Genomic DNA, 115,343 nt, shown 5'->3' with positions numbered 1-115,343 from the left:
CTGTTCCGTTTTCACTGCTCATCGAAAAATCAGCATTGATTTGTTTGCTTAACCCCTGCATCATATTTATGCCAAGTGTGTTTGAATAAAGCGGATTGTAATTATCGGGCAGACCTTTGCCATTATCTTTAATCAATAATGTTATTTTGTGTCCATGTTTCCTTTGTAATTGTATGGAAATTATTTTTCGCTTTCCATTTTGGAATGCATATTTAAGAGAATTCGTTATTGCTTCATTCAAAATAAGACCAACAGGTATAGACCGGGAAATATCTAATTCAATTGAATCAATCAGTAGATTAAATTCTATGTCTTTGGAAATAGTAAAACTATCTTTTAGATAATCGACCAATTCGTGAACGTAACTTTTCATGTTCACCAACTGCAAATTATCTGATTGATACAGCTTCTGATGGATGAGCGAAATTGCCTGGATCCTTTGCTGCCCTTCATTAATTGCTGCTAAAGCCTTTTCATCTGTAAGGTAATTCGCCTGTGTATAGAGCAGCGTGCAAACCATCTGAAGATTATTTTTAACCCGATGATGTACCTCTTTTATCAGCCACTCTTTCTCTGCAATAAGTTTATCTTTAAGTTGTAACAAATCTTCTTTTTCCCTAATCAGGCTGTTTAATATTTCATTCTTAGATTTAATTATTTCCTGTTGTGACAGAAGCTGCCTGTTTGACTTTTGTTTTATGAGATACCTGTTAATACTTAACCATAGCAAAAGAGCCAACATAATTGCACCAGCTATCAACATATTTCGTTCAAAGAGTCGTTCCCTCAACTTAATTTGTTGCTGCTTGTTTTTATCGATCAGATGAATAATATCTTTTTCCTTCTTTTCTGTTTCGTACTGAATTTGGAGGCTGGCAACCTGGTTGATTTTTTTCTCATTAAAGATTGAATCATTTAATGTTTTATATAACTGGTAATGATTTATAGCCGCCAAATAATTAGCACTGGCGGAATCAATTTTATATTGTTGCAAGTGAATTGCAGACCTATTCGCCATGGATTTTAATGTCTTCTGCTGGCTAGCCTTTGAAACATATTTATTGGCTTCTTTAAACCTCGACTGACTAATGTAAAAATCAGCCATTTTGATGTATGAGGCAAGCTTGAAGTAATCGTTGTACTCATTATTGTACATTTTTTCCTTCAACGCCAGCATATGCAGATAATGATTCTCCGCTTTTTCATATTTTTTTAGTGAAAAATAAATATCGCCCAAAGTACGTCCGTCAATGTAATACTCAATACTGCCAAATTTAGCAGGGCGTGTTGAAATAGTATTTTCGTAAAATCTAAGTGCTTCATTCGGCTTACCCGATATGGTGAGAAGACCCGCAATATTTGAGGCCGCTGATCTTAAAAATGCATAATTGTTTTCGGCAGCTGACACTTTCTGCAGTGAAATTTGGGCGAATTGAATTGCCTCATCATATTGATTAAGCCCTTTGTAAATTTCAGCAATTCTGAGATAGAACAACGCAATATCAACAGTGTCTTTTCTTTCCTCAGCCAATTTTAAAGTTAGAAAACCATATTTCAATGCTTCGCCATAATTCCCCATATGCCGATAAACAGTTCCAATCAAATCATAGGTGTAATGAAGATTTGTATAACCTGCGTCCTGATAAATTTTCAAAGCTTCGAATAATACATTTAACGAAAGTTCCAATTTATTCTCAGAGCGATAAATATCCGCTATGCACTTAAGAACATATGCTTCCTTAACCCTATTCCCGACTTTGTTATATAACATTCTGGCTGTAAAATAATACTGCTTAGAAGTATTTGTATTGTCATTACTGAGCCATAAGCCCCTTATATACCACGCATAGGCTTCCATTTCAATATTGTTATCCTTTTTGCTCAGCGCAATTGCTTTTTCAATTGCGTTAAAGGGCGGGATGGTATCTTGTAATGTAAAAGATAGGAAAGCAGCCTGATAGCATAAACTCCTTATTACTCCATTTTTGTAAAGTAATTTTTCACTTAATGTCAATGCCCTGTCGATATAGGGTTCACTGGCTTTATCTTTGGCATATAAATAGTATCTGGCTATTGACAAAAGTGACTTAACCAAATTGGTATCCTGTTTCTCCCTGTTAATCCGGCCAATTAACTTATTTACAATATCTTTTGTGGGGATAGGCTCTATAGGCTCTGCATTTGTTTCAGCGCACGGGAAGATTACCAGAAGAAATATGCCGGTAATGTGCAACATCGTTGATTTACAAATAGCTATCGCTCTGTTCATAGTTAGGTCTGTATAAAATTACATTATTCTAAGCCGCTGCAGCAAAATACTGTTTCCTGAATACCCCCGGTGAAATTCCGGCATGGCGCTTAAAAAAATTAGTAAAGTGCGCAGTTTCGTTGAAGGATAATTGCCAGGCAATTTCTTTCACTAACAATTCTTCATTCAGCAAAAGTCTTTTCGCACAGTTGAACAATTGCTCATCAATATATTCCCTTGCAGTTTTACCAGTTTCTTTTTTAACCAGTGCATTTAGATAATTAGGGTGAATAAAAAGTAACGAAGCATAAGCGTTTACCGTCTTACGGGCAACGCTTTTATCAGTGGCAATAACTGTGTCTAGCAATACTAACGATTTGAACTTTCTTACAATTTCTCCAGGTTGTCTTTTACTTGTAGTATTTTCTTCTATTGTATCTGAATAAGATTCATAAACTCGTTTTATTGTCAAAAAAAGTGCCTGAAGATAAACAGTTGCCATTTCTATGCTATTACTGTTTTGATGATTATACTCTTCATATACTTTCTTATACAGGTCTTCAACCGCTTCAGATTCTCTGTCACTTAACACCAGCGGTCTATTTTTAAGCAAGCTTATTTCAAAAAAAGGGAACCCGGTTATGATTGATAGTAATTGCCTGTTATTTAATAGAAAGATCTCTGTAAACTGAATACAAAAGCCGTTAACAATATTTCGCTGTTGTATCATTGCATCAATTTGTCCCGGAGACTTAAATATCAAATGACCATTGTTTTCCGTCTTGTTATTGTTCCCCTTTTCATCATAGGTGTAAAACAGAATTGCAAAATGCTGATCACCGGAGTGATGAAAAGGTGAAATTTGCTGAAAAGACTGTCTTTGAAATGAAATGATACGAAAAGAGGTATCAGAATATTTCATTTTTTTTGCTTCCGGCACATCACCTGCTTGAGCTCCCATATAATTTCTTTTTACAAGCGACGATAAGGCTATTTGTATGCCACAAACAAAAGGCATGATTATCAGATACATGCACCTCATATTTTTCACATGGCAGCGACATGAAGTTATTTTAAAAAAAGCAACAACGAAATAGCGTTGCAGGAAGTTTATATTTCTATGCCGATATGAGCAAGCAATAGGTGAATTTACCAGTAATTATGAATAGAAAAATATTCGGCGGGTGAATATAGAGTTTTGCAAATAGTACCAGCAATACTACAAAGCCGCCATCAATATCCCATAGATACGGAGCTTTAAGGCCAATGAAATAGTAATAAGAGGTCTCCATTTGCCATCTTGGGTAACACCTAATTTTTGCATAAAGACTGCTTCGTCTCGATTCACTTTGTATTTAATTTCTAAAACCAGTTACCAACTGATTACTACTTGCCGTTGGGTAACCACTCTATTTAAGAATCTTTGATTCACGCTGTAAATGCTTTGATGCAAGCAACATCGGCCCTACTTTACTATTCTATTTTTGCAACAGCACAAACCAAGTTTAGAGTGAACACAACACGAAAACAGTTTGAAAGTCAAAAAAATCTATTAAAAAGAATATTAGTTTCTCAACACAAGGGCAAAGAGCCGACATCGGCGCCATTAAATAGAAAAGATTATTTCGATTATTTCAGAAGATGTTATCCCCTGTTTGTTTTCTTTGAACGGAATGTAATTTTTCTGTTGAATTTTTAAAGAAAGATAATTATGGAAATACTATTAAAAGAAGAAAGCTCCAAAGGCTTTGCGATGGCAAGGAAAAATAATGAGCGTGCGGGGATGATGACTTATTCTATTGCACGAGCAGCATTGATTATCATAGACCACACAGAAGTTGAGCCGGCATATAACGGGAAAGGTGTGGGTAAACAGATGCTCTATAAAATCGTTGAAATGGCAAGGGAAAAAAATATAAAAATTATTCCCTTGTGTCCGTTTGCGGCATCTGTGTTCAAGAAGGAAGTAGATATTAAAGACGTCCTGAAAAATTAAACATCGCAATGGAAACGATCAAAAAATATCAAAAAGAAAATTTAACGGTAATATGGAAGCCACAAAAATGCATCCATTCAGGCGTATGTGTAAAAACGTTACCGAGGGTTTACGATCCAAAATCCACACCGTGGATTAAATCAGAAAATGCTTCAGTAGAAGCTTTAAAGAGTCAGATTGATGCTTGCCCATCCGGGGCATTAAGTTATACAGAAACAAATGATGACAACTAACAGATTAGAAGCTTTTAGTGATGCTGTACTTGCCATAATTATTACAATTATGGTGCTGGAACTTAAGGTGCCGGAAGGAAATGACCTACAGAGTTTAAGACCGCTGGCACCAACTTTTACAACATACATTTTAAGCTTCATATACCTTGGTATATACTGGAGCAATCACCACCATTTAATACAGGCTTCTACCTCAGTAAATGGAAAGATTTTGTGGTGCAATTTACACCTCTTGTTTTGGTTGTCGTTGTTGCCATTTGCAACAGGTTATATGGGAGAAAATCATTTTGAAAAACTACCAACAGCTCTGTATGGGTTCGTTCTTTTGATGTCAAGTATTGCGTGGCAAATATTAGTGTACGCTTTACAGAAAAATCGCTCTATAACTACTTCCGTATACGCAGGCTATACTGGCAAATTAAAAGTGTTTTCCTCAATTATACTTTATGCGTTAGCAACCGGATTAAGTTTTTTAAATCCAATAATAGCCGTTTGTATTTACATTTTGGTTTCTGTATGCTGGTTTATTCCGGATAGAAATCTGAAAAAAAACCATTCAGTAGTTGTTGAAATTAAAAATGAATAATGTGCTGTAAAGATGAAGACAAGAGACCTGTAAATGAATATAACCAAGTAATAACTTTTTTGTCAACCAATTATCAAAATAGTATGAAACAGATCAGCGTATCAGTAACAACAATTCTATTCGTTTTAATCAATTTAAATTCAACGATCATGGCACAAACAATCCCCGGAGAAAAAGATCCGAACATTTCAAAAGATACCCGTGCATTTTTAAAAGCACTAAACAGTGGAGATGGTCCGCCCTTGGAAAAATTATCGCCAAAAGATGCCCGCCAGGTTCTTATCAATGCACAAAATTCAGTGTCCTACGACTACAGTGATATTGAAGAATCAGAAAGAACCATTACCCAGGATGGTCATACAATAACCATTCATATCGTGAAACCAAAAGGAGCAAAAGACAACCTCCCGGTATTTATGTTTTTCCATGGTGGCGGTTGGGTACTCGGTGATTATCCAACGCATAAACGTTTAGTAAGGGATTTGGTAGTGAAAAGCGGTGCGGTTGCCGTCTTTCCAGATTACACCCCTACTCCCGATGCTCAATTTCCTGTGGCTGTTAACCAAGCTTATGCTGCTACTAAATGGGTAGCCGAAAATGGAAAGGTTATAGGAGTTGATGGCTCTCGATTGGCGGTTGCAGGTAACAGCGTGGGTGGTAATATGTCCACTGTAGTGGCCTTAATGGCAAAAGAAAAAAAAGGACCTAAGCTGGCTTTTCAACTCTTGTTATGGCCGCTTATTGATGCGAACATGAGCCGCCCATCTTATACAAAATTTGCGCAGGGCAGATTCCTCACTACGCCAACAATGAAATGGATGTGGGATATGTATATCCCTAATCCTGAGGACCGCAAACAAAAATACGTTTCCCCAATTAATGCTACGCTGGAAGAATTAACAGGATTGCCACCTGCATTAATTCAGGTTGCCGAAAATGACATCTTGTATGATGAAGGAATTGCGTATGGCCGCAAACTGGATGAAGCAGGTGTACCAACCACTGTTACGGTATATAAAGGAATGATTCACGACTATGGAATGTTGAATCCTTTGTCACATATTCCGGGTGTTCAGGAAGCGTTGAGTCAGGCTTCAGCTTTATTGCGGGAAGCTTTGTTCCGGAACCCTTAAATATATTTTTATGAAGGCTGCAGTATTATATGAATTCGGGTCGTTTGACAGTTTCAAAATTGAAGAAACAGGCACTCCAACTCCAAAATTTCAGGAAGTTCTTGTAAAGGTTCTTGCATCTTCCGTCAATCCTTTGGATTATCAGGTCCGTCGTGGTGATTATAAAAATGAATTAACTCTACCTGTTATTACAGGACATGATATCTCAGGTGTAATTGTAGAAACCGGCCCCGGAGTTAAAAATTTTAAAGTCGGTGATGAGGTTTACTATTCACCCGAAATTTTTAAAGGACAAGGAAGCTATGCACAATATCACTGTGCCAACGAATCTATCATCGGCCGAAAGCCTGAAAATATTACCCACTTAGAAGCTGCAACACTTCCATTAGCTGCAGGTACTGCGTGGGAAATGCTTGTTACAAGAGCACAACTTAAAATTAACCAGACAATATTGATTCACGGAGGTGCAGGTGGAGTGGGAATACCCACGATTCAAATTGCTAAAGCTATGGGAGCAACAGTATTTACAACAGCGAGAAAAGTGCATCACCCGTTTCTTCTTGAACTGGGGGCTGATTATGTCATTGACTACGAAAATGAAGACTACTTCCAGGCGATCAATCACTTAACCAGTAATAAAGGAGTAGATGTGATCATTGATACTATCGGTGGTAACACGCTTTCTGATAGCGGAAGAATACTTAGTCAGTTAGGACAAGTAGTAACGTTAGTTGATATTGAGAAGCCACAAAATCTTGTTGCAGCCTGGGGGAAAAATGCAACCTATCATTTTGTTTTTACCAGACAAAGTAGAAATAAACTGGATGAACTGACGAAACTCGTAGAAAGCAAAAAACTAAAACCTGTTGTTACCAAAATTTTTCCTTTATCAGATATTGGTAAAGCGCATAACCTTTTGGAAACAAAAGCCGGTGATGATAATTTCTATGGTAAAATAGCAATAGAAGTAGAACATTAAATGCTATGAACGAATTTTTAGAACCAAAAAATATTACTTCTTATGCAATTATGATGCAAGATTTTGGAGCCCCTATTGGATTCAGAATCGCAACGAAGCATCCGGAAATGATAACCGCAATAATCAATCACAATGGGAATGCTTTTTAAGAATTGGATTGGAAAAGAATGGGCAACGATTGTTAGCAGAAAAAATCATGAAGCAAGGCGGACTAGCCCTTACAGTATAGAATATGTGCTTAAAAGCATTTGGAAAATCTAATACAATGGCAAACGATTTTGATGTAATTATAATAGGCGGAAGCTACGCAGGACTTTCAGCAGGAATGGCTTTGGGTAGATCTTTAAGAAAAACCTTAATAATAGACAGCGGAAAACCTTGCAACATACAAACACCTCATTCGCATAACTTTTTAACACAAGACGGAAAAACACCGAAGGAAATTTCAACTATTGCCAAACAAGAAGTTGTACAATATAAAACAATCAAGTTCTTCAACGGACTTGCAATAAGTGGAAGAAAAACAGAAAATGGATTTGAAATAGAAACAGAAAATGGCAATATTTTTAAAGCTAAAAAATTAGTATTTGCAACAGGTGTGAAAGACATTATGCCAAATATTAATGGATTTTCTGAATGTTGGGGAATTTCTGTTATACACTGTCCTTATTGTCACGGTTATGAATATAGTCACAACAAAACAGGCATACTTGCAAATGGAGATCTAGCTTTTGAATTAGGTAAATTGATCAATAATTGGACAAACGATTTGACAATTTTTACAAACGGAAAATCAACATTGAAAGATGAACAAATTGAAAAACTTACAAAGCACAATATTAAAATAAACGAAACTGAAATTGACTACTTCAACCATTACAAAGGATATTTAGAAAGTATTGTTTTCAAAAATGGGAAAACTCAAAATCTGAAAGCTTTGTATTCCAGACCTTCTTTTGAACAACATTGCAATATTCCACAACAATTAAATTGTGAAATCACTGAACAGCACTATATTAAAATTGACCCTTTCCAAAAAACAACGATTCCCGGAATATATGCTTGTGGGGACAATACAAGCATGTTACGGGCTGTGTCTTATGCAGTAGCGATGGGAGGAATAGCAGGAGGAATGGTAAACACAGAATTGATTGAAGAAAATTTCTAAATAGTTATAAATTCTGCACATATCATCGGTTTGGCAATATGAAGGCTGAAGTGCTGCTATGAGCAATTTGTGCAAGGTTCAAAGTCTGGAATACTATGAACCCAAATACTAAGAAACCGCCACATCACCTATCCTAAAAACGAAGGAGCCATATAGTCCGATGGTCACACCTTTAGTATTAATAACTAATGAAAGAAAAAACGAGTTGTTATGGAAATAAAAACACAAATCACAATCAATGCCACACCTGATAAAGTTTGGGCAGTGTTAACCGACTTTGAAAACTATTCCAATTGGAATCCTTTTATTAAAAGCATCATAGGCGAACCGAAGGTTGGTAGTCAAATCACCGTAAGCATTGTACCGCCACAAGGCAAGAAAATGACATTCAAACCAACCGTATTAGCGTTTAAACACAACATCGAATTTCGTTGGATAGGAAGATTATTATTGAAGGGTGTATTTGACGGAGAACATAAGTTTGAACTCATTGATAACGGAAAGGGTAAAACTATCTTTCATCATAGCGAAACGTTTAAAGGAATACTGGTAGGCCTATTCAAAAAACAACTTGAAAACAATACGAAGAAAGGCTTTGAATTAATGAACGAAAGCTTGAAGAAGCGAGTAGAAAATACGATGAATCAAGAAAATTCAAATACAGAATAGCAAACAGTAATTGAAAAAGAAAGTAACATGCAACAAATCAAATACAAAACATTAGATGTAAATGGAGTAAGCATTGCATATCGTGAAGCTGGTAACACAAAACAACCAACAATAGTATTATTGCACGGTTATCCTTCTTCTTCCCACCAATACAGAAAAGTATTGAGTCAACTTTCAGATGAATTCCATTTAATAGCACCCGATTACCCTGGATTCGGAAACAGTGACTTTCCATCACCCGAAGCTTACGAATACACATTTGAGAGTATTGCGTTAACGATGAATACATTTTTAGAACTAAAAGGCATTCATTCTTATGCTATCATGATGCAGGATTATGGTGCCCCTGTTGGATTTAGAATAGCAACTGCAAATCCGGAAAGAGTAACTGCAATAATAACCCAAAACGGTAATGCTTATGAGGAAGGTATCGGTGAGGCTTGGCAAGGGATAAAGGATTTTTGGGCTGACAGAAATGAGCATACCGAAAAGGCTTTATTGCCTGCTTTTACATTGGAAGGTTTAAAATGGCAGTATACCCACGGAACCAGAGATCCTGAAAACGTAAATCCTGATACCTGGCATTTAGATTACCTGAGAATGAGCCGTCCGAACGCTCATAAGGTGAATTTGGACTTGTGGTACGACTACCAAAGCAATTTAAAACTATATCCGGAATGGCAACAATACCTTAGAGATAATCAGCCACCATTGCTGGTTGTTTGGGGGAAAAATGATGAATACTTTCCCGAAAGTGGCGCTGAAGCATTTAAAAAAGATGTAAAGAATGTTGACTATAACATTTACGATACAGGGCATTTTGCTTTGGAAGAAGAAGGGGATCAAATCATTGAAAAAATCAGAGCTTTTATGATAGATGTTGTACGTGAATAACATGAATCATATTTAACGGTTTTCATAAAAAAACAATTCAAAAACATTAATGTATTCGTAAAATAAAAATTAAGAAATGAATCAATTAAAAGAAAAAATAGCAGTAGTTACTGGTGGAAGCGCAGGAATCGGCTTTGCTGCTGCAAAAGAATTTATTGCCCAAGGCGCCAAAGTAGTAATTACAGGTCGCAGTCAGACAGCTATTGATGAAGCTGTAGTAAAATTGGGTAGTAACGCAATTGGTATTCGTGCCGATGTTGTAAATCTCAACGACACAGAAAATTTGGTAGCACAGGTAAAATCCCTGTACGGAAAGGTTGACGTATTGTTGGTGAATGCCGGTGTTTCATTTCAGGAACCCGTAGGACATCTTACCGAAGAGGTATTCGATCAGCTTTCAGATATAAATTTTAAAGGTGCGGTTTTTACAACCGAAAAATTTATACCCATTTTAAATGACGGAGCCTCTATCATTCATGTAACCTCCGTGAGTGCTTTTACCTACGCTGCTGGAACCAGCATTTACGCAGCAAGCAAAGCAGCGTTAACTGCCTATAGCAAATCGGCATCGGTTGAGTTGGCTGGTAGAAAAATAAGAGTAAATACAGTTGCTCCGGCGATGACAGAAACAGCTATGATTTACCGGGGTGAACTGGGGACTGAAGAAGTGCATAATTTTCTGAAAGAGAAATTTATGCCTTTTAATCGCTTTGCTAAACCTGAAGAAATTGCAAAGCTTATATCTTATCTGTCATCAGATGATGCTTCATTTATTTCGGGTGCCGAATTCACCATTGATAGCGGTGCTTCAGTAAATGCAGTACGTTTATAGTTTTTTGCATAACAGTGGAATAGTCGCTCCTGTTTTTATCTCTAACAGTAGTAGACAACCAGTTAGAAAAATCATATTGATGCTTCCTTTCAATCAATTCAATAACTGCGATCTAAACGTAAAATAAAAAGTCAGGAAAATGGAAAACGAGTAATTGCTGTTGAAAGAATAATCAAAACTACCCGAAATACTTCTGCAATAATGCCTGAAACAACTGCTCCAACTCCTGTTCATTTTCCTGCTGCTTTTTACGCAAGGTTTCTGCCTGCGCTACAATAGCGGCAAATTGTTGCTGAAGGGAAAGAGGTGGAACTATTATGTTTAAACTTTTTAATTGTGATGCTGATAGTTGTGGTTGCGCAGAACCAGATCCTAGTTTCCAAATTTGCTCGAACATTCTAGGCTCTTTTAATTGTCCAATCAAAAAATAGCTATTAATATTTCTAAACGATTTTAAAATCACTAATTGAGCATTTATAAATCCTTCATCATAAATCCCATCAAAAACACAACACTTGCCAAGGCCGTTTCCTCGTAGTGTAAAAATTATATCCCCCCTTTGGCACCTACCGCTTCTCAAGGAAGCATACTTTTCTTCCGTAATAAAATTTGGATTCTCGGGAACAAATCTGAAGTCATTTATATTCGCAGAATTAATAAAGAGAACTCCACTTCTTACCACTTCGTTTCCACTGGGGTAATTTGAAGACCTGTCACCATTCTCAAAATCGCAAACGTCATCTAATCTTTTCACTCCCCACCCCTTCTCATTCTTCACCGGATCACCAAAGAGCGAAAGAAAACTGCTTTGCAAAAATTGATCGGTAAGTGCATTGGCTTCTTTGCGTTGCTGACGGGCTTTGTCGGCTTGTTCTAATATTTGGCTTATGTCCTTCTGATCTTTAATATCATGAACTGCTATTACAAATTCCTCAAGCTTCGTTTTAGACAATTCTTTAAATGTTGAACCACTACCTAAATTATTCAACTCTTTTTCGCTTGTTAACAGTAGATAATAAAAATAAAGCGGATCAATTTCTTTTGCATTTTTGGGAATTAAAGCCTTGCATCCTTGGTTACAAGCCATTTCATCATTCAATATTGCAACATATCCAATAGGTGCTCGGCTTGAGATGATTATACTTTGAGCAGGAATTTTATGAGCAGAACAACTTTGCAATCCTTTCACAGAAATTTTCCGTTCTGTTTTGTTGATGTACGCAGTTCCTAATCGACTTAAATCTTTTGGAGTGATCCACTTAATTCCCAAATCATCAGAGCTCCAGTATTCCGCTTTGGAAGTTGAAGGTGTTGATCCGGATACAACATCAAACAATTCCGATACACGATACTTCTTTTTTTGTCTAAACATTTCGGGAAAAAAGTTGATTACTTCTTTGCTTGTTCATTACGTTGTTTAATTAAATCTACAACGTCAATACTTGGCAACCAATATTTACCCATTGGATAATGTGAAGTAACGGTTGAGATATATGTGCGTACAAAATTCAGAAGCATGGCCAAAGCCGAACGAACCAGAAGATTTTGCTTTTCTTCTTCACTTTCAACATTCTGAATTTTAAAAATACCAACAGCCTCGCATGAAATTGCATAACCAGCCATTTGTTCTTCATTTCGGTTAATTACTGTTTTCATTGCAACCTGGTGCAAACCATCTTCCAGCAAACGCATACCAAAATCTATCTCCACAGGATAGGCATCAAATACAGTCCTTATTTCGACGTCTTCTTTTGGATGAACAAATTCAAATTGATAATTTACAACAAAGAAATCAACCAACTCAAGCGGGGATGGCTTCACTTTCATAGTTAATATTTTGTGCTTTTGCTATATCAAAGTCAAATTTATCTTTATAAATATCCCGATCAACATGTATTGCTGGGTTACAAAAAGTCCAATAGCCTTTTTCTGAATGATATTTTTTAATTCGATCACGAAAGAATTCTTCATCCTCTATACGCACCTCTTCATTTACAGGAACAGCTTTTATTATAAATTTTAATTTTAAAGCATCCTGCATTTTAACAAGAGTTACAAAGTTGAGGGGCTTATTTCCCCGCCACAATTGAGTAAGATAGCTTGCCGAAGTTTTAATTTTCTGCGCTAGGCTTTTACGGTTTATACCCTGTGCCTCTTGGTATTGTTCAACTTCACTTAAAAATTTAAACATGAGAATTTGAGCATCATGTTCATATTTTTCTTTCTCCGATTTAAAAGAAAACAAATCCTTCCATGCATTAGCCATTGGTTGGTCGCTCTTTAATTTGGTATTCATAACCGGCAACTTTTTGAATTAATGTTTTTGTTTTCCCTTTTACTTTCTGATCTTTCTTCTTTCGCAATAATTCTGCAACAATTACGTAAAAGGTTCCTGATTCGTTCGACTGTTCTTTACAATAAAGACGGATGTTTTGTCCCCCTTTAAAAAGTTTCATCGCCGTAACTCCCTTTGTAGCACGATCTATTTCTTCTTTATCGTAAAGCTCTGTATTACGAATGTTTTCGAGGATAATTGTAACAATCTGCTGGAATTTTTTAAGCCGTGCAGGGTCTTCTTGTAAGAATTGGAGTATGGTTGATTCATTAGTGGCATCAATGCAAACATGACGTTTCTGGTTTTCAGATGATTGTAATATATAGGCTAGTCTTGGCACGAAATTAAGCTATAGGTTAATTAAATGTATACATTTTAGATAGTTTTATCAAAAAATGATAGTTTTCACCTAATATTTTTTTGATTTACGCTGTTTTTCAACGACTTAACAATATACCCGATCTCTTCTTCCATCATCATCAGCTTGTCTAATATTACATCGGGTTGTTCGTACTGCACAGCCGTGTACTCCACCGGTTTGTAACGGCTGATGCTGAGATCGTATTTGTTCTTTTTAATATCTTCCACATCAACCAATATCACTTTCTTACTGGTTGGTTTGTAGGCAGCAGGTTTGCTTTGCCATTTGTGATACTCTGCAATAATTTCTTTGGTATCATCAGCAGCAATCTTCTGTCGTTTATCATCAAGACTAAAACCATCGGCCTGCATATCGTAAAACCAAACCTTATTGGTAACACCGCCTTTGGTAAACAGCAAGATGGCAGTGCTTACTCCGGCATAGGGTTTAAACACACCGCTGGGCATACTTACAATGCCCTGCAACTGGCAATGATCAACCAACAACTGACGCACCGCTACATGTGCATTGCTGGTTCCAAACAATACACCATCGGGCACAATTACACCGGCACGGCCACCCATCACCAGCAAATCGTAAATGAGTTCCATAAACAGCAACTCCGTTTTCTTGGTCTTGGTTTTAAAACGTGCATTGATATCGCTTTCATCAATGCTTCCTTTAAACGGTGGATTGGCCAGCACTACATCGTACAAATTCCGTTCTTCAAAACTTTTGCTGAGTGCATCGCTGTAAATAAAATGCGGATCATCAATACCGTGCAGCATCAGGTTCATGGCACCAATACGCACCATGGTACTATCGTTATCAAAACCGGTAATGGCTTTACTTTTTAAAAACTTGTGTGCTTTGGCATCGGTTATCTGATCGCCAATAAGATTATGTGCTTTGTCTTCCTCATCGTAGGTAAGAATATCCTTGCTGGTGTTTTGTTCCAGTATATGTTCGTATGCACTTACCAGGAAACCGGCACTACCTGCTGCAGGATCGCAAATGCGTTGACCGATTTTTGGATCAACCATACGTGTAATCATACGGATGATGTGGCGTGGTGTGCGGAACTGTCCGTTTTTACCACTGCTGCTGAGCTGGTTGAGCAGGTACTCATACATATCGCCCTGTACATCGGCATTCTGTTCGCTGATGTGAAGGTCTTCAATAATTTTTACCGCTTCCTGCAACAGCGATGCTTTGGGTATAATACATACGGCATCTTTCATGTATTGGGTAAAGCTGCTGCCATCGTTGCCCATGTTGCGCAGAAAATGAAATACATGATCCCGAACAAAGCCCAGCATTTCTTCGCCGGGCAGCTGGCTCCAGTAACTCCATTTGAGTTTGTCGCCTTGCTTATCGTTTTTTAATTCGGTGGGCAGGTTGCCAACGCCTTCTTCTTTACGCCGCCACTGCATGTAGCGTTCGTATACACTGGTATAGTCTTCTTTTTTGCGTGCTGCTTTACGTGAGCGTGCATTCTCCAGGTCTTCGAGCCGCTTTAGAAAAATGAGATAGCTCATTTGCTCAATGGCTGTTAACGGATTGGTGATCCCCCCGCTCCAGAAACGATTCCAGAGGGCATCTATTTGTGATTTGAGTTTGTTATCGGTGAGCATGGACTGTTGGTTGATTTTGGTAGCGAGCAAATGTAATTCTTATGGGCGTTTGTTGCGTCGCACACTTGTGCAGCAGAAAATTCCTTTAGCAAACTATATCCAAATTTCGTCTGCATCACGATCGCTTTCAGCTTTAATTTTCTTTTCAAGATCTTGTACATGAAGATCAGCCCAGATTCGAACGTTTTCCAAAGGATGATCAACAAGTCTTTTGAATAACATAAGGTCTCTTTCAAGTTTGGGAACTATACTTCCAATCCAAGAGTAAGTACCAATTTTAGCACTTATGTATCCAAGTACCTCTTTGCTTTCACCAAATTGATCAATAAATTTTCTTGCATAAGGATGCCAATCAAAACTTCCATCGCCGTTAGCAAGGTATATTGGTAACAATTCAGCAATTCTTGACACTACTGATAGATTTTTTCCTTTACACCATTCAAAGACGATTTCAAATTTTTGCTTATCACCTTTGAAAAGCAAGCCTTCCGAGTTAGCATAGGCATCTTGTCTTGATCCTAATAAGGATTTGAAATGGAAAGCGGCTAGTCCAAACTCGCTAACATTATTGTATAAATCTGAAACATGCTGCCAAAATGAATCAAAATACTTTTCTTGAATCTTTTCGAGTACTCTATAAAAACTATTCTCTTTACTATAGAATCCTTCAAAGTCTTTGCATTGGTCAATTATTAATGTCAGAATAAAATCTGCAAATTCAGAATCGTCAATTTCATCTAATAGTTTAATGATAGGATCTGACCAATAGTAGTAATCCATCGTGCCCTGCATCGTTTCAAAAATATCTTTACTATCTTCTAGTACTAACTCCCTTATTTTTAATTTGTAGATATCCCATATATCAGGATTGGCATGAGACCATTTCATAAGAGTGAAAAATGAGACTGCCTTTCCCATGTTATCGATTGACCTTAATGTGTCAATTATTAAAACTACTTTGGGAAAATCCAAATGCTTAATTCCCCAACCATATTCGAAGCTTGAAAATTGTGATGTTGGGAAAATTCCCTCTTTTGTTTGTATTAAAAGCTTATTAATTTCTTCAAAAGGAAGTTCAATACTTCTTGCAATTGCAAAAGAGAGATCTCTTATCTGTGTACTTGAAAGAAATTCGTTAAATATTTCAACATGTATTTGCTTGTCATCAACTCCTGACAGTAACCCTATAATTACAGAAATATTTCTCGATTCCTTTGGTATGTCAAGTAGTTTAGATATCAATAGTTTTAGAAGATCTAATTTTTCAGAGTCTGAGGAAATAATTTTTGATAGTGCCTTGCCAAAATTAAATCCCTCATAAATATTCCCAGCTACCAAATTGTCTGAAAGTTCATTCCAGTATTCTTTCTCTTTATAGAAATCATTTGCTACGTTATCAATTTTTTTAAGGAGAGATTCATGCCCACCTTCACTATCCTCCGGGAAATATTCATCTGAAGATGGACTTTGTACATAAATACTAAATTTTTCGAAGAATGATATTGGAGTTAACGATTCAAAAATTCGCTGTAACTCGGCAAGAATGGAAGTATCGAATATCCTTTTAGAATTCAAAACAAATTGGACTTTTTTACGTGCTTCCATTTTATCGATAAGATCTTCATTTATGATCCTTTCTATTACAGGTACTATTATTTGACCAGCTCCTTGAGAACTAAGTCCGTAAAAATTTTCCAATAAAATGTCAATTGCCTTTTCTGAATATTGACCCTTATTGAATGCAAATTCGCTTAGTTTATCAATTGCCTTTTTCCAGTACTCGAAAATTTCTGTTCCACTTGGATTATAGTCGACCAATGGTATAGGATCTCCTTGATCTTCCGCTCCGCCCATTCTTTGGAAGTTACCGACAGCCAAGCTGCTGTTTAGAATTCGAATTCCCAGCATGACATAATTTTCATCTTTAGCCAAACAATATTCCACAATCCTCCAACGTCTTTCTAGGTTTGTGGTGGTGCCAGGAAGAAAAATGTGAAATAGTTGAAGGAACTGATTTGTTGCATTGTTACCAATATTTTCGTTCTCCCCCACCGAGAAAGCAGCCATTACTTTAACAGCTTCATCAAATGTTTCTTCTCTAAAACAAAGCTTTTCAAGTGCCCATACTAAATTTCGTCGGCCTTCTCGAAGCTCCTCGATTTGTAATTTTGAAAGGTTTAAAAAAGCTTTAACCAAAGCTTTTGAACAAGCAGTTGGGTTCACATATACGAATGAGCGGAAGAGGCGTGAACCCACATTACTATTTAAAACTTCCGCTGAACTGAAAACCCCATCGCACAAATCTTTTACTATAATTTGAGCATTTTCTACATGTCTTAAGTATTGAAATTGCTCACAAAAGCTTTCAACGAGATTATTAGCTTTTAAAAACCCGATAATTCTTTGAAACTTGGTGAGGGTACATTGTTTCCACCATTCTTCTGCCATTCGAATAGCTAAAGGTGATGGCCGAAAAGCATAAGTCCTGCCTTTTCGTTCTAGCAGCTGCTTCTCAATAAGGATTTTACAAATCTCTCTAAATTTGTTTCGTTTTAGCTCTGACGATTCTGCCGGATCAGTTGCTTGAACTTTAAAGGCACATAAATCCTCAAATTCGGCTAGATTATCAGCTTGATAAGATAACTCATCATTAAATCCAATTTTTGAGAAAAGACAACATGTATAAATCACTGCTTTACTGTCGTTATCTAATATGAGTTCTCCAAGAATTCTTTCAACCATGTCTCGCCTGCCTAAAGAGCCAGGCTGAGATTTTCCTCTATTCGGATTATTAGCCATTAATGTCGCAAAAAAAGAAATGCCACTTGAAAAATCAACCAATAAATCTTTTTCGGCATCATCAAGCTCTGAGAAATTATTTGCTAGAATTTTTGTAACAGTTTCTTTACATTGCTGATTATCGATAATTAGCATTTTGGTTATACCGTCAGTATCAACTTCTTCAACTCTTTCATCTGGGTTAATACTAACTGTAATTAGACTTAATTTGCTATTTACGTTTGTAATTATTGGAACAAGATCTGAATGTAATTGCTTTGGACAATTATCAATAATTAATATCCTATTCTCGTTATTTTGAACCAATTTTTTGACGGCCTTTAATATATTTTTATCATCATCTTCTTTTAAGTCAACATATAAAATTTTATTAGTTATTTCTTCAGGAATATTTTCGCCATTATGTTTAAAGCATTCAAATAGCAACCTAGTCTTACCTATTCCAGACAGCCCACAAATTCTATAAACAGTTTTGGCGATGTTTAAGGTTCTTATTTGCGAAAAAACATCTTTTATATAGTCGGTAATTTCAAAAGGAAAATCACGTTTCAATACCTTTTCCCATATTATCCAATTATAGAAAGGTTCGAACTGAGGTTTTTGACGTTCGAGTTCTGTTTGAAGAATCAACTTAATACGTTCTTTTAAACCTGTTACTAATTTTTTTCGTTCGAGAAGACGTTGTTCGTTCGAAGTAGAGTCACTATACTCATACTCAATTGGGAATCTACTTTGTTTTATATCGAAATTTAATTGGTTAGGTGATCCATAAAATGTATTCATTATTGTTACTACTCGCTCTGACCCTTTTACAGCTCCCTTTGCAATTCCTAGTTCCTCCGCAACATTTGTTGAATAAACCCCCTCTTGGACCCATTTGTTTTTACCCAAGAGCTTCTCTTTTAAAGTTCTTTTTGCATTTTCCTCATCTGTATCAATGTATGCGACGTACGAAATATCTCCTACAAAAATGTCACAAAAAAGCAGCTTCTCTTCAATTGTAGTAGGAATATTCGGAAGCCCAGGCACATCTTTTGTATCACGATCAATATAAAAGTCTGGACTATCGTCCTTCATTTCCCTTTTTAATTGTTTAATAGCTTCCTTGAGACACTCTTCGATAAAATACTTATTATACTTTACTTGGGTTTTACTTTGCCAAGAATAAAAAATTTTGAACGCCATAAAATATATTTATGCAATTAATCTTTTCGTTAGTTCCAATATCTCTTCCACTTCATCCTCACTAAATAGTTTCTCCACCGCATTTAATCCAAAATTGGTAAACGGTGCTTCATACAAATCGCCTACTTCAATACGGCGCTTCTGTACATACACGGTTTGCACGGTACGCAGGAAACGGGTTTGGTCTGCATTGTACCGGTGTTCCAGTATAAAGGCATCAAAAGCTTTACGTACTACATCGGCAAACTCCGGCAAATGCTCCAGCTTCAATATGTATTTGAGAAAATCGGTTAAGGCACCTACCCGCACACCAAATGCTTTCAGCATATTGTCTTCGGTCAACGTCAGTTCATCACTCCGTAGTTCGGTTTCAAGTGTATGTTCAAGTTCCAGTAAATCGTTAATGGTAACGGCTTCGTTGCGTAACAGTTTTTGGATGGTAGGGTGTTCTGCCGACAGTTGCTGGATGCGTTCTTCAATTTTCTTCTTGTACTCTTCCACCATCAGCTTTTGTCCGCCCTTGTTTACAATCACCCATTTACGGCTTTCAATTACATCATCCAGCCCCAGTTCAATAACCATGGGTGGTTGCTCCCGTTTGTATTTCATTAAAGGAGCTAAGGTTTTACGGGCTTCGTCAATTTGTGCAGTCGTTATATGTTCCCACCATGTAACACCAAGCATATCGTTAATTAAACCGGCATGTGGTGCTATTTGTGGCAGGTTACGTGGTAACAGATCTACTTCCGCCTTTATGTTGGCTGCAGCAGCTTCCACGTCTTTCTGTTGAAGTAATGAATAACTGATGCGTTCCATCTTGGAAATAAAGAAAGCCTCTGCCAAATTACCTGCACTTGCAAAACGTAATAATGGCCCCACCTTCATACGCAGAAATTCGATTTTCGGAATATTCAGGTATTGCCACCACTCTTCTTCAAATACATCCCGTATGTCTTTGAGTTGCTGTTTTACTGTAAAAGAATCTAATGGCAGTTTGGCAATATCAGCACGTAAATCAGCAATTACACGTTTTGCATCTACACTTTGCTGATTACCGATTACTAATTCCAGTTTCGATAATCGTGTATTAAAGATGGTTACCAGTATAGGTATTTGTTGTGCACCCTCCTGTTCATCTTTCGGCATCATATTGAAATGCTCGAAGTTTTGCCAGTAATCAATAATCAGAAAATTCTCTTTCTTATAACCGGGTATCCATTGTTTGTTTTTACATGCTTCATCACTACGAGTACCCCGGCCTATCATTTGCCAGAACTTTATCTGGCTGCCTATCGGTTTCATAAAAGCAAGATTCATTACTTCCGGTACATCAATACCTGTATCAAGCATGTCTACCGATATAGCAATACGTGGTACTGATTCTGTTTCAAATTGCTTTAATAAGTCTTTATTACGTTCTGTTTGAGAAGTGATGACACGTGCCAGCAGACCCTTATGTTCAGGATACATTTCATTAAAGGCTTCTTCAAGCCTCAATGCATGTTTATGGGTAATGGCAAATACAATGGTTTTTGCAGGTAATTGCCCTCCTGCATCCTTATAGCACATGTCCATATATTCGGCCCATTGCCGTTTCAGTGTATCCTTATTCGTTACTTTCTTTTCAAGGTCGGTCCCTTCATAATCGATGTTTTCAGGATCGATGCCTCGTTCACGTAACGTCTGCTGATCTTCTTCCGATAAATCAAGACCCTTTATACCATTTCGCTGAAATCGTGTTTGTGCTGCATATACATTATAATCGGCCAGGTACCCTTCTTTTACAGCATCGTCGTATTTATATAAAAACGTAGGCGCTGCACCATCTGTTTCAAAGAATTTAAATGTATTGCGATCAATGAAATGGGCAGGTGTTGCAGTAAGGCCTATTTGTACTGCATCGAAATAAGCGAGTATATCACTGAATTTATTATAAATCGACCTGTGACACTCATCTGTTATTATTAAATCAAATGCAGCAGGTGAAAACTGCTCATAACATAATTCAAGTGTTTGTAAAGTGGATACTAGTACTCTTGCGCCACGTATTTTAGTAGCTTCTTTCGGATCGTCTAATAAATAGGTTCGTATACGTTCCCTGCTTTCAGCAGGTATATGTTCTTTAAAGCCTTTTGTGAGTGCCTGATCAACCAGACTATCACGATCTGCAAGAAATAATACTTTCTGTGCATGACGGGCCTTCAGAAACACATCAATCAAAGCCATTACAGTACGTGTTTTTCCAGTACCCGTAGCCATTACTAATAATGCCTTGCGTTTCTTACGTAATTCGATGTGTTCGCCTATACGTCGTATGGCTTCTATTTGATACGAACGATTAACAATTGTGTCCTTGATTTTTATACTGGAAAGCTCCTGACGGTTTTGCTGCAGAAATAATAAACGTTCGAGGTCTTCTTTATGGAAAAATCCTGCTACAGGACGATCAGGGTAATGTACAGAGTCCCAAAACCAGATATCATCGCCATTACATAAAAAACCATACGGACGAAAAGACTGCTTGGCTTCAATTTTTGTAATGTATTGTAATAACTGTTCTTTCCCTACCCTTGCATCACGTTTGGTACGTTTTGCTTCTATTACTGCCAGCACTTCGCCATTATCACGAAATAAACAATAATCAGTAATACCATTTATGGGAGCAGCATCATAGCCATCTACAGGAATTTCGAAACCTACAGAACGTCGGTCGGCAAGGTTCCACCCAGCCTTTTCAATAAGGGGGTCGATTATATTATACCGGGTTTCTGATTCATTTAATAAACTATGTAACGACATAGGTGAAGAACAGGATTGGCGACAGGGCTCAATATAATTCATAAAGCTGAATTAATGAAATACCCGGGAGTATTTACATAGTGTGGATCATATACCTGAAATAATAATGCCCCTCATTAATTATAACAAAACACATTATTTCAGGAACGATCTTACTGATACTTATTGTATGTAGTAATGATGCTTACAAGTATATAAATAAGCTTCCATTGTTTACGATTACCTGATGAGTGGCATCTGGTAAATAAATCAAGGGCTGGTAAATTGATATAGTCTCCGGCTGCTATGGTATTAGTATCTAAGCATAGAGTATTATTTGCATACTATTTACTTGCGTTTATGCTGTTATCATACCTCTTTTATTACATGCGCATTTTTAATCGCTGATTAAGGGGCTATACTATAATCTGTATAGTTACTGATACTGTATTTGGAAACAGCAGGTATTTATTCAGTATTGCTGCATATCTATTTTGGAAATGGCATTTCAATCAGCAAATGGATAAACATGGCGAATTGCTGATTATGTGATTTAAAAGCCTTCTTGCAGCTCTAATTCCTTATTGAATTATACTATAGTGTAATTTTTTAGGGATTTTGCTGATTTACATTATGGTGTAATTATTTTGTTGTTCGGCTCAGCTAATGCCTTTCCCGGGGGAATAAACACCTAACGTTTTAGATCAAAGTTGTTGAATTGCTTTTCCCATTGGTGCAACGTGCGTTTCAAAAATTCCATGTAGTCTTGAGCAATAGGTCGTGTTGAAGAAAGAAATTGTTTACTCCGTCTGTCGAACATGGCTTCTCCAAATTCTGAGGCAGAGAACACGCACCTGTTTCTGCAAGCTGAGTACGTGCAGGAAACATGAACCTCGCCCGGATGATGAAACATATATAAAGCTGTCAACTCTGTGCCATTTGATTCACCCTCTTCGTAAGCAACGGGTGGCAGCACAGGAATATCTGTGTCATAGAGGGAGGAAAGGGGAAATGTAGTGTGCATGATTAAATTTAGTAAAAACCGGCTTGTTGGGAAAGCAAGAGTAAAAATCCATTTTGAATTGAAATTTATTTTTTTCTCAGGTGAGTCTCTTCCAAGCTTTTGTCATATCCCTAGGACTTGCCGAATCCAATATTTTTTATAGCAATTTTTTTCAAAGGTAATTAAAATATTTGCAGCAGGGTAAAACGGCGAGTCCCTCAGCCAGCGCACGAAAGCCATTACAGAGATTCACCTGAGAATAAGTGTCAATTCGTGTAGTTTCATGGCTTTCTAACTCCGGGGGTCGGTGGAGGCAATACACCGAGCCGACAAAAGTGAGGCATTTATCATATACAAAATTGTCATCCTACTAAGGCAAATATTGTGAGCAGGGCAGAATCCTTTTTCATTTTTTGATCAGCTTGTCTAACTGTATAATATATCCTTCGAAGTCGCAATTGCCGGCTCCCTTTCGCCATACTTTTCCAAAGGGCACAAGGGTTTCAAAAATCTGCTGCTCTGGTCGCCCCGTGCCGCAAGGCGTTCATAGTATACTTCGATAGTGGTAAACCCAATTTTCTGAATAACACTGGCAGCCGGACTTACCTCGGGTATTTTTAATTGAGCCGAAGCTGAATAAACCGTTATCGGAACCAAAATAAAATGAAATAGTCGCATGTGATTTTGTTCGATGATAGAGAGCTGGAGTAAGTCGAGGGCTGGCTGATGCTCGGACTGCTTGGTTTAGGTTTTGTAGTGGCTTGTTTACAACCCCAGCAAGTAACACCACTGCTGAACCATTTCCCACTGATGCAGATGTCTTATCGAAGCTTAACAGCAAAATCGATTAAATGTTTCAAGTCGTCTATCAAAACGTTCGAACTTGGACTAGTCTTGGGCACGAATAAAATGGATAGATCGAAATTAGTTTCGGTTTGTCCATTTTTATTTTCGCTTTATCCCATCCTTACGATTCCGGAATTTGTTTTTCACGCATTTTTAATTCTTCAATGTCAATCAACGATTGATATTTTCTGATCAGGTCTTCATCAAACTCAGCTTTGTGATTCATTTTGTGCAGCAGCTTTCGTTGTTCATCCAGCAAATCAAGATAAACTACCTGAAAGTTTTTTAACGAGGGATCGTTTCCGTTATATGTTTCATCAAGTGCCCGGCTGAAATAATCCAGCTCGGTTTTTAATTTTGCTTTCAGATTATTGAAATGTTCATTATCCAGCAAGTGTGCTTCTTGTTTTTCTTCTAAGTATAACAACGAATAATGTGCCATTTTCTTTTGAATGATCTTCTCCTGATCTTCTTCCGACAATTCACCTTCCCGCTCACCTACATTCACTTTACGAATTACCCAGGGCAATGTGAGTCCTTGCAGAACCAATGTTACAAGAATAACGATAAACGTAATAAAGAGGATGAGGTTACGATGTGGAAATGGCTGCACTTGATTGATGTACAACGGGATTGAAAGTGCAGCGGCCAACGATACCACACCACGCATGCCCGACCATCCAAAAATAAGCGGCCCCTTCCATCCGGGATTTGCATCAGCAACGGTGATAAAACGACTGATGAAACGGGTAAATAACGATGCACCAAACGTGGAAGCAAGTCGTACAACGATCAATACAGCTGACACTGCAAGGCCGTATCCAATTGCTGCGCCAAGACTTACATCGCCCAGCTGTTCTGTAACAGTTGGAAGTTGAAGGCCAATGAGAAAAAAGATCAAGCCATTCAATACAAACACAATGCTTGTCCAAACATTTACACCTTCAATTCTGCTGCGATAGCTGAGCATTTGCTGTCGTTTGCTTGATAGCAAAAGTCCGCCGCATACCACCGCCAATACACCTGAAAAATGAAACGATTCTGCTGCATAATACATGCAGTAAGGAGTAACCAATGTTAAAAGAATATCGATGCTCGGTGTGGTTGGTAACCAACGGTGAATAGCATAAAAAATAAGTCCGATACCAATACCAATAACAGCTCCCATGATAATTACAAGTACGAAACTTGTGGCTGCTTCCTGCAAATGAAACTGACCGGTAATGACGGCCGCCAACGCAAACCGAAATACAATGAGTGATGAAGCATCGTTCAATAAACTTTCGCCTTCTGCTATACTTACCAACAGCTTTGGTGCTTTTACCTGTCGGAGAATGGTTGTTGCAGAAACTGCATCAGGTGGCGAAATAATTCCGCCTAACAAAAAACCAAGCGCCAATGTAAAACCGGGAATAATGGCGTTGGATGCAAATGCAACTACACAGGAAGTAATGATAACAATGGGAAAAGCAAAGCTCATGATGATGCGTCGCCATTTCCAGAATTCTTTCCATGATGTTTGCCAGGCTGCTTCGTATAGAAGTGGTGGAAGGAAGATGAAAAAGATCAATTCGGGGTCGATGGTAATATGCGAAAAAGCTGTTACAAAGCTCAGCGCCAATCCACCCAGAACCAAAACGATCGGGTAAGCGATACGCAATTTGTTCGCCAGCATCACCAGCGCTATAATGATCAGGACCAGATATACATAATCGATAAACAGGCTATGCATGCAGCAGTTTTTTACAGATAAAAATAACAAAAGCCTGTCATCGGCTATTCACTAAATTTCAATCCATCTGATATGGCAGGCATTTACGTTGTGGAAATTCGATCCTTACGATTATTGGAGCGAAAGATTGTTGTAATCATCAATCGTGTCAATATCAATATGTCCCTTGGGAAAGGGAACAAATGCTGTTTCGTGCAAGTATTTCCGCACCAGGCTCTTTGCACCAACATCACCTTTTAGTTGTAAGAGCTCCCGGAAAAACGTTTTATGAAACAATACCGGCGTACCAAATGTATCCAGGTATTTAGCAGCAACAATTTTACTTCCATTTGTACGATGTGCATCAAGCAATTGATCCAGCAACTCTGCTGTTGTAAATGGTTGATCGGCGACCATAAAAATAACAGCTTCTGTTTGTGGATATATAGAAGTGAGCGTATTTAATCCGAAACGAATGGTTGATGCCATGCCTTCTTTCCATTCGTTATGGACAATGATTTTGATCGCTGTATCGCTGATTGAGGATTGAATCAGATCAGCATTAGCTCCCAGCATAACCGTGATTGTTTCAACCGCAGATGCCCGTGCTACATCAATGCTGTGTTGCAGCAAATTTTTGCCGGCATAGGGCAATAATTGTTTGGGAGAACCAAGGCGTGATGATTCGCCTGCAGCTAAAATAATGATACTACTATTTATGGGATGGTTATCAACTGCCATTAATGACACTGTTCTGTATGTTCAATTCATTACGGCTATGAATACCCGCAGATCGGTTACGCAGAAAACTTCCGTTGCGATCAGCAAACACCGCTTTGATTTCTGCCAATACGGACAATGCAATTTCTTCGGCTGCTTCTGCTCCTATATCAAGACCAATTGGTCCAAAGATCTTGTTTTGTTGTTCACCGGTTACCGTAATACCTTCTTCTTTTAACTCATCGAACATGCGCTCCAAACGTTTCTTTGGCCCGAGTGTACCAATGTATCTGCAATTGATGGGCAATAATAATTTCATCATTGCCAGATCATACTTGTAGTTGTGCGTCATTAACAAAAATACTGTCCATTCATCCGGTACAAGTTGTTGGAACACATCGGCAGGTTTTCCGGTGATCAATTGATGCACGTTGGGAAAGCGTTGCGTATTTGCATGGGTGGCTCGCCCGTCGGCAACGGTTATCTGCCAGCCCAGCACCTTCGTCATTTCTACCAAGGGAAAAGCGTCGTTTCCTGCACCTACAATGATCAATGAAATGGGTGGTTGCAATAATTCGATAAAGGCAGTTAATTCAAAATCTGTGTATTCTTTTATAGCTGATGTTCCGGCTTCGAGTACAGATGCTGCATCGTCTTGAACGATGGTTTGCAGTACTGCATTTTCAATCTTGCTGTAAGAGCTTTCTGCATCCAGAAAAAAACAAGTACCGGGTTGAGGGCCATGAAAATTGTGTAATGAAAATAAGGTAGCCAAAACGGTTTCTCTTCTGTATAACTGCGCCCGTTCCAGCAATGCGATCGGGTTGTTTTCATCGTTTGCATCAATGGGCTCAAACAAAATATGCACAATGCCATTGCAACCTAACTGAACTCCAAACGCAACATCGTCTTCATCCAATGTATTGTAAGTAACTAATTTGTTTTGTTGCTGATGAATAGCCAGCAATGCTTTGCGAAGTGCATCTCCTTCCAGGCAGCCGCCGCTGATAGCACCCGTCATTCTTCCATCTTCTTCCACCAACATACGTGCACCCGGTCTCCGGTACGACGAACCTTCCACATACACAACAGTTGCAAGAGCTGTTTTATGTCCCTTTTGTTGCGCCAGTTGAAAGGCATTGATAATTTCGTTGATCTCTTTCAGCATCCTGTGTTCAAAAAGAATTTTAAGCCGAAATAATTTTCTGGCTTAATACTTTGTATAATCTTTTGATGGTGCTTTTAAACCTGCTTTGATCTCTGTTGGAAGTATTGGAGCAGCTTTATTCCCCCATGAATTACGAATGAAATTTAATACATCCGACGCTTGTTGATTCGATAAAGCAACGCCTGGCATTTCGCTGTTATATTGTACACCGTTTACTTTCATTGGTCCACGTACACCCAACAACACCACCTTGATCAATCTGTTTTTATCTTTCAAGTAATCCGACTTTGCTAATGGCGGAAACACTTCTGCAATTCCCTCCCCTTCTACCATATGGCAGGATGCACATTGTGTTGTATAAACTTTTTCTCCACGGGCAATACTCGCTTTCAAATCAAACGTCTGATTGAAAGAAAAGAGTGTGAAAGCGAATGTAGAGATGAAAAAAGTTACGAGTATCATTTTCATATGATGTGTCTGTTTAATTGCGTTTATGATTCTTGCAAATCTAATGCCCGTTTGCTGATTTAAAATGTTATGATTTTTTTTGAAGATCATTTGAAAAAGGCTGATTGTAAAAACGCTTCTTTTCACTTTTATACAATGCATTGGCAACTGCTGCAAATATTGGCGGGAAAGGCGGTTCACCTAACCCAGTTGGATTGATATCGTTCTGTACAAAATGCACATCGATCTTTTTCGGTGCTTCCCGATGACGAATCATTCTGTAACGGGTGAAATTATTCTTCTCAGGAACGCCTTCTTTAAAGGTGAGTTCACCATACAATGCATTACCTATTCCATCTACAACACAGCCTTGCACCATATTAGCAGCTGCATCAGGATTAATTACAATGCCACAGTCAACTGCACTTGTCACCCGTTCTACAAATGGTTGTCCGTCTTTCTTTACAATATCAACCACATGTGCCGCATAAGAATTGTGACAGAAATAAGCAGCCACACCACGACTGTATTGTTTGTTTGCTGCACTACCCCAACCCGATTTTTCTTTCACCAGTTTCAACACTTCTGCATATCTGTCTGCATCATACTCATTGTTTTTACCAACAGGATTTTCTTTTGCCCGTTTCAATAATTCCAATCTGAATTCAATCGGATCTTTTCCCATCACTTCTGCTACTTCATCTAAGAACGATTGCTCGGCAGCTGCATTAAAATTAGAACGTGGTGCTCTGAATGCACCAATCGTTATGTTAGAAGGTATTTCCCAACCTTCAGCTAAATAATTATCAACTGCACCTGCAGGAAACCTGTTTGCATGAATGGGATGTTCAGGAATACCGCCACCTTTTACATGAAACGCAATTAAATTTTTATTTGCATCAAACGCTGCACGGTAAGTGGCTGTGTACATCGGGCGATAAATGCCATAGGTCATATCATCTTCTCTGCTGTACACCAATTTCACAGGCGCTTTTACTTTTCGGGAAATGAGTGCTGCTTCTGTAAACGTATGTCCATATGCTCTTAAACCAAAACCACCACCCATGCGGGTGATCTGAATTTCAATTTTATCAGCCGGCAGATTCAACGCTTTTGATAAGGTCGGTTCAATCCAACCGGCAGCCTGGTGCGGCCCAACGATCAATGCTTTCTCATCTGTAACATGCGCAAAGCAATTCATCGGCTCCATACAATTGTGCGCTAAGAACGGTGCGTTGTAAGTGCGTTCAATCACCTTCGCTGCATTTTTAAATGCTGTTTCAGGATCACCATCTTTTCGTAACAGTTGCGCAGGCTTGCTTGCATATTCTTTCATTTTTGCAAGATGCGTGGCTGTACTTTCCAATGCACCCGGCACAACAACTTCTCTCTTTCCGCCTCTGCCTGCCATTGTATCTTTTGTATCGCCTTTCGGTTCCCAGCTTACTTTCAATTTTTTACGGGCATTCATTACTTCCCATGTTGTTTTACCAACAACTACCAGCAGATCGTTGAACGTACGTGTATCGAAACCGGCCTGCTCATATCCATCTTCATACAACTTCAATGTAAACACATCTTTGATGCCCGGCATTTTCAATGTTTCACTTGCATCAAACGATTTTACTTTCATACCGAATGCAGGCGGATGTTCGATCATGGCGATCAATGTTCCTTCCTGTGTATAATCTAATCCAAACAGCGGCTTACCTGTTACGATCTTCTGCCCTTCTACATTCTTTTGTGAGTTTCGTACAACAGTAAAATTCTTTACATCTTTCAGCTTCACATCTTTTGGAATAGGAATACCTGCCGCTTTGGATGCGAACTCACCATAGGTTCCTGACTTACCTGTTTTCTCGTGATAGATCATTCCTGCTTTGGTTGTAAGTTCTTCAACAGGAACATTCCATGTTTGCGCTGCTGCTGTCAGCAACATACTTCGTGCTGCTGCACCTGCATCACGCAAAGGTTTCCAATACATGCGAACGGAATTACTGCCGCCGGTAAATTGCGGACCAAGTTTTGTATTGTCGTGTGGCCCCATTTCTACCACTACTTTTTTCCAATCTACATCCAACTCTTCCGCTACGATCATTGGTAATGTGGTCATCACATTTTGTCCAAACTCAGGATTGGGATTGAATATTTTAATGATGTTATCGGATGTTATTTTGATATAACCTGTTAACTCATGCCAGTCAGCAGGTAGATCGGCCGGATTTATTTTATCCTCGAGACTGAACTCTGCCAATCCGCTGAAACTGATCATGAGACCACCACCTGCAAGAAAGGATGATTTTAAAAATGCTCTTCTGTTATAATCGGTTTTGAACTTTTCCATTGTTGATGACTTTAAAAATTTAAAATTCAGCAGACCTTCTGTTAAGTATATTTTACTTTTTTAATTTTCGAAATATGTCAACCATCGTTTCTGAATCGATATTGTTCATGTCAACAAGTTTCAACGACTTTACCATTTTAAGCGTACTTGTTTTATACTTTAGGAAATGAGCTGTCTTTAAATGTGCCTCATAAGCTTCCCGATTTGCATATATTTCTAAAATCCGCACCTGCGTTGGATTCGCCTTTTGATACATAGGATAAATAGCAATAACGCCTGGTTCCAGTTGAACTGAAGCCCTGGATTCTTCCTTAAGGATTGAATTATATTCTTTCAGATAGTTTGAATCTATTTCAATTTCGGATATACGAATCATCATGTCTTTTGATTGCGCAAAGACGTTACTGTATGTGAAAATCAAAAAAACTAATACATATTTCATTGAAAGGAAGCTTGAAAAATTTTATTGAATACCAGGTTCAACTCATCTTACTTTTGTTTCGCTGCCGTTTTAATAGCCTCTTTAATACGCAGGTAAGTTCCGCACCTGCAAATATTCCCACTCATAGACGCTTCAATCTGTGCATCGGTTGGATTGGGATTGCTTTTCAATAACGCAGCGGCTGTCATGATTTGCCCCGTTTGACAATAGCCGCACTGCGCCACATCCTGTTCTATCCATGCTTTCTGTACAGGATGATCGCCGTTTTCACTCAATCCTTCAATGGTGGTGATCGATTTTTTTGAAACTGCTGAAACGGGCAACATACAAGAACGTACAGCAACATTGTCGAGCATGATGGTGCAGGCACCGCATTGTGCAACGCCGCATCCGTATTTGGTTCCAACTAAATTTAAATGCTCTCTCAACACCCAGAGTACAGGTGTTGCAGGATCCACATCAATTGAAACAGATTTACCGTTTACGTTTAAACTGATTACTGGCATAGCGAAATACTTTTATGAAAGTTAGTTACTTTTTTGCAGGTTGTTTTCTAAGTAAGAATAACATACAACCTTTTTTTAAGTTCGTTCTTGAAAATTGATTTGTTGAAACGCAATCAAACAGTTCATCCCGGTTATAAAAGACAGGCTGAAGTATCGTGATTGCATACACGCACTAAAATTCCTAAGTTTTTCTGTTTGAATGGTATACAGATTACGGATTTACCTACCATAATTACTGATTCGATTGTCCGGTGAACAATCGAATCAGTAATTGATGCAAATCAACGTAAAGTAATGAAGGCCTATCTAAGCCAACTGCTCAGCAAAAGGAAGCTTACGTAATCGCTTTCCTGTTGCGGCAAAGATTGCATTGGCAAGTGCTGCCGCTATAGGCGGCAACGCCGGTTCACCTAAACCGGTTGGCGCTTCATCCGATTCTACAAATTGCACGTCTATTTCCGTTGGCGCATCTTTCATGCGTAAAAACTTATAAGTATGAAAATTTGTTTCTGCCACAGCGCCATTCACAAACGTAACTTTCGGGAACATGGCATGACTGATGCCATCTACAATGGAACCCTGCACCTGGTTTTCTGCACCGCTCAAATTAATTACACGACCGCAGTTTACTGCACAATACACTTTCTTCACCTTCGGTTGTCCATCCACCATTTGCACATCCACCACCTGCGCTACATAAGAACCAAACGAAAACCAGGTGGAGAAACCTCTGAATAAGCCGGGTGTTTTTGAACCCCACTTACTCATCTTCGCAACAAGATCAATTACACTTTTGTATTTCTCCGGATCGTAATTAATTTTTCCAACAGTTTGCTCTTTTGCTTTTTTCAACAACTCTAAACGGAATGCTATCGGATCTTTTTTCAATGCAGTGCAAACTTCATCCATAAAACTTTCAGCAACATAGGCCAATGTATTTGCACCGGGCGCTCTCCACCAACCTGTTGGCGTATTGCTGGTAAAGCCTTGCCCTTCGGCACGATAGTTTGCAATTGCACCAGCCACATAACTGTCGCCACGCACACCCCGACCAATACCAATGCCTGATTGATGCCATGATAATAAGTTATCGGATGAAAGTGCTGCACGGTAACGCCACATTTCTGCAGGACGATAAAAATCATTCTGCATATCATCTTCACGAGTCCATTGTACTTGCACAGGACTTTGTGCTGCAGCTGAGATCAACGCAGCTTCCACTCCATTATCAGTCATTAACTTTCTGCCAAAACCTCCGCCTTGTCGGGGCGATGAAATGGTGATATTTTCTTCAGCTATACCTAATTGTTTTGATACTTCTGTTCTTACAGCACCGGGCACTTGTGTTGGACCAAACAATTCCACTTTACCATCTTTCACATTCGCATAAAAATTAAGCGGCTCCATTTGTCCGTGCGACAGTGTTGGTATTTCGTATGTAACATCAAGAATTTTTGCAGCACCTTGTTTTGCTGCTTCAACATCTCCATCATTCCTGGCGGGTTCTGTTGGCGCAGGTTTTTCAAGTGCCTTTTTAAACGTTTCAAAATGTTCGGCACTGTTCTCCAGCTTTTCACTTGCATTCCATTGAATCACCAATGCATCTCTTCCTTTTTTTGCAGCCCATGTTGATGTTGCAAGCACAGCCACTGCATTCTTGATCTTCACTACTTTTTTTACGCCTTCAATTTTCAATGCAGCTGCATCGTTTACGTCGCCCAATGTTTTTCCATAAGCAGGCGCACGGCTTACCATAGCGAACAACATTCCTTCTCTTCTTGTATCAATGCCAAACAACGGCTGACCGGTTACAATTTTATGTGCATCTACATCTTTCACTCTTGTGCCGATCAACTTAAATTCTTTCGGATCTTTTAATGTTGGTTTAGCAGGTACTTCCAATTTCGCAGCTGCAGATGCTAACGATGCATAACTCAATTTTTTTCCACTTGCTTTATGTATCACTTCTCCATTTTCAACGGTACACTCCGTTACAGGAACATTCCATTGTTGCGCCGCAGCAGTCGTCAACATTTCACGTGCGGTTGCTCCCACAGTACGCAACTCTGTAAATCGTCCTCTTACTGATCCGCTGCCACCTGCAGTTTGTCGGCCCATTTTACTATGTAATGGTGCCAATTCAACTTTTATTTTTTTCCAATCAACACCCAGTTCTTCTGCAATGATCATTGGCAACGATGTTTTTACACCCTGACCAATTTCGGGGTTTGGTGCTAATAATACAATGGAACCATCCGCAGCAATTGTGATGTAAGCATTCGGCGTAAAGATCATTTCTTCCAACGCCTTTGCTTCTGCCGGCAGGTTGAGCAAACTAAAACTGATGAGCATACCACCACCTGATAAAGCAGATACTTTCAGAAAATTTCTTCTTGAATGTGTTGTTGCCATAATTATTTTTTGCTTTGTGTTTTGGCTGCTAAATGTATTGCTTTGCGAATGCGGACATGTGTTCCGCATCTGCAGATATTTCCCGACATCGCATTGTCAATGTCCTGATCGGTTGGTTTTGGATTGCGTTTTAACAAGGCAGCCGCACTCATGATCTGGCCCGCCTGGCAATAACCACACTGCGACACATCAAGTTCTTCCCATGCCTGCTGCAACGGATGATCACCCTTTTCGCTTAACCCTTCAATGGTAACAATTGCATTATTTTTTACAGATGAAACCGGTAATGAACAGGAACGTACGGCGTTACCGTTTAAATGGACAGTACATGCACCACATTGTGCCATTCCGCAACCGAATTTTGTACCAACCAGATTTAAATGATCACGCAGCACCCATAACAAAGGTGTTGCCGGATCAACATCAACCGATAGCGTTTTACCATTTACATTCAAATTGATAGCTGCCATAATGGAATACTTTTAGGGAAGTTAGTTATTCTCAAAATATAAAAACGTAAAACCAACGACAATTATATGAATGACTGTTTTGTGGAGATTAGCGGGAACAGTGTAAAAAGAATTGCTATTTGTTATTGCTTCTGTACTCTTCGTCCGTCACCGGCTTCAACCAAACGACAGCGCTTTTTTGCGTGTTGGTAATGGCAACCTGAACAAATGCGGAGTCAACACTTGCGCCATGCCAATGAACAACATTTGGCGGACACTTTACAGTATCACCTTTACGCAGGATCTTTTTTGGACTTCCTTTCTCCTGGTAATACCCTACTCCATCGATCACCAATAAAATTTGTCCTCCCGGATGATAATGCCAGTTTGTTCTTGCCCCGGGTTCAAACGTTACATTACCTACTGATGTTTGATTAAGACTATCGCTGGCAACAAGCGGTTGCAGATAAGCAGTGCCCGTGAAATTATTATTTGTGATCTTATCTCCTGTCGGGAAAATGTGTGCAGGCAACTTGTTGTTATTTGTTTCATGAATAGGTATTGCAGTTGGATTTTGTTTCAACACAGTCTTTAATACTTCATTTGCAGCAATGCCATCTTTTGTAGAGACTTTTGTGTGAATGATGGAAACTAAGTCAACAAGTTGCTGCTCGGTCAATCCGTTATAGATGCCTACATTGAAATGAGAACGTAACTGATTTTCTGCGCCACCCAATCCGGCCAACGCAGCAATAGTAGCGATCTCTCTTGTTTTCCAGTCGATATTATCCCGCCCAAAAATATCGCCAAACAAATGCTCTTTTAAAAACTGATCAATGGCGGGTGCAAACGTATACACTTCACCCTTTACAGGTTGCCCAACAAGTTTGGTTTGCATTTCGGTACCGAATTGAAGCTTGCTTTGATTTGTTGGCAATGGCTTGGGTTCTTTGCCCTGCACATCATTGATGCCTTTTTGTTTACGTTCTTTCAATACACTCATAAAACTGTTGAGTGCATTTAAGCTGCGTGGAAATCCGGCGTAAGCATATAACTGCACCAAAACTTCTTTCACATCATTCACCGTTAAACCGGCATCTAATCCATCATTCAATGCTTTATGCAATTGCAGCTGATCTCCTTTGGCTGTAAATGCTGAAATGAGAACAATGCTTTGCTGTTTCTTATATAAGCTTTCGTTTGTATGCATCGATTGCTGAGCATTTACTATAATAAAACAAGATGCAAACAATATCAGAACTGCGAAAAACTTTATTGTACCCATACAACTTTCTTTTTTATGTTCGATACAACTAATGTTTAATTTGATGTGTATCCCGAACGCTGCTGAATGTTAGCGCCAATAACTTCCAATTGCCTTGTTGCTTTTTGTATACTTCAGTAACTGTAAATTCAGTTACAGCATCGGTGTTGCGAACCATAGCGGTCAGCGTAATGCGGTTCCAAACAGTGGCAACGTCATCAACAATTTCTACTGCAACGTCGTGCACATCTGCTTTTTTGTACCAGATGCTTCCTGTTTTAATGATCTCCAGTTCCTCGGCCTTTTTCAGGTTCCACTCATATGCACAAATTTTGATTGATCGTGAAAGAGGGTGGCCAGCTTATCTACATTCTTATCTGCCATCCACTGCCATTTCTCTTTCGAGAGGCTGATAATTTCCTGCTGCGAACTGGCGTTGTTGGCAGAGGACGAACTGTTCTTTTGTGATGAACAGCCTATCGTTAAGCTTATTAGTAAAAAATACATTCCTGCAATTGACAGTTTCATATAGCTACTTTTTTATTGGTTTAACGATTTATCTTTTTAGCACTTTCGGGTTTAAAATATTGCTTCAAAAATGCTATTTATTAGTATCGTTCAATTTAACCGGCCTCATCAACTTTGAAAACGTAAGTGAACCCATCGTCCATTTCCCATTTTCTTTGATATATACTTCCGTAACCATAAACGGATTGACCACTTCGTTTCCGCCAACAACAGCCACTAAGTCGATGTCGTTTAACAGGATGGCTGTATTGCCAATAATGTTCACAGAGGCTGAGTAAACTTCTGCTTTCTTATACCAGATGCCACCGCTTTTGATCACGTTGATCTCCTGTTCCTTTCCCCAGCTTCCGCCCATATGCACAAACATCGATTTCGCATGAAAGAGCGAGGCAAGCGTATCTGTATTTTTATCTGACATCCAAAGCCATTTCTGCTTTGAGAGGTTAATGATCTCCTGCTCTGTTGCAGAAGGATTACCGATTGTTTGTTGCGCAGTGCTGCATTGTACAGTTGCTAACAAAAAACAAAAGCCAAGCATCGTTAATTTCATATTGTTGTATTTAAATGTTTACGATTCGGAATTGTTGTTGATTTATTCTCTATCATTATTTAATGTAAGGCATTTAAAATTAGAAAGCTTTTGCCGCTTTTTGTAACCACTTCTTTACTTCAATTTCCACCTGCTTTTCTTTTTCTCCCAGCATTACAAATAAAACCCCGTCTCTTTCTATCCCTCCTTTTGTTGAAAACCCGTTCAGCACGCTACAGCCCGTACATAATGTCTTTAAAGTTTCAAAACCACTTCCCACACCATAGCCTGCATTTGTATTAAAAGGAATCACTGTTTTTCCACTCAGATCATATTGCTTTAAGAAAGTTTTCATGGGTGGTGGCAATTGCATTCCCCATGTAGGAAACCCAATGAACACAATATCGTATTGCCCGATGTTGTCAATCTTTGTTTTCAAAGGCGGCAGAAATCCTGTTGCATTTTCTTTTGCCACCTGCTCTACTATTGTTTTGTAATCTTCGGGATAAGGATTGGCAAGTACTAATTCAACTAAAGTGCCACCGGTATTTTTGTGGATGATCTCTGCAACTGCCTTCGTGTTTTTTGTTCGGGATAGATAAACGATCAACACATTCTTGTCTTTCAATTCCTGCTGAGCTGTTGCACAGCCAGAAAGAAAAACAAAAGCGATCATGAATGTTACGATATATCCGGAATTCAATTTCACCTCAATTAATAGTATTGAACAGTAGAAAAATTATTTACCAACGAGGTTCTGCAATTTCTGAGGATACCTTGCTCCTTGTACATTTATTTCAGCCAATACAGTTTCTATTTCCTGCAACTCAGCTGATGATAATTCAATGGAAACTGCTCCCATGTTTTCTTCAAGACGATGCAATTTTGTTGTTCCTGGAATGGGTACTATAAACGGCTTCTGTGCCAATACCCACGCTAAAGCAATCTGTGCATTGGTTGCATTTTTTTCTTTCGCAATCTTTCCAATTGCTTCTACAACCAACTGATTTGACTTCCTGTTTTCTTCTGAAAAGCGTGGTACAATATTTCTGAAATCAGTTTTATCAAATTGCGTGGTTTCATTAATGGCTCCTGTTAAAAATCCTTTACCCAACGGACTGAATGGTACAAAGCCAATACCCAGTTCTTCAAGTGTTGACAAAATCTCTGCTTCAGGTTCTCTCCACCACATGGAGTATTCGCTTTGCAGCGCAGTTACAGGTTGAATGGCATGTGCTCTCCGAATAGTTTGCACACCGGCTTCACTCAACCCAAAATGTTTCACTTTGCCTTCTGCAATCAAGTCTTTTACTGTACCGGCTACATCTTCAATCGGCACTAGCGGATCAACTCTGTGCTGATACAACAGATCGATCACATCTGTTTGCAAATGTTTCAACGAAGCTTCTACTACTGTTCTTATTCTTGCAGGATGACTATCTAAACCTTTTGTTGAATCACCATCCTTGAAACCAAATTTGGTAGCGATCACTACATCATTGCGATATGGATTTAGTGCTTTTCCCAACAATGCTTCATTGGCACCTTGACTGTACGCTTCTGCCGTATCAAAAAATGTTACACCCAATTCCACTGCTTTTTGAATAAGTGCAACTGCATCTTTCTCATTTGTTGCAGGGCCATAACCAAAAGTTAATCCCATGCAGCCTAAACCTAATGCGGAAACTTCTAACCCGCTCTTTCCTAATGTTCGCTTTTTCATACCCATCCTTTTGTTTTACAAAGGTGACTTTAATAAACCACCCTTACGTTATACAGATTACTGTTTTACCTACCAAGATTACTGTTTTGGCCTTGAGGGTTGGGTAACAGATGAGGAAAGCTGTAGCTTTGATAGAGTAAAATATTTTGCTATGAATGAGATGCGCAGATTTGAAACCATTAACGATTACAATGTTTTCAACAACAACGAAACCAGACATCCGCTGGTGAGTGTGGTTGACTTATCAAAAGCGGCTCCACGCCAGGGTTCACGCATGTACTTTGGATTCTACACCATCTTTTTGAAAGATGTAAAATGTGGCGACTTAGTGTATGGCCGTCATACCTACGATTACCAGGAAGGCACATTGGTTTTTCTTGCGCCGGGACAGGTTGCAGGTGTAAACAATAATGGCGAAACGTATCAACCAAAAGGACATGCATTGGTTTTTCATCCTGATCTGATACATGGCACTTCGCTTGGCAGGCATATACAGGATTATAGTTTTTTTGGTTATCAATCGAACGAAGCATTGCATTTATCAGAACGTGAACGAAAAATTATTCTCGATTGTTTTTCAAAAATTGAATTTGAATTGGAGCAAGCCATCGACAAACACAGTAAGCGATTGATCGTATCGAATATTGAATTGTTTTTAGATTATTGTATTCGTTTCTACGACCGCCAATTTATTACACGTGACAATCCGCATAAAGGCATCCTCGAAAAATTTGAGAATTTATTAAATGACTATTTTCAATCAGACAAACCACAAACAGTCGGTTTGCCTTCTGTAGCTTATTGTGCAGGTGAATTGAATTTATCAGCCAACTATTTTGGCGACCTTATTAAAAAAGAAACCGGTAAAACGGCACAGGAGTACATTCAATCAAAAATGATCGATGTTGCGAAAGAACGGATCTTCGACCGGAGTAAATCAGTAAGTGAAATAGCGTATGAGTTAGGATTCAAATATCCGCAGCATTTTACACGACTGTTTAAACAACGTGTCGGGCAATCGCCGAATGAATATCGCAATCTGAATTAAGCAGAATTCGTTTGGTTTTTACTTCTCATCGTGCCGCATTCCCTTCGCCACCCGAAATAAATGCAACACATAAGGGAACAATGCATCCATGGTTTCTTCTGCTCCTTTTGTTGAGCCGGGTAATGTAATTACGAGTGAGTTACCGATAAAACCTGCAACACCTCTCGATAACATCGCATACGGTGTACGTTGTTGACCATAGCTGCGGGCAGCTTCCATCATACCGGGAATTTCCCTATCGAGTAATGGTTGAATAGCATCGGGCGTAATATCTCTGGGTGAAAGCCCGGTGCCGCCTGTAAATAAAATGAGATTATAGTTTTCTTCGCTGTATTTTTTTGCTTTGGCTTGAATCACATCAAACTCATCAGGGATAATTTCATACACTGATGCTTTAAGTTGATGTTGTTCTAATTTTTGGAGAATAGCTTTGCCGCTGCGGTCTTCTTTTGTACCTGCTGCAACAGAATCGGAACAAACAATTACTGCAGTGCGGATGCTTTCTTTCAGTTCATCTTTGAAATCTGTTTTACCACCTTTCTTACTTTCGAGTTTGATGGAAGATATTTCAACGCCTTTATCCAAGGGCTTCAACATGTCGTACATGGTTAGTGCAGTGATAGCTGCGCCATGCATTGCTTCTACTTCCACTCCTGTTTTATAAATGGTATGCACTTCAACTGAAATCAAAATACTTAAACCATCGATTGAATGTTTGATGGAAGCAAACTCAACCGGCAACGGATGACAATCAGGAATCACATCACTTGTTTTTTTGATGGCCAACAAGCCGGCTGCACGTGAAAATTCAAAAACGTCGCCTTTGGGAACGGTTTTGTTTTGAATAGCAGCAATGGTTTCCTGTTTAGAAACAGTAAGTAATGCTGTGGCAATTGCCTGGCGTAAGGTTGTTGATTTATGCGTAATGTCGACCATTGTTTATTGATTTACTTTCCATTGATGCGTTTCATCTTCGAATAATTCCTTTCCCCAAACCGGTAATTCTGTTTTAATGCGTTCCACTACTTCGTTGCAGGCATCAATGGCTGCACGGCGATGTGCGGAGGATGTAAACACAAACAAACAGATTTCTCCTGCTGCCACTGTACCCAAACTGTGATGAATATGCATACAGGTGAGTTCATATTTAGCAAACGTCTCTTCACGAATGACATGCATCTTTTCTAATGCCAGTTCTTCGTAAGTCGTATATTCAATGGCTGTTACTTTCTTCTCATCAATTACATCTGCCCTCACCTGCCCTAAGAAAATGCTATGTCCGCCAATATTCGTTTTTGAACTATGCTTGGCAATACTGTCAGCAATAAAGGCAGGATCAATAGCTCCTTGCGTAAATATATTCTTGGGTTTACGTTCCATTACACGGTTTATTTTTTTGCTGCACCCATTGCTGAATACCGCCTTTTAAACTATAGATCTTTTTTGAGCTGCCAAATAATTCAGTCAACTGTTTAGCCGCTGCAGCACTTCGCTTGCCTGATAAACAAAATACAACAATCGTATCTTCTGTTAACCACGAGGTATGTTGCTGCAATTGGCTTAACGAAATCTGCATATGACTGAATTCTGTTACAACAGGCAGTTCATCTTTTTCCCGCACATCAACAATAGCAGCTTTGCCTTGAGCAATCATTTCATTAAATGCAGTTGCGTCAATTTCGTTTGCAAGTGTAGCAGTGCTGCACAACCAATCATAATCCGTTTCTTGCAATACTTCTATTGTTGCAGGAATGAGTGATGCTGTTTCTGAACGTTTGCTCAATTCAAATTCATAGGTTTGATTGTTGAGTGTGTTATAGGTAAATAATTTATTTGCCAGCAACAATCCTGTGCCTGTAATGCGTTTAATGGTTTCATTCGCCATCATACTGCCGATGATACCGGGCAATACACCCAGTACACCCGCTTCAGCACAGTTCAATACTTCGCCTTCTTTTGGCGGATGCGGAAACAGATCACGGTAATTGGCTGAGAGTTCATTGTTTTGTTGTACATTAAACACAGTCACCTGTCCTTCGTATTGTGAAATAGCACCATAGACCAATGGCTTATTCAATAATACACAGGCATCATTCACTAAATAACGTGTAGCGAAATTATCGGAGCCATCGACGATCAAATCAAATGCAGAAAGAATACTTACTGCATTTTTATTTGTCAAACGTTCATTGTAAACAGTAAACTTCACTTGCGGATTCAGCTGTTGCAATACTTCAACAGCACAATCAACTTTCGGCCTGCCAATCATTTGCACATTGTACAACACCTGACGATGCAGGTTTGAAAGCGACACTACATCATCATCTACAATACCAATACTACCTACACCGGCCGCAACAAGATATTGCAACACCGGACAACCCAACCCACCTGCGCCAATTACCAATACAGATGCCGACAACAGTTTCTGTTGTGCTTCGGCACCAAATCCTTTCAGGATCAGTTGGCGTTGATAACGTTCGTATAGTCTGTCGTTGTTCATGTTTTATCCGCCGGAGAAAGGAGGTAATAAAGCAACCGAGCAATTATCAGCCAAAGAAGTATTTGTTGAGATCGCTTTTTTATCAACTGCAATCATATATTTTTCTGCAGCAAGCAATGGATATTGCAAACGTAATTGCTCCAACAACTCATCGGTTGTTTTCACATTATCTATTGTAAGCGAAGCGCCTGCAATTTCAACCAGCTTTCCAAAAAATAAAACCTCCACACGCATCATTGTTGTATTAAGCAGCAAAAATAAACCAACTCAGGTTACCAATAGTTTTACCGCAGCAATTAATAATACCGTTGCCAGCATATATTTCAGCATCCCCTGTTTCAACTTAACCGAACCGAAATAAGCACCGGCCAGTCCTCCCGCAAAAGCTATGACTACATAGAGATACATATCCGTTGTAAATTGAATACCTTTTGTTAATTGTCCAGCCAAACCTGAAAGTGAGTTGACGAAAATGAACAAAGCGCTTATTGCTGCCGCCTGTTTCATGTCTGCCCACTTTAACATTAAAAGTATTGGCGAGAGAATAATTCCTCCTCCTATTCCGATAAGTCCGGAGAGAAAACCAATTGCTGCTCCAATTACGACAGCTAACCCCGCATTTACTTTCTTCGGTTCATCTACCTGAATATTACTGAAGAAAAGAAATCTTGCAACCGGTATCAATAAAAGCAGACCAAGAATTTTCTTATAAACATCCGCATCAATACCAACCTTGCCACCAAAATAGGCCATTGGAACCGATAGTAAAGCAAATGGCCAAAAGACATTCCATTTAAAAAAACCACCCCGATAAAACTGGATAAACGATGTAAGCGATACAAATAAATTCAGCAACAACGCTGTTGGTTTCATTACTTCAGGTGCTATACTGAAAATGGCCATCAGTGCCAGGTAACCGCTGGCGCCACCATGCCCGACTGAAGCATATAAAAATGCAACAAGAAATAAAAGAATATAAAACAGGTAAATAAAGTCCATTGCAGTTAAACAGGTAAAAGATGAACAGTGACGGTATCGTTTGTTTTGTACTCTTCTTTCTCCCCATTCAGCACCAATAAACAATTGGCTGTTGCAAAGGAATTTAATTTGTACGATTCCTGTGCAGTTAAGGGCAACACCGATTCGCCGTTGTAATATGCTTTCTGAAACTGTGTAAGTCCCGGTGGCTTGATGCAATCTTTCGCCAGAACTGTTTGCACGGTCTTTAATTGTAGTGGACGTTTTGTTTGAAGAGCCAATGCTTCGGTTACGTATTCATAAAAACAGGTGAGTACCGACGAAGGATTGCCAGGTAAACCAAACACCAGCTTGTTCGCTTTCGAACCAAAGAACAATGGTTTTCCGGGCCGTTGTTTGATTTTATGAAATTGCTGTTTTACTCCACAAGCAGATGCAGCCTTCAATACAAAATCGTAATCGCCCACACTTACACCACCGGTGAGTAATACCAGATCACTTTCATTCAACGCCTGTTGCAATATTGCCGTTAACACTTCGGGATCATCTTCTGCCTTATAAATTTGATGAACCGGAAGATGCAGCGATGCCAAGGCAGTCGTTAAACTGTATGAGTTTGATTCATAAACTTGCCCGTACGCCAATGCTTTGCCCGGCTCTTGTAATTCGTTGCCGGTAAGGATGATGCTGATAACCGGATCAGGAATAACAGATACTTCTGTAATACCGATCCCTGCTAAAAAACCAATTGCAGCAGCGGTAAGCACACTTCCTTTCGGCAAAGCCAGTTCACCGGCTTTTATTTCGGAGCCAACGGAACGAACATTGCTGTTGCGTTGCAGTTTATCATCTTCAATAATTAAGATGCCATTTTCTGTTCTTACTTTTTCCTGCATCACCACCGTATCGGCTCCTGCAGGAACAGACGCTCCTGTAAAAATGCGGATAGCTTTACCGGCTGCCACTTCAACAGATGATGAGCTTCCTGCAGCCATTTCTCCTTCGATGATCAATTCTTTTTGCAGATCATCAAATGCAAATGCATAACCATCCATCGCCGATTGCGGAAATGCAGGAATATCAACGGTTGCAAATACATCGGCTGCCAATATTTTCGCTCTTGCCTGTAACAGGGAAACCGTAACAGGGTTTAATGCTGTTACATTTGATGAAATAATTTGTTTTGCTTCTGTTACAGAGATCATTTTAGTTAGGTGAATGGTTTGGGGTGAAAGGTATAAGGAAAACACATCTTACAATTACCTTACAGCTTTTATGTTATGCTTTTGGGGTTCTACTTTCTGCTATCCCGTCCGACGAGGGCGTCTGACGTGGCGTACTTCTAGCTTCGTACTTTGTACTTTCAACCCTGAACTTCCCACTTTCTCCTCATCCTCCAATGCCGATCATACTCCGGTTATGAATCGTTTCTGCATTGATGTGTTCAAAGTCGGCAGTGAATTGTCCGCCGAGTTCTTTTGCTTTATCAGCAATATTTTGTTGGATGAGTTCGGTTACATCTTGCCCACTTCGTAATGCAGTTAATAAGTCCATTTCCTTTTCAGCGAACAAACAGTTTTTCATTTTACCATCTGCGGTTAAACGCATGCGGTTGCAACTGCTGCAGAAAGGCGCACTCATGGTACTGATGACAGAAAATGTTCCTGTATGACCGGGAACGATATAACCTTTCGCAGTATCATGTTCTTCATTTTTCAACGGAAGAAAAGAATATTGTTGATCAACTACCTGTAATATCTCTTGCCAGGTAAATACCTGGTTGCTTGTCCATTGGTTACCGCTGAAGGGCATAAATTCAATGAAGCGAACATGCACAGGTGTGTCTTTTGTCCACGTAATAAAATCATTGATCTCGCCATCATTCAAACCTTTCATCACCACCACATTTACTTTTACGTGAAAGTTGCGGTTGATGAGCAGCTGAATATTCTCCATCACTTTTTGAAACTGATCTCTTCGTGTAAGATGCTGAAAAGTGGCAGCTTGTAATGTATCGAGACTGATGTTGAGTGAACGCACACCGGCTTCTTCCAGCACATCAACAAACTCATGCAATCTTGTCCCGTTTGTGGTGAGCGTAAGTTTAACCGGCAACTTTGCCAAACGAAGAATAATATCTGCTGCATCTTTCCGTACCAATGGTTCACCGCCTGTTAAGCGGATCTTATTGACGCCGAGTTGTACAAATGTTTTTGCCAGCGATTCAATCTCATCGGCTTGCATCAGATTTGCTTGCTTCGTAAACTCATAATCCTCTTCCGGCATGCAATAAAAGCATCGCAGGTTGCAGTTATCGGTTAACGATATCCGCAAATAATTATGTACACGATTATATTTGTCGATCAACATATTCTTCTTTTTATTTAAGAGATGATCAGGCGTTCAACTGCAACGCTTCTTTTACCTGCACAACCTTCAACTCATCTCCCACTTTAATCATTCCCTCGTTCTTGTATAAAATATTCTGTCCGAAATACACTTTGTTATTTCCTGTTCTGTACGATGCTAATGTTTTCAACGGTTCCTTTGAAGTAATGCCGGTTTCCTGGTCGGTGGTTGTTACCACGCATCTTGCACAGGGTTTTACCGCATACAAATCAATTCCGTTGATCTGAAAATGTTTCATCGTGTCCTCTTCAAATGCAGCTCCACCTGTGAACACAATGTTCGGACGAAAGCGATTCATCGGTACAGGACTTTCTAAACGGTTGTTCAAATCATCCAGCGATGCCTGCCCGATCATTAATAACGGATATGCATCAGCGAAACCGGTGATCTCCATATTCAGCGCATAACCGGCATCCACTCTTCGTTTACTTACATCGGGCATATACATCAACTTACAGGACATGTTCAGCTTTTTTGAAAACCACTCATTCGCTTCAGTGCTGATCTCAATTGCATCACACACATCATCCCAAATTTGTACAGCGGTCAATTCGCTGCCCGTTGGATACAAGGTAAGGCTGATCTTGTCAGCTTCATTTCCCTTTTCATAAACGGTTAATTCATTTGCATGAATGGCTGTACGCAACAGCGCCATCTGCGGAAACTCCCGTTGTGTTAAAAAACGATTGTCATCACCCACCAACATCCATCGCCGGTCGTGTTCAAGCCCTCTGTCGGTTAAACGTGCCGAGCGGAGTTCAATTCCACCCAATGATTTAATGGGATACACATATAAATGGCTGATTGAAAGCATACCTAAAATTACAGTATTTGCAAACGTCTGCCAGCTTTGCTTTTGCCGCAAAGAATAATTTTTAACAGACTAAAATAACAGTAATTTTATAACGCTCTTTTATCCTTAACAATCAAGTTCAACACATGAAACCCGTTATTACCATTGAATACTGCCCCAAATGTCATTGGCTGTTGCGTTCTGCTTACATTGCACAGGAGTTACTCACAACCTTTGAAAACGAATTAAAAGGCGTTACACTGCAACCAAGTGAAGTAAGCGGCGATTTTCATATTTCTATTGATGGCAAAGAGATCTTCAACCGTAAAACCTATGGCGGCTTTCCTGAGATCAAAGAATTGAAACAGGTGGTGAGAGATATTGTAAGTCCGGGTAAAAGCCTTGGACATGCTGATACAAAACCACATCATCAAAGTTCACTTTAGTTGTTATGATCGGAATTATTTTATGCGGCGGACAAAGCACAAGGATGGGCAGCGATAAAGGCTTGCTGAAACTTGAAGCAAACACATGGGCGCAAACGGCTGTTGACAAACTCAGCATACTGGGTATTCCTGTAAAACTTTCGGTGAATCGGCAACAGCTGAATGATTATGCAGAAGTGTTTGCAGCAGATGATCTTTTTGTTGATGCAGCTTCTTTACAATTGCACGGGCCATTGCTTGGCGTGCTAAGTGCTCATCTGCAATTCAATACTGAAGATCTGTTTGCGTTTGCCTGTGATATGCCGCTGATGGAACCAATATTGATCAAAGAGCTTTCTGCTGCGTATAAACAAAATCCCGGCTATGATGCGTATGTGTTTATGAACGATCATGAACCTGAGCCATTGTGTGCTATTTATACTGCAAAAGGATTGGCAACTATTTTCGACATGCTGCAAAACGGTTCATTAACACGGCACAGCATGAAGTTTATGCTCGATCATTTAACTGTGTTCAGCATTCAATTAAATGATGCACAGAAAACGTGCTTCCGCAATTTTAATGCACATGCTGAATTAAACGGCTTGTAATCCCAGTTTCGATTTTTCAATTCTTGTAAAGCTTTCTTTCCCTGCATCGCATAAAGGGCAGCAATAATCTGCAGGCAACGATTCGAATTTTACACCTGCTGCAATGTTGCTTTCAGGTTCGCCCACCGATTCATCATACACAGTTAAACAATCAGTACATTGATGAACATATTGTGCAACTGGTTTCTTCTCCACTTCTTTTTTTGCAGGTAATACCTTTTCAACAATAGCCATCTTTCCTTCACGGTTCTGGTAAAATGCATTTACCGAACGACGCAACTGTTCTGAAAGTAAAAACTTTGGATTGTTGCTGCTAAACACAAATCCTGTACGAGCATTGGGGTTGAAATCGTTGGCACAAAGAATATCGTAGAGATATAATAATTCAAAACCGAATAACTTGATCAGCGGTTTACGTTTCACCAAAATACTACTGAACACTTCACTCTTGTTTCTTGTTTTAATACCAATACAAAGACCGAATGTTCGGATGTCTTCATTGTTCAATTGTTTGACGAGATAATTTTTCAACGCTAATCCTTCACTGCAATCATCTTCCACCTGGAAGTTTAATTCGTTGGCTGCATGACGTACATTGAGATGATATTTATCCAGTAACAAACTCCATTTACGTTTATCCTTTTCGTCAATCCCTTTTACAATAATGCTCTTCCATGGTGTAGAACATAGCTGTCCGATCTTGGTTTCCAAACAAAGCTTACATACTTCTTTCAGGAAATCAACACTAAACAATTCATCTCTACGGTACACACCCATCCAGTACTTAGTGTTGTTATATTTATTGAAGCCTTCGTAATAAGGCAGGTTGAATGACGGCAACTGCACAGGTTTTTCAACAGGCTTGGTAATATAACGATCTGTATGAACCAGTTTCATCAATGTTTCACCTTGCGCTTCTGCATTATCAAAAAAGCGGTCACGATGATTGGCGATGATCTCTTCAATTTCTTTCGACACTTTAGCAACATCGTTCGTGTATACTAACTGGTTCCATTCGTAAATGGTATTTGTTTTCGGGAAACGAATAAACAGATGCCAGAAATGTGCAGCTTCACTTGCAGCCACCCAGTTGATGTTACCGGTAAGCATCGGCGTGAAACTCTGGTTACTGTCGCTTACATTTATTTTTAATGTTGGCTGATAATCGATGCCATCAAAAATATCTTTGTACACACCTTCACTCAACCAGGTATTGTTGATGAAGATTTCTTCAGCAGGATAAGAACTCACAATGTTTGGATAATGCACACTTCCTGTTTCGTATGCAATATCGATCAGATCCAGTTCGCTCAGCAATGATTGCCTGTTTTCAACACTTACACTAATAAGCAATTGCTGACGCAAACCAAAACTCACATGTTTAATGCCTGCTTTAGTAGCAGCCACTAAAATATTATACAGATCGCCGGGTGAAATAATTCCACCACGAAAATTGATCTTTATGGTTGTACTGCTGTTCATACACACTTTATTTTTCTGCGAGTACTGTTTCTTTTACGCTTGAATGAAGATTATTTTCCAGGATCGTTTTCACTTCAGGTCTGCAACTGCCACAACCCATACCTGCACCTGTGAGTTGGCATAACTGCAAATGATCTTTACAACCTTCTTTTATTCTGTTGATGAGATTTCCTTCGCCCACATTGTTACAACTGCACACCAGTTTACCAATCACCGGTTCAGGTGCTTTGCCCGAACGTAATAATTGTAAACGTTTTTCGCTCAACTCCATTTTCTGTTCAATGAGGTTGCGGTATTCAAGGAACTCACTCTTATCACCAATTAAAATTGCACCGATCAAACGATCATTATGAATGATACATTTCTTGTAATAACGTTTGGCTTTATCAATAAACACCACTTCTTCATATGCAGGATCATCAGGACATTCCACTTCACCCAATGAGCAAAGTTCTGTGCCGTGCATTTTCAAAATATTCATGAGCAATGAACCGGAATAGTAGTTCGATATATCTCCACCTAAATATCTTGCAACAACTTCTGCCTGTTGTTCAGCAGCTGCAGTAATGCCATAGAGAAATCCTTTAAATTCTGCAATTTCACCAATGGCAAATACAGAAGGATCATTTGTTTGCAGGTATTCATCCACCACAACACCACGTTTGCAATCAATGCCTGCTGCTTTTGCAATTTCAATATTCGGCACAGTGCCGATTGCAATTACAATGGCCTGGCAATCGATCATCAAACCACTCTTTAAGCGAATACCTGTAACAGTTGTATCGCCAAGAAAGCGTTCGATCTCATCATTATAATAAATATCAACGCCTTTGTCTGTTAACTCTTCGTGCAACAACTGGCTTCCCAAGGGATCAAGCTGACGATCCATTAAACGGGAGATACGTTGCACAATGGTTACTTCCACTCCTACTTCACGCAACGATGCTGCTAATTCAATACCCAGCAAACCACCTCCAACAATCACCACTTTCCCTTTTGCAGGATCAACATGGTATTTGAAATTATCTGCATCAGTTCTGCTGCGCATTGTAAAAATGCCCTGCATAGCTGGCACATCACGCAGCATAGCAGCACGGCTACCTGTTGCCAATAACAACACATCGTACTGATGAACATTGCCTTTGCTATCGATCACCGTCTTTTGTTCACGGTTAATTTCTGTAATACTTACACCTCGGTGCAGTTTGATATTGTAATCATACTCTTCTGCATCACTCATTTTAATGAGGTTCTGCCATTGCAATGTTCCACTGATATAATCGGGCAGCAATACACGGTTGTAAAAAGGAAAATCTTCTTTGCTGAAGATTTCAATTTCATCTTCAGCATTAATCATGCGGTAGCTGCGTACAAAACCACAGGCACCAGCACCTGCACCCACTACAATGATTTTTTGTTTCGCTTTCTTATGCAATTTCACTTCAACAGCAGAGAACTTGAAATCAGGTTCTTTACTTTTCGGGTCAACTAAGTTGTTTGTGAGGTTATTCGCCCTGTTCAAATCACTATTCAATACTTTGCCCCAATGCATCGGCAAAAACACAACACCTTTTTTAATGTCGGTTGTAAATTTTGCTTTCACCCGCACATTACCACGTTCATTAAAAATCTCAACAAGGTCGTTTTCTTTAATGGATCGCTTCGCCGCATCATCAGGATGTATTTCTAAAAACGATTCTGAAATATGCTGTTTGAGTTTATTTACTTTTCCTGTTTTACTCATGGTATGCCACTGATCACGGATGCGACCGGTGGTTAACACCAATGGAAAATCAGGACTTAATTTTTCTGATTGGTTCTCATCATTAAAGGAATGAATGATGGCTTTTTGCGAAGGCGTATGAAATTTATGATCAGTAAACAATCGCTTTGTACCATACCCTTCTGATGAAGAAGTGTAAGGCCATTGCACCGAACGTTTTTCTTTCAGGATTTCATAACTCAAACCGCTCATGTCGATATTTGTACCGGCAGTAAGTGCTACATGTTCTGCAAAAATTTCAGAGAAGCTGCTGTAATCAAAACCTTTAAAGCCCATCTTTTTTGCAAAGCGGCAAATAATCTCTGCATCGGGCAACGCTTCACCCGGTGCATCTATAATTTTATTCAAGTAGCTGATGCGGCGCTCTGCATTCGTCATGGTGCCTTCTTTTTCGGTCCATGATGCAGCAGGTAACACCACATCCGCATACCTGATTGTCTCGGGGCGATTGCTGACGTCTTGCACTACTACAAACTTCGCTTTTTTCAATCCTTCTTCTGCCATACGTACATCAGGTAAACTGATGAGCGGATTGGTACAAAGAATCCAGATGGCTTTTAAGCGGCCATCGTTCAACGCTTCAAACATTTCTGTAGCAGTAAGACCAGGTTTAGCAGCGATCGTTCCCGGAGCAACACCCCAGAAATTTTCAACTGCAGCACGGTGTTCAGGGTTCAGCAGATCACGATGAGCAGGTAATAAGTTTGATAAGCCACCAACTTCTCTTCCTCCCATTGCATTTGGCTGACCGGTTAATGATAACGGACCTGAGCCTGGTTTTCCAATATGACCAGTAATTAAATTTAAGTTGATGAGTGAAAGATTTTTGTTTACACCAATCACACTTTGGTTTAAACCCATCGTCCACATGGTAATAAAACCTTTCGCTTTACCAATGTAAGAAGCTGCTAAACGGATATCTTTTTCAGCAACACCACAAATGATGGCTGCTTCTGCAATGGTGCGTTCAAATACAGTAGTTCGGTATTTTTCAAAACCTTCTGCATGGTTTGTGATGAAGTCGAGATCAATATCTCCGTTCTCGATCAACACTCGGCCAATGGCATGATGAAGTGTAACATCTGTTCCGGGATTCAATTGCAGATGAACATTTGCAATAGAACAGGTTTGCGTTTTACGTGGATCGCTGACGATAATTTTAAGATCAGGATTTTTCTCACGTGCTGCTTCTACTCTTCTCCAAAGGATTGGATGACACCAGGCTGGATTTGCTCCTGCAACAAAGATCACATCTGCTAATTCGAGATCATCATAACTCACCGGCACACTGTCTTCGCCCAAACTCATTTTATAACCAACCACCGCACTGCTCATGCAAAGCCGGGAATTGGTATCAATATTATTGCTGCCAATAAATCCTTTAATGAGTTTATTGATGACATAATACTCTTCTGTTAAACATTGACCCGATGCATAGAATGCAACTGAGTCCGGACCATACTTTTCAATTAACGTTGCAAACACTTTTGCTGTACGTTCCAATGCAGTATCCCATGTAACCCGTTGACGAGGCTGGTTACGATTGTAACGCATCTCCGGATAAAGCAAACGATCAGAGCGATCATTCACTGTGTAATGCAGATTCATTCCTTTACTGCAAAGCATCCCTTTGTTTACCGGATGATTCTTATCGCCTTCCACATGCAAACGCCCGAGCTTATCCTTGCTGGTAACAATACCGCAACCAACACCGCAGTAACAACAGGTGGTAAGGTTAGCTGCAGCATTTCCTGAGCTGTTTAAATCCATAGTATGTTCATTCGTTTCCTTCACTATACTTTTTTATAATAAGCAATCACAAAATCATCAGGCTGCTTTTTCCAGCGCCACATCCAATTCTGCCACTTTTTCTTTCTTTGTAAATCTTGTTACCAATACCAGTAATGATACAGCCATAACGATCATACCAATATATCCGAACGCATCAACGTATGTAATGTTTTTACTTTTAAATAGAAATCCAAACAACATACCACCCACATTACCACCTGCACCAACAATACCACTCACTAATCCTACATTCTTTTCATTTACAAACGGAGTAATAGCATAGGTTGCACCATTCGCCATTTTCAAAAACAATGCAAACGAGATCATGGAGATGATGGCCATGGTAAATGAACCGGCTTGTGCAAAGAGCATCAAACCTGCACCTTCGAGTAACAATACAGCAGCAAGCAATAAACCTTTTCCACGCATACCATATTTTCTACCAACTCTATCAGCAAAGATGCCGCCGAGTGCACGTGCAAAAATGTTCATGAAACCAAATACACCGGCCCAGAAACCTGCACTGCTTTGTGATAATTTAAACTCCTGTACAAAATGCAATGCAGCAATATTGTCGAATGTAATTTCCATACCAAAGCAAACACCATATGCCAGTGCAAGCGACCAGACTCTCCAGTCTTTCAATACACTGTAATCTGTTTTCGTTTTTATTTTTGCTTCACGTTGAATTTCATCGTAATTACCTGCAGGCGTATCTTTTGTATAACGGAAATAAAGGAATGCAACAACCAACATCATTACACCCGGAACGATCATTGCATAACGCCATGCTTCGCCTTTTGTATAACCAAAACCAACAATCGCTGCAAAGATCAACGGCATAACCATGTTGGTGATACCACCACCAAGATTACCCCAACCACCTGCAACTGCATTAGCTGTTCCTTTAATGTTTGCTGCGAACATCATTGATGTGTGAAACTGTGTGATCACAAACGATGCACCGATAACGCTGATCGCTAAACGGAACAACAAAAACGAAGTGTAAGATTGTGCAAAGCCAACACCCATTACCGGTATAGCACCAAGCAACAACAATACAGTATATGTTTTACGTGGACCCCATGTATCGCACAAGCGACCAATCAACAAACGAGCAATGATGGTACCTGATACAGATGCGATCACAATATTTCCGATCTGTGATTTATCTAAATGCAGGTCTTCTTTAATGGTTGGCATCAATGGAGCCAAACCAAACCATCCAAAAAAGCAAACAAAGAATGTAAGCCATGTAATATGGAAGGTTCTCATTTGCACACCACTCAATGAAAAGATATTGAGTTTGCTTAGTGGTTGTTGTAATGTTGCTTGCGACATCGTTTGTTGTTTACGTGTTAGAGTGAATTAATGTATATCGTTGATTGAAAATTTATCGATCAGGAGACTTAATAACTTGTCGTGGATCGCCATGTAACATTCATCATGAACGATCTCTTTTTTATTTCTTGGTCTTGGCAAAGGCACATCCACAATTTCTTTGATGGTTGCAGCAGGCCCATTGTTCATTACCACTACACGATCGCTTAAGAAAATAGCTTCTTCCACATCATGCGTAACGATCACAATTGTTTTTTCCCTGTTATCAAGATTCCACAATTTCAAGAGCTCAACATGCATATTGCTTTTTGTCAATGCATCCAATGCACCAAATGGTTCATCGAGTAATAAAATACTTGGGTTGATGGCAAATGCTCTTGCAATAGCCACACGTTGCTTCATACCACCTGAAAGATGACCCGGCAACTTGTCTTTGTGAGACCAGAGATTTACCATCTTCAGGTTTTTTTCTACCAATGCTTTTTTCTCAGCTGCCGTTTTATCTTTCAAAGCAGCGTCAACTGCTTCGTAAATATTACTGTACACACTCAACCAGGGTAGCAAAGAATAGTTTTGAAAAACGATGCCTCTGTCGGGGCCGGGTTTTGATACTACATTTCCATTGGCGATCACTTCACCTGATGTTGGTTTCACCATTCCGCTGATAGTACCCATTAATGTTGATTTACCACAACCGGAGTGACCAATGAGTGCAACGATCTCTCCTTTCTTTACATTCAATGAAATTTCTTTCACCGCTGTATAAACACCAGTAGGTGTTTTAAAGCTTACAGACACATTGTTTATTTCAATGCTCGATTGCTCAACAGTATCAACTGTTGAATTTATTTCTACCACCCGTGGACTCAGTTCTAATGTTGTTGCCATAACTTTTCAGTTAAGAATTTAAAATTTCGTTTTCTTTTATCAGCCCGTTCATGCTTTTTGCTTTGTTGCTTTTACTGATGAATAAAGCGATACACAAAACGGAGTAATGTAGGTAAGCATGATCCTTATCACATTCTTACCTGTAAATGTTCCCTCTACAAACACATCATAACTGTTTATGATATTCAAAACAGTTCCAACGATCACTGCTACCAGTAAAGCTGTTGTTATATTTTTCTTATTCATAAACATTTGTTTTACGTTTTATGCTGCGAAACTGAAACGCTTTTGAAGCGCCATGAAAATTCTGTCGAGTAACAAACCAACAATACCAATGATAATGATGGCTACTAAAATCTTCGCAATGCTTCCGCCGTTAAATCCTTCTTCCCAAACAAAATAACCAAGACCCATACCACCCGATAACATCTCTCCTGCTACAATTACCATCCATGCCACACCAATAGACAAACGCAAACCGGTTAAGATGTGTGGGAATGTATAAGGCAATACAATTTTTGTAATGTATTTCCAACGGGAGAAGCCAAATGCTTTTCCAACATTTTTATGATCCTGAGGAATATGTGAAACACCGAATGCTGTATTGATGAGCGTTGGCCATAATGAACAAATAAAGATCATGAAGATGCTTGCCTGTGGTGAATCCTGGAAAATGGCAAGACCTAACGGAAACCATGCCAATGGAGAAACCGGGCGAAGTATCTGTACCATTGGGTTAATGATGTTCATGGTAATTTTATTGGAACCCATGATCAAACCAATTGGAATAGCAATTAAACTACCAAAGCCAAAACCAATACCTACACGACTGAGTGAGCTGATCAGTTTTGTACCGATACCTTTATAATCAGGATCGTCCTGCATGGGATTTTGCATTACTTCCTTAAACACTTCCCATGTCATTGCCGGCGTGGGAATTTCGTGTTTAGTGATCGCTGCAATTAATTCCCATATACCACCCATCAGTGCAAGCCCACCTAAGAAGTAGAGCAGCGACTGGAGCGTTTTAAGTGAGAAGAAATTTTTCATCGTAATTATTTTTTGTGAGTAGTGAATGGTGAGAGCGAATCACTCACCATTCACCACTCACCTTTATTAATGCTTTGTTGTTTTCAAATACGCCGACACATTGTTTGGATCAAACGCTACATCAAAATTTGTTTTGATGACCTGCATATCGGGTTGCACCGGTACACCCATTTCTTTTGCTACCTCTGCAAACAGATCATCCAACACCAATTTCTCGGCAATGGCTTTGTAATTAGGCTCGGCTTTTAAATAACCAAAGCGTACATACTGTGCAAGGAACCAATGAGCGTATGATTTCTTTGGTGTGTTTACGATGCCGTTGTTATAAAAGGTCATGTAATCATCTTTGTATTTCTGTACACCTAATTCGCAACCGAGATCATAAGAACCTTTCAATCTTGCTTCAAGTACCTGTACAGGAGCATTTACATAATTCGGTTTTGAAAGCCATGAAGCTGCTTTCGCCCTGTTACCCATTACATCAAGCCACTTACAGGCTTCAATAATTGCTTTCATTACTTTCTTCAGGTCTTCTCTGTTACCCGCAGCAAAAGCTGAATTCACAACCAATGCTTTTTCCGGATGATTCTTCCAGAGATCCTGTGTTGAGATATGAGTGAAGCCAACATTTTGTGCAGCAGCCACACCATTCCATGGTTCACCTACACAATAACCTTCCATATTATCAACACGCATGTTAGCTACCATTTGCGGAGGAGGAATAGTGATGATACCAACAGATTTTTGGTTGATGCCTGCAGCAGACATCCAGTAACGTAACCAGATATCATGTGTGCCACCTGGAAAAGTTTGTGCGAAGGTTACTTCCTTTCTGCCCTGGATACTTTTAACTGTTGCAGCAACTTTGTTGATTTGTTTAAAGCCAACCTGTCCGCAAAAATCTTTTGAAAGTGTAATGGCCTGTCCGTTGTTGTTCAGCACCATTGCAATCTTCATTTCAGATCCTGCTTTACCACCAACACCGGTGTAAACTGAAAGCGGCATTGAGAATAAACAATGTGCACCATCCAATTCGCCATTCAATATTTTATCACGCACTACAGCCCATGATGCTTGCTTTTCAAGTTCCACATCCACTCCATACTTCGCAAAAAGTCCGAGTTCTTTTGCCGCTACCAGTGGTGCGCAATCGGTAAGAGGAATAAACCCCAGCTTGATCTTACGTGAAGGTGTATTTATTTTAAAGGCAAAAATTCCCATGAACAAAAGTGCCATTGCTGAGAACAGTACCAAATTTTTTATTGAGAGTTTCATGTTTGTCGTTTTAAGGTTTTAAAATCATTGTTCATCACATCATCATTCATCACTGTTTAATTGCTACCGGTTTTGTGTAAAAGAAATCAGGTGAAAAACGGATCATGGCATAAAACCAATTTCCTGTTCTTCTGTAGTTGGCTGCTGCTGCATCAGTTGTTGCCTGTCCTTTTGCAATAGCCATACTACCGGTTGCATTCATGATTGAATAACCTAATTCAATATTTGTAAACTTGTTCATGTTGTAGTTCAACAGGAAATCAAGTTCATTACCCAGATCTTTACCAATGAAAGAGCCGTCAGCTTTCTTCATACTCTTATCTATAGAGAAGAGATGAAAATCAACACCTGCTGTTAAAGCTGTACCTGTGTACTTCACTTTGAAATAAGGATTTTTCAATCCACCTGCAGGCGAACCTGTTCCTACATAGAAATAATCCATAAAACCCCAGTGACGGTGTGGTGTGCCATACAGCGGATCGAATTTTTCATCTGTTGCTGTTGTTGCATCATTACCGCTTAAGAATTCATAACCCGGTGTAATACTGATCTTTCCTTTTTGATAAGTTGCAGAAAGAGCGTAGTGATAGGCATCTTTCATTTTTACACCATCACGGTTTTTACCACTTTGTGCATAGAAAGCTCCTTGAAAAGCTATCTTTCCAAAACCTGAAGCATTGCCTATTGTTTGGTTGAGCATTAAACCATACGTGTAGCGTTGGTTCATTCCTTTGTAGTTGAAAGGATCAGCAGCACTTGCCGCTACAAAGCGACGACCGTATACATAACCTGTTGCATCACTACCGGCTGAATCGAGTTTATATTTTCCAAAATTATCGTTGAAGAAGAGTGCAGAAAATTTGGTCTGCTTAATTTTCTTACTGATGTACAAACTTGCAAATGATTTGTAATCCTGGTTACCACCGTTTGTTGTGGGAGGATTCATAAAAACAGGGGCACCTGTTTTGCTGCTGTTGTTCGCAGCATTACCTGCCGTTGCCATTGGCAACATACCAGCAGGTGTTGGCACTAATGTACCCAATGAGTTTTTTACATACGCAGGTACATTGGATGGAACATAACCTGTTCCGGTATAACCAAATGCATCTGTGTTTTGATTAAAAGCATAGCCGATATCGATCTGCCATCCTTTGTGTACGGTTTTCAGCAAAGCCATATCATGACGGCGTGCCTGCTGTAACCAATCTAAATTGCCGATCAAACGCACATCATCATAAATTAATTCCTGGCGGCCCACTTTCAGGCTCATCAGGTCAATACCTTTTGCTTTGATAGTTGTATCTGCACTGTTGAACAATGTAAGATCTGCCCAACCTTCATGCAGCATTAAACGGTTTCCATCTGCATTTGAAATAGATGACGCATCCTGTCCCCAAACACGAACATCCTGTACTGCTACACCAAAAGTTAACCTGTCCCATTTATAGCCAAAATTCAATCTTGTACGTTGTGAAGTGAACACAGCGGGCTTTGAACCTTTCAATACGAGGTTGCCCAAACCGTTGCGCACTTCAGTACGTGTGCGGAGCTGGCCTGATAATGTAAACTGTGCCTTTGTTGTACAATAAGCGAGTAGCATCAAGCTCAAAAAGATTATTCGTGTTGTTTTAAAATTTTTCATGTTAATTTTGGTCGATTTTAAGGTGATAAATCCTGGAATCATACGGCCCGGTTAGACTGCCATCTGCCGGGCTATTTTTTTCAGCTATGCTGAGTATTTCGTTTACTTTCTCTTCATGTAGTCTGTAAGTTTTGGTTTTGAAATAGTTGTTTTATTAATCTTCGATGCCGATATATACCGTGCCGTTCTCCACTTTCACTTCATAAGTTTTAATGGCGCATTCATCACCACTCAGGCATTCGCCTGTAACCAACGAAAATGTTTTTTTGTGAAACGGGCAGGCCACCTTTGGTTCTTCGTTTTGTGTACCGATCATGCCACGGCTCAACGCCATTTGCTGACGATGCGGGCATTCGTTTTGGGTGGCATACCACTCATCTCTTCGTGTAAAATGGAAAAGTGCGATTTGTGTGTCGTTGTATTTCACACACACACCACCGTTAGCAGGAACATCTTCAGTTCTGCAGGCGGCAAACCAGGTAATTGTTTTTTCTGCGATCATATTTTTAGTACTTAAAGGACTTATTGAATACCTGTTGACGAAACAAGTGTTTACACAACAGGACAGAGCTTCCTTTTTTTATATGCAGGCAATCGCAGAAAAGTGGCCATTGGGGCCTTAGCAATCAATCATCGAAAATTCGTTTGAGGTATTATCCGGAGGTTATAAAGCAATTTTTTATATGGCGGCAATCGTATTATTCAAAACCAAAAATTCTTATTTCCATTCTTTCGCTCGTTTCTGTTCACGCATCGGATCAAACACAACTGTTGGATCTTTTTCTTCAGGAGCGTTTACAAAGTGATTAAAGCGTTTTCTTAATTCAGGTGTTTCAATGGCAGCTTTCCATTCGCACTCGTAAGAATTTACATGGCTTTCCATGGCTGCTTCCCATTCTGCATTCATACCTAATGCATCATGCACAACAACTGAACGCAAATAATCAATACCACCTTCCATCTTGTTCAACCATGTAGCAGTACGTGTTAACGGATCAGCTGTTTTTACATAGAACATTAAGAAACGATCGAGATACTTCACACATGTTTCTTCATCGATATCCGATGCGAGTAATAAGGCATGTTGTGGTTTACTACCACCGTTGCCACATACATACAGGTTCCAACCTTTTTCTGTAGCGATGATACCGAAGTCTTTACTCTGTGCTTCAGCACATTCACGGATACAACCACTCACACCACCTTTTAACTTATGTGGAGAACGCAAACCACGATAACGTTCTTCCACACGTATTGCAAAACTTACACTGTCGTGCAAACCGAAACGACACCAGGTACTGCCTACGCAACTTTTTACTGTGCGCAAACTTTTACCGTAAGCATGTCCGCTTTCAAAACCAGCTTCAATTAATTCTTCCCAGATGTTTGGCAGATCACTTAAATGTGCGCCAAACAAATCGATACGCTGACCGCCGGTAATTTTTGTGTAGAGATTATACTTCTTCGCTACCTGGCCAATCACAATTAATTTATCAGGTGTAACTTCTCCGCCGGGAATACGGGGAACTACAGAGTACGTTCCACCTTTTTGAATATTCGCTAAGAAACGATCATTGCTATCCTGTGCTGTATCATTTCCTTTTTTCAATATCACTTCATTCCACAAACTGGCGAGGATCGATGCAACCGGAGGTTTACACAATTCACAACCATCACCTTTCCCAAACTTATCCAGCACTGCATCGTATGTACGCAGATCATTTATTTTGATAAGATCAAATAATTCCTGGCGACTGTAATCAAAGTGTTCACACAATACATTGCGTACAACCTTGCCTTGTGTTTTCATAGTATGTACCATCAGGTCTTTCACCATTGGCACACAACCACCACAACCTGTTCCGGCTTTGGTACATTTCTTAATACCATCAACTGTTTCGTAACCTAATACTACCGATTCACAAATAGCACCTTTTGTAACTGCTTCGCAACTGCAGATCACTGCATCATCTGGCAAACTTGTAACACCTGCACCACCATCACCTTCACCACCTCTTGCACCGAGAATTACATCTTCTGTATTAGGAGGTAACACCACTTTGTTTTTGCAGGTTTGCAATAACATATTGTATTGTTCTGCATCACCTACCAGAATTCCGCCCAACAATTCTTTACCATCGGCACTTACATTAATACGTTTGTAAATACCTTTCACGCTGTCATCAAATACAATACTTCTAATGCCTTCACCGCTCACAAACGGATCACCAAAGCTTGCAACATCTACCCCGATCAGTTTGAGCTTGGTGCTCATATCAAAACCGGTAAATGATTTTTCGCCACCAGTTAAATTCGTGACCACCACTTCGGCCATTTCATAACCGGGAGCAACAAGACCGTAGATCATTCCTTTATGCAGAGCACATTCGCCAATAGCAAAAATAAAAGGGTCGGATGTTTGCAAGTTGTCGTTAACGGTTATTCCTCCACGTGGACCAACTTCAATTGAAGCATTTCTTGCCAGTTCATCTCTTGGTTTAATACCTGCAGAGATCACGAGCATGTCAACATCAAACGAACTATCATCAGAAAAACTCATGCTGCTTATAGCTTCATCACCATTAATAGCCGTTGTGTTTTTTGATGTATGAATTGTTAGACCGAGGTCTTCTAATTTCGATTGTAATAATCTTGAACCTGCATCATCAATTTGACGAGGCATGAGGCGTGGAGCAAATTCAATCACTTGCGTATCGGTAACACCAAGATCAAGCATGGCTTTAGCGGCTTCTAATCCCAACAAACCACCACCAATCACTGCACCTTTTTTTGATTTCTTTGCCCAATTGGTCATCAACTCAAGGTCTTCAATAGTTCTATAGATGAACACACCTTCTTTTTCAACACCCGGAATTGGCGGAACAAAAGCGGCCGAACCGGTAGCCAGGATCAGGTAATCGTAAGTTTCGGTTACACCGGCGTGTGAGTGCACGGTTTTCTTTTCCCTGTCGATTGAAACAACGGGATCAGAAAGATGCAGCACAATACCATTGTCACTATACCATTCTTTAGGGGCGAGGGAAAGATCGTCGGCAGACTTACCGGCGAAATACTCACTTAAATGAACCCTGTCGTAAGCAGGTCTTACTTCTTCTCCAAAAACCACGATGGAGATATTACCGGTACTATTCTTTTTTACAAGCTTTTCGCAGAACTTGTAACCCACCATACCGTTTCCTATTACTACCACTTTCATACGTTACTGTTTTAAACGTAAACAATAAAGTGGCAAGCAATCGTATAGTGATTTATTTCATATAATACTTATAGATCAATTTGTATGGCAAAACAGAGTATTAAATGATTTCTGTCATGAAATTAAGATTAAAAATTGTAATTTCATTAAACAAATCATGATATTAATCATATTTAATTTATCGTAATTTATATGCTACAGCGAAAATTGGTACTTATCGGGGCGGGACCCGGCGATCCGGAACTTATTACAATAAAAGCAATACGTATGCTCAAACAGGCTGATGTTGTGTTGTATGATGCGTTGGCAAACGACGAGTTGCTGGATTATTGCTCGCCCAAATGTATCAAGCGTTTTGTGGGCAAACGGTATGGCTGCCACGCCTTGTCGCAGGAGGAGATCAATACGTTAATTGTAGAATATGGCCAACAGCATGCATTGGTAGTTCGTTTAAAAGGTGGCGATCCATTTGTGTTCGGTCGTGCACAGGAAGAAATTGATACCGCCCGCCAAGCCGGTATGCAAGTTGAACTTGTACCGGGTATTTCAAGTGCACTGGCTGTACCGGCAAGTCAACTAATTCCCCTCACCTGCCGTGGTATCAATGAAAGTTTTTGGGTAACAACAGGTACCACAAAAGAAGGTACTATTTCACCGGATATTCAGTTAGCTGCTCAGTCATCCGCTACTGTTATTATTTTGATGGCGATGAGTAAACTGGAAGCCATCATGGATATATTCAAACTCCATGGAAAAGAACATACACCTGTTGCCATTATACAAAACGGTACAACGAAAGAAGAAAAAATGGTGACAGGAACTGTGAACGATATTTTTTTCAGAGCAGCTCATGCAGAGATCAGCAATCCGGCCATCATTATCGTAGGCGAAGTGGTACGATTGCATCCATCATATCTGTTATCGACGGTCAAGAAGCAAACTACTGCTCATCTCTCCCAAAAGAAAACATTGTAATTGCAGACAGGGCCGATTACCGTTACTTTGCAGCTGCACGAACGAAACCCCGGCCATGAAGCAAAACAAAAAGAACTGCGACCTGAAAAGCTGTGTACTCTGCAAGCAATGTCTTCCCGACTGGTTGCCGGCACTTGACGCCAATCGAAAAAGTTTTCATGTAAAAAAAGGTGAACTGCTTTTTAAAGAAGGTGAAGAGGTGAAAGGCATGTACTTCATCAACACCGGACTTGTAAAAGTGCACAAGCAATGGGGCAATGATAAAGAACTGATCCTGCGGATTGCAAGCAATGGCGATATCGTTGGGCATCGTGGATTAGGCAGTGATACCATCTATCCTGTTTCAGGCACTGCCTTGGAACCAACGGAGGTTTGCTTTTTAAGTCTTGATTTTTTTAATGCAACCTTAAAAGTGAATCATGATTTTTTATATCAGTTGATGATGTTCTTTGCATCGGAACTAAAAGAATCGGAAAAACGAATGCGTAACCTGGCACATATGAATGTGAAAGGACGAATTGCCAACGCACTGCTTTACCTGAAGCAGAAATTCGGAACAGAAAGTAACGGCTTTATTGACCTGTCAATCAGCCGGCAAGATCTTGCTTCTTATACCGGCACCACGTATGAATCATTGTTTCGTATTATGAATGAATTGGTTGCTGAAAATGCAATTTATACTGATGGTAAAAAGATCAGAATCCTGAAAGATAATTTGTTATTGACTTATACCGAACAGGAATAGATCTACTCAAGCACAATTACAAATCCACCCGCCGGTTGTAAGCGAATCGTTTGCTTTTTCGTTACATCAATCTGCTTTTCAGAAAATGATAAGTTTGTATCGCCTTCTGTAATGATCCGTGCTTTTGTTTTCTTGAATATCGCAGGATCGATCACAATATTTCTCGCTGTTTGTTCCCCATTGATCCCGGCGATATACCATTTCTGTTGATACCTTCTTGCCAGTACCACATATTTACCGGGGAAACCGTCAATGTATTTTACATCATCCCAGGTAGTTGGTAATTCTTTTAAAAATTGCTGAATGTTAGCAGGTACATGTTGCATGCCCTCAGGCGATTCTGCAAAATGCTGAATACCGGATAAGAATAAAACAGAGGTTGCCAGTTCAAACGCACTGGTTGTTTTCCGTACAACGTTGGTTTGAATTTTATACAAATTCATCGGCGTAAAATCCATCGGATCAAATGCATTGCGTGTAAAGGGAAGCATGGCACAATGCGTTGCTTCTTTATCAGCATCTCCTTGATTAAACGTGATCATTTCAAATCCACGTACCGCTTCTGCAGTCATTAAATGCGGATAGGTTCTGCTCCATCCTCTTGGCAATGTGGCTCCATGAAAATTTACGAGTAACTGATAATTGGCTGCATCTTTCAAAATAGCCTGATAGTATTCCATTACTGATTGACCATCGCCGGCAAAAAAATCGATCTTGACGCCTTTGATGCCCATATCTTTCAAACGCTGAAATTCTTTGCTGCGGCTTTCACTTGTAAGTAAATGATTTTTTGGAGTGTACTTTACTGTATTCCAATCACCCGCAGAGTTATACCATAATAACAACCCTACACTCTTTTGCTTTGCATAGTCAGCAAGCTCTTTCACTTTTTCATAACCAATCTTTCTGTCCCAATCAGCATCGATCAAACAGTATTGCCAGTTCATAGCAGCAGCAAAGTCAATATATTTCTTCTGCTCATCGTACACAATAAAATCATCTTTTGAATTGATCCAGCTCCACGATGCTTTGCCGGGTTTTACAAACGAAGTATTTTTTACTGCAGTTGCTTGTGCAAGATCAGTCCCTAATGTAGATTCAATAATGGTTGCAAGACTGCCAATGGCAATGATGCGCCAGGGACTTGTGTAAGGCAGTTTTACCTGCGGTAATAGATTTTTACCTGTCATGATCTCACGTGGATCAGGTAAGCCAATAAAATATTCACCATTGGGCGATGCTGCCTGTAATCGTGTTGCACAATCATTGCTACTTACGGAAGCTTCAGTGATCAAAGCCCAGGTAGTATTGTGTTGAAACAAGGCCGGGTACACCCAACCTGCTGCAGATGGTGATATTGTTCCAACAGGTATGTTTTGTTGATAATGTTCTTCATACGCAGGATTGGTTTGCTCCCATCCCGTTTTTGAAACCTGCATGGGTTGTAAAAATGCTTTTACTGAAGAAGGAAAATGAAAAGAGGTATGCTCGGCCGTTAGTGTTTCATATTGATCGTTCTTTCCCGGAATTGCATAGCGGAATGCAACACCATCATTCGACACCTGGAAGATCAATTCCAGAAAAGCACCTGACTGATGCTGATAGCGGATGGTTCGCTTCGTTGCTTTGTAATTGCTTTGTTTTTTCTTGGCATAGATCATGGTATACTGATCAGTAACAACTTGTGGTGCTGATGCCCGAACAAAACGCAGGTTGTTTGAAAAATCAGTTGAACCGACTGTGATGCCCAGTTTAGACGGGCGCAACAGTTCGGGTTGCCCCACATTGATTTTGTAGGTTGGTTTACCATCGGTAAGAGAAACCGTTGCAATGATCTTTTTATTGGGACTGCTGATAGTAACCTGTGCGGATAATTCAACAGCACAGATCAGGAGCATACTGCTAATTACCAGTAAACGAAACGACGAATAATACATGGTGCAAATTGATGAGTTTCCAGATCAATAAAATTAACGCATGTAAAATACTTCTTTCAGCGGAATACTTACCGGTGAATTATCCGGATTACTTTCCATAATGTCTTTCATATAGGCCCACCATTTCTGCATTACCGGATGATTGGGCAATGCATCAAGATGCAAAGGATTATCGATGTTCAATGTTGCAAACAGATCGCCGGTTGCTTCATCCAAAAAAATAAAGTATTCAGTGATCCCTGTTTTGCGAAGTAATTCTTCCAACTCCGGCCAGAGTTCATCGTGGCGACGTTTGTACTCTTCTTCCTTGCCTTTGAAGATTTTCATGCGGGATGCAATGCGTGGCATATTAATTCCTTTTATAGGTTTACTTTTTGATCATATAACGTGCTAACTCTCCCGGGTTTTGCAACAGCAATTGCTGCACCACTATTTCTGTATTCAACTTCGCTCCTTCCATACTTGTATGTGTGTGATCGCCATGAAACAGTTTCTTCACTTCCTCCTGGCCCATTCCATCATACTTATCGGCAATCAGTTTATTGAGATCTACAAAATATGCGCCTTCTTCCTTTGCGATCTGCTCGGCCCACAATGCATAATTATCTGTTGAGCGGTTTACTTTTCCCTCCTTCCAGTTATCTCGTGGTATCAATGAACAAACAATAGGAACAGCTCCTTTTAATTTTGTTTCACGAACATACTTGCGCATGTACCAACCATAACTGTACACTGTTTCATTGATCTTGCGAATGGGATTATAAATAGCAGAACTGTCATTGCCGATGCCACGGATTGTTCCTCTTGCACGTGCCGTATCATCTAACGGACTAGCATCGTTATGACCAAACTGCATGATCACATAATCACCTTTCTTTAAATTGGCAGTGATCTTTTCCCATCGGCCTTCTGTAATAAATGTACGGCTGCTTCTGCCTCCAATGGCATGATTCTGCACAGATATTTTCGATGAATCAAAATGTTCGGCGATAAAACTGCCCCAGCCCCATTGCCCATTTCTGCCGCTTCCATCTCCATTACGAACGGTTGAATCACCAATGATATAAAACACAGGCTTGGTTTGCATGATAGTGAACGATACTATACCAAGTACAATAGCAATGAAGAACAGCTTACTTAATTTCATACTTACAAATTTATATGTACTGTTATTTCTTCAGATAATTTACAAGAGGTATTTGATCACTAAGATTACGAATACCCTGCACAACAGATGCTGCATTAATCTTTGCACCTTCCACATTGGTATGTGTATGATCGCCATGAAAAAGTTTCTTTACTTCGTCCGCCCCCAACACATCATACTTATCTGCAGTAATTGCATTTAAGTCGATAAAGAAAACACCTTCGCTTTCTGCAACTTCTTTTGCCCATTTTCCAAAATCATTGTTTGCACGTTTTACTTTGCCGTCTGCAAATTGATTACGTGGAATCATTGAACAGATAATTGGCCGTGCACCTTTACTCTTTGCTTCTCTGATAAACTTTTTCAAATACCAACCATAGGTATGCACCGTTTCAACAGTTCCATCTTTCCAGGTCAATTCAACCGTTTCCTCGCCTGTGCCACGCAACACACCACGATATCCAGCTCTTGAAGTATCGGGCTTGCTGCCTTCGTTATGTCCAAATTGTATGAACACATAATCACCTTCTGTAAGCGTTGACAATACTTTATCCCAGCGTTTCTCTTTGACAAAAGTTCTTGTACTTCTTCCCGCCATTGCCTGGTTACTGATGTTGATCTGCGTTGAATCAAAGAACTCAGCAATCATTTCACCCCAGCCGCATTGCGGACGGTTTGTATTACGAACCGTTGAATCGCCAATGATATAGATGGTTGGTTTGTTGTTACTCAGAACAATAAAAGAGGTCATTACAAAAAATAATAACAGCAATCTTAGTACATGTGCATTTGCTTTGATCCATTTCATGCTCTGTGCGTTTTATTTTTTTGTAATGATCGTGATGTTCGGTTTTGGCGGCGTCTTCATTCCTTCGCCAATAAAATAACTAACATGCGGCGGTTGATTGTAAGCTACATTCTGCCAGGCAATACTTAAACGATATTGCGGATTGTGCATCAACGTGTACAGTTTTATTTCTGTTGGAATAGAAGTTGAATAGATGCGCAATTCTTTACTATCGGCTGTGCGACAAATAATCTCTTCCCTCCAGTCACCAAACAGGTCAGCACTTAAGCATGGATTTGCTTTGGTGCCGTTGTTACTTACACAACCGAAATCTCTTCCATCAAATAATTTCACCATTGAACTGTTGACATAATCCCATTTACTGATGTTCACACCATTCAATACTTCACTCAATACATCTCCATCCCAATAGATACCCATGTTACAGGGTGGAGTTTTATCGGCGATTTTATTTCCTTTATTATCAAACAAACCGGTGATACCTGCACCTGCTACCCAACATTCAAAGCCGGGATAACGTGGATCAATATCCAATGCCAACCCACGGCCTGGACCTTCGCCATCTTCACCTGCTTTTACAGATGCTTTCTTCCAGATCACCTCCCCTGTTTTTGCATCACGGAAATTTGCACCGGCATCACCAAACCGTTCCTGGATACCGAATACTTCCAAACCCGGACGCTCTGGATCCATATCACTTGTATGCAATGCGTCGCCATGACCAATACCTGTGCTGTATAACCCTTGTCCATTATCATCAATCGTCATTTGCCCATAAATGATCTCATCTTTCCCATCGCCATCAACATCAGATACATTGATATTATGATTGCCTTGTCCTGCATATTCTTTATTACCCGGTTCATTGCTGTCAAACACCCAGCGTTTTACTAATTGACTTCCTTTCAGATCCCATGCAGCCAACACCGTTCTTGTATAATAACCACGACACATTACTAACGATGGATGTTTACCATCTAAGTAAGCAATAGCGGCAATAAAACGATCCATCCGGTTGCCATAGCCATCACCCCACATCGTTTTTAGTTCGGCTTCTGTTGGGTTAAGAGAGGTTGGGTAACGAGGAGGATCATAACTAACTGTAGAAATAGCTGCACCTGTTTGTCCATTGAACACAGTGAGAAATTCAGGGCCGCTTAAAATATAACCACGTTGATTACGATAATCTTTTGTACTGTCGCCGATTAGTTTTCCTTTTCCATCAATTGAACCATCAGCAGTTTTCATAGCGATCTCTGCTTTGCCATCGCCATCAAGATCATACACCATGAACTGCGTGTAGTGTGCCCCTTCACGAATATTTTTTCCGAGATTGATCTCCCATAAAAATGTTCCATCGAGTTTATAGCATTGAATAATCGGCGGATCAGTCATACCGGCTTGTGAATTATCTCTTCCTCTGCCTGTCATATGAATAAATATCTCATACACGCCATCACCATCTACATCACCCACACTTGCATCATTTGCTGCATAGCCGGTTGGTGTTTTTAATGCAATCGATACATACGGCTTTGCATTGGCGGGAAGTATATACGAAGTGCCATTCTTTTCTTCTTTCTTATTAATGATTGCTTTGACAGTGTAAACATTTACTCTGTTTGTATCTACTGCCTCGTCTGTAAATCCGGTCGCTGTTTGCAAAGGCGTTTTGTTCAGCTTCGTTGTTTTACCATTCGCTGTTTTATACAAGTTAAAAGAAAGCGATTGATCTTCTGTTCCCAACAGTCGCCAGCTGACAAATACTTTTCCGTTACCTGCTGGTACTGCATGTACACCACGGGTGAGATACTCCATCTGGTATTGTGCATGTGCAGATAGTGCATACAAGCTAACTGCAATCAGTACTGATACAAATTTATTCATAGTAGAATTTGATTAACCTTTTAGACGCTCCTGTTCTTCAATCCCCGTGGGTTCTTTTTTCTTTTCAACAGGTTTGGTTGAAATATCAATTGTTGTGTTGATAAACTTCCAGCCTTTCGTGTATTCCATTGTACCAATTGTTCCTGCAGAAATAAATGAATTGATGAATTGAAAATCTTCCAACAAGGATTTAGGTAAGCCATTTATCTCAAATGCTTTTTGCGCGTTACTGATCTTTACGTTTTGAATGATAAACTTCCGAGCAGATGGAATTCCTTTTGCAGCAGGAGTAACCTTTTGCAGCATCGATTTCCAATGTGCAGGTACTGTTTCCATAGTATATCCTTTGGGCAACTCAGAATAACTGTACGCAGGATACCAGTTGAGATTGAACTGGTATGCATTACGCACTGAATCCAAAACAGAATTCACGAAGTACACATCTTCAACTATACCTCCACGTGTTGTTGCAGATTTTATCCGCAAACCATTGTCTGTATTTTTTGCGTAGAGATCAGTACAATAAATATGACGGATGCTGCCCGATGTTTCACTTCCTAAAGTGACAAGCCCAGCCCCTCTACGTGCAATTGATTTTCGTATCACCACATATTCTGTCGGACGGTTTACTCTTAAACCATCCCAATCACGACCGGCTTTTAAACAAAAATTATCATCGTTACAATCGATATCACAATTCTGTATCAACACCCAGCTCGATGAATCCACATCAATACCATCGGTGCTCGGCCCGCTTCCATCTTCATTGTTCCTGATCACAACGCCATCAACCGTTAAATAGGAAGAGTATAATAATTGTACTGTCCAGAAACCGGCATTCTTAAACGTTAATCCTTTAATGGAAACATCGGATGAATTTTGAACCAACAACGTACGCACACGTTTGGCATCATAATCAACGATCCAGCGTAAGCCTTTTTTATCGTAATCTTTCCGCATTTCCCAATATTTATCCCAGCAAAATTTTCCCCTTGCATTTACAATGCCTTCACCGGTGATCGCCACATTCTTTACATTCAATGCATTGATCAACGCAGCAGGCCATTTCATTTCTATTCCTGCAATACGTGTATCCATATCAGGATAGTCATCGAATTTTTGTGAACCAAGGATCAATACGCCTTTATCAATTCGCAAATGCACATTGTTTTTTAAGAAGATGGCTCCCGTAACATAGGTGCCCGTTTTAAACGCTACAATACCTCCGCCTTTTGCTGCACATGCGTCAATTGCTTTTTGAATGGCTTTGGTATTGACTGTTACTGTATCGCTTACTGCACCATAGCTGTTTACATAATAAACCGTTTTAGCAGTAGGAAAACTTCTGGCTCCTACATTCTTTGTCCAGGCAGGAGCTGTGAACGATTGTGCTGCGGCTGTAAAAGAAAAAACTGATAACAGTAAACTGTAAATGCTGTGCTTGAAACTCATTGTATGTTTTGTGTTTGAGAATTTTTTTGAGTGGAACAGTATCGTTGTTGAGATGCAGTTGAACGGACATCCGTTGCTTTTGCAGGAACTGTTCGGTCAACCTTGGTGAATTGACATGACATACGAATACAAGAAAATAGAATCGGAGATCCGGCAAGCATAGCAATACTTTAGCTCTGTAAAGTAGGCAGAGATGATGCCCTATCTATCCTGCTGTGTCCTGCACAAACGTTTGCGAAAACGTTTACATGAGTTTATTGCAGCAGTGCTTGTAAAACGAACCGTTTTTCAGGTAATTTCGCCTTTTAAATAAGCTATTGACCACTATTTCCACAGCAACCAATCACTACTCGAATCTGCAGATGCGCATTGCTGTATCTGTTTTCTTTTTCTGTCAGGGTATTTGCTTTGCCAGTTGGGCAAGCCGCATCCCTGATATTAAAACAACATTGCATTTATCGGAAGCCGCATTGGGGAGTATTTTATTGGCATTACCTGCCGGACAATTAACCATGATGCCCTTTAGCGGAAAATTGGTGACACGGTTTGGCAGTAAATATATTTTACGATTGGCTGCTGTAGGTTATGCATTAACGTTGATCACGATTGGCATGGCAAACTCACCGTGGTTGCTGGCTTTATGTCTTTATGTTTTTGGATTAACAGGTAACCTCTGTAATATTTCAGTTAACACACAAGCCGTAAATGCAGAGGCATTGTATGGCAGATCCATTCTTGCATCGTTTCATGGAGTTTGGAGCACAGCAGGGTTTACCGGCGCATTGGTTGGTTTATTGATGATGCGTTTGGAATTAATGCCGATGTTTCATTTCATGATCATTGCTGCGATGGTGATAACACTCAACATTTTCTTTCAGAAATATTTAATTATTACCCCAACCAGCAAAACAGCTTCTTCATTTAAACGTTTCCAGAAGCCAAAAGGGTTGTTATTGCAACTGGGACTGATCGCTTTCTGTTGTTTAAGTGCTGAAGGTTGTATGTTTGATTGGAGCGGTGTATATTTTAAGGAAGTGGTGCAGGTAAAAGGCGAATTGGTATCACTTGGTTATGCTTCCTTCATGATCATGATGGCAACGGGACGATTTACAGGTGATAAACTCGCAGAACGTTTCGGCAGAACAAAAATGGTACAGATAAGTGGTGTATTGATCTTTATTGGCATGATGACTTCAGTATTATTCCCGAACATCATCATGTCAACCATTGGATTCTTGATTGTTGGTTTTGGTGTTAGTAGCATTATTCCTTTGGTATATAGTACTGCAGGTAAAGTAAAAGATGTGGCGAGTGGTATAGCGATTGCTACTGTTTCAGGTGTCGGCTTTCTTGGATTTTTGATGGGGCCACCATTGATCGGTTATATTGCTGAGCTGGCAGGACTGCGTTATTCATTTGCAGTAATTGCGTTGCTTGGCTTGGCGATTAGTTACATGATCAGTAAGATCAAGTTGGTGTAAGAGGTTACGTTGTAATTCTTCTCAGTGTACTCTGTGTAAACCTTCGTGTACTTCGTGCAACTAAAACAGTAGCCCAAAGAACTCAAAGTATGCTCAAAGAGCACAAAGGAATTTCATTAGTTCATCATTTCGGTAATAATTCAAACTCTGCTTTGCTGATTGTAAAAATGGTACCATGACGGATTCCTTTTGGCATGGTTAACCTATCTGATACATCCGTCCAGTTTTTCAAATCAGTTGATTGCACAGCACCATATTTATGATCCCGGTATTTATCAAAGTAAACGATCCATGTGCCGTTGATCTTCAACGTGGTTGGCCCTTCTGCCCAATAATTGCCCGTGATGGGTGCAGATGCTTCGCTATAACCACTGTTGATCTTTTTGCTTGTAGCAATTTTTAAATTCTTTTGTACCGGCTCTCTTGTTTCATCTTTCAGGAACATCACAAACTTTTTTCCATTTGGAACGATCGTTGCATCAATTACATTGAAACCTTTATCGTACAGCATTTTTGTGTTGCTGAACGTTTTAAAATCTTTGGTGAGCACATAGTACATCCGGTGATTGTAGCCATTTTCTACTTTCAGATCAGCTTTGTATTTATTGGCAATGGTGGTAGCCCAATAGATCATGTATTGTTTACTCTTTGCATCGTAAGTGATCTCTGGTGCCCAGCAGTTGCGTGCAGAACCTTCATGCTGCATCACAGGAATAAAACGTTGTTCACTCCAGTTGATCAGATCTTTTGAGCTGGCATACCCAATTCCTTTATCGTTCCAGCTAACTGTCCACACCATGTGAAACAAATCGTCAGCACCACGAATAATACAAGGATCACGCATCAGTTTATCTTTTGCAACAGTTGGTTTTAAAAACGAACTGTCTTGCTTTAATGCATTCCATGCAAAGCCATCATTGCTGTAAGCCAGATGTAAACCATCCTGCCCATTGTTTTTGAAATAAGCAAACATGTACACAGAATCGCTCTGAGCATTTACACGCAACAACTGCATCAACACAATAACCAATAAACTGATCTTCTTCATCATTCAATTATTTAAACATCGCTTTGTAACGGATCATCGCTTCTACGAAATAGTAATCAGCATAAGTCAACGGCACATCAATTTCTGTTTGAGCCGGGAAATGACCAACGCTGTGTTTCAATAGAAACCCACCAGTGGTTCCTGCGGCTGCTTTGTATTGTTCGGTTGACAAATTCTTCAAGATTGTTTCAGCTGCTTTGAAATACTTCACCGATAATTCTTTGCTTACATAGCCGCTTAATTCGAGTAATGCAGATGCCATGATCGTTGCTGCCGACACATCACGTAAGGCAGTGGGAATATTCGGTGCATTAAAATCCCAGTAAGGAATTTTATCTGTTGGCAGATTCGGATGATTTAAAATAAAATCAGCGATCTTATTCGCCTGTTCAAGATATTGTTTGTCTTTTGTTTCCCTGTAGGTTTCAGTATAACCATACAAGCCCCATGCCTGTCCACGTGCCCATGCACTCTCGTCGGCAAACCCCTGTGCTGTGCGTTTTTGCTGGATGGCTCCTGTTTGTGAATTGTAGTTGATCACATGATACGAACTGTTGTCTGCACGAAAATGATTTTTGATGGTTGTGTTAGCATGAGTGACAGCAATCTTGTAAAATGAAGAATCATCTGTAACCTGTGTGGCCCAGAATAATAACTTCAGGTTCATCATATTGTCGATGATCACAAGGTATTCATTAGGCTTACCGTCCCAGGATTTAATGCAGCCTGTTACAGGACTAAAGCGTGTTGACAAGGATTTAGCACTTGTTACCAAAATATCTTTGTAGGCAGCCGATGGTTGAATAAGATTTGCATTCCCAAAACTGCAATACATCATAAAGCCCAGATCATGTGTACGGGTGTTGAATTGCTCTTTCTTTAACACTTCAAGAATTCGTTGAGCTTCTTTATAAAGTGCTTCGTCTTTTGTTTGTTGATAGAGGAACAACAACGTACCGGGATAAAACCCACTGCACCACCAACCTGAATTACTGAATTCATATTTGCTGGTTTTTGGAAAATAGGTTTTTGGAAATTTATCAGCTGGCAGGTTTTGCTGCAACACTTTGTACTGCGCAGCAGCTTCCGTAAAATTCTGTTCAATGGTCGACAATAAATTTTTATCCGGTTGATGCGTTGACTTCTTTTGTGCAACCACACATCCTGCTAAAATAACAACGATCAATCCAGTTAACAATTGCTTCATGCTTACTTGTTTTTAAATTTCAGCTCAAGTACCTGTACCAGCTGAGGACGGATGTTTGATTTGCCTTCCCCATCCTGCTGATCGGTATATTGAACAAATAAATGTAATTGCTTTTTCTGTTTCCACAAGTTTGTATCAAAGCTGGGCTCCCATGAACCTACCGAAGTATGGGAAAGATCGGTGAGCTCCCATTTGTTCAGCAGCAGATCATTACAGATTGCTACTGATACTTTGCTTTGCCGTTCTTCATCTCTGAAAATTAGCACAACCGATTTTCTTTTACTTTTATCCAACACAACGATCTGCGGTCTGGAGATCGGAATGCGTTTGGTACCCACACCACTCAAGCTGAATGCAGTAGTACGAAAGCCGGTATTATTCACGTTCCAATCGCTCCCGGTATTGTAAACAATATGATATTGCGGAATAGAATCACCTTTTTCTTTCCAATAAGATGCAATGAATGGATTGCCTGCATCATCAGTAACCATACTTGTTTGATTAATAAGTTCACTTTTCTGCGGGATCGTTACGATGTATTCAGCAGTTGCAGCATTGATGGGTAAACGATATAATTCATTTTTGGAGTTCATCCATGTTATTCCTCCATCTGTTGACTTTGCATAACAGAGATCATGATTCGACGCCACATCGCTGCTTTCACGCCACACCCATGAAAGATGAATGGTGCCGTTTTTATCGACACATGCCTGCCAATACGCATTGCGTTGCTTTTGTCCGTCTATAAGATTGGTATGTAGCTGTTGCCATTGTTTTGTTGTACGATCATAACGGTTGATGACAAGATTTCCCTGACCTGATTGACCATCACGATAGAAAAATAAAAGATTTCCATTGGGCAAGGAATAAAACTCAGGATAGGTAACATTTTTCTCAAACAATCCCGTCATTGGCATTTCATCCGTCAGTTGCAATGAACCGGGTGCAATGCTTTTTGCATAATGCAATTTGTTATTGTGATGATCCCAGGCAAGATGCAGGTAGCCATCACCGTCAACCATGATGCTGATGGAATTATGTGCATCGGCTACCTTACCCTTGAATGTGGTTTTTTGCAGTTTCCAGTTTTTACTACCCAGCTTTCGTTTCCCAATTACAACAAATCCTTCCTGATTGTAGAAAGAAATGTATTGCGTGTTTTTGTAAGTACACAACGAATTTTTACGAAACACGACTGTGTTGACTGAGTTATTTGCCCATCCACTGTCAACGGAAACTGTATTCACCCACTTCACGGATTGTGCTGTCGCTGTCAACACAAAAAATTGGAACGTAAGAAAGAAGGCAATTAATTTTCGCAGCTTCATATTCATTTTATTGCAGCAAGGTAATACCCATCAAACCAATTACCACGTCATTGGCGATTGTTTTTAAAACCAGACTCTTTAATTGCTTTCCGGGATTCAGCGGAAGATCAAGCATGGTAGCTGCTCCCCCATCGATAGCATAGTTAGCAAATCCTTTGATGCTTGTGTATTTGTATTTTTCCGGTATTACATCTCCTGTTTTTAACGATACACGAATGGGTTTCGGTGCACCGGTTGCAAATGCATATTCATCAATAAAATAATCCTGTTCAATGGGCCACCAGTTCTCGGGATTCTTTAATTCCAATACGGATGAACTTCCGTCGGTATAATGAACCGTGATCGCTCCATTCACCATCCGGCTTTGCATGGGATTGGTACTGCCTGCCATTAAGAAATACGCATGCGATGCAGTTCCGCTCAACGGTAATACAACCGAATCGGGATAATTATCCCACATTGATGTAAACACGATATTCTTTTTTTCTGTTGATGTAGTTTTAAATGGAATCTGATTGATCAGTACTTCGTTCTTCAAACCTGCTTTTGCCCGTAACCCACTATCGTTGATGTTCGCCGTAACTAACGGATAGGCCCAATTGCCTATGCCTTGTGTGGGTAATTGCAACGTTGGTACAGCCGGACGGGGCGATAAGTAGTCATTCTTAAAAATATTCGTCACTACATCATTGAAATGCGGAGTAATATCAACGGTTTCAAACTTTGTTTCAGGCGTGATCGTAACTGTTTTAACGAACGGCTCATCTTCGATCAATGAAAAACTCAACGGCTCAAACCAACTGAAATCACCTTGCTTCAACTGCAGGTACAAACTGTTTAAACCTGCATTACTTAAGTTGCCGGATATCATGTTTGTTCTACGCACTAAATTCCGTAACACTTCCACCGGTTGATACGTGTTAGTGATGATCGCCTTATTCAATTTCACTTGTACCAGTTCTTTACTGTTGTATGCTTGTTTATGAACGGGCTTTTCAAACCCTTCTCCTTTCCATTTAATGATGATTGCATAAGATTTTGCAGGTACTGCATCGATCTGTAAAGATGGTGTACCAATAATACTGTCAACTACTTTCCATTGTACAAGCTTATCATTTACCGTAATGGATTCAACAGATTCCCTATACGCCGGAATGATCAACTGCAGTTTCAGTTGTTTGCTGAAGGTTGGCTGCAGTATATATTCTTCAGTTAAGCGTGTGCGTTTGAACACAAACTGAATGTTGGGTGTTGTAAGCGCTGCATTGTTCCATTGTTTCGGCAAACCTGGTTTAATTACCAACCGATCATTCAACGCATCGGGCAACACACCAAACAAACCTTCCACCAATGTTCTGCCAGCCATAGCTATCGGATCAGCAAAATCTCTGTACAACTCGCCTCTTATCGCATCATAAAAACTCAATTGCTGAATACTCCCCGGACTTGCACCGAGATACATACTCTCCATCAACGAACTCTTCCATAACCGATACGCTTCTTCTTTATCGCCACCCTGCCAGTAAGCCAATGCAGTGTGCAGCAGTTCTGCCAACGCTACATTATTCAAACTCCAGGTATAAGGTTGCCAGTTGGTGGTTGACAATGTATAAAGCGATGAATCTTTCAATCCTTTTGCAACAATGGGAATATGTGGAATGTAATAGTTTACATAGTGCAATGATTGATACGATTGAAACGGATCAGCTATTCCCTCATCCAATGCATGATAGATGGTCCACAATGCAGCCGATTCATGCAACAGTTTATTCCCCAACAGATCTTTGTATTCTGCATACCAACCTTTGTTCTGCATCCATAACTCTTCATTGATAGCATCAAGAATTTTATTTGCTTCAATTTCATACTTCGTTCCATCAACACCAACAATCTTTGCCAGCTGTGCTGCCATTTTGTTTGAACGATAGTTATACGCCGATGAATGCGTAACGCCGCCTCCACTGTATTGCAATGCATCACTTGCCCAGATAGCAGCATACGAATCATACAAGCCATCGCCATCTGCATCAAAGTTTCGTTTCTCCCAATCAAGATGACGAACAAGCAATGGCCACATTTGTCGAACATAAGCAGTATCACCTGTCCAGTTAAAATGATTGAGCAACTGATCGATGAACACCAGGTTCATATCGTAGTGATGTGCACGCAGATCACCACCCGGATTGCGGGAGATATAACCGCTGCTGAAAACAGATGTGCCAAGCTTTTCCTGCTGACGACCCAAATGTAATGCTGTATCTGCAACAACAGGCCCGGTCAATGGCATTGTTACCTGCGACAATGCATAACCGTTAAAATGTTTTTTTGCACGATCGTGCCAACCAAACACATCTGCAATATAAGCACCACGCCAGCCATTCAAACGCATACGCCATGCAATGGCACCATGCATAAACGATGGATCTTCCCACACCGCATCAGCAGCAATGCCTAACACAGAACCCAATGTATTGATGAACGGATCAGGTGTTGAGACTTTGATACGATCAGCCAGTTTTTTTCTTGCTGCTTCTGCCTGCTGAAACAATCGTGGTAGTACATCATAATAAATAATACTATTCTTTGCAGGTTTTTGTACTGTGAAGTAATAAACTTCCTTATTCTTCAATTGAAGAGTTGCGGTTACTATTGGCGCTGTTACATTACTATCAGCCAGTAATAATTTAGCAGGCGATTGCTGTTGAGTGGCATCCTTAATTTTCAGTATTGATAATGTTGGAAAAATACCAATAAGTTCTTTTCCTTTGTCAGCTGCGGAAGATGTATTGTTTGCATTTGCAGGAAGATGCTGTACCTCGTATCGTTCCTCTTCACTCAATGGTTTTGCAAAACCATACAGCAATTGAAAACTGTTTTTTTGGATCTTGAAAATATTATCCTTGCAATACTCAGGTTTTAAATAAAAAGAAGATTCAGGATCGGCTCCAATATCACCGTCACGTGAAAACTTTTTTCCGGTAGCACCGCCATACACGGCAACTAATTGCACAGCAGTTGAAATATTTTCTGTTTGCAGTTGAACGATCATTCCTTCACTTGAATACAAGGCAATTAGATGTAGACGAATGATGCCCTCACCTAACAACTCATCTTTTATTTCGTACAGCATGGAACCTGCACGATAAATGGCTTTGATCTTTTTACACTCGATCAGCCATTTACTTTTTCCATTTATTACAATGCCGAATTTTAGATTACCGCCCATGCCAGGCATATACAATGCAAACTCAGGCAAATCACCTGCTTCTGCACGAAATGCTGTGTTGCCGCCATATAATGCACGGTTGAAACGACTTGTTCCGTTTTCAATGACAATATCATTTCCTTCCGGACGATAACGCAACTCCCGTTCAATGCCATGCCATAGCTTTTTTGTTTCCTGCGCATTAATTGCAGTCAACAAAAAAAACAAACTAGTAACAACTGAAATAAATCTCTTCATTAAAACATTTTCTTTAGTCCTTCCCATTTTACATTCCATGTTTTTGGAAAACCAATATTGATTCCTTTGTCTGCATCGGCACCCGTACACATCAAGGCAACAGCGTTCAACACACCACCATTACCGGGAAGATAAATCGTTAAACGATCATCCTGGAAATTATGTCCGTTGATTAAATACGTATTCGTACGCACTGGCATCAGCAATGCATTCACCGCTTCTTCACCCATGTGCAAACGTGCAGCCGTCATCGCCATGAGCGGATAATCCCAACCCCATGTTTCATTCCAATCCCATTTTTCCAAAACTGTGAAATAGGTTTTCTTCATCACCACCGTATCCAAACCATTGGCAGCAGGTATTGTACTGTAAGCTCCTAACACCGCAGGATGATCGGTTAAATACTTCGATCCTTTTTCATAACAATCAGGTGTGTTGCCTGCTGCGAGATAAACACCGTTCAATTGTGGCAATGGTGCCAGATTGTTAATGATCTCGTCCCACTTCTTTTCTCTGGGCAAACCGGAACGCACTCTCCATTGCTGTGCAACTTCCAATGCCCAGCTCCAGTATGACAATTCATAGGTTGGATTAAAAGTAGATACTGCATCAAAACATTCCTGTGCAGGAATTAATCCTTTACCCAGATTATATTTTTTTGTTGCTGCATTGTAAGAAGGAAACGATGCCATGAAATCGGCAGTCGCAAATAACAACTCTTTGTATTTATTGAGTGTTTTACTTGTTGGATTATGACGATACATCAACTCCGCCATATAAATAAAATGAGGTTGCTGCCAGATGAGGAATGCACCGACAGACGATGGCGCTTCATCACCATTATTATCCGTCATCTTTTGCCAACGCAACCCTTCAAAGCCTTGTCGCTTGGCAATGAGCTTTGCTTTTTCTGCAACAGTAAAATACCAGTCCAGACTTTTCTCCATCAGCTCCGGCCGGCCCCATTGTGCATAATGCACCGCATGCCACCAATGCATTTCCAGATGTGGTTTACCATACCAGCTGTTATACGTTAAGCCTGTTTCCTGTGGAGGATAAGCAGCCGAGCATTGTACTTTGGTGAGGTATTGTGATAACACTACTCTGCGTTCTAATTCAAATGCACGGGGATCTTTTGTGGCTGAGAAATCAACCGCACCACCATTAAGCCAGAATTTCTTCCAGCTTAGCTCACTGCTTTGTTTTGTTTTAAAGAAGTTGGTGATCGTGGTTAAGGGTTTCTTTTCCGAGAAACTGAAACTGCATTCAAATGAACCTTTTCCTGTAACAGGCAGCAGTTGAAAATAATGTGTGCCTACCTTTTTGATTGTTGCAGAAGAAGTCCAGTTCACATCAACGTAATAATTGGTTGTATCAAGCGTTCGCTTTATCAGAGCACTGCCGGTAGTGCTTGTGAGTGAAGAGCTATGTTTTTCATCGCTCTTAAAATTGTCTCCTCCATCTTTAAACTGTGCATTGGGATAAGGAAAACGTAAACGTACAGTGATCCTGTTTTTAAATAGTAATGGCGATTCAATACGGAACGAAACGGCATCGTGTTGCTGATGTGCAGCGGTGGTTACTTTTACAGGCACTCCTTCTACAGCAAAATTGCTGGTGATCACACCTGTCCAGACATTTAACTCCTGGCTCACTGTTTGGATATCGTTCACTGTTGCAAGTGTTCCATCTTTCTTTTTTATTTCCAACCCAATATTGCCTAACTGCAAACGATGCGGGTTCACTCGGAAATATTCCACCGCCATCTTCACTCTGCCCGGCTCTTTCGGCTGAACGGTATAAGAAATTTTTCTTCCTTCCAACTCATACACTTTCTGTGCTTCCTCAACCTTCAGATTTTCTGTATTCGGAAAACTATGCCAGCCCCACACTGATTGTGTACCAAGCGGCACACCTTTGATATAGGCCTCCGGAAAACTCTGCATACCTGTTGCATCAACAGTAAATGCAAAATTTCCATTGCCAACAGTCAATGAAGAAAGCGAATCGACTTTGTTCACTTTGACATTGTGGCGTTTCACAACAGCTTCACGGTTGATTTGTGAATTTGCCACGAAGGCACTAAGGCAGAAAGAAGCGCAAAGAAGAAAAGAAGAAAAGTTGAATTTCATTGTATTTATTATCATAATTAAGTTCGAAGACTCAAGTCAGCTTCATGCCTTTCTTTGCGCCTTCGTGTCTTCGTGGCAAAAAATCAGAACACATTATCCACTGCCGGTCTGCTGTAATTCTCTTTCGAATCCGTTGTCTTCGGCATACCAAAATAGAATTGCAATACACGTTTCTTGTTTCCACTCACATGATTCAATTCACTCATCGGGCCATACACTCGTGTGTTGGTGGTTAAACCAACCGCCAGCTTTGTTCCAATGGGCGGAATACAATCAAGAAACGAAATATTTCCAACAGGCACTTCAGGATGCGGTTTGTTGGCACTGCTCAATGCATAAAAATCAAAGAGGCGTACAAACAAACCGGTGTCGGGTGATGCAATATAAAATTTCCCTTCCACCGTACTCAGCTCCATCCAGTTCACTTCGCCATAATAACCTTTAAACTCGGGATATACCACAGGTGAATACCCTGTATGTGTGTTGTTGTATAAATTCTGCCACACATTTACAGGTGTTCCTGCAATCCGGTTTTTCCATTGGCGAACCGGGCCCTTCCCCAACCAACGTGCTGACAATACATAATTCTCAGGATAGTTAAAACTGATGCCGGTAAATGGCTGATCACCTTCTGTACTGTATTCATACTCCATGGTTGTCCAGCCGCTTGCATTGATCTTCCAGCGAACATATTTCATATCACCACTGTACAAAAATTCAACAACGGTGTTTGCATCTTCTTTATATGTTCTGGATGAAACAACGGTTGCTGAACCTTTCACCAACACCGGCCCGTTATTGAACGACAGTACATAATCGTTGGCTGTATTTTTTGTTGTAACAAGGTTTCCTGTTTTCTTATCCAGTACAACGGTTACATCGCCACCAGTGATCGCATAAACGGTATCGGTTTCTTTGATGGTAGTGGCATCATTTTTTACTGTTACAAATCCATTCAACTGTAATGCATTGCTTTTGATCTTCGATGTCCATTTGTACAGTTCATTGCCATTATTATCTTTTGCAACGATCACGAGTGCATCATAGTTTTTATAATCAGCAGGCAGTGGAAGTTTCAAGGTTCCTTTTTGTGTGGCAGCAATGTTCGGTGCTGTTGCAGTTCCTTTTTGTTTCACCACGTATCCATCAAAGCGGTCGAATGGTTTACTGAAATCAACCAAGGCCCAATAGAATGTACATTGATTGGTATTGAGAAAATGAAAACGGTTCTCCACTTCTATTTCAGCATTAAACGAAGCTGGTAATGCATCAGGCAAGTTCAACTGAACCGGTGAAAATATTTCACGTAATGCATAGAAGCTTCCTTCTTTCTCCCGATGCGGGCCAAGAATACCATCATTGGCATTCAAGCCATTTGCATCTAAAACATTGTTGAGATCAGTACGCATCACTGCTTCATCGGCCATCACCCAAATAAATACACCGCCACTCTTCTGCGATTTCCAATGCAGGTTCCAGAAGTCTTCCATCGCCGCACCACCGCCGCCATCATCCTGTGCATGCAACATTTCGGTGGGCATATAGATCAATGAATCATTCAATATTTTTTGTGTGCTGTAATAATCTTCATAATGATTACAATCAATGCCGTTAATCGCATTACCCGGACGATGATGTGCATGAATAACCGTCCGCTTCGAAAAATCATATTTGGCATAATCATCATCCAGTTCTTTATTATGTCCACCTTCGTTACCATTGCTCCACAAAACAATGGAAGGATGATTGAGATCACGCAACACCAATTCCTTTACCAATGGTTCACCTGCCTTGGTGCTGTAGGCCTTTTGCCAGCCAGCCAATTCATTCAATACATAAATGCCCAATGAATCGCATAACTGCAGAAAGTATTTATCAGGCGGATAATGACTGCAACGCACGGCATTCATGTTCATCTCTTTCAAGAGCAAGGCATCTTTTAATTCATTTTCTTTCGACAATGAACGTGCAGTCTCCGGCCAGAAGCAGTGACGATTGACGCCTTTAAACTTTACCTGTGTTCCGTTGATATAAATGCCCAGTCCTTGTTTTACTTCAATGGTTCTGAAACCAAACTTCTCACTCAGTTCATATAATTTCTTACCAGCCGCATCCTGCAATACCACCGTTGCCGTGTACAGGTTTGGTGTTTCGGAAGTCCAGGCTTTGATATTGTTTACCTGTGCAGATACAATGACGTTTTCAGCCGACTTTAGAACTGCCGTTTTTGTTGTGGCAACAACTTTCTTATTAACATCAGTAATGGTTGTAACAACAGTTGCATTTTGTGCAAGACCTTTTGTCCAAACCTGCATGGCAAACTTACCGTCATGTTTTGCATCAATACCAACATAGTCGATGTATTGTTTTGGTGTTACTTCTAAAGAAACGGGACGAAAAATACCACCGAATACCCAGTAATCAGCTAACCGTTCTGCATTGTTCACACTGGTATCACTGCTCATCTTGCTCACGGTTACTTCCAGCGTATTGGCTTTATCAAAATTCAACAGCGATGTTACATCATATTTGAAACGATAGAATGCACCACGATGAATGTCCCCTGCACTCTTGCCGTTGATCTTTACTTCTGTATCCGTCATGCTGCCATCAAACACAATATGGATGTTCTTTCCTTTCCATGCAGCAGGCACTTTGAATTGATATTTATACATCCCCTTCTCATCATAGAAACGAAAATTCTTTCCGTTGGTTTTGTAATCACGACCGTAATTGTAATTTCCAAACCCCTGTTGCTCCCAACAACTGGGCACCTGTATCTTTTTCCATTCGCCGCTGTTGCGACCTGCCGTGCAAAAGAAATCCCATTGCACGGTATTCTTTGCGTCTGTACCGCTTAAATATTGTATTTGCTTTTGCTGGGCTGATAAAGATGTTGTGAGTAATAGGTTAAGAGTTACGACTAGCCCAACTTTGAAAATCTTCTTCATCATATATTTTTTTGTTATCGACTTTTGCATTTCTATCAAACTTCGTTGCGCCAACCTCTTGTACGGCAACAAATCTTTCAGCATTCTCTCACCACTCGTTCCTATGGAACGAACACCTGCCTTTTTATTATTCTACCGATCAGATGTCCCCACGGGACAAAGCACGCATCATTCATCTGATTACTCATTACAGATCATTCATCATTCATCACTCATCATTCATAAATCTTCACCTGGTCAACAATCACCCCTTCATCAACTGCTGTAATTTTTATGATATGATTGCCGGCTTTACCAACTGCATGGCGTGTTGTGCGAATGGCCTGGTTCGTTAACACATTCTGTTTCCACTCTTCATTCCTTCCTTGTGTTGCAAAATCAATTGTTTGTACAGGACCGTTATCAATCTGTATGCTGTAACGGATCTTTGTTCCTTCAACAGGATGATTGGGCGCTAATGTCAATACTACTTTCACCGAATCGCTGTTGGTTGTAAACGCAAAAGAAACTGCGCTTCCTTTTGCAATACTTACAGCTCCACGTTGGTAACCCAATCCATGCGCCAATGGTTTTGTACCGGTAAATGTTTTATACTCTGTTCCGTTGAATACAAACAATGGCTTCACCGTTTGCAGCAATGGCTTATCGTTTGTTTTTTGTATCGCTTTATCAAACACCGCCAGTTTTCTTGGCTTCATATCCATCATGTAATTCCACTTTCCATTCGACAGACTGTTATACTTATTTGTTAATGCAACAATGGTATCATAAGCCGCATCACTTAAGCTCCATGCTGCTTTGCCAAGCCGAGCCAGTTGCGCAACCAATAATTTTTGATTGATGGCTGCTGCTCCTCTTACCGGGTATTCGATCAGTTGAAACCAGCTATCCTGTTTTGTTAATGAGATACGTTTTGCCAACTGGATCACTTTCGTATCAATCGCTGCATAATCTTTTAACCGTTGCCTGATCTCTTCTTCACTCCACGACAAGTCAGTTACTGTTTTATATTTCGGATCGCTTTCTTCTGTTCTTGTAGCGCCCATAAATTCAGGCTTACGGATATACGCCAGGCGATAGTATTCATTCTTTACCGCAGCAATCTCTTTTGCTGTTGCTGTTCCAAACTCTCTTGCAAGAAAGTTCTGCAAATGCTGCTCTAATCCTTTTTGATTGTTGGCAATGGAATCAATACTCCATGCCATATCTAAAAACAATTCGGTTAAATACTCTCCGGGTTTTATATCACCCACATTCACGATCCACATTTCTTTTGCTCCTTTTTCATAGGCCATCCGCATTTGTGTATAGATCTGTGCCGGGTGATTACTTGCCAGCCACAAATAATCATGCGGCCTTCCCCAATAGGAAATATGATAGTACACACCGTTGCCGCCATTTTGCGTTCGTTCTTTTTCATTGGGAAAATGTTTGATGTAGCCATAGTTGTCATCGCACCAAACCAATGTTACATCCTTTGGCACTTCAAAACCGGCATCATAAATATCCTGTACTTCTTTATACGGAATAAATGCCTGTGGTACTTTTGTAATATCCGGATTAATATGCTTTGCCAGCATTGCACGTTGTTCTTTCACAGCTTTCGCCATCACCTCTTTTTGTTCCTGCAGTGTATTGGCACCAAGCATTTTACTATCGTGAACTCCACGAATGCCTAATGTATAAAATGCATTGAAGCCTTTGCTTTGTATCACTCTCTCTTCCCAATAGCGATATATGGTATCATGATTGCTGATGAAATTAAATTCACCCATTGTTTTCTCCTTCCACTCATCCACATTATTCCGCAACATGGGTTCTGCATGTGAGCTGCCAATCACAATGGCATAATCTTTTGCCATTTGTGCATTGCCGGGATAATAAAAAAATGCTTTGGTGGAAGGATGCATTGCCGGCCAGATAAGATTGGCTCTTAAGCGAAGTAATAATTCAAAAATTTTTGCATAGGTCTTTGGGCCGATATCTTTTGTTTCAGGTTCGAATGTTTTAGCAGCCCATGGCTGCAAACCCCAATCTTCATCATTTAAAAAAATACCACGGTATTTTACAGTTGGCTCTTGTGAACTGTATGAACCCGATACAAACAGTTGCTTTCTTTTTTGCGGCGTTGCATCGGCCCACCAAACCCAAGGCGATACACCCATCAACTTCGACAAATGAAATATACCATAAGCGGTTCCTCTTGGGTCGCTGCCTGCAATCACTAATTTGTTTGGAGCAATTACTTTGATGAGGAAACTTTCCCATTTATGCTGAACAGCACTTACATCAATCTTCTTTTCTTTTACCAACGCATCAACCTGTTTCGATTGACCGATGGTACCCACCACAATCTGCATTGCATTGACCGCACTGTTCAGCTGCATTGTTTTTCCCGAGATCAGCTTGATATCGTTCATGAATGCATTTGCAGCAATAGTTACCACTTTTGCATCGTGTTCATCGACAGAGATGCTTGCAACAGTTGAAGGAGTAAATAAGGAAAAGGAAGAAGGCTTTTCAGAAACCGACAGTGTATTGGTTTGCGCCCTGCAAATAGTCACAAGAAAAAACAGACAGCAGAACAAGGGCTTGAACATCATCAGCATACAGCAATCGTTTAAACAGCATGTAAATTTAACGTACTGTGCTGCTAAGCTATCCTGCGGTGTCCTGCAATGAAATTGCCGGTTTTTACAGGTGCAGATCTTCTGAATGGGATCGATTCGACTTATGTTGGAAAACGATGTTTTGATCAGATTAGTAAAGCATGAACAAAAGTGAGAGATCAGCGCCAGCGAAAAACAAAAAAACATTCAGCAAAAGAAAAACCCGTAAGCAATTTACGCTTACGGGTTCATCTCCGGAGAATCAAAACAGATTTTGCGACAGCGGTTTTAAATTGCCATCAAACTCCAGGCGTAACCGTTTCCCTTTCTGTAATACGAATGCGCTGGAACAGATTTGAATGGGCCTTCCCCTGACCACTACATTATTTTCATCTTTCGTATTGATCGTTATCATCACGTTATCTATTTCCCAATCATCGCAGGTAAATACACAGTTAGGCCGGTCGAGAACAATTTCCAAAAAGTTTCTCCCGAGCTGCAAATCAGACACAAGAAATCTTCCGGTTGGACTAAGTCCAACTGTATTGTCAATACTTGGCCCCATTTGACCATTATTATTGGGAGAAGAAGCTACCACAACATTACCATTGTTGGCATATAATGTAAACGATGCGTTAGAACCCGATTCTTTGTAATTCCCTTTCGTAAACACATTTACAGAAACATCTGAAATATACAGCTGCGATTTTTTAGGCACACAGTTTTTCACAAGGTATTCATCGGTAGAGCTCTTGATACCTACCAACTCTCCTCCCATAGTTGAAAGTGTATAGGTAATTGGTTTTGCTGTTTGGTAGTTGGTGTTTCTGATACAACCATCTACAAAACTAAATACCTGATCAACCGTTGTTGGATTGCCTAGATTTTGCGGCCGGGCTCCAACCACATACGAATTGACAACACATTTAACGCTCTTATTGTCCATCAGAAATTTTAAATCAACATTAAAGCCTGCAGAATTCGGATCGCCGTATTTAAATTTCGAAGCAAGCTCTGTACTTAAAGTACTTTCATCAATATCAATGTTTACTAAAACCCTTGTACCATATGTTACACTGTTAACGAGTACAAGATTTGGTGTATGTTCCAGGTTGGCGTCATTCAAAAAGCCGGTTTGCGGAAAATTAGTGTACAGTGTGTACAAAGGAATTTTAAAATCGCAGGTTAAATAAATATGATTCGATTGTTTGTTTAAAGTAAATCCTGCAGAAGCAGCAAACCCGCTGTAGGCACCGCCACCGGAAATACTTAACAACAAACCTGCCTGGTTTTGCGAATAAATGTATTGTCCTATTTGCGATGCGGCAACATTAGTAACGGAATTATTACGTACCAGGCCGGCAATAGCATTGGTAATATTTACCGAGGTGGGATTCGGAACAGTTACCGATACATCGCCGGTGCTGTTTGCAAGATTATTAGTGAAAATCTGTATCGGGTTTCTTTTGCCAACACCAACTTCCCGCAGGAAATTGCCGTTCATATAATCTGCATAGGTATAAATCGCACCCGGATAAATACCATCGCCATTTGCTGTAACACTTAGAAAACTTTTACTGTCTGCAGTTACATATTCCCGGCTGGTAGTACATTCAAAACCATTTTCGGTAGTTTTTTGAACGGAATTTGGTACAGGGCGAATCGACATATTGTCCGAATTCACATTATTTACTACAGCAGTTGAAGTAACGTTTACTCCACCAACATTTCTTGTCACGGGGCCTGGGTTAAAAAGGCCTTTGTATTCCTCCCGTCGGGCAGGCGGTGCCAGGTTGGTTAATTTATTATTTAAGATATTGCTCTTGCTGAGGGTTTGCGTTCTCGTGCCCTGAACCGGTGTTCGCTGCGCTTTGCAGATGGATGCTGTACAACACAGCAGTAAAATAAAAAGCGTTTGTTTCATTGTTTGAGTAGATTAACTGTGGTGATTAAATATTTATGTAAACATAAAATCAGCAACAGTAACCGGCTATCCCCGGAAACAATGATTTTTTGGTTTCGGCCGGTTTGCCAACCTGTACCGATCCGTTACTTATTTTGGAATAACAGGTGTTGGTTCGATTAGTTACGACTGGACACAGATCAGAGACCTGCCTTTCCTTTGATGTAAGATGAAATGAGATTAATTTTTCAAAGGAAAAGCAGAGAGTTATTCTTTCACTTTTAAAAATCAGTAATCCCGAAATTCAACTTAACTTAGAAATCATAATTGCACGGTATGAAAAAATATTTATTCAGCTTATTTCTTTTGAGTTCAGTATTCAACATACATGCACAAGTGCAAAGACCTAAGTTAGTAGTAGGAATTGTTGTTGATCAGATGCGTTGGGATTACCTGCAGCGTTACAATGACCGTTATGCCCCTAACGGTGGTTTTAAACGCTTAATGAGTAAAGGATTTAACTGTAACAGTACAATGATACCTTTTACTCCCACCTATACAGCCTGTGGTCATGCCTCAATTTATACCGGATCCGTTCCGTCTATCCATGGTATTACCGGAAATAACTGGTTCGACAACAAAAAACAACAATATGTTTATTGTACTGATGATCCTGCTGTTTCAGTGGTTGGCAGTACCAATGCAGCAGCAGGAAATATGAGCCCGGTCAATATGTTTACAACTACAATTTGCGATGAACTGAAGTTGGCAACAAACCAACGAAGCAAGGTTGTAGGTATTGCTTTAAAAGACCGGGGAGGAATTTTACCGGCAGGCCACAGTGCCAATGCTGCTTATTGGTACGATAGTAAAACAGGCGATTGGATTACATCATCATACTATATGAAAGCATTGCCCGGCTGGGTGAACACATTCAATGAAAAGAAACTGGTTGATGAATATTACAAACTGGGTTGGAGTACTATTTTTCCCATCAACAGTTACACACAAAGTACATCGGATGAGAACGATTATGAAGTTAAAGTATTAGGTAAAGGATTTCCTTATACGTTATCATCTGTTATAGGAAAAAACTACAGCATTGTTTTAAGTACTCCTTTTGGAAATACACTAACTACTCAATTCGCAAAATCGGCAATTGAAAATGAACAGCTGGGGGCCGATTCCATTACAGATCTATTGGCGATCAGTTATTCTTCTACAGATTATATAGGACATGCATTTGGGCCTAATTCAATTGAAAATGAGGATACCTATTTACGACTTGATAAAGAATTAGCGGAGTTGCTCGACTACCTCGATTCAAAAGTGGGTAAAGATGACTACCTGGTTTTTTTAACATCAGACCATGGTGCTGCTCATAACCCAAAATTCATGAACGATCTTAAGATACCCGCCGGCAATGTTCTTATTACAAACATGGTTGATAGCATGAATTTAGTATTAAAACAAAAATTTGCAGTTGATGCTCTTGTTAAAGATATCATCAATTTCCAGGTGGTACTGAACCTTCCTGTAATTGCACGTAAACCGAAATTAAAAACCAATGAAATTACAGAATGGATTATTCAATATCTTCTGCAACAGGAAGCAGTCGCAAATGTTTTTGCCTTTGATCAGCTCAAAAACTCTACCATACATGATACATTAAAAAGCAGGATTGCCAATGGTTATTATCAGCAGCGTTGCGGACAAATACAGATCGTATTAAAACCGCAATGGCTTGAAGGATTTGAAAATGGCGGCACTACACACGGACTTTGGAATCCATATGATTCACATATTCCATTGATATGGTATGGCTGGAAAATTCAGCCCGGTTCAATTTACAGGGAAACCTATATGACTGATATAGCTGCTACACTTGCAGCTTTATTAAAGATACAGGCACCCAGTGGTAATATCGGCCAGGTTATTACGGAACTAATCAGGTAATACAGCAGTTATTTTCAATTGAAATTATCTATATTGTATTTTCCTTCTTTCTCTGAAGAACCACTTTAACCAAAACAAACAGATTATGGAGAGTAATAAGTGGTCTATTGCTATCGTGTTTTTATTGTTGGCTAAGTTTGCCAGTGCCCAGCCAAAACCCATAAATGATAAAGAATTCTTCAAAGATGACAAAATCATAGAAGTAAAATTATCAACAGATATTAAAGGACTGTTAGCAGAAAAAAAAGACTTGAATTATATTGGTGCTACGATGTCCCTTAAATTTCAGGATGGTACTGTTGCAAGTGGCCCGGTTCAGGTAAAACCCAGGGGCAATTTCAGAAAAGATCGATGCAGGATAGCTTCTTTGATGATAGATTTTAAGAACCCGGCGTCTCCTGCGTTTTCAAAACTTGGAACGTTGAAATTGGTAGGTGGGTGTAATACTACTGACAACAATGAACAAGACCTGTTGCAGGAGTACCTTGTTTATAAGATGTACAATATGTTAACCGACCTGAGTTTCAGGGTTCGATTGCTACATGTTAATTATTCCGATGTAAAAGGCAAAATAAAAGCCTATGATCAATATGCTTTTCTGATTGAAGATGTTGACGACCTGGCAAAAAGAAATCAGTGCCGGGAAAAAGAAAATATCGTATATCCTCCTTTGGGTATGCGTCGTGATGAAACCACTTTATTTTATTTATTCCAGTATATGATCGGTAATACTGATTGGTCAATCCCCTATTACCACAATGTAAAACTCCTTGTTGACAAAAGTGATACCCTTTCAATGCCTTATCCAATTGCTTATGACTTTGATATTACCGGTTTAGTAAACCCGTATTATGGTGCGCCTCCTCCTCAGCTGGGAATTGAGCGTCTTACCCAACGATTATACAGGGGCCATGAGCGATCAATAGAGGAAATAGAAGTAGCAGTTAAATCCTTTCTTGAAAAAGAAGAGTCTTTTTATGCCTTGATCAATAATTTTGATCTGTTGACACCCAAGAGTAAAAAGGAAATGATTAATTTCTTAGAAGAATTTTATGCAGAAATAAAAAACAAGAATGAACGCAAAAGGATATTTGTTGATAATGCATTAAAAAATTAACACGGATTATTTTAAGAACAACCAAATATGAAACTTACAACTGAACTACTGCGGGAAACAGCATTGTATATACAGGATTATTACAATTCAAATTTTACCGACCAATATTGTTTTCATCAGTATAACCGCACAATCAATATTGTTCGTCATTGTGATGCACTTGCTTCAAGAATGGACTTGGGGAAGCAGGAATCCAAACTGGTGCATTTAGCAGCATGGTTCCTGGAAACGGGGTATTGTATCGATTATCAGAACTACCAGGTTAAGTCTGCAGAACTGGCAGCAGAATATTATAAAGCAAAAGGAGTTGAAGACGAAAAAATTGAAACGATCGTAGAATGCATTTTATCTACCAGGATGCCCATGCAGGCAGTCTCAGTACCATCACAAATTGTTTGCGATGCAAGTATGTATCATTTGGCTGAAAAAGACGCACATCAAATTCTTAATCTCTTGAGAATAGAATATGCCACACTTTCATTAAGAGAATTTACAGATGAAGAATGGATCAATGAAAATATAGGCAATCTTTCAAACCATTTTTATTTTACATCGGCTGCAAGGAAATTATACCAGAAGGGAAAAAGCAAATCGCTGGCGGGTTATAAAAAGAACCTTGAACTGTTGCACGAAATTGTACAGGAGCCCCATCATCAAACTATTCAAGTACCGGCCACTGAACATGAAAAGATTGTAGCTGAAGGTGCAGTAAAACTCGAACGGGGGGTTGAAACATTTTTCAGGATCACCGAGCAGCGGCACATGGAATTAGCTTCAAGGGCACATGAAAAAGCCAGCCTGCTCATCAGTATTAATGCCATCGTTATCTCCATTGTTCTGTCAGTCTTAATTACAAAGCTTGACGAAAGCCAGTATCTCCTGCTGCCAACTTTATTACTGATAATAACCGCTTCTGCAACAATCATATTTTCAATCTTGTCAACAAGGCCCAAACTGATAAAGGACAGTTCCAAACACAACCCCATTGCGGGGCATGAAATGAATATTATATTTTTTGGGGATTTCGCCAATTTATCGCTGGATGAATACAAAAAGTCCATGCAGGCAACTTATAAGAACCGGGCAACCCTCTACGACAGTTTGTCGAAGGATATTTATTACCAGGGTATTATACTTGTATGGAAATACAAGTATATCAATATTGCATACAATGTATTTATGTATGGTTTTATTATTACCATCCTTTCTTTTATTGTAGCCTACGCTCTTCATACACCTGCTTAAATAATGCCACTAAATATAAAATTAATGAGGATGATTGTTTCCCTTTTCATGATCTATTCTTTTCTTATTTTCAGTTGTAAGGAACCCGAAAAAAAAGAGACGGGCAAAAAAACGGAAAATCAAACAACGTCAGGGACGCAGGATTATAATTTCAAGTCGCCTGATGCAACCTGGGAACTCCCTTCTGCTTTGAAAGAAATTTCAGGCATGAATTTGTTGAATGATTCTGTTATGCTTTGCCAGGAAGATGAAAACGGGAAATTGTATTTGTATAATCTGTCATCAAAGGAAATTGACAAAACCATTCCATTTAGTAATCCGCAGGATTACGAAGACCTCGCTGTGGTGGGCGCTGATGTGTATTTGATACAGTCAAACGGAAACATTGTGCAGGTAACCGGTTATCTGCAAACACCTGTTTTAAAAAAGTACAAGACAGCCCTCAGCCGTAAAAATGATACCGAAGGAATCTGTTATGATCGTGTTTCAAACGCATTGCTCATTGCCTGCAAAGAAGATCAGTCCATTTCTGAAACCTCCAAACAGCCCAAAGCGATCTATACATTTAAACTGGACGGGCATGTACTGACTGAAAAACCTTTGCTTGTATTTGAAGAAAAGGATTTCAAGCCATCTGCTATTGCTGTGCATCCCGTTACCGGAAATATATTTGTATTATCGGCATCAAAAAGAAAATTACTTGAAGTAAACAGGCAGGGCGATGTGCTGCAGCGGTATGAACTGAAGGGCGACTTGTTTCAACAACCTGAAGGATTAACTTTTTCAGCAACTGCTGATCTCTATATTTCAAATGAAGGAGGAGCTGGCAACGGCAATATTTTATTGTTTAAGTACAAGCAATAGAAAGATATTGTAGCAAAAATCAGCCAATAGTAAGTTCTTAAAAAAGTAGCCAGACCCCGGGCTGACAGAAATTTCATGATTTCAAAAAGTGAGTAAATCATCCCTTCGTGATAGAAGTAAGTAATGAACGCTTAGTATTGAGGAACCGCACCCTCTATAATACTTCCTTCAGTTCCATCTGCAGCTATGTATTTTGCAAAAAATTTCAACTTTGTAGTATTCGATCCCCAACAAAAGCCAATTTTCGGAAAGGTTACAATGTTTCCATCTGTGTTTCCAGCTGAAATTGTCCCGCTGTTGAAGCCTGTCGTGCCGTCAAATGTGCCATTGCCGTCATTATCCCAATCTATTTTCCACATTATACTGCCGGATGTTGGCGATTTGTTATCCTTAAAACTAAATTTCATATCGTAGCTGCAGCTCTTATAATACGAGCAAATAGTACCAACATCGGAAAGATTTGCAAACGAAAAGCCGGAAAGAACAAACACTTCTGGTTTTGCTGAAAAAGAAATAACGTTCTCACTTATCGGCCAATCACAGTTTTTACTTTTTATTGTTGCTTCTACTATTTGTTCGCCATCTTCCGGTCCAAGCGTCCAGGAAAAACTCGATTCGTTCAATAATGAGGAAGCTGGAGCTATTGTTCCTGTTCCTTTAACATTACGCCATTCAACATTAAAATTTTCTGATGCTATTGGACTCGTTTGTCCATTACGAACATCATTAAATTTCAAAATGAGATTTTTATCGATTTTTTGATTTGGCGAGCCTTGTACATCAGTGTTCAAAGCAGTTATTGCAACAGTTGGATGAAATACATTAGTCGACGACTCTTTGGTTTTTGATATGGGGTTAGCTAAAGGTGTAATTAGTACTGAAGTTTTTCCGATTTCGCAGGGCATTTTCCATTGTAATGAAAAAACGCCATCAATATCAGTGTATTCATCCAGTTTAACAACTTCCCCTGGTAAAAAGGACGACGTTCCTTCTTGAATTTGGAAATTGACAGCCGCTAACGGTAATGGCAAAAAGAGTTCATAGGGATAATATTGCGGGTCGTACAATGTTCTCACTTTTAATTCAACCGTTTCGCCACTTGGATATTCATCTTTCACAACACCAAGGTTTTCAACCACAGCACAATAGTAAACTCTTTCTTTCGTATCAATTGTTAAACAGATATCAGCTTTTTTGGGAGAGCTTACCCACTCCGGATAAAAAGTCATTGCCGAAGCTTTTTCTTCGATATTGACAAATAGGTCTACAATCTTAAATATCATACCGAAAACAGATTCCACTAACGAACCAAAACATTCGCCAATTGTAGAAAATGCTTCGCTCAGGTATGGAATAATGATATCTTTTACGACGTCAGTATTAGGATTTTGTGTCAATTTTATTTTTGTAGTTTCTGTCAGGTAATCCACAGCACTCGTTACACATTTAGCATTTATTTTTTTGATACTTCCAACTTCCGGAGAAACATTATCAAGGAGTGCCAAATAAAGTTGAAGTAAATTTTCTCTTCGGGCTTTTTGATCTTCAGGTGTAAGATCTAATGCAAGACCGGTTCGTAAAATAATTTTATATTGTTGATTGGGTGATGCTCCAATGCTTCTGAGATTAAGAATTCGTTCAGACTTCATGTCTTCAGTAGTGAGATGATCAGAGCTTGAAAGATATGGCCGGATTCCCTGAATAAAATTCGATGAGCGTAAAAGTGAACCGGCAACCACAAAATTAGTTAGTAAAGGAAAATTATTATTCCCCACCGGGTAAACACTTCCAACATAACTGAATTCCTTGTTATTGCGAATGATAACATTCCCTCCGTTTACTTCTACATCCAGGTCGTTTGAACTTAATCGGTACCTATCATTGTTATAGCTCTTCTTAATTAATTTCACAACAAGGTTCCCTATTTGCGTATAAGCTGAATCAAAAAGTTTTTTTCCGGCAACATGAACGGCCTGAACCTCCTGTTTTAATGCGGTAAATTCAGGCTCATTTTTGTATTGAATTAGAAGTTGTTTTTTTCTTTCTGTATTTACTTGTTTTAAAAACGGGTACATAAGCAACAGTCCTGCTGTTGTAGTTTCAGTGTTTAATTCGTATTGGTTTTGCGATTCTAAAAAGACACCAAGCAAACAAACATCTTTGTTTTGATTGGTCACAATTAGTAAGTTTTCTGAAGAGGAATCAACTTTTAGTAACTCAAAATTACCATTGGCTCCCAATTTGCAGCTGTCAATCAGTGAATATGCCTTTAAATCTGATAAAGAATAGGCTGACCCTGTTGGTAGCGTCACAATGCCTTTTATCAATTCAGCACTTAGTACAATATCGCCCTGTATGTAGGCAGCTTTTATATTACTGTAAATATCTGTACAATTCGGCTCTGAAATAACAGCACGATAGTATGTTGTAACGGCAGGATAAGTTGTTAAATTAGATACCGTGGCACCAACGATATTGGTCCAGTTTATGTGATCTGGAGATTGTTGCCATTGTATTGTGCCTCTGTAATTATCAATTCTTAGTTGAAAATCTTTTGATTGTGCATGCACAGCGGCTCCACTCACTAACGCCAAACAAAAAAATATCCAATGTATAAATTGCTTTCTCATCTGTAGTGGTTTTGTTATTACTGTACAATTATTTTATACGAAGTATTGATCTTGCTGCTGCTAAACTTCAGGAGGTAAAGTCCTTTTGAAAATGTACCAAGCTCAATCGTTTGATAAAGGGCTGCCATTCCACTCACTTGTTTTGCATACAGCTTTCGGCCATGCACGTCAAACAATTCCAGTAATAATAATTTATCAGGAAGCGCCCGGCTGGTTCTGATATAGATACGGTCGCTTGCCGGATTGGGAAACAGGCGCAGGCCATAAACTGCAGAGAGTTCATCAATGGAAGTGGCAAAGGAAACTTTTAAATTAACCGCAGAAGATTTTGCACAAGCCAAGCCATCATTAACGGTTAATGTATAAGTAATATCCTCGTTAACAGTTGCTGTAGGACGTGCAATATCGGTTTTATCAAGTCCTTTTGCCGGCGACCATGCATAAGTATAAGTGCCCGATCCACCTGTTGCAGGCAATGCGCCACCCAGTACAATTGTACTGCCCTTATTAAGAGTGCTGTCTTTACCAGCATCTGCCTGTAGCAAAGGAAGTTGGGTTACAGTAAACTGAATGACTGATTGTGCATTGGAAGAGTAAATAGCACACACAAATAAAAAAGCAAAATACAGGTGCTTCATAATGCAGAGTTTTGGAAAAGAGGAAGGTACCGCCAATAAAAGGGACTCCAATACCCCAAAAGGAGTATTTTCTCTCGTCATTTTTTGTAAATTAATTTCAATCCACAACTCTGCCGTCGTTCCCGTCTTCTCTACTTAATGTCTGCACGGGGGGCTGGCTTCAGCCAACCCCTGGATTCCAGTACTATAGGGCATCTTCAATATGCATCAACTTATCGTAGCAGTAAATATCCTTTATAAAAAAAAGCACTTGAATGTGTATTGCCTTTAATGGTGCAGGTCTCCCAACATATATCGATCCGTTCCTTATTTTGAAATATTGTTGTGGTTAGATAAGTAACGCATGGGCAGACCCCGGGTCGACGAAAAACTGTCAGCATAAATTAATCTTCATTTGCAGAACCGATCCTGTTAAAGCGGGGGTTCACCACATTATTAAGCTTGGAGCCAAAACGGTAGTTGATACCAATGCTGCTGTAATAGTTGTAACCCGAAGCAAGTTGTCGTCTTCTTGCCAATACTTCTTCAGGTGTGGTATTTCCTTTTACAAGAAAGATCTGGTCACGGGTAAGGCCGCCAAAAGCCATAATGTAGAATGATAAACCACCTGTGATGCGAACGTTGGTATAAACATCAATTCCAAGATTAAAAAATTTCCAGTTGTTAAAATAATTATGATAGGTTATGCCTGCATAAGAGCTACCCCATTTCTGATTGAGAGAAAGTGAGGCGGTTGCCCGATGGCCATACAGGGATTCTTTTGTTTTATCATAAATAGTCGTGTCGTAATAATAATTCCTTCTTGCACTAAGGCTATAGCTAAGGGTAAATGACTTATTGTTTACTTCTTTATAAGGAAAGATATTGTATTCGACTCCTGCCCTCAGTAAGGCACGTCCCTTATTATTAGAAAAAGTATTCTGGTTGTATTTTATTTCAGTAGCCCAACTCCAGTGTGTATTGATGCTTTTAACAAGGTATTGGTTGATCGACCAATTATGATTATTGACCACAAACTTTTCGATCGTGCCGTTTTCTTCATACGCAAAAGTGGATTTGTTCTCACCCCAGTTCACAGCAATGCCTGTTTTTAGTTTGTCTGTAATTCTGTTTGCAGAAAAATTGCCGCTATAATTGGCGTTTTTATAGTTAGCATCTGCATTCATGTTTCCATCGGCACCAATGCGTAGTACCCAGGCATTCCATGGGTCTTTTGTATGGGTGGAATCAGTAGTTCCTGCCGCAGTTGTGTCTGTTGTCTTTAAACTTATTTCAATATTTTTCATAGCTGCTGTTTTTGCAATAAAAGGAATAAGCCCTGTTTTAAGGTATTTCAACAGCAGCTCTCTTTCTTCAAATTCGGTGGCATTCGGATCTGTACTGAAACGCAGAGTATCAGTTTGGTTTTTGAAAGATTGCTGACCAAAGAAAATAAGTTGGTATTGGTCTCCACCGCTTCCTGTGCTTTGGCTGGTAATAAGAACATGCACATCGGCTGCAGCGTTGTCAAGCAAAAAATCTACAATATTTATGGCCGACCTTATGTATTGCATATCGCACCAGGTGTTACTGCAATCAATAAACACTTTCAGTTTTGAAGGGATACTCTGTTGCGCAAAAGAAACAGTCGATGCAATCAGTAGTACGAAAGGAAGCACACTCATTTTCTTCATCAAAATTGTATTTATGCAACAATAGTGATATCGAATAATGTAACCTGCTTACAGTTGTAAAATGAATGTAACGAAGTGTAATTTTTTTGCGACACATGAATAGATGATTCCGTCCGCCCGGGGGTCTGGCGATAGCCGACCCCGGGATTTATGCACTACAGCACATCTTCAATACGCATTAACTTATCGTAAACACAAACAGCTTCTTCATAAAACAACGCACTTGAATGTGTATAACTTCAATAATCTTTTGCCAACATCCACTTACCATTTGTAGGATTATGATGTATATAATTTCTGACTCCCGGGGGGGCGGCTGAGGCCAGACCCCGGGCCGACGAATACCACATCAATAGATTATTTGCGTACTGTTCTTCGTTTCGTACACAGGTTTACCGCCGTTCACTGTTTTCACCTGTTCAAACCTCACCTGCTCTGCATCATTGATCACTACTTTCCCATTGTCAGGAAGCATAATGTTTATAAACAACACATTCTTCAACTTATGCGCCGGATGGCTGAACCCGTTGATATTGATCACCGGTTCTTTTACATTGGCTTGTGAGAGATCGATATTCTTGAACACAAAATTTTCAAACGTTGGTAATACAGGAGCCGCTTCACCATCGTTGTTATAGTTCACCGCAGAAAAGATCGTGATCTTTAATAACTGGCAATTCTCCACCGTTACATTCTTTACATAACCGCCACGGTCTTTCGTGCCTTTGATCTGCATACCATGCAGCAAAGCACCTGCTTTACAATCCTGCACCAGCACCCCACTAACACCACCACTCATTTCACTGCCGATAGAAATACCATGACCACGTTTAAAATCACAATCGGTGATGCGGACATTCGTTGTTGGTTTGGCTACATAATAACCTTCCGGATTCTTTCCCGATTTGATGGCAATACAATCATCACCTGTATCGAATATGCAGTTGAAAATATACGAATCAGTTGATGAGTCAGGATCAATCCCATCGCCATTATGAATGCCATGTGTTTTAATGGTAAGACCATGACAACTGATATTATCGCTGTACACATAATGCAATGTCCAGCAAGGCGGCTCTGTTAATGTAAGGTTATCGATGCTTACATCCCGGCAGTTCATTAATAAAACCAAACGTCCCCTGCTGCGGATGCCTCTTGCAGCTTTGCAGGCAAGTTCCAGTTTTTTTCCACCGCCTTTAATGGTGCCACCACCTGTTATGCGCAGGTGCTGCACATTATACGAACCATCACGGTTGATTGTACCGGCATTGATGAGACTTGCATAGGTTTCCATCTCCCATCCTTCGAAACGGTTTTTGATCAGGGGCAGATAATCGGTTGTATCAATAGAACCTTGCAAGGTGGCGTCTTCTGCAATATGCAAGGTCATATTACTTTTTAAAAACAATGCACCGGAAACAAATGTTCCTTTCGGAATATACACAGTGCCACCTGCTGTGCAGGCATCAATGGCTTTTTGAATTTGTTTTGTGTTGATGAAGGATGAATCGCTCTTTGCACCAAAGTCGAGGATATTATAAACCCTGCCTTTGGCTGCTGTTTTAAATTTCAATTGAAACAAGGCTGTTTGCTTTGCCTGTTTCAACCGCAGCGAAACCGTATAACTCGCTCCGGGTTTCAACCCGGAGATTGTATAATTTGTTTTGGTAGTAGTGCCATGCAGTTTACCATTGAGCAACAACTCATACACAACCGCTTCTTTTGCGTATTGCTTATCCCACAACAACACCACCGACGTTTCGGATAAAGTGCCGGGGGCAATAAGTAAGTTGTATTGATTGGAAGGAGTAGCAGAAACCGTTAACAGCAGACAGGATAAAATAACAACACAGAAAATTCTTTTCATACAGCGTGCTTTTAGCAATCGGATAAAAATAATGCTGTTGGGAGAAAGGAACATCCTGTACTGTTACGGGAGAATTATTTTGTTAAACCGGAATGTTCTCAGGCGATGTCTGGCGACGTCGACTCGCCGTGATACGAAGTGCAGAAATAAAATTAGTTTTCGTTCTTGATAACTGCAATTGCCGCTAAGCCAACACACATAGCTATCTGACCCATCGCCTGGGAAGTATGGGAGAATCGGCAGCGAAGGAAGAATGTATTCGACGCCTAGCTATATTGGGAATGGAATGTTTTGTGATGTATTTCATATAAAATGTCCGTCACAAAAATTAATGTTGTTAAGAATTGCAAAGTAAAAGGCTGTCTGCCATGAATTTTTATTTATCGCATATCGGCTATCATAGCAATCTTTCAAATGCTCTTTTAAAAGTATAGCACCGCCTGAATTATATAATTTTTCTAGTTGATATTTTATGTTTTCGAATTCTTCTAAGGCATGAGTGGTGTACAATGGGTTCAATTTGAAGGATTTAAAGTGGCCAATAACCCTACTTTTTAACAAACCACTCCATCCTGCAGGCGGATCAACATAATAATTAAATATTATCGGTTTTATTTGAATCACATTACACTTTAACCATTCAACATTTTCGATATTATCATAATAAGGATGTAGTGTTTCTTCATCATTGGTCGTCGGAAAATTGATTAATTTACCTTTATTGCAATCAGAACATGCGGGAATTAAGTTAAGTGGACAGACGCTTAACATTGGATATTCGGATTTTGGCAAGTAATGATCTAGTGTGGTAGCGATTCTTTGATTACACAAGGGACAACGTCCACTTGGGGCAGAAACCAAAATTTGATCATAGTAATTCCGACCTTTGTTGGTTTTGTTTACCATTCTGTCTGAATAGATTTTTTTAAGTTCAGTTGCATTAACAGTTGCATTTACAAAAGTGTTTCTCGCTATTAAATAGGTCTCATTCTTCAATTTCTTTTCATCGAAGTCTTTTTCAGCTAACTCAATTGTGTTTAAAGATTTTGTTAACTCCAATTTGAAATTAGCATCATTGACATTGTCAATGCAGTCTTCAAAAACTTTTCGAGAAGTAATTGTTGGCTTTTTAATCTGACGCATTATTCTTTTTAAAAATTAGGTTACGTAAAATTGCTTTTGCTTCCAATCCGAGTTGATTATCTAAGGTATTTGTTGCTTCTTCAAAACTTAGAGAATTATTTGACAGATTACGCAAGATTCTGTGAAAGCCAGAGTCGGTGACTTCTAGCCCAAACACCTCCTGAGTTAAGATGCCAACATTTTCCCCAAACGATTCAATTTCTAATCTCTCTGCTATTGCATTGGCACCTTGTCTTCTTAATTTCCAAACGCAGCTTTTGGGAACTTCTTGGAGCACCACTGGGGAATGAGTTCCAATAATAGCTACTGCATTTCGTTTTACAAGTAAATCTGAGAGAGCTCTTATAAACGCAGAGAGAAGTGGAGGATGCAAGTATGCCTCTGGCTCATCTAAGAGCACTAAGCTTCTTTCTTCTACTGTTTCAACAAGTCTTGTTACTGTTAGTAGGATAATTTTGTGACCTGAACTTAGTTTATTAAATGTGTCTGATGCTAATTCAACAAACTCATCCTCTAAATCTAATTTAGCTATTCGAGACACTTCGGCCTCATTGAAAATTGGGTCGGCTTCAAGCATTTCTAAGGCCTTAATCCATCTTTCATTTTTTGCACCTAACCTACATTTTTCAACACTCTTAACAAACTCATTTTTAAGTATTGTAGGGCTTTTAGGCGGGAGTTTCTCATTTTCTTTTCCTGCCCTCTTTAACCCAATATAGGAATAGTTTAAACCTTTAGTCTTATCCTTTTTTTCATCAATTGGATTTGATTCATCAAATGCACTAAAAGAAACTGACACTAAGTTTGCAAATAAATTTTCAATATTTTCTTCATCAGAAATAAATCGACCATCTTTGGAAACAATGCTATTTTCTTTAAGCAAAGAATTTATCATTCCATTAAATAAATGAGTTTTCCCAACTCCATTTCGACCGATAACTACATGAATATTTGTGGGAGGATTGGAGTTTGGAGTTACTGAAAAACTTAGCTCCATTCCTGGCACAACTGCTTTGTTAAGTTTAGGGGCAATGTATTTAAAATTGTAAGGGGTTAGTTCTGCATTTCCTTGAGCTAATCTTCTGAATTGGCCTTCAACCGAGGTCACCGAAACGCTCCTAAGTAAAGATATTTTAGTTACGTTTTCTTTTAACGCTTCCTTAAAAAGATTTTCATCTTTGGCAATGTCATTTAAGGTAGTTAAAACTTTATCTCTAAAGTCCTCTCCATACTTATTCAATGTTTCATAATAGCTAACATCTTGGCCAACCGAAAAAAACTCATTATTCAAGTTTTCAAAAAACTCTGGTAGCTGTGGAGATCTTTGTCCAGTCACCATGTTTGCTTGTCCAATTTTAATCGAACCGATATGAGTTCTATTTTCTGTTAGGTCATAGTAGTAAAGGTTGTAAAGAGTTGAGTAGGTAAACCAATCATCCCAACCATTCAAATATAAGACAATGATATCTTTCTTAGTGGCGTTGGTTAAAAGCGTAGAGTTACTTAAGTAATACTTCATGAAAGTAGTGTCCTTTTAATATATCACATAACATTTGAGTATTTGCAAAGGCAGGGAATTTATTGATTGTTCAGCCCGGCTTTTGTAAATACTTTTATTGGCCGTAGCTTTTTATGTCAGCACTTTAACTTTTTTGTACAAATTGACCAAATGATGCACCGGCATGTCAATTATTGGCTCATACATAAAAGCATTCACATGTATATTTTCGGGTGTCATTAGATTAACACGGTCCAAAATTGATAATGTGGCTTTATCAGTGTTTATAGCTTTAAAATGCGTCAATAATTCGGAAGTCTGGTTAGAAGTAATAACTATTGATGCTGAATTTGGAATTTTAGTTAGCATATATTCTTCTGCTTTAAGTCGAATAGCTATTGATAAAGTTATTTTATTCTCAAGCAGTATTTCATCAAGAGGGTTTTCTTGTTCAATTGCATCAGCTGTTTCAAAAATGAATTCCTTTATTGGCTTTGCTCCAAACGTAATGGTCTGACTTGCAGTCGTAGGGAAACTATTATGTATGAGATTTAATATGTCAGCACATTTTATTGAACTTGTGTCAGCCTTTAAATGAAGGCACGAAGTGAGTTGACTGTAGTTTGTGCCTGCTTGCCCTTCAATGTACTCAATCAAATTCCTTACTAATGGAATGATACTTGCAAAAACTTTTGCTTTGGCTAAGTTTTTTTTGAAATGGCTGAAAATGTCATTTAAATACCCGCCTTGTGTAAGAACAATTTCTCTCGCATCATTTCTCAAAGTCATGAGGATACATTGCCGGTCTAAGTATAATCGCTTACCAATTGTTCTGTAAAAATCAAAGTTGTGCGTGAGAATAAGGATCTTGAATATTGAATTTTGATGCAATTCTTTGATGTATTCAATAATAGCATATTTATTCTTATAATCAAACGAATCGGCAATGTCATCTAATATTAGCAGAGTTTTTTGATTGAGTTGCTTCCTTGATTCTATGTCAAAAAGAAGTTGTAAAATATAAAAAGCCCTTTGCTCTCCTTTGCTCAATATCGAAAGCAATGAGTTCTTATCTTTTCGTACTGGAGTTTCATTTGTATCTTTATAATCAAATTCCAGATTAGCCGTTTCTTCTTTTAAAACAACATCTTCTTGATTTACTAATCTAACTTCAAAAGGTACATAAAACCTTTCATTGAATGTTTCAACAATTTCCTCCCAAATTGCAAACTCCTTTTTAGAATCCTTAATTATTTTTTCGAGTTCAGTTTTTTTGCCTTCATAAAATTTGGCAAGTTCATTTGTTTCTTTAGCAAGAGTTGAGATATAATTTAACCAGACTTTTTTTCTGAAATCTTCATATTTGTCTATTTCAACTAATAAAAGGTTGTCTTTTTCAATTGCACTTTTGAAAGACCTCAATTCTGCATTTGCACCGATTGATTTATCAACTTGGTCGAACGATTTTTTTAGTTTCTCATCATTTACAATATTCTTTATCTCAGTTTGAAGTAACTTCTTTAACTCTTCTGCTGATTTAATTTCAGCATTGTCATTAAGTGTAAATTTATGACCAGCCTCAAAATATGAATTATCCTTCGTTGACTCAAGTAGCTCGTTTGCTTGATATGTGCCAAAGGAGTTATTTGAACTTTTGAAAAACTTAGATTTCTTTAAAAGTTCATCATATTTGGTGACATAGTCAGACAGAAGTTTTTGATTCTTGTCTAAAAATTTTTTGATATTACCTTTTTTATCAAAAATATCATTGTAGCGAAAATTGTAAGTACCTGGTTGATTTATTAATTTTTTTGAAATAGCCAACAATAATTCCAAAAAAGTGTCCTTTGGCGATTGACTATATGCATCGACAAATTCAGCTTCACAGTCCGTGCTTTGTGAAACTTGCTTTAGCTTCTTTATATAATCACTTTTTTGATTTTCTAACTCTGAATATATTTCGTCATATTTCTTCTTCAAATCCTTACTTGCAATAAATGAACTTATCTTATTTGAAGAATCATAGCTACTATCTTCGGCATTAACAACTAAAATTGATTCAATAGCAATAGCATTCCCGTCAACACTTATATTATGCGTAGTCACCCTGTTTTCATAAACTCTGTCACATGGCATTGACTTTGTGTCATTTTTAGCAATTAGGTCTAATGTCTTTGCTAACGAAGTTTTCATTGTTCCATTTGGAGCATAGATGAGAAATGAATTACTGCTTAGCTGTCTAAAGTCGAATTTGTGGTCAAGCTTGCCAATTCCGAAGCAGTTCTCGAGTTGAATTTCTACAAGGTTCATAGTCTGATGGGTGTCTGTTAAAGTTATCGCCAACTACTTAGGTGGCGCAACTCATATTTTTAATTTAATCGATAATCACTTATTATCAATTGCGCTTTTTCAATTATTGTTGCTCACTATGTATTTCCCATTATTCGCTTCAAAAGTTTATACACGAATATTGCTGAATTCTATCAATAACTTTTGGGGAGTATCCCGGCACATCATCTGTACTCTTCTCCTGCGCAGCAATCAAATTAAATAGTCCGGGGTAAAGCGTGGAGTTTGGGTTAGCTCTGGCTGTTCCGGTGGTTCACGGTAGCGGTTTCACTTGCTGGCGCAGCTCTAAAATAGCTTTTTTCTTAATACGGGAAAAGTTTTCTAACTAACGGGGCCGGCTAAGGCCAGCCTTTTGCAGTTCGTGCAAAGCCCTTTTATATACCATACAACGCCTTCTGTCCAGCGTACAATGCCCTTTTGTATACCATACAAAGCCTTTCGCACCTGATGGGAAAGGCTTCTTTATATCAAGGAAAGCTCTTCTTTATGTTATAAGAAACCTTGTCATGATGAAAAATTCAAAAGATGGGTGCTAACTACCGGGGTCGGCTAAGGCTAGACCCCGGGATGACGGAGATCTTCACAGTTCGTGTTACTGATTAGTGTTTTTTTTATAGATTTTTTTTAACTCTTCTATTGTGAATGGCACTTTCCGTCGATGAGCCATTGAATGGCAGTTTGGACACAATGGTTTTAAGTCTTTAATAGGATCAATTTGGTGGATGCTGCGAATTGATGCCAAAGGATTTAGATGGTGAACATGAATAAAATCTTTTCCAACTTCTCCATAGGATTTTTCGAAATCAATTTTACAAACCTGACACAAATATCCGTAGTGTTGAATACACTTATCTCGAACATGAGGATTTCTCTCATATTTTGTGACGATATATTTATTTGGTCGTCCTTCATTCTGTTCTTGTGATTCTTTACTTGAGTTGTCTTTTGACTGTTTTTGAAGAAGTTCAAACCAAATTTCTTCCAATTGATGTGCTATTGCTGGTTTAATTTCAATACCAGATGCCTGTGTTGACCAAACTTGTTGCGGAAACCTGTCCTTAAGAATTTTGATTGGAATAAAGGGGTCGTCATTGCGAAAACTTAAATCTTCAAAATCAACATTTACACGTTCAAGTAATCTGCCAGAGCCATCCCAATGTTTAGCTAAAAAAGAATCTGATGCAACATACCCAGCGCCAACAATACCATTCTTTTTTCCTCCAAGCCTTATCAGAAATGCCCGATCACCAGTATTGACGGATTTATGGCTTATACAACTCCACATTTGGCGAGTAACGCCAGTAGTCTTTAGTTCATTAAGATTTTTTTCCAAATCTTCCCAAGGCCATTTCTTAGGATTCCATGCAAATAAGTAAGTCTTCATAAAAATGGGGCTTATTCAAAAAAAGTATGTCCACACAAATATAAATGATATTAAGTCCGTCGGGGGCTAAGGCTAGAACCCGAGCCAACGAAGACTGATTAGAATTAACTACAGTACAAGAGTGCGACGCAACAGAAGATAAATAGTAGCAATGCCGCCGGTTACATCATGCTTTTCTAATTGCCTTTACTTCGCCTTATACGCCATACGAAATTCATATTTGCCCGATCCAACTTTCACTACGAGATAGCCTTTGTCCATTCCTACCACCTGTATCTCTTTTACAAAGGAAATTCCTTGACCGTTTCCTAATACATCCGTTTCTGCAAATGCAGGAATGTAAATAGTAGCGGTTGTATTGACAGGAATTTCTGCCGTGAGTGTTAATACCTCGTCCTGCAGTTTCCAGCCACTGCTGAGTGTACCGTATTGTGTTTGGTAGGTGGCGGATGCATGGGTGAACTTTCCACCCACATGCGGTTGTATACGGATCTTCTTATAACCGATACCATCTTTGTCGATATCCAAACCAACCATTACACGATACATCCAGTCGCCGATGGCGCCGTATGCATAATGGTTGAAGGAGTTCATGGTAATGGCCTGGAAATCGCCGTTGGTGCGGATACCATCCCAACGTTCCCAAATAGTAGTAGCGCCTTTTGTTACAGGATACAACCACGATGGATAGTTTTTTTGCAACAACAAGGTGTACGCCACATCGCTGTAACCATAACGACTCAACACATGACACAAATAAGGTGTGCCCAAAAATCCGGTGGTTAAATGATTGCCGTATTGTTTGATGTTGTTCACCAAACGGTCGGCCGCCTGCTGACGTAATTCTTCCGGAAACAGATCGAACTGCAGGGCCAGCACATACGATGTTTGTGTGTTGCTCATGGTGGCACCATTGGGCGTTGTGTATTCTTTTAAGAATGCGGTTTTTATTTTTTGCAGCAACGTGGTGTATGTTGCCACATCATCGGCCTTGCCTAATTCTTTTGCTGCATTAATGAGCAATTGCGTGGAGTATGCATAAAAGCATTGTGCTATTAAGTATTTATTGGTGATGGCGGCATTGCCATCATTATCATCGGCCATGGTGTAAAACAACCAATCGCCAAAGTGACTGCCTTTGTTCCACAGATCATTTGTGCTTTGGCTTTGCATATAACCCACCCATGCTTTCATGCTGCTGTACTGGTTTTCTAAAATGCGTTTATCGCCATACACCAAATACATTTCCCATGGGATGATGGTTGATACATCGGCCCAGCCTGCACTGCCGCCTGCTGCCCATCCTTCTTCGCCCAATACATTCGGAATAACATGTGGTATGCTGCCGTTCTTAATTTGATCGGCTGACACATCTTTCATCCATTTGGTAAAGAAATTATTTACTCCACGTAAAAATGTTGCAGTGCGGAAGAAAGCCTGTGCATCACCTGTCCAGCCCATACGTTCATCACGCTGCGGACAATCGGTTGGCACATCTACAAAATTTCCTCTCAATCCCCATTCAATATTATGCTGCAGTTGATTGATGAGTGTATCGGATGAAGTGAAGCTGCCTGTTTGCTGCATATCAGAATACAAAGCAACGGCTGTAAAATTTTGCGGCTGCAATTCAGCTGCAACACCTTCCACTTTGATGTAACGGAAACCAAAAAAAGTAAAATGCGGTTCAAAAACTTCTTCGCCATTTCCTTTGAGTACGTACACAGCCTGTGCTTTTGCACTACGCAGATTCTCGGTATAAAAATTTCCGTTCTTGTCTAACACTTCTGCATGTGATACTTTAATGGTATCGCCTGCTTTGCCTTTTACTTTTAACTGCACCCAGCCCACAAGGTTTTGTCCGAAGTCGATCACTTTTTCTTTTTTGGGTGTGGTGATGACTTTCAGTGTTGCAAATGTTTCATGTTTTTTGATGGGCTCGTTATAAGTGGCAACTAAAATGTCTTTTGAAAAGTTGGCAGTTTTTACTGCAGTCCAGTTATTATCGCTATAGCCAGCCAATGTCCAGCCATTCTTTTCTTTTGTTGCATCGAATATCTCCCCCTGGTAGATACCGTTTGAACGGATGGCACCTGTTGATGATTTCCAGCTTGCATCAGAAGCAATGGTTGCAGTTGTTCCATCAGTATACATCAATTCAAGTTGAAACAACAGAGCAATATCTTTTCCGAAAATATTTCTCCGGTGATCGAACGAGAAGTTGCCACGATACCAACCATCGCCCAATGTAACAGCAATAGCGTTGGCGCCATCTTTCAACAAATTGGTTACATCGTATGCCTGGTATTGTAAGCGTTTGTTATAACTCGTCCAGCCGGGTGTGAGATAAGCATCACCTACCCGTTTGCCGTTGATCTGCGCTTCGTACAAACCATGTGCAGTGATGTAGGCTGTTGCTGATTTTATTTTCTTCCCATTGCTGAATTCTTTGCGCATGAGTGGCGCTGCAAATTCTTTGTCTTCGGTATAGCCGGGTTCGATCCATTGTGCTTTCCAGTCTGTAGGTTTTAATAAACCCATTTGCCAATTAGCAACTGCACTCCATGCCGATGCTGCTCCTTTGTTATAATAGACACGCACCTGCCAGTAATATTTTTTACCCGATTGCAATGCAGCTCCTTTGTAGGGCACATGAATCGATTGATCGGAAGTAATTTTTCCGCTCTTCCATGCATCGCCCTTTGTTAATGACGCTGCATCGGTTGCTACTCTTATTTCGTAAGCAGTCTGCATTACATTCCGTTGATTGGAAATTAACTGCCAGCTGAAGTATGGTTGCAACACATCAAGCCCGATGGGGTTGGTTAGGTTTTCAGTTTTGAGTTGATCAACTTTTACCTGTGCGAACGTTAATACAAAGACACATTGAAAACCAAGAAGAAGAAAGATTACTTTTTTCATGTTGATAAGATAAATAAAATAATTAATGGCAATATGAGCTTAAAGACTTTAACCTCTAAATATATTTCTTTGCATACTACAACATTGTTAATCGAAATATAATGGCCGAACGTCTGCCCGGGGTCTGGCGTCAGCCGACCCCGGGATTCCAGCACTACAGCACCTCTTCAATACGCATTAACTTATCATAGATGCAAACAGTTTCTTCATAAAACAAAGCACTTGAATGGGCATAGCTTAAGAAATCGTTCGCCAACATCCATTTACCGCTTGTAGGATTATGATGAATATAATCCAGCTTTTGATAAATGAATTCTTTTGACATACACTTCTTCGCATCAAAACTATCTTCAAATACTTTATGCAGCTGCCCCTTTTTCTTTTCACTTTCTTTTACACTTGCTGCAAGTCGTTGTAACAATTCTCTTTCAGTTTCAAGTCGTTTTATAATTTCATAAGCAATAAAACGCTTCCCATTCACTATAACAGTGTTTAATGATTTTTTCATTTCAGGGAAGTACAACAATACATGCACATGATTCGGCATAATAACATAACCCGCAACACGAATGTTTTGTGTGTACAGATAATCAAACCACTTATAGACCACATCATATGAATTGGTTTGATGAAACAACGGCAGCCATTGATAACAGGTAAATGTTACAAAATAAATACTGTTTGTTTCCTGTTCATGTTGTGTACGAACGGCCATAATGAAAGATACAAAAAACGTATTCTTACTCCCGGGGTCGGCTAATACAGTTTGCATTATCCGTTTAAAATAGTTTCGATTGTTGTTAATTCATCTGTTGTAAAAGCAAGGTTCTTTAAACATGCAACCGAATCAAGTAACTGGGCACTACTGCTAGCACCAATGAGAACCGATGTTACACGTTCATCTCTTAATAACCAGGCCAAGGCCATTTGTGCCAGTGATTGATTGCGTGTTGTGGCAATGTCGTTGAGTGCTCTTACTTTCGTCAACACTTCTTCGGTGATCTGTTCCTGTTTTAAAAACACGCCTTTTGTTGCACGTGAACCTTCAGGAATTCCTTTGAGATATTTATTGGTTAACAGTCCCTGAGCCAATGGAGAGAAAGGAATACAACCCACACCATTTGCTTCAAGTACATTCAATAATCCATCCTTCTCCACCCACCGTTCAAACATGGAATACTTGGGTTGATGAATAAGGCAAGGCCTACCTAATTCTTTTAAAATAGCAAATGCTTTTGCGGCATCTTCACTCTTGTAATTGGAAATACCAACGTACAAAGCCTTTCCCTGGCGAACGATGAGATCCAATGCTGTCATTGTTTCTTCCAAAGGCGTGTTGGGATCGGGACGATGATGATAAAAGATGTCCACATAATCGAGTTGCATGCGTTTTAAACTCTGGTTTAAACTTGCAACTAAATTTTTCTTACTGCCCCACTCACCATAAGGGCCGGGCCACATATAATAACCTGCTTTGCTGGAGATGATCAACTCATCACGATAAGCAGCAAAATCATTCTTTAGAATTTTTCCGAAATTAATTTCTGCACTGCCGGGAGGCGGGCCATAGTTATTGGCCAAATCGAAATGGGTAATGCCGCAATCAAAAGCAGTGTGCAAGGTTTTACGATACACGGCTTCATCATCTACATCGCCGAAGTTGTGCCATAAGCCCAATGAAAGTGCTGATAACTGAATACCGCTTTTGCCGCAGCGGCGGTATTGCATTTGCTGATAACGTTGTTCGTTTGCTGAGTAAGACATAGCTTAAAATTATTTCAGCTTGAAAGTTAAGGCATCCTCTTGTTCAATGTTGGTCTGTTTCTATACAGATTGTATCAATCTTTTTTTATTGGGTTAAACGGGACTCCGTTTACTGTTACATGTTCAAATGTTATGCCTGTATAGTTTGTTTTCAACTCAGCTTTCTCTGCCGTTGCTGTAATGTTCTTGAAAAGAATGTTTGAAACCGTATCCTTCGGATTGCCTTGCATGGCACCCACTGTTTTGCATTGCACGTTGATATTGCTGAAACTGATATTGCGAACAATAGCAAATGGTTTTTCATTACTGCCACCCATGTCGTAGAACTGCGTCCACGGAGCCATGCTTATGATGGTGCCGCATTTGCCTGTGATATTCTCTATTCGTACGTTTTCATATACCTGGTAAGTATCGGGACGCATTTTCAAACGCAGGATCGATGTATTGTGTTCCATCTTGCAATTACGCATCACAATATTGCGTGCATGAATACTTTCGCTGCCAAATGTTAAGGTACCATGCGATTCTCCAAACACACAGTCTTCAATTAAAATATCTTCTACTACTCCATTCTCGCCACGCTTGTGCGCATCAGGACCTTTGCCACCTTTGATACACACCGCATCATCATTCACGGAGATATAACATTTGCGGATGGTTACCCGTTTACAAACGTCAATATCAATTCCGTCGGTGCTCGGTGCTTTTACGGGTTTGAATGGCGAACGTATATCACAGTTTTCAATGAGTACATCATTGCACTCATACAAATGTGTTGTCCAGAATCCGGAGTTATGCAGCTTCACATCTTTGATAGTTACATTGTTGCTACCCCAGATAAACAACAACCGTGGACGATGTACTTCAAGATTGGTTGCTGAACGTCCTGTCTTCTGTACAGAGTCACGATAGAACCAAAAATATTCCCAATACTTCAGACCATTGCCATCGATCGTACCCGGTCCATTGATCTGGAAACTGTCGACATGATAGGCATTGATGAGTGCTGCATAGTAATAAATACTCCGGCCTTCCATACGTGATGGAATCATTGGATAGTTGTCAATATGATCCGAACCTTTCAACTTGGCTCCTTCCTGTATCAACAATTTTGTTTTGGGTTTGAAGAACAAGGCCCCTGTTAAATAAACACCTTTCGGAATAACAATGGTGCCGCCACCATTTGCTTCGGCTTTATCAATCACGTTTTGAATAGCGGCTGTTTGCAGCTTTGTACTGTCGTTGCTTACGCCATAGTTGGTAATGATATATTCCTGCGCTGTTGCAACAGATGCAACAACAAACAAACAGATCAATGCGATTACTTGCTTCATAAGATCTTTACTCCTTTTTTAGTACCTGCAATCGGTTCATCCCTGTCGCAGACAACTTCACCATTTACATATTTTAATTCTGCTACCTGTATCACACTTCGCTTCTCATCAAACGAACCTTTGGCTGCAGGATTGGCTTTGCTTCTTCCGGGATGAGTGAAGTAATACACAAATGCACGACCATCTTTATTTACGATCACATCACAATGTCCGCCAATCGCCTGGTCATCTTTTCCTTTGCCGGGTTCTTCGAGTATTCGTTTGCTTTGTTTGTTCCAGTTTAACAGATCAGTGGATGAATAGACTTCCATTCCTTTCCATGCATCAACGATCATAAAATATTTTCCCTGCCAATAAAAAGTTTTTGGTCCTTCGCCTCGTGCTGCAATGGCTTTGCCTTTATCTACCCAGTTGTACAGGTCTTTGCTATCTGCATAATAGATACTCTTACCATCTTTCTCGTTATTGTACCACATGCGGAACGTTGTATCGTTGATCTTATATACCGACGCATCAATAACTTTTTCGTTCACCAACTTCAATGTTGATTGATAGTTCCAGTTGAGTAGATCCTTGCTGGTTAAATGAACAATCACTCTCGGATGATTCCAGTCTTTGAATGTGCCCGGTACATAGGTGAGATACATGTGATAAGTGCCGTTGTGTTCAATTACATCAGGCGCCCAATGTGTGTATCCAATATCCGGACGATAGTTGATGTTTGCTGTATCAACGTATTTCCAATTTACGCCATCTTTACTTTCTGCAATGCCAATGCGTGTACCATGCACCCATTGCACGGTTGAATCTTCAATTGATGCAAGACGGTTGGTGTAGAACATCCACCATTTCTTTTTGGCTTTGTTGTAGATGATGACGGGATCGGCAGCGCCGTGGTAGATGGGATCATCGAACAATGGTTTTGGAACGGTATTGCTTTGTGCAGTAGCAACACTTGCTGCAAATGCAAACAATACTATCAACAACAGGAATCGTTTCATCATGAAATTATTTTCAATGCATTTGCATAAAACTCAGCAGGTCTGTTCTCCGGAAAGCTCACCAGCAAACCTTCTGCTGTTTGTTCAAACGAGAGCGATTGTTTTGTACTCAGTAGTTCGACCTTGTTAATTTTCTTTTTGTAATGTTGATTGTCGCTGCCAAGATTTTTAATCAACACTTTTCCATTCTCCGGCCAGCCCATTACCGTTGCATACAATACATCGCCTTTCACCACAAAACGGATATCCTGAGCTTCCATGGGCTTGCCTTTTCCTTCATTAAAACCTTGTGCCGATAGAGGCGCTGTGTTCTCCAATGCAGGGCCTTCACCAAAAACAGTCCAAGGTCTTGTATCGTAAATGCTTTCACTGTTGGCTTTCATCCAACGGCCGATCTCTTCAACAATTTTTCGTTCATCACTGTCGATCGTACCATTCCCTTTTACAGGCACACTCAACATCAGGTTACCATTTTTACTCACTACATCTACCAACGTATGAATGACTGTTTTAGCAGATTTGTACCGATGATTATCGAACACCGGTTTGTTGTAATGCCAGCTGCCGATACAAGTATCGGTTTGCCAGGGCAATGGTTCAATGCTGTTGCTTTGTCCACGTTCAATATCCCACACCATGCATTTGCGTTGCTGCTCATTCAAGATTTTTCCGTTAATAACAGCCTGCAGTGATCCTTTTGTTTTGATACTTTTGTTATACATATGTGCAGCGATCTTCAACCCAACATCACTAATGGGATATAAAGGCAATACTGTATCATCGAAATAAACTACATCCGGATCATATTGATCAATAAGATCAATCGTGCGTTTGAAAAACTTGTCACAGTATGCTTTATCCGGCACGCTCACACCTGCAGCCCAATCCCACTGTGCATGTATTACCGCATTGTCATTACTCTCTTTACTCAATGCATGATTTTGTGCATACAATTCCTGCGGATCCAATCCTTCCCACCATTTTCCTTTGCCATCTTTCTTCGTGAGTTTGCCATCGTATGGAACACCGGCTTTCGGTCCATTCTTATCAGCTCGTTGTGCAGTTTCGTACCAACTCCATGCATGTGCTGCATGTACACTCACACCAAAATGCAAACCCTGTTTGCGTGCAGCTTTGGCCCAACCTCCAACTAAATCCTTCTTCGGTCCGATTTTGGTTGAATTCCATTGATGATATTTACTGTTGTACAAATCGAAATTATCATGATGATTAGCCAGCGCCATGAAATATTTCGCACCTGCATTTTTATATAACTCCAGTAACTCTTCCGGATTCCACAATTCTGCTTTCCATTTGTTGATCACATCTTTAAAACCAAACTCCGAAGGATGGCCATACTTCTCTACATGATACTTGTATTTGCCGTTTCCTTCCATGTACATTTCCCGTGCATACCAATCGCCAAACTCAGGTTCGCACTGCGGTCCCCAATGTGCCCAGATGCCAAACTTTGCATTCCTGTACCACTCGGGTGTTTTGTATTGCTGCAATGAATCCCAGTTGGGCTGAAAAGGTCCTTCTGCAATGTGCAGATCATCGGATGAAAAGAAAGCTGCAGCATCGGCATGTTGTGCCAGCCATACTGCAGGAACAGAAGCAGCTAATTGCTTCAGTAAGGTTCTACGGTGCATACATTTATTTTAAAGCGGTGATCGTAACAGGCCCCAATAATCCCGATGATAACGGGCTCCAGGCGGCGGCTGTGA

Annotated in this window: 90 protein-coding genes (2 of these 90 only partly in view); 19 read left to right on the top strand and 71 right to left on the bottom strand. The window is 39.7% G+C overall.

Features of this window, described 5'->3' with window-relative positions; all coding sequences use genetic code 11:
• Together WG989_RS16175 and WG989_RS16170 are read right to left on the bottom strand one after the other, a co-directional pair.
• Positions 1-2,269 carry the 5' portion of a tetratricopeptide repeat-containing sensor histidine kinase gene (locus WG989_RS16175; protein WP_340430986.1) on the bottom strand. The gene continues 38 nt to the left of window position 1, outside the view, so the window shows 2,269 of its 2,307 coding nt (coding positions 1-2,269); its start codon is at positions 2,267-2,269; its stop codon lies off the left edge, out of view.
• Between the two features lie 28 nt (positions 2,270-2,297).
• Positions 2,298-3,209, bottom strand: coding sequence for a helix-turn-helix domain-containing protein (locus WG989_RS16170; RefSeq protein WP_340430985.1), 912 nt, complete (start codon positions 3,207-3,209; stop codon positions 2,298-2,300).
• 750 nt (positions 3,210-3,959) lie between these two features.
• Between WG989_RS16170 and WG989_RS16165 the strand changes: the two genes are divergently transcribed.
• The 9 genes from WG989_RS16165 to WG989_RS16125 all read left to right on the top strand — a co-directional run bounded on the left by WG989_RS16165 (position 3,960) and on the right by WG989_RS16125 (position 10,738).
• A complete protein-coding gene (locus WG989_RS16165) occupies positions 3,960-4,244 on the top strand; it encodes a GNAT family N-acetyltransferase (RefSeq protein WP_340430984.1) in 285 nt (94 codons plus the stop codon).
• Between the two features lie 8 nt (positions 4,245-4,252).
• Positions 4,253-4,477, top strand: coding sequence for a (4Fe-4S)-binding protein (locus WG989_RS16160; RefSeq protein WP_340430982.1), 225 nt, complete (start codon positions 4,253-4,255; stop codon positions 4,475-4,477).
• The gene (locus WG989_RS16155; RefSeq protein WP_340430981.1) at positions 4,464-5,063 is read left to right on the top strand and encodes a TMEM175 family protein; all 600 of its coding nucleotides are present in this window, start codon (positions 4,464-4,466) and stop codon (positions 5,061-5,063) included. Before WG989_RS16160 ends, WG989_RS16155 begins: the two co-directional genes overlap by 14 nt.
• 149 nt (positions 5,064-5,212) lie before the next feature.
• A complete protein-coding gene (locus tag WG989_RS16150) occupies positions 5,213-6,196 on the top strand; it encodes an alpha/beta hydrolase (protein ID WP_340430980.1) in 984 nt (327 codons plus the stop codon).
• Positions 6,197-6,206: 10 nt separating this feature from the next.
• Positions 6,207-7,175, top strand: coding sequence for a zinc-binding dehydrogenase (locus WG989_RS16145; protein WP_340430978.1), 969 nt, complete (start codon positions 6,207-6,209; stop codon positions 7,173-7,175).
• A 265-nt stretch (positions 7,176-7,440) separates the two neighbouring features.
• Positions 7,441-8,343, top strand: coding sequence for an NAD(P)/FAD-dependent oxidoreductase (locus tag WG989_RS16140; RefSeq protein WP_340430977.1), 903 nt, complete (start codon positions 7,441-7,443; stop codon positions 8,341-8,343).
• 210 nt (positions 8,344-8,553) lie between these two features.
• A complete protein-coding gene (locus WG989_RS16135; RefSeq protein ID WP_340430975.1) occupies positions 8,554-9,012 on the top strand; it encodes an SRPBCC family protein in 459 nt (152 codons plus the stop codon).
• Positions 9,013-9,039: 27 nt separating this feature from the next.
• Positions 9,040-9,906, top strand: coding sequence for an alpha/beta fold hydrolase (locus WG989_RS16130; RefSeq protein ID WP_340430973.1), 867 nt, complete (start codon positions 9,040-9,042; stop codon positions 9,904-9,906).
• A gap of 76 nt (positions 9,907-9,982) precedes the next feature.
• Positions 9,983-10,738, top strand: coding sequence for an SDR family NAD(P)-dependent oxidoreductase (locus WG989_RS16125; protein WP_340430971.1), 756 nt, complete (start codon positions 9,983-9,985; stop codon positions 10,736-10,738).
• A gap of 178 nt (positions 10,739-10,916) precedes the next feature.
• Here WG989_RS16125 and WG989_RS16120 read toward each other — a convergent pair whose 3' ends face one another.
• From WG989_RS16120 to WG989_RS16015, 22 genes are all read right to left on the bottom strand, one after another.
• Positions 10,917-12,110, bottom strand: coding sequence for a restriction endonuclease subunit S (locus WG989_RS16120; RefSeq protein WP_340430970.1), 1,194 nt, complete (start codon positions 12,108-12,110; stop codon positions 10,917-10,919).
• Positions 12,111-12,127: 17 nt separating this feature from the next.
• Positions 12,128-12,565, bottom strand: a complete 438-nt coding sequence (locus WG989_RS16115; protein WP_340430968.1) for a protein-export chaperone SecB — start codon at positions 12,563-12,565, stop codon at positions 12,128-12,130.
• Positions 12,540-13,034, bottom strand: coding sequence for a hypothetical protein (locus WG989_RS16110; protein ID WP_340430967.1), 495 nt, complete (start codon positions 13,032-13,034; stop codon positions 12,540-12,542). Before WG989_RS16110 ends, WG989_RS16115 begins: the two co-directional genes overlap by 26 nt.
• The gene (locus tag WG989_RS16105; RefSeq protein WP_340430966.1) at positions 12,997-13,413 is read right to left on the bottom strand and encodes a hypothetical protein; all 417 of its coding nucleotides are present in this window, start codon (positions 13,411-13,413) and stop codon (positions 12,997-12,999) included. The genes WG989_RS16110 and WG989_RS16105 overlap by 38 nt, the downstream gene beginning before the upstream one ends.
• A gap of 65 nt (positions 13,414-13,478) precedes the next feature.
• Complete coding sequence (locus WG989_RS16100; RefSeq protein WP_340430965.1) at positions 13,479-15,068, bottom strand: type I restriction-modification system subunit M; 1,590 nt, start codon at positions 15,066-15,068, stop codon at positions 13,479-13,481.
• Positions 15,069-15,161: 93 nt separating this feature from the next.
• Positions 15,162-19,052, bottom strand: a complete 3,891-nt coding sequence (locus WG989_RS16095; protein WP_340430964.1) for a hypothetical protein — start codon at positions 19,050-19,052, stop codon at positions 15,162-15,164.
• A 9-nt stretch (positions 19,053-19,061) separates the two neighbouring features.
• Positions 19,062-21,893 (bottom strand): type I restriction endonuclease subunit R, encoded by a 2,832-nt coding sequence (locus WG989_RS16090; protein ID WP_340430963.1) that lies wholly within the window; start codon positions 21,891-21,893, stop codon positions 19,062-19,064.
• Positions 21,894-23,800: 1,907 nt separating this feature from the next.
• Positions 23,801-25,411: a Na+/H+ antiporter gene (locus WG989_RS16085; RefSeq protein ID WP_340430961.1), complete on the bottom strand. Its 1,611-nt coding sequence runs from the start codon at positions 25,409-25,411 to the stop codon at positions 23,801-23,803.
• A 111-nt stretch (positions 25,412-25,522) separates the two neighbouring features.
• Positions 25,523-26,131: a nucleotidyltransferase family protein gene (locus WG989_RS16080; RefSeq protein WP_340430960.1), complete on the bottom strand. Its 609-nt coding sequence runs from the start codon at positions 26,129-26,131 to the stop codon at positions 25,523-25,525.
• Positions 26,121-27,278: an XdhC family protein gene (locus WG989_RS16075; RefSeq protein WP_340430958.1), complete on the bottom strand. Its 1,158-nt coding sequence runs from the start codon at positions 27,276-27,278 to the stop codon at positions 26,121-26,123. The genes WG989_RS16080 and WG989_RS16075 overlap by 11 nt, the downstream gene beginning before the upstream one ends.
• Positions 27,279-27,320: 42 nt before the next feature.
• Positions 27,321-27,746, bottom strand: a complete 426-nt coding sequence (locus tag WG989_RS16070; protein ID WP_340430956.1) for a c-type cytochrome — start codon at positions 27,744-27,746, stop codon at positions 27,321-27,323.
• Between the two features lie 67 nt (positions 27,747-27,813).
• Positions 27,814-30,069, bottom strand: coding sequence for a xanthine dehydrogenase family protein molybdopterin-binding subunit (locus tag WG989_RS16065; RefSeq protein WP_340430954.1), 2,256 nt, complete (start codon positions 30,067-30,069; stop codon positions 27,814-27,816).
• A 52-nt stretch (positions 30,070-30,121) separates the two neighbouring features.
• Entirely contained in the window at positions 30,122-30,511 is a 390-nt protein-coding gene (locus WG989_RS16060; RefSeq protein WP_340430952.1) for a putative quinol monooxygenase, read from the bottom strand.
• 47 nt (positions 30,512-30,558) lie between these two features.
• Entirely contained in the window at positions 30,559-31,017 is a 459-nt protein-coding gene (locus WG989_RS16055; protein ID WP_340430950.1) for a (2Fe-2S)-binding protein, read from the bottom strand.
• 306 nt (positions 31,018-31,323) lie between these two features.
• Positions 31,324-33,429, bottom strand: coding sequence for a xanthine dehydrogenase family protein molybdopterin-binding subunit (locus tag WG989_RS16050; protein ID WP_340430949.1), 2,106 nt, complete (start codon positions 33,427-33,429; stop codon positions 31,324-31,326).
• Between the two features lie 2 nt (positions 33,430-33,431).
• The gene (locus WG989_RS16045; RefSeq protein ID WP_340430948.1) at positions 33,432-33,899 is read right to left on the bottom strand and encodes a (2Fe-2S)-binding protein; all 468 of its coding nucleotides are present in this window, start codon (positions 33,897-33,899) and stop codon (positions 33,432-33,434) included.
• Between the two features lie 115 nt (positions 33,900-34,014).
• Positions 34,015-35,088, bottom strand: a complete 1,074-nt coding sequence (locus tag WG989_RS16040; RefSeq protein ID WP_340430946.1) for a carboxymuconolactone decarboxylase family protein — start codon at positions 35,086-35,088, stop codon at positions 34,015-34,017.
• 103 nt (positions 35,089-35,191) lie between these two features.
• Entirely contained in the window at positions 35,192-35,389 is a 198-nt protein-coding gene (locus WG989_RS16035; RefSeq protein WP_340430944.1) for a DUF4440 domain-containing protein, read from the bottom strand.
• 59 nt (positions 35,390-35,448) lie between these two features.
• Complete coding sequence (locus WG989_RS16030) at positions 35,449-35,670, bottom strand: nuclear transport factor 2 family protein (RefSeq protein WP_340430942.1); 222 nt, start codon at positions 35,668-35,670, stop codon at positions 35,449-35,451.
• A 73-nt stretch (positions 35,671-35,743) separates the two neighbouring features.
• Positions 35,744-36,220, bottom strand: coding sequence for a nuclear transport factor 2 family protein (locus WG989_RS16025; protein ID WP_340430941.1), 477 nt, complete (start codon positions 36,218-36,220; stop codon positions 35,744-35,746).
• Positions 36,221-36,299: 79 nt separating this feature from the next.
• Positions 36,300-36,908, bottom strand: coding sequence for a flavodoxin family protein (locus tag WG989_RS16020; RefSeq protein WP_340430940.1), 609 nt, complete (start codon positions 36,906-36,908; stop codon positions 36,300-36,302).
• Between the two features lie 30 nt (positions 36,909-36,938).
• Positions 36,939-37,922, bottom strand: coding sequence for an aldo/keto reductase (locus WG989_RS16015; RefSeq protein ID WP_340430938.1), 984 nt, complete (start codon positions 37,920-37,922; stop codon positions 36,939-36,941).
• 151 nt (positions 37,923-38,073) lie between these two features.
• Here WG989_RS16015 and WG989_RS16010 point away from each other — a divergent pair, with 151 nt between their 5' ends.
• Entirely contained in the window at positions 38,074-38,970 is an 897-nt protein-coding gene (locus WG989_RS16010) for a helix-turn-helix domain-containing protein (RefSeq protein ID WP_340430936.1), read from the top strand.
• An 18-nt stretch (positions 38,971-38,988) separates the two neighbouring features.
• Here WG989_RS16010 and moaCB read toward each other — a convergent pair whose 3' ends face one another.
• The 8 genes from moaCB to WG989_RS15970 form a co-directional block, all read right to left on the bottom strand.
• A complete protein-coding gene (moaCB, locus tag WG989_RS16005; RefSeq protein ID WP_340430934.1) occupies positions 38,989-39,906 on the bottom strand; it encodes a bifunctional molybdenum cofactor biosynthesis protein MoaC/MoaB in 918 nt (305 codons plus the stop codon).
• Between the two features lie 3 nt (positions 39,907-39,909).
• A complete protein-coding gene (locus WG989_RS16000) occupies positions 39,910-40,350 on the bottom strand; it encodes a molybdenum cofactor biosynthesis protein MoaE (RefSeq protein ID WP_340430932.1) in 441 nt (146 codons plus the stop codon).
• Entirely contained in the window at positions 40,340-41,473 is a 1,134-nt protein-coding gene (gene moeB / locus WG989_RS15995) for a molybdopterin-synthase adenylyltransferase MoeB (RefSeq protein WP_340430930.1), read from the bottom strand. The genes WG989_RS16000 and moeB overlap by 11 nt, the downstream gene beginning before the upstream one ends.
• Positions 41,474-41,476: 3 nt before the next feature.
• A complete protein-coding gene (locus WG989_RS15990) occupies positions 41,477-41,701 on the bottom strand; it encodes a MoaD/ThiS family protein (RefSeq protein ID WP_340430928.1) in 225 nt (74 codons plus the stop codon).
• Positions 41,702-41,740: 39 nt separating this feature from the next.
• Positions 41,741-42,472: a sulfite exporter TauE/SafE family protein gene (locus tag WG989_RS15985; protein ID WP_340430926.1), complete on the bottom strand. Its 732-nt coding sequence runs from the start codon at positions 42,470-42,472 to the stop codon at positions 41,741-41,743.
• Between the two features lie 5 nt (positions 42,473-42,477).
• Positions 42,478-43,656, bottom strand: a complete 1,179-nt coding sequence (locus WG989_RS15980; RefSeq protein WP_340430923.1) for a molybdopterin molybdotransferase MoeA — start codon at positions 43,654-43,656, stop codon at positions 42,478-42,480.
• Between the two features lie 184 nt (positions 43,657-43,840).
• Positions 43,841-44,821 (bottom strand): GTP 3',8-cyclase MoaA, encoded by a 981-nt coding sequence (gene moaA / locus WG989_RS15975; protein WP_340430922.1) that lies wholly within the window; start codon positions 44,819-44,821, stop codon positions 43,841-43,843.
• Positions 44,822-44,846: 25 nt separating this feature from the next.
• Positions 44,847-45,674 (bottom strand): MOSC domain-containing protein, encoded by an 828-nt coding sequence (locus tag WG989_RS15970; protein ID WP_340430921.1) that lies wholly within the window; start codon positions 45,672-45,674, stop codon positions 44,847-44,849.
• Between the two features lie 125 nt (positions 45,675-45,799).
• Here WG989_RS15970 and WG989_RS15965 point away from each other — a divergent pair, with 125 nt between their 5' ends.
• Positions 45,800-46,099 carry an Rdx family protein gene (locus tag WG989_RS15965; RefSeq protein WP_129129099.1) on the top strand — a complete coding sequence of 100 codons (300 nt, stop codon included), beginning with the start codon at positions 45,800-45,802 and terminating at the stop codon, positions 46,097-46,099.
• Between the two features lie 5 nt (positions 46,100-46,104).
• Positions 46,105-46,689, top strand: coding sequence for a molybdenum cofactor guanylyltransferase (mobA, locus tag WG989_RS15960; protein WP_340430915.1), 585 nt, complete (start codon positions 46,105-46,107; stop codon positions 46,687-46,689).
• On the opposite strand, the gene WG989_RS15955 is transcribed toward mobA, so the two are convergent.
• The 10 genes from WG989_RS15955 to nirB all read right to left on the bottom strand — a co-directional run bounded on the left by WG989_RS15955 (position 46,675) and on the right by nirB (position 61,158).
• A complete protein-coding gene (locus tag WG989_RS15955) occupies positions 46,675-48,171 on the bottom strand; it encodes a rubredoxin (protein WP_340430913.1) in 1,497 nt (498 codons plus the stop codon). The two genes, mobA and WG989_RS15955, sit on opposite strands and share 15 nt — an antisense overlap.
• Before the next feature lie 7 nt (positions 48,172-48,178).
• Positions 48,179-51,724: a molybdopterin-dependent oxidoreductase gene (locus WG989_RS15950; protein WP_340430912.1), complete on the bottom strand. Its 3,546-nt coding sequence runs from the start codon at positions 51,722-51,724 to the stop codon at positions 48,179-48,181.
• 57 nt (positions 51,725-51,781) lie between these two features.
• The gene (locus WG989_RS15945) at positions 51,782-53,086 is read right to left on the bottom strand and encodes a NarK family nitrate/nitrite MFS transporter (RefSeq protein WP_340430910.1); all 1,305 of its coding nucleotides are present in this window, start codon (positions 53,084-53,086) and stop codon (positions 51,782-51,784) included.
• Between the two features lie 27 nt (positions 53,087-53,113).
• Positions 53,114-53,974: an ABC transporter ATP-binding protein gene (locus WG989_RS15940; protein ID WP_340430908.1), complete on the bottom strand. Its 861-nt coding sequence runs from the start codon at positions 53,972-53,974 to the stop codon at positions 53,114-53,116.
• Between the two features lie 48 nt (positions 53,975-54,022).
• Entirely contained in the window at positions 54,023-54,220 is a 198-nt protein-coding gene (nrtS, locus tag WG989_RS15935; protein WP_340430906.1) for a nitrate/nitrite transporter NrtS, read from the bottom strand.
• An 18-nt stretch (positions 54,221-54,238) separates the two neighbouring features.
• Positions 54,239-55,024, bottom strand: coding sequence for a nitrate ABC transporter permease (gene ntrB, locus WG989_RS15930; RefSeq protein WP_324228669.1), 786 nt, complete (start codon positions 55,022-55,024; stop codon positions 54,239-54,241).
• Between the two features lie 66 nt (positions 55,025-55,090).
• Entirely contained in the window at positions 55,091-56,299 is a 1,209-nt protein-coding gene (locus WG989_RS15925) for a CmpA/NrtA family ABC transporter substrate-binding protein (protein ID WP_340430903.1), read from the bottom strand.
• Between the two features lie 49 nt (positions 56,300-56,348).
• On the bottom strand, positions 56,349-57,941 hold the full coding sequence (locus tag WG989_RS15920) for an alginate export family protein (protein WP_340430901.1): 1,593 nt from the start codon (positions 57,939-57,941) through the stop codon (positions 56,349-56,351).
• A gap of 154 nt (positions 57,942-58,095) precedes the next feature.
• Positions 58,096-58,443 carry a nitrite reductase small subunit NirD gene (nirD, locus tag WG989_RS15915; protein ID WP_340430899.1) on the bottom strand — a complete coding sequence of 116 codons (348 nt, stop codon included), beginning with the start codon at positions 58,441-58,443 and terminating at the stop codon, positions 58,096-58,098.
• 216 nt (positions 58,444-58,659) lie between these two features.
• Positions 58,660-61,158, bottom strand: coding sequence for a nitrite reductase large subunit NirB (gene nirB, locus WG989_RS15910; protein ID WP_340430898.1), 2,499 nt, complete (start codon positions 61,156-61,158; stop codon positions 58,660-58,662).
• A gap of 192 nt (positions 61,159-61,350) precedes the next feature.
• Here nirB and cobA point away from each other — a divergent pair, with 192 nt between their 5' ends.
• Entirely contained in the window at positions 61,351-62,133 is a 783-nt protein-coding gene (cobA, locus tag WG989_RS15905) for a uroporphyrinogen-III C-methyltransferase (protein WP_340430897.1), read from the top strand.
• Positions 62,134-62,188: 55 nt separating this feature from the next.
• On the top strand, positions 62,189-62,878 hold the full coding sequence (locus WG989_RS15900) for a Crp/Fnr family transcriptional regulator (RefSeq protein ID WP_340430896.1): 690 nt from the start codon (positions 62,189-62,191) through the stop codon (positions 62,876-62,878).
• Between the two features lie 2 nt (positions 62,879-62,880).
• Here WG989_RS15900 and WG989_RS15895 read toward each other — a convergent pair whose 3' ends face one another.
• From WG989_RS15895 to WG989_RS15870, 6 genes are read right to left on the bottom strand one after another with little or no spacing between them, the layout of a single operon-like run.
• Positions 62,881-64,815, bottom strand: a complete 1,935-nt coding sequence (locus WG989_RS15895; protein WP_340430894.1) for a glycoside hydrolase family 97 protein — start codon at positions 64,813-64,815, stop codon at positions 62,881-62,883.
• 33 nt (positions 64,816-64,848) lie between these two features.
• Positions 64,849-65,163 (bottom strand): L-rhamnose mutarotase, encoded by a 315-nt coding sequence (rhaM, locus tag WG989_RS15890; RefSeq protein ID WP_340430893.1) that lies wholly within the window; start codon positions 65,161-65,163, stop codon positions 64,849-64,851.
• A gap of 19 nt (positions 65,164-65,182) precedes the next feature.
• On the bottom strand, positions 65,183-65,962 hold the full coding sequence (locus WG989_RS15885; RefSeq protein WP_340430892.1) for a rhamnogalacturonan acetylesterase: 780 nt from the start codon (positions 65,960-65,962) through the stop codon (positions 65,183-65,185).
• Between the two features lie 22 nt (positions 65,963-65,984).
• Positions 65,985-66,770, bottom strand: coding sequence for a rhamnogalacturonan acetylesterase (locus tag WG989_RS15880; RefSeq protein ID WP_340430890.1), 786 nt, complete (start codon positions 66,768-66,770; stop codon positions 65,985-65,987).
• Between the two features lie 12 nt (positions 66,771-66,782).
• Positions 66,783-68,657, bottom strand: a complete 1,875-nt coding sequence (locus tag WG989_RS15875; RefSeq protein ID WP_340430888.1) for a rhamnogalacturonan lyase — start codon at positions 68,655-68,657, stop codon at positions 66,783-66,785.
• Positions 68,658-68,669: 12 nt separating this feature from the next.
• Positions 68,670-70,109: a glycoside hydrolase family 28 protein gene (locus tag WG989_RS15870; protein ID WP_340430886.1), complete on the bottom strand. Its 1,440-nt coding sequence runs from the start codon at positions 70,107-70,109 to the stop codon at positions 68,670-68,672.
• Positions 70,110-70,426: 317 nt separating this feature from the next.
• On the opposite strand from WG989_RS15870, the gene WG989_RS15865 reads away from it, so the two are divergent.
• Positions 70,427-71,590, top strand: a complete 1,164-nt coding sequence (locus WG989_RS15865; protein WP_340430884.1) for an MFS transporter — start codon at positions 70,427-70,429, stop codon at positions 71,588-71,590.
• Between the two features lie 124 nt (positions 71,591-71,714).
• On the opposite strand, the gene WG989_RS15860 is transcribed toward WG989_RS15865, so the two are convergent.
• The 8 genes from WG989_RS15860 to WG989_RS15825 form a co-directional block, all read right to left on the bottom strand.
• Positions 71,715-72,638 (bottom strand): glycoside hydrolase family 43 protein, encoded by a 924-nt coding sequence (locus WG989_RS15860; protein ID WP_340430882.1) that lies wholly within the window; start codon positions 72,636-72,638, stop codon positions 71,715-71,717.
• Between the two features lie 7 nt (positions 72,639-72,645).
• On the bottom strand, positions 72,646-73,845 hold the full coding sequence (locus WG989_RS15855; protein ID WP_340430880.1) for a glycoside hydrolase family 88 protein: 1,200 nt from the start codon (positions 73,843-73,845) through the stop codon (positions 72,646-72,648).
• A gap of 2 nt (positions 73,846-73,847) precedes the next feature.
• Entirely contained in the window at positions 73,848-75,173 is a 1,326-nt protein-coding gene (locus WG989_RS15850; RefSeq protein WP_340430878.1) for a BNR repeat-containing protein, read from the bottom strand.
• 7 nt (positions 75,174-75,180) lie between these two features.
• Positions 75,181-78,636: a DUF4450 domain-containing protein gene (locus tag WG989_RS15845; protein ID WP_340430876.1), complete on the bottom strand. Its 3,456-nt coding sequence runs from the start codon at positions 78,634-78,636 to the stop codon at positions 75,181-75,183.
• On the bottom strand, positions 78,636-80,657 hold the full coding sequence (locus WG989_RS15840; protein ID WP_340430875.1) for a hypothetical protein: 2,022 nt from the start codon (positions 80,655-80,657) through the stop codon (positions 78,636-78,638). The genes WG989_RS15845 and WG989_RS15840 overlap by 1 nt, the downstream gene beginning before the upstream one ends.
• A gap of 194 nt (positions 80,658-80,851) precedes the next feature.
• Positions 80,852-83,719, bottom strand: coding sequence for a glycoside hydrolase family 2 protein (locus WG989_RS15835; protein ID WP_340430873.1), 2,868 nt, complete (start codon positions 83,717-83,719; stop codon positions 80,852-80,854).
• A 215-nt stretch (positions 83,720-83,934) separates the two neighbouring features.
• Positions 83,935-86,328, bottom strand: a complete 2,394-nt coding sequence (locus tag WG989_RS15830; protein WP_340430871.1) for a glycosyl hydrolase 115 family protein — start codon at positions 86,326-86,328, stop codon at positions 83,935-83,937.
• A gap of 262 nt (positions 86,329-86,590) precedes the next feature.
• Positions 86,591-88,252, bottom strand: coding sequence for a thiol-activated cytolysin family protein (locus tag WG989_RS15825; protein WP_340430869.1), 1,662 nt, complete (start codon positions 88,250-88,252; stop codon positions 86,591-86,593).
• A gap of 315 nt (positions 88,253-88,567) precedes the next feature.
• On the opposite strand from WG989_RS15825, the gene pafA reads away from it, so the two are divergent.
• The 4 genes from pafA to WG989_RS15805 all read left to right on the top strand — a co-directional run bounded on the left by pafA (position 88,568) and on the right by WG989_RS15805 (position 93,413).
• Positions 88,568-90,187 (top strand): alkaline phosphatase PafA, encoded by a 1,620-nt coding sequence (gene pafA / locus WG989_RS15820; protein WP_340430866.1) that lies wholly within the window; start codon positions 88,568-88,570, stop codon positions 90,185-90,187.
• An 85-nt stretch (positions 90,188-90,272) separates the two neighbouring features.
• A complete protein-coding gene (locus WG989_RS15815) occupies positions 90,273-91,304 on the top strand; it encodes a hypothetical protein (protein WP_340430864.1) in 1,032 nt (343 codons plus the stop codon).
• Between the two features lie 27 nt (positions 91,305-91,331).
• The gene (locus WG989_RS15810; RefSeq protein ID WP_340430863.1) at positions 91,332-92,549 is read left to right on the top strand and encodes a Pycsar system effector family protein; all 1,218 of its coding nucleotides are present in this window, start codon (positions 91,332-91,334) and stop codon (positions 92,547-92,549) included.
• A 30-nt stretch (positions 92,550-92,579) separates the two neighbouring features.
• Entirely contained in the window at positions 92,580-93,413 is an 834-nt protein-coding gene (locus WG989_RS15805; protein WP_340430862.1) for an SdiA-regulated domain-containing protein, read from the top strand.
• A 131-nt stretch (positions 93,414-93,544) separates the two neighbouring features.
• On the opposite strand, the gene WG989_RS15800 is transcribed toward WG989_RS15805, so the two are convergent.
• The 15 genes from WG989_RS15800 to WG989_RS15730 form a co-directional block, all read right to left on the bottom strand.
• Positions 93,545-96,043 (bottom strand): DUF8696 domain-containing protein, encoded by a 2,499-nt coding sequence (locus tag WG989_RS15800; RefSeq protein WP_340430861.1) that lies wholly within the window; start codon positions 96,041-96,043, stop codon positions 93,545-93,547.
• Positions 96,044-96,060: 17 nt separating this feature from the next.
• Complete coding sequence (locus tag WG989_RS15795) at positions 96,061-96,681, bottom strand: T9SS type A sorting domain-containing protein (protein WP_340430859.1); 621 nt, start codon at positions 96,679-96,681, stop codon at positions 96,061-96,063.
• Between the two features lie 383 nt (positions 96,682-97,064).
• The gene (locus WG989_RS15790; protein ID WP_340430858.1) at positions 97,065-98,354 is read right to left on the bottom strand and encodes a hypothetical protein; all 1,290 of its coding nucleotides are present in this window, start codon (positions 98,352-98,354) and stop codon (positions 97,065-97,067) included.
• A 349-nt stretch (positions 98,355-98,703) separates the two neighbouring features.
• Positions 98,704-100,221 (bottom strand): glycosyl hydrolase family 28 protein, encoded by a 1,518-nt coding sequence (locus tag WG989_RS15785; RefSeq protein ID WP_340430856.1) that lies wholly within the window; start codon positions 100,219-100,221, stop codon positions 98,704-98,706.
• A gap of 303 nt (positions 100,222-100,524) precedes the next feature.
• Entirely contained in the window at positions 100,525-101,364 is an 840-nt protein-coding gene (locus tag WG989_RS15780; protein WP_340430854.1) for an HNH endonuclease, read from the bottom strand.
• Positions 101,351-102,883 (bottom strand): AAA family ATPase, encoded by a 1,533-nt coding sequence (locus WG989_RS15775; protein ID WP_340430852.1) that lies wholly within the window; start codon positions 102,881-102,883, stop codon positions 101,351-101,353. The genes WG989_RS15780 and WG989_RS15775 overlap by 14 nt, the downstream gene beginning before the upstream one ends.
• A gap of 111 nt (positions 102,884-102,994) precedes the next feature.
• A complete protein-coding gene (locus WG989_RS15770; protein ID WP_340430851.1) occupies positions 102,995-105,172 on the bottom strand; it encodes an AAA family ATPase in 2,178 nt (725 codons plus the stop codon).
• Positions 105,173-105,803: 631 nt separating this feature from the next.
• Positions 105,804-106,595, bottom strand: coding sequence for an HNH endonuclease (locus WG989_RS15765; RefSeq protein ID WP_340430850.1), 792 nt, complete (start codon positions 106,593-106,595; stop codon positions 105,804-105,806).
• 186 nt (positions 106,596-106,781) lie between these two features.
• A complete protein-coding gene (locus WG989_RS15760) occupies positions 106,782-109,517 on the bottom strand; it encodes a family 78 glycoside hydrolase catalytic domain (protein WP_340430849.1) in 2,736 nt (911 codons plus the stop codon).
• Positions 109,518-109,671: 154 nt separating this feature from the next.
• Positions 109,672-110,289: a hypothetical protein gene (locus tag WG989_RS15755; RefSeq protein ID WP_340430847.1), complete on the bottom strand. Its 618-nt coding sequence runs from the start codon at positions 110,287-110,289 to the stop codon at positions 109,672-109,674.
• Positions 110,289-111,281 (bottom strand): L-glyceraldehyde 3-phosphate reductase, encoded by a 993-nt coding sequence (gene mgrA, locus WG989_RS15750; protein WP_340430845.1) that lies wholly within the window; start codon positions 111,279-111,281, stop codon positions 110,289-110,291. The genes WG989_RS15755 and mgrA overlap by 1 nt, the downstream gene beginning before the upstream one ends.
• Positions 111,282-111,355: 74 nt before the next feature.
• A complete protein-coding gene (locus WG989_RS15745; protein ID WP_340430843.1) occupies positions 111,356-112,615 on the bottom strand; it encodes a glycoside hydrolase family 28 protein in 1,260 nt (419 codons plus the stop codon).
• A complete protein-coding gene (locus WG989_RS15740) occupies positions 112,612-113,619 on the bottom strand; it encodes a family 43 glycosylhydrolase (protein WP_340430841.1) in 1,008 nt (335 codons plus the stop codon). The genes WG989_RS15745 and WG989_RS15740 overlap by 4 nt, the downstream gene beginning before the upstream one ends.
• A complete protein-coding gene (locus WG989_RS15735; protein ID WP_340430840.1) occupies positions 113,616-115,268 on the bottom strand; it encodes an alpha-L-fucosidase in 1,653 nt (550 codons plus the stop codon). The genes WG989_RS15740 and WG989_RS15735 overlap by 4 nt, the downstream gene beginning before the upstream one ends.
• A gap of 4 nt (positions 115,269-115,272) precedes the next feature.
• Positions 115,273-115,343, bottom strand: the end of a protein-coding gene (locus tag WG989_RS15730) for a glycosyl hydrolase (protein ID WP_340430838.1). Its footprint extends 2,749 nt past the window's final position; 71 of the gene's 2,820 nt are visible here — the last part of the coding sequence; the start codon falls outside the window, past its right edge; its stop codon occupies positions 115,273-115,275.

It is taken from the genome of Lacibacter sp. H407 (assembly GCF_037892605.1).
In the GTDB taxonomy this organism is placed as follows: Bacteria; Bacteroidota; Bacteroidia; order Chitinophagales; family Chitinophagaceae; genus Lacibacter.
The sequence above is the reverse complement of the archived record's forward strand: the minus strand, read 5'-3'. Positions and strand labels throughout refer to the sequence as shown.

Bases quoted from the DNA above. Each gene is read 5' to 3' on its own strand.
- WG989_RS16045 (WP_340430948.1), bottom strand. From the start codon at position 33,899: ATGGCAGCTATCAATTTGAATGTAAATGGTAAAACGCTATCGGTTGAT.
- nrtS (WP_340430906.1), bottom strand. From the start codon at position 54,220: ATGAATAAGAAAAATATAACAACAGCTTTACTGGTAGCAGTGATCGTT.
- WG989_RS15860 (WP_340430882.1), bottom strand. From the start codon at position 72,638: ATGAAGAAGATCAGTTTATTGGTTATTGTGTTGATGCAGTTGTTGCGT.
- WG989_RS15770 (WP_340430851.1), bottom strand. From the start codon at position 105,172: ATGAACCTTGTAGAAATTCAACTCGAGAACTGCTTCGGAATTGGCAAG.
- WG989_RS16170 (WP_340430985.1), bottom strand. From the start codon at position 3,209: ATGGGAGCTCAAGCAGGTGATGTGCCGGAAGCAAAAAAAATGAAATAT.
- WG989_RS15880 (WP_340430890.1), bottom strand. From the start codon at position 66,770: ATGAAATGGATCAAAGCAAATGCACATGTACTAAGATTGCTGTTATTA.
- WG989_RS15810 (WP_340430863.1), top strand. From the start codon at position 91,332: ATGAAACTTACAACTGAACTACTGCGGGAAACAGCATTGTATATACAG.
- WG989_RS16080 (WP_340430960.1), bottom strand. From the start codon at position 26,131: ATGGCAGTTGATAACCATCCCATAAATAGTAGTATCATTATTTTAGCT.
- WG989_RS15950 (WP_340430912.1), bottom strand. From the start codon at position 51,724: ATGGATTTAAACAGCTCAGGAAATGCTGCAGCTAACCTTACCACCTGT.
- WG989_RS15985 (WP_340430926.1), bottom strand. From the start codon at position 42,472: ATGGACTTTATTTACCTGTTTTATATTCTTTTATTTCTTGTTGCATTT.
- WG989_RS16040 (WP_340430946.1), bottom strand. From the start codon at position 35,088: ATGCATACAAACGAAAGCTTATATAAGAAACAGCAAAGCATTGTTCTC.
- WG989_RS15825 (WP_340430869.1), bottom strand. From the start codon at position 88,252: ATGAAACAAACGCTTTTTATTTTACTGCTGTGTTGTACAGCATCCATC.
- cobA (WP_340430897.1), top strand. From the start codon at position 61,351: ATGCTACAGCGAAAATTGGTACTTATCGGGGCGGGACCCGGCGATCCG.
- WG989_RS15755 (WP_340430847.1), bottom strand. From the start codon at position 110,289: ATGCAAACTGTATTAGCCGACCCCGGGAGTAAGAATACGTTTTTTGTA.
- WG989_RS16110 (WP_340430967.1), bottom strand. From the start codon at position 13,034: ATGAATACCAAATTAAAGAGCGACCAACCAATGGCTAATGCATGGAAG.
- WG989_RS16130 (WP_340430973.1), top strand. From the start codon at position 9,040: ATGCAACAAATCAAATACAAAACATTAGATGTAAATGGAGTAAGCATT.
- pafA (WP_340430866.1), top strand. From the start codon at position 88,568: ATGAAAAAATATTTATTCAGCTTATTTCTTTTGAGTTCAGTATTCAAC.
- WG989_RS15735 (WP_340430840.1), bottom strand. From the start codon at position 115,268: ATGCACCGTAGAACCTTACTGAAGCAATTAGCTGCTTCTGTTCCTGCA.
- WG989_RS15940 (WP_340430908.1), bottom strand. From the start codon at position 53,974: ATGGCAACAACATTAGAACTGAGTCCACGGGTGGTAGAAATAAATTCA.
- WG989_RS16050 (WP_340430949.1), bottom strand. From the start codon at position 33,429: ATGGCAACAACACATTCAAGAAGAAATTTTCTGAAAGTATCTGCTTTA.
- WG989_RS15800 (WP_340430861.1), bottom strand. From the start codon at position 96,043: ATGAGAAAGCAATTTATACATTGGATATTTTTTTGTTTGGCGTTAGTG.
- WG989_RS15885 (WP_340430892.1), bottom strand. From the start codon at position 65,962: ATGAAATTAAGTAAGCTGTTCTTCATTGCTATTGTACTTGGTATAGTA.
- WG989_RS16060 (WP_340430952.1), bottom strand. From the start codon at position 30,511: ATGAAATATGTATTAGTTTTTTTGATTTTCACATACAGTAACGTCTTT.
- WG989_RS15925 (WP_340430903.1), bottom strand. From the start codon at position 56,299: ATGAAACTCTCAATAAAAAATTTGGTACTGTTCTCAGCAATGGCACTT.
- WG989_RS16090 (WP_340430963.1), bottom strand. From the start codon at position 21,893: ATGAATTATATTGAGCCCTGTCGCCAATCCTGTTCTTCACCTATGTCG.
- WG989_RS16055 (WP_340430950.1), bottom strand. From the start codon at position 31,017: ATGCCAGTAATCAGTTTAAACGTAAACGGTAAATCTGTTTCAATTGAT.
- moaA (WP_340430922.1), bottom strand. From the start codon at position 44,821: ATGTTGATCGACAAATATAATCGTGTACATAATTATTTGCGGATATCG.
- WG989_RS16070 (WP_340430956.1), bottom strand. From the start codon at position 27,746: ATGAAAATGATACTCGTAACTTTTTTCATCTCTACATTCGCTTTCACA.
- WG989_RS15955 (WP_340430913.1), bottom strand. From the start codon at position 48,171: ATGAACAGCAGTACAACCATAAAGATCAATTTTCGTGGTGGAATTATT.
- WG989_RS15855 (WP_340430880.1), bottom strand. From the start codon at position 73,845: ATGAAGCAATTGTTAACTGGATTGATCGTTGTTATTTTAGCAGGATGT.
- WG989_RS16165 (WP_340430984.1), top strand. From the start codon at position 3,960: ATGGAAATACTATTAAAAGAAGAAAGCTCCAAAGGCTTTGCGATGGCA.
- WG989_RS15835 (WP_340430873.1), bottom strand. From the start codon at position 83,719: ATGAAGAAGATTTTCAAAGTTGGGCTAGTCGTAACTCTTAACCTATTA.
- WG989_RS16125 (WP_340430971.1), top strand. From the start codon at position 9,983: ATGAATCAATTAAAAGAAAAAATAGCAGTAGTTACTGGTGGAAGCGCA.
- WG989_RS15775 (WP_340430852.1), bottom strand. From the start codon at position 102,883: ATGAAGTATTACTTAAGTAACTCTACGCTTTTAACCAACGCCACTAAG.
- WG989_RS16075 (WP_340430958.1), bottom strand. From the start codon at position 27,278: ATGCTGAAAGAGATCAACGAAATTATCAATGCCTTTCAACTGGCGCAA.
- WG989_RS16135 (WP_340430975.1), top strand. From the start codon at position 8,554: ATGGAAATAAAAACACAAATCACAATCAATGCCACACCTGATAAAGTT.
- rhaM (WP_340430893.1), bottom strand. From the start codon at position 65,163: ATGCCACGCATTGCATCCCGCATGAAAATCTTCAAAGGCAAGGAAGAA.
- WG989_RS15745 (WP_340430843.1), bottom strand. From the start codon at position 112,615: ATGAAGCAAGTAATCGCATTGATCTGTTTGTTTGTTGTTGCATCTGTT.
- moaCB (WP_340430934.1), bottom strand. From the start codon at position 39,906: ATGGTCGACATTACGCATAAATCAACAACCTTACGCCAGGCAATTGCC.
- WG989_RS15830 (WP_340430871.1), bottom strand. From the start codon at position 86,328: ATGCTGATGATGTTCAAGCCCTTGTTCTGCTGTCTGTTTTTTCTTGTG.
- WG989_RS15945 (WP_340430910.1), bottom strand. From the start codon at position 53,086: ATGTCGCAAGCAACATTACAACAACCACTAAGCAAACTCAATATCTTT.
- WG989_RS16150 (WP_340430980.1), top strand. From the start codon at position 5,213: ATGGCACAAACAATCCCCGGAGAAAAAGATCCGAACATTTCAAAAGAT.
- WG989_RS15850 (WP_340430878.1), bottom strand. From the start codon at position 75,173: ATGAAGCTGCGAAAATTAATTGCCTTCTTTCTTACGTTCCAATTTTTT.
- mobA (WP_340430915.1), top strand. From the start codon at position 46,105: ATGATCGGAATTATTTTATGCGGCGGACAAAGCACAAGGATGGGCAGC.
- WG989_RS15965 (WP_129129099.1), top strand. From the start codon at position 45,800: ATGAAACCCGTTATTACCATTGAATACTGCCCCAAATGTCATTGGCTG.
- WG989_RS15920 (WP_340430901.1), bottom strand. From the start codon at position 57,941: ATGAAAAATTTTAAAACAACACGAATAATCTTTTTGAGCTTGATGCTA.
- WG989_RS16025 (WP_340430941.1), bottom strand. From the start codon at position 36,220: ATGAAATTAACGATGCTTGGCTTTTGTTTTTTGTTAGCAACTGTACAA.
- WG989_RS16145 (WP_340430978.1), top strand. From the start codon at position 6,207: ATGAAGGCTGCAGTATTATATGAATTCGGGTCGTTTGACAGTTTCAAA.
- WG989_RS15900 (WP_340430896.1), top strand. From the start codon at position 62,189: ATGAAGCAAAACAAAAAGAACTGCGACCTGAAAAGCTGTGTACTCTGC.
- WG989_RS15895 (WP_340430894.1), bottom strand. From the start codon at position 64,815: ATGTATTATTCGTCGTTTCGTTTACTGGTAATTAGCAGTATGCTCCTG.
- WG989_RS16065 (WP_340430954.1), bottom strand. From the start codon at position 30,069: ATGGAAAAGTTCAAAACCGATTATAACAGAAGAGCATTTTTAAAATCA.
- WG989_RS16120 (WP_340430970.1), bottom strand. From the start codon at position 12,110: ATGTTTAGACAAAAAAAGAAGTATCGTGTATCGGAATTGTTTGATGTT.
- WG989_RS16010 (WP_340430936.1), top strand. From the start codon at position 38,074: ATGAATGAGATGCGCAGATTTGAAACCATTAACGATTACAATGTTTTC.
- WG989_RS16160 (WP_340430982.1), top strand. From the start codon at position 4,253: ATGGAAACGATCAAAAAATATCAAAAAGAAAATTTAACGGTAATATGG.
- WG989_RS16030 (WP_340430942.1), bottom strand. From the start codon at position 35,670: ATGAAACTGTCAATTGCAGGAATGTATTTTTTACTAATAAGCTTAACG.
- WG989_RS15845 (WP_340430876.1), bottom strand. From the start codon at position 78,636: ATGAAGAGATTTATTTCAGTTGTTACTAGTTTGTTTTTTTTGTTGACT.
- nirD (WP_340430899.1), bottom strand. From the start codon at position 58,443: ATGATCGCAGAAAAAACAATTACCTGGTTTGCCGCCTGCAGAACTGAA.
- WG989_RS16100 (WP_340430965.1), bottom strand. From the start codon at position 15,068: ATGCTCACCGATAACAAACTCAAATCACAAATAGATGCCCTCTGGAAT.
- WG989_RS15790 (WP_340430858.1), bottom strand. From the start codon at position 98,354: ATGAAGAAAATGAGTGTGCTTCCTTTCGTACTACTGATTGCATCGACT.
- WG989_RS15795 (WP_340430859.1), bottom strand. From the start codon at position 96,681: ATGAAGCACCTGTATTTTGCTTTTTTATTTGTGTGTGCTATTTACTCT.
- WG989_RS15875 (WP_340430888.1), bottom strand. From the start codon at position 68,657: ATGAATAAATTTGTATCAGTACTGATTGCAGTTAGCTTGTATGCACTA.
- WG989_RS15815 (WP_340430864.1), top strand. From the start codon at position 90,273: ATGGAGAGTAATAAGTGGTCTATTGCTATCGTGTTTTTATTGTTGGCT.
- WG989_RS16155 (WP_340430981.1), top strand. From the start codon at position 4,464: ATGATGACAACTAACAGATTAGAAGCTTTTAGTGATGCTGTACTTGCC.
- WG989_RS16140 (WP_340430977.1), top strand. From the start codon at position 7,441: ATGGCAAACGATTTTGATGTAATTATAATAGGCGGAAGCTACGCAGGA.
- moeB (WP_340430930.1), bottom strand. From the start codon at position 41,473: ATGAACAACGACAGACTATACGAACGTTATCAACGCCAACTGATCCTG.
- WG989_RS15760 (WP_340430849.1), bottom strand. From the start codon at position 109,517: ATGAAAAAAGTAATCTTTCTTCTTCTTGGTTTTCAATGTGTCTTTGTA.
- ntrB (WP_324228669.1), bottom strand. From the start codon at position 55,024: ATGAAAAATTTCTTCTCACTTAAAACGCTCCAGTCGCTGCTCTACTTC.
- WG989_RS15765 (WP_340430850.1), bottom strand. From the start codon at position 106,595: ATGAAGACTTACTTATTTGCATGGAATCCTAAGAAATGGCCTTGGGAA.
- WG989_RS15980 (WP_340430923.1), bottom strand. From the start codon at position 43,656: ATGATCTCTGTAACAGAAGCAAAACAAATTATTTCATCAAATGTAACA.
- WG989_RS16115 (WP_340430968.1), bottom strand. From the start codon at position 12,565: ATGAAAGTGAAGCCATCCCCGCTTGAGTTGGTTGATTTCTTTGTTGTA.
- WG989_RS15805 (WP_340430862.1), top strand. From the start codon at position 92,580: ATGATTGTTTCCCTTTTCATGATCTATTCTTTTCTTATTTTCAGTTGT.
- WG989_RS15740 (WP_340430841.1), bottom strand. From the start codon at position 113,619: ATGATGAAACGATTCCTGTTGTTGATAGTATTGTTTGCATTTGCAGCA.
- mgrA (WP_340430845.1), bottom strand. From the start codon at position 111,281: ATGTCTTACTCAGCAAACGAACAACGTTATCAGCAAATGCAATACCGC.
- WG989_RS16000 (WP_340430932.1), bottom strand. From the start codon at position 40,350: ATGGAACGTAAACCCAAGAATATATTTACGCAAGGAGCTATTGATCCT.
- WG989_RS16015 (WP_340430938.1), bottom strand. From the start codon at position 37,922: ATGAAAAAGCGAACATTAGGAAAGAGCGGGTTAGAAGTTTCCGCATTA.
- WG989_RS16095 (WP_340430964.1), bottom strand. From the start codon at position 19,052: ATGGCGTTCAAAATTTTTTATTCTTGGCAAAGTAAAACCCAAGTAAAG.
- WG989_RS15970 (WP_340430921.1), bottom strand. From the start codon at position 45,674: ATGCTTTCAATCAGCCATTTATATGTGTATCCCATTAAATCATTGGGT.
- nirB (WP_340430898.1), bottom strand. From the start codon at position 61,158: ATGAAAGTGGTAGTAATAGGAAACGGTATGGTGGGTTACAAGTTCTGC.
- WG989_RS15780 (WP_340430854.1), bottom strand. From the start codon at position 101,364: ATGCGTCAGATTAAAAAGCCAACAATTACTTCTCGAAAAGTTTTTGAA.
- WG989_RS15785 (WP_340430856.1), bottom strand. From the start codon at position 100,221: ATGAAAAGAATTTTCTGTGTTGTTATTTTATCCTGTCTGCTGTTAACG.
- WG989_RS15870 (WP_340430886.1), bottom strand. From the start codon at position 70,109: ATGAGTTTCAAGCACAGCATTTACAGTTTACTGTTATCAGTTTTTTCT.
- WG989_RS16085 (WP_340430961.1), bottom strand. From the start codon at position 25,411: ATGCATAGCCTGTTTATCGATTATGTATATCTGGTCCTGATCATTATA.